This window comes from Actinoplanes sp. URMC 104 (assembly GCF_051386375.1).
In the GTDB taxonomy this organism is placed as follows: Bacteria; Actinomycetota; Actinomycetes; order Mycobacteriales; family Micromonosporaceae; genus Actinoplanes.
Window position 1 is genome coordinate 1,139,052 of the sequence record NZ_JBPQTO010000004.1, and the last position, 110,703, is coordinate 1,249,754.

111 protein-coding genes, 1 tRNA gene and 2 pseudogenes (1 of these 114 cut by a window edge) are annotated in these 110,703 nt (G+C 72.9%); 65 read left to right on the plus strand and 49 right to left on the minus strand.

Annotated features, from left to right (window positions below; genetic code table 11):
- From ACSNN8_RS19165 to ACSNN8_RS19190, 6 genes are all read left to right on the plus strand, one after another.
- A protein-coding gene (locus ACSNN8_RS19165) for a nitrate- and nitrite sensing domain-containing protein (RefSeq protein ID WP_436650570.1) crosses the window boundary here: on the plus strand, window positions 1–3,048 show its 3' portion. It extends 81 nt beyond the left edge of the window; 3,048 of the gene's 3,129 nt are visible here — the last part of the coding sequence; the start codon falls outside the window, past its left edge; its stop codon occupies window positions 3,046–3,048.
- Window positions 3,049–3,468 (plus strand): roadblock/LC7 domain-containing protein, encoded by a 420-nt coding sequence (locus ACSNN8_RS19170; protein ID WP_436650571.1) that lies wholly within the window; start codon window positions 3,049–3,051, stop codon window positions 3,466–3,468.
- Window positions 3,458–3,844 (plus strand): DUF742 domain-containing protein, encoded by a 387-nt coding sequence (locus ACSNN8_RS19175; protein WP_436650572.1) that lies wholly within the window; start codon window positions 3,458–3,460, stop codon window positions 3,842–3,844. Before ACSNN8_RS19170 ends, ACSNN8_RS19175 begins: the two co-directional genes overlap by 11 nt.
- Entirely contained in the window at window positions 3,825–4,424 is a 600-nt protein-coding gene (locus ACSNN8_RS19180; protein WP_436650573.1) for a GTP-binding protein, read from the plus strand. The genes ACSNN8_RS19175 and ACSNN8_RS19180 overlap by 20 nt, the downstream gene beginning before the upstream one ends.
- A gap of 27 nt (window positions 4,425–4,451) precedes the next feature.
- Window positions 4,452–5,513, plus strand: a complete 1,062-nt coding sequence (locus ACSNN8_RS19185) for a lactonase family protein (RefSeq protein WP_436650574.1) — start codon at window positions 4,452–4,454, stop codon at window positions 5,511–5,513.
- A 239-nt stretch (window positions 5,514–5,752) separates the two neighbouring features.
- The gene (locus ACSNN8_RS19190; protein ID WP_436650575.1) at window positions 5,753–7,468 is read left to right on the plus strand and encodes a VWA domain-containing protein; all 1,716 of its coding nucleotides are present in this window, start codon (window positions 5,753–5,755) and stop codon (window positions 7,466–7,468) included.
- A gap of 29 nt (window positions 7,469–7,497) precedes the next feature.
- On the opposite strand, the gene ACSNN8_RS19195 is transcribed toward ACSNN8_RS19190, so the two are convergent.
- Window positions 7,498–8,634 (minus strand): PP2C family protein-serine/threonine phosphatase, encoded by a 1,137-nt coding sequence (locus tag ACSNN8_RS19195; protein ID WP_436650576.1) that lies wholly within the window; start codon window positions 8,632–8,634, stop codon window positions 7,498–7,500.
- Window positions 8,635–8,684: 50 nt separating this feature from the next.
- On the opposite strand from ACSNN8_RS19195, the gene ACSNN8_RS19200 reads away from it, so the two are divergent.
- On the plus strand, window positions 8,685–9,164 hold the full coding sequence (locus ACSNN8_RS19200) for a MarR family winged helix-turn-helix transcriptional regulator (RefSeq protein ID WP_436650577.1): 480 nt from the start codon (window positions 8,685–8,687) through the stop codon (window positions 9,162–9,164).
- Here ACSNN8_RS19200 and ACSNN8_RS19205 read toward each other — a convergent pair.
- The gene (locus ACSNN8_RS19205) at window positions 9,152–10,282 is read right to left on the minus strand and encodes an ROK family transcriptional regulator (RefSeq protein WP_436650578.1); all 1,131 of its coding nucleotides are present in this window, start codon (window positions 10,280–10,282) and stop codon (window positions 9,152–9,154) included. The two genes, ACSNN8_RS19200 and ACSNN8_RS19205, sit on opposite strands and share 13 nt — an antisense overlap.
- A gap of 74 nt (window positions 10,283–10,356) precedes the next feature.
- On the opposite strand from ACSNN8_RS19205, the gene xylA reads away from it, so the two are divergent.
- Genes xylA through ACSNN8_RS19220 form a run of 3 tightly spaced genes read left to right on the plus strand, consistent with a single transcriptional unit; the run spans window position 10,357 to window position 14,422 of the window.
- Window positions 10,357–11,544, plus strand: a complete 1,188-nt coding sequence (gene xylA / locus ACSNN8_RS19210; RefSeq protein ID WP_436650579.1) for a xylose isomerase — start codon at window positions 10,357–10,359, stop codon at window positions 11,542–11,544.
- A gap of 1 nt (window position 11,545) precedes the next feature.
- On the plus strand, window positions 11,546–12,946 hold the full coding sequence (gene xylB / locus ACSNN8_RS19215) for a xylulokinase (RefSeq protein WP_436650580.1): 1,401 nt from the start codon (window positions 11,546–11,548) through the stop codon (window positions 12,944–12,946).
- Between the two features lie 9 nt (window positions 12,947–12,955).
- A complete protein-coding gene (locus ACSNN8_RS19220) occupies window positions 12,956–14,422 on the plus strand; it encodes an MFS transporter (protein ID WP_436650581.1) in 1,467 nt (488 codons plus the stop codon).
- Here the strand turns inward: ACSNN8_RS19220 and ACSNN8_RS19225 are convergent.
- From ACSNN8_RS19225 to ACSNN8_RS19255, 7 genes are all read right to left on the minus strand, one after another.
- Window positions 14,330–15,925 (minus strand): glycoside hydrolase family 13 protein, encoded by a 1,596-nt coding sequence (locus tag ACSNN8_RS19225; protein WP_436650582.1) that lies wholly within the window; start codon window positions 15,923–15,925, stop codon window positions 14,330–14,332. The genes ACSNN8_RS19220 and ACSNN8_RS19225 overlap by 93 nt on opposite strands.
- Before the next feature lie 10 nt (window positions 15,926–15,935).
- The gene (locus ACSNN8_RS19230; RefSeq protein WP_436650583.1) at window positions 15,936–16,652 is read right to left on the minus strand and encodes an HD domain-containing protein; all 717 of its coding nucleotides are present in this window, start codon (window positions 16,650–16,652) and stop codon (window positions 15,936–15,938) included.
- Between the two features lie 20 nt (window positions 16,653–16,672).
- Entirely contained in the window at window positions 16,673–17,551 is an 879-nt protein-coding gene (locus tag ACSNN8_RS19235) for an MHYT domain-containing protein (protein WP_436650584.1), read from the minus strand.
- 174 nt (window positions 17,552–17,725) lie between these two features.
- Entirely contained in the window at window positions 17,726–17,869 is a 144-nt protein-coding gene (locus ACSNN8_RS19240; protein WP_436650585.1) for a GPGG-motif small membrane protein, read from the minus strand.
- Window positions 17,870–17,908: 39 nt separating this feature from the next.
- Complete coding sequence (locus tag ACSNN8_RS19245; RefSeq protein ID WP_436650586.1) at window positions 17,909–18,655, minus strand: metallophosphoesterase family protein; 747 nt, start codon at window positions 18,653–18,655, stop codon at window positions 17,909–17,911.
- Window positions 18,652–18,900 (minus strand): BON domain-containing protein, encoded by a 249-nt coding sequence (locus ACSNN8_RS19250; protein ID WP_436650587.1) that lies wholly within the window; start codon window positions 18,898–18,900, stop codon window positions 18,652–18,654. Before ACSNN8_RS19250 ends, ACSNN8_RS19245 begins: the two co-directional genes overlap by 4 nt.
- Window positions 18,901–18,917: 17 nt before the next feature.
- Window positions 18,918–19,502 carry a nucleotidyltransferase gene (locus tag ACSNN8_RS19255; RefSeq protein ID WP_436650588.1) on the minus strand — a complete coding sequence of 195 codons (585 nt, stop codon included), beginning with the start codon at window positions 19,500–19,502 and terminating at the stop codon, window positions 18,918–18,920.
- 212 nt (window positions 19,503–19,714) lie between these two features.
- Between ACSNN8_RS19255 and ACSNN8_RS19260 the strand changes: the two genes are divergently transcribed.
- Entirely contained in the window at window positions 19,715–20,422 is a 708-nt protein-coding gene (locus ACSNN8_RS19260; RefSeq protein ID WP_436650589.1) for a dTMP kinase, read from the plus strand.
- A gap of 49 nt (window positions 20,423–20,471) precedes the next feature.
- Here ACSNN8_RS19260 and ACSNN8_RS19265 read toward each other — a convergent pair whose 3' ends face one another.
- Window positions 20,472–21,167, minus strand: a complete 696-nt coding sequence (locus ACSNN8_RS19265) for an SDR family NAD(P)-dependent oxidoreductase (protein ID WP_436650590.1) — start codon at window positions 21,165–21,167, stop codon at window positions 20,472–20,474.
- 569 nt (window positions 21,168–21,736) lie between these two features.
- On the opposite strand from ACSNN8_RS19265, the gene ACSNN8_RS19270 reads away from it, so the two are divergent.
- A complete protein-coding gene (locus tag ACSNN8_RS19270) occupies window positions 21,737–22,738 on the plus strand; it encodes a sigma-70 family RNA polymerase sigma factor (protein ID WP_436650592.1) in 1,002 nt (333 codons plus the stop codon).
- Between the two features lie 100 nt (window positions 22,739–22,838).
- On the opposite strand, the gene ACSNN8_RS19275 is transcribed toward ACSNN8_RS19270, so the two are convergent.
- The 3 genes from ACSNN8_RS19275 to ACSNN8_RS19285 form a co-directional block, all read right to left on the minus strand.
- The gene (locus ACSNN8_RS19275) at window positions 22,839–23,759 is read right to left on the minus strand and encodes an NlpC/P60 family protein (RefSeq protein ID WP_436650593.1); all 921 of its coding nucleotides are present in this window, start codon (window positions 23,757–23,759) and stop codon (window positions 22,839–22,841) included.
- Window positions 23,760–24,086: 327 nt separating this feature from the next.
- Window positions 24,087–24,407, minus strand: coding sequence for a DUF3817 domain-containing protein (locus ACSNN8_RS19280; protein WP_436650594.1), 321 nt, complete (start codon window positions 24,405–24,407; stop codon window positions 24,087–24,089).
- A gap of 4 nt (window positions 24,408–24,411) precedes the next feature.
- Window positions 24,412–24,816, minus strand: a complete 405-nt coding sequence (locus tag ACSNN8_RS19285; RefSeq protein WP_436650595.1) for a hypothetical protein — start codon at window positions 24,814–24,816, stop codon at window positions 24,412–24,414.
- A 112-nt stretch (window positions 24,817–24,928) separates the two neighbouring features.
- Here ACSNN8_RS19285 and ACSNN8_RS19290 point away from each other — a divergent pair, with 112 nt between their 5' ends.
- Both ACSNN8_RS19290 and ACSNN8_RS19295 read left to right on the plus strand, forming a co-directional pair.
- Window positions 24,929–25,171 carry a DUF6158 family protein gene (locus tag ACSNN8_RS19290; RefSeq protein ID WP_436650596.1) on the plus strand — a complete coding sequence of 81 codons (243 nt, stop codon included), beginning with the start codon at window positions 24,929–24,931 and terminating at the stop codon, window positions 25,169–25,171.
- Between the two features lie 11 nt (window positions 25,172–25,182).
- Complete coding sequence (locus ACSNN8_RS19295) at window positions 25,183–25,701, plus strand: DUF1360 domain-containing protein (RefSeq protein ID WP_436650597.1); 519 nt, start codon at window positions 25,183–25,185, stop codon at window positions 25,699–25,701.
- Window positions 25,702–25,763: 62 nt separating this feature from the next.
- Here ACSNN8_RS19295 and ACSNN8_RS19300 read toward each other — a convergent pair whose 3' ends face one another.
- Both ACSNN8_RS19300 and ACSNN8_RS19305 read right to left on the minus strand, forming a co-directional pair.
- Complete coding sequence (locus ACSNN8_RS19300; protein WP_436650598.1) at window positions 25,764–25,919, minus strand: hypothetical protein; 156 nt, start codon at window positions 25,917–25,919, stop codon at window positions 25,764–25,766.
- 57 nt (window positions 25,920–25,976) lie between these two features.
- Window positions 25,977–26,177, minus strand: a complete 201-nt coding sequence (locus tag ACSNN8_RS19305; RefSeq protein ID WP_436650599.1) for a hypothetical protein — start codon at window positions 26,175–26,177, stop codon at window positions 25,977–25,979.
- 308 nt (window positions 26,178–26,485) lie between these two features.
- On the opposite strand from ACSNN8_RS19305, the gene ACSNN8_RS19310 reads away from it, so the two are divergent.
- The gene (locus ACSNN8_RS19310) at window positions 26,486–26,689 is read left to right on the plus strand and encodes a hypothetical protein (RefSeq protein ID WP_436650600.1); all 204 of its coding nucleotides are present in this window, start codon (window positions 26,486–26,488) and stop codon (window positions 26,687–26,689) included.
- Window positions 26,690–26,791: 102 nt separating this feature from the next.
- Window positions 26,792–27,541, plus strand: a complete 750-nt coding sequence (locus ACSNN8_RS19315) for an ANTAR domain-containing protein (protein WP_436650601.1) — start codon at window positions 26,792–26,794, stop codon at window positions 27,539–27,541.
- 123 nt (window positions 27,542–27,664) lie between these two features.
- Here the strand turns inward: ACSNN8_RS19315 and ACSNN8_RS19320 are convergent, their stop codons facing one another.
- From ACSNN8_RS19320 to ACSNN8_RS19335, 4 genes are all read right to left on the minus strand, one after another.
- Window positions 27,665–29,401: an MDR family MFS transporter gene (locus tag ACSNN8_RS19320; protein WP_436650602.1), complete on the minus strand. Its 1,737-nt coding sequence runs from the start codon at window positions 29,399–29,401 to the stop codon at window positions 27,665–27,667.
- Window positions 29,398–29,868 carry a MarR family winged helix-turn-helix transcriptional regulator gene (locus ACSNN8_RS19325; RefSeq protein WP_436650603.1) on the minus strand — a complete coding sequence of 157 codons (471 nt, stop codon included), beginning with the start codon at window positions 29,866–29,868 and terminating at the stop codon, window positions 29,398–29,400. Before ACSNN8_RS19325 ends, ACSNN8_RS19320 begins: the two co-directional genes overlap by 4 nt.
- A 64-nt stretch (window positions 29,869–29,932) precedes the next feature.
- Window positions 29,933–30,529: a class I SAM-dependent methyltransferase gene (locus ACSNN8_RS19330; protein WP_436650604.1), complete on the minus strand. Its 597-nt coding sequence runs from the start codon at window positions 30,527–30,529 to the stop codon at window positions 29,933–29,935.
- Window positions 30,530–30,589: 60 nt separating this feature from the next.
- Entirely contained in the window at window positions 30,590–30,712 is a 123-nt protein-coding gene (locus ACSNN8_RS19335) for a hypothetical protein (RefSeq protein ID WP_436650605.1), read from the minus strand.
- A gap of 241 nt (window positions 30,713–30,953) precedes the next feature.
- Between ACSNN8_RS19335 and ACSNN8_RS19340 the strand changes: the two genes are divergently transcribed.
- Together ACSNN8_RS19340 and ACSNN8_RS19345 are read left to right on the plus strand one after the other, a co-directional pair.
- Complete coding sequence (locus ACSNN8_RS19340) at window positions 30,954–31,610, plus strand: response regulator (protein WP_436650606.1); 657 nt, start codon at window positions 30,954–30,956, stop codon at window positions 31,608–31,610.
- Window positions 31,611–31,774: 164 nt separating this feature from the next.
- Window positions 31,775–33,085 (plus strand): hypothetical protein, encoded by a 1,311-nt coding sequence (locus tag ACSNN8_RS19345; RefSeq protein ID WP_436650607.1) that lies wholly within the window; start codon window positions 31,775–31,777, stop codon window positions 33,083–33,085.
- A 53-nt stretch (window positions 33,086–33,138) separates the two neighbouring features.
- On the opposite strand, the gene serA is transcribed toward ACSNN8_RS19345, so the two are convergent.
- Window positions 33,139–34,353, minus strand: a complete 1,215-nt coding sequence (serA, locus tag ACSNN8_RS19350; RefSeq protein WP_436650608.1) for a phosphoglycerate dehydrogenase — start codon at window positions 34,351–34,353, stop codon at window positions 33,139–33,141.
- A 168-nt stretch (window positions 34,354–34,521) separates the two neighbouring features.
- On the minus strand, window positions 34,522–35,460 hold the full coding sequence (locus tag ACSNN8_RS19355; RefSeq protein WP_436650609.1) for an aminoglycoside phosphotransferase family protein: 939 nt from the start codon (window positions 35,458–35,460) through the stop codon (window positions 34,522–34,524).
- 74 nt (window positions 35,461–35,534) lie between these two features.
- On the opposite strand from ACSNN8_RS19355, the gene ACSNN8_RS19360 reads away from it, so the two are divergent.
- Window positions 35,535–35,741 carry a hypothetical protein gene (locus ACSNN8_RS19360; RefSeq protein WP_436650610.1) on the plus strand — a complete coding sequence of 69 codons (207 nt, stop codon included), beginning with the start codon at window positions 35,535–35,537 and terminating at the stop codon, window positions 35,739–35,741.
- Window positions 35,742–35,782: 41 nt separating this feature from the next.
- Window positions 35,783–36,664 carry a DMT family transporter gene (locus tag ACSNN8_RS19365; RefSeq protein WP_436650611.1) on the plus strand — a complete coding sequence of 294 codons (882 nt, stop codon included), beginning with the start codon at window positions 35,783–35,785 and terminating at the stop codon, window positions 36,662–36,664.
- Window positions 36,665–36,854: 190 nt separating this feature from the next.
- On the opposite strand, the gene ACSNN8_RS19370 is transcribed toward ACSNN8_RS19365, so the two are convergent.
- Complete coding sequence (locus ACSNN8_RS19370; RefSeq protein WP_436650612.1) at window positions 36,855–37,322, minus strand: MarR family winged helix-turn-helix transcriptional regulator; 468 nt, start codon at window positions 37,320–37,322, stop codon at window positions 36,855–36,857.
- A gap of 77 nt (window positions 37,323–37,399) precedes the next feature.
- Here ACSNN8_RS19370 and ACSNN8_RS19375 point away from each other — a divergent pair, with 77 nt between their 5' ends.
- A complete protein-coding gene (locus ACSNN8_RS19375) occupies window positions 37,400–38,602 on the plus strand; it encodes an FAD-dependent monooxygenase (protein ID WP_436650613.1) in 1,203 nt (400 codons plus the stop codon).
- Here ACSNN8_RS19375 and ACSNN8_RS19380 read toward each other — a convergent pair.
- Together ACSNN8_RS19380 and ACSNN8_RS19385 are read right to left on the minus strand one after the other, a co-directional pair.
- Window positions 38,580–39,695 carry a sensor histidine kinase gene (locus tag ACSNN8_RS19380; RefSeq protein ID WP_436650614.1) on the minus strand — a complete coding sequence of 372 codons (1,116 nt, stop codon included), beginning with the start codon at window positions 39,693–39,695 and terminating at the stop codon, window positions 38,580–38,582. The two genes, ACSNN8_RS19375 and ACSNN8_RS19380, sit on opposite strands and share 23 nt — an antisense overlap.
- Window positions 39,692–40,348 carry a response regulator transcription factor gene (locus ACSNN8_RS19385; RefSeq protein WP_436650615.1) on the minus strand — a complete coding sequence of 219 codons (657 nt, stop codon included), beginning with the start codon at window positions 40,346–40,348 and terminating at the stop codon, window positions 39,692–39,694. Before ACSNN8_RS19385 ends, ACSNN8_RS19380 begins: the two co-directional genes overlap by 4 nt.
- A gap of 123 nt (window positions 40,349–40,471) precedes the next feature.
- Here ACSNN8_RS19385 and ACSNN8_RS19390 point away from each other — a divergent pair, with 123 nt between their 5' ends.
- The 6 genes from ACSNN8_RS19390 to ACSNN8_RS19415 are packed head-to-tail and all read left to right on the plus strand — an operon-like array spanning window position 40,472 to window position 44,798.
- Window positions 40,472–41,056, plus strand: a complete 585-nt coding sequence (locus ACSNN8_RS19390) for a hypothetical protein (protein ID WP_436650617.1) — start codon at window positions 40,472–40,474, stop codon at window positions 41,054–41,056.
- On the plus strand, window positions 41,053–42,105 hold the full coding sequence (locus tag ACSNN8_RS19395) for a peptidoglycan-binding protein (protein WP_436650618.1): 1,053 nt from the start codon (window positions 41,053–41,055) through the stop codon (window positions 42,103–42,105). Before ACSNN8_RS19390 ends, ACSNN8_RS19395 begins: the two co-directional genes overlap by 4 nt.
- Window positions 42,102–42,764, plus strand: a complete 663-nt coding sequence (locus tag ACSNN8_RS19400; protein WP_436650619.1) for an ABC transporter ATP-binding protein — start codon at window positions 42,102–42,104, stop codon at window positions 42,762–42,764. Before ACSNN8_RS19395 ends, ACSNN8_RS19400 begins: the two co-directional genes overlap by 4 nt.
- Window positions 42,761–43,912, plus strand: coding sequence for an ABC transporter permease (locus ACSNN8_RS19405; RefSeq protein WP_436650620.1), 1,152 nt, complete (start codon window positions 42,761–42,763; stop codon window positions 43,910–43,912). Before ACSNN8_RS19400 ends, ACSNN8_RS19405 begins: the two co-directional genes overlap by 4 nt.
- A gap of 20 nt (window positions 43,913–43,932) precedes the next feature.
- Window positions 43,933–44,592: a DUF998 domain-containing protein gene (locus tag ACSNN8_RS19410; protein WP_436650621.1), complete on the plus strand. Its 660-nt coding sequence runs from the start codon at window positions 43,933–43,935 to the stop codon at window positions 44,590–44,592.
- Window positions 44,589–44,798: a DUF2795 domain-containing protein gene (locus tag ACSNN8_RS19415; RefSeq protein ID WP_436650622.1), complete on the plus strand. Its 210-nt coding sequence runs from the start codon at window positions 44,589–44,591 to the stop codon at window positions 44,796–44,798. Before ACSNN8_RS19410 ends, ACSNN8_RS19415 begins: the two co-directional genes overlap by 4 nt.
- Here the strand turns inward: ACSNN8_RS19415 and ACSNN8_RS19420 are convergent.
- The gene (locus ACSNN8_RS19420; protein ID WP_436650624.1) at window positions 44,795–45,472 is read right to left on the minus strand and encodes a DUF4386 family protein; all 678 of its coding nucleotides are present in this window, start codon (window positions 45,470–45,472) and stop codon (window positions 44,795–44,797) included. The genes ACSNN8_RS19415 and ACSNN8_RS19420 overlap by 4 nt on opposite strands.
- Before the next feature lie 193 nt (window positions 45,473–45,665).
- Between ACSNN8_RS19420 and ACSNN8_RS19425 the strand changes: the two genes are divergently transcribed.
- Both ACSNN8_RS19425 and ACSNN8_RS19430 read left to right on the plus strand, forming a co-directional pair.
- Window positions 45,666–47,636: a sensor histidine kinase gene (locus ACSNN8_RS19425; RefSeq protein ID WP_436650625.1), complete on the plus strand. Its 1,971-nt coding sequence runs from the start codon at window positions 45,666–45,668 to the stop codon at window positions 47,634–47,636.
- The gene (locus tag ACSNN8_RS19430) at window positions 47,633–48,310 is read left to right on the plus strand and encodes a response regulator (protein WP_436650626.1); all 678 of its coding nucleotides are present in this window, start codon (window positions 47,633–47,635) and stop codon (window positions 48,308–48,310) included. Before ACSNN8_RS19425 ends, ACSNN8_RS19430 begins: the two co-directional genes overlap by 4 nt.
- Here ACSNN8_RS19430 and ptsP read toward each other — a convergent pair.
- From ptsP to dhaK, 3 genes are read right to left on the minus strand one after another with little or no spacing between them, the layout of a single operon-like run.
- Window positions 48,269–50,632: a phosphoenolpyruvate--protein phosphotransferase gene (gene ptsP, locus ACSNN8_RS19435; protein WP_436650627.1), complete on the minus strand. Its 2,364-nt coding sequence runs from the start codon at window positions 50,630–50,632 to the stop codon at window positions 48,269–48,271. The two genes, ACSNN8_RS19430 and ptsP, sit on opposite strands and share 42 nt — an antisense overlap.
- Window positions 50,632–51,258: a dihydroxyacetone kinase subunit DhaL gene (gene dhaL, locus ACSNN8_RS19440; RefSeq protein ID WP_436650628.1), complete on the minus strand. Its 627-nt coding sequence runs from the start codon at window positions 51,256–51,258 to the stop codon at window positions 50,632–50,634. The genes ptsP and dhaL overlap by 1 nt, the downstream gene beginning before the upstream one ends.
- Window positions 51,259–51,262: 4 nt before the next feature.
- Entirely contained in the window at window positions 51,263–52,264 is a 1,002-nt protein-coding gene (gene dhaK, locus ACSNN8_RS19445; RefSeq protein WP_436650629.1) for a dihydroxyacetone kinase subunit DhaK, read from the minus strand.
- A 121-nt stretch (window positions 52,265–52,385) separates the two neighbouring features.
- On the opposite strand from dhaK, the gene ACSNN8_RS19450 reads away from it, so the two are divergent.
- Together ACSNN8_RS19450 and ACSNN8_RS19455 are read left to right on the plus strand one after the other, a co-directional pair.
- Complete coding sequence (locus ACSNN8_RS19450) at window positions 52,386–53,156, plus strand: MEDS domain-containing protein (RefSeq protein ID WP_436650630.1); 771 nt, start codon at window positions 52,386–52,388, stop codon at window positions 53,154–53,156.
- Window positions 53,153–54,106 (plus strand): anti-sigma factor RsbA family regulatory protein, encoded by a 954-nt coding sequence (locus ACSNN8_RS19455; RefSeq protein ID WP_436650631.1) that lies wholly within the window; start codon window positions 53,153–53,155, stop codon window positions 54,104–54,106. The genes ACSNN8_RS19450 and ACSNN8_RS19455 overlap by 4 nt, the downstream gene beginning before the upstream one ends.
- A 12-nt stretch (window positions 54,107–54,118) precedes the next feature.
- Here the strand turns inward: ACSNN8_RS19455 and ACSNN8_RS19460 are convergent, their stop codons facing one another.
- The gene (locus ACSNN8_RS19460; protein WP_436650632.1) at window positions 54,119–54,547 is read right to left on the minus strand and encodes an ATP-binding protein; all 429 of its coding nucleotides are present in this window, start codon (window positions 54,545–54,547) and stop codon (window positions 54,119–54,121) included.
- A gap of 119 nt (window positions 54,548–54,666) precedes the next feature.
- On the opposite strand from ACSNN8_RS19460, the gene ACSNN8_RS19465 reads away from it, so the two are divergent.
- Entirely contained in the window at window positions 54,667–54,990 is a 324-nt protein-coding gene (locus tag ACSNN8_RS19465) for an STAS domain-containing protein (RefSeq protein ID WP_436650633.1), read from the plus strand.
- Between the two features lie 174 nt (window positions 54,991–55,164).
- Here ACSNN8_RS19465 and ACSNN8_RS19470 read toward each other — a convergent pair whose 3' ends face one another.
- Together ACSNN8_RS19470 and ACSNN8_RS19475 are read right to left on the minus strand one after the other, a co-directional pair.
- Window positions 55,165–57,474, minus strand: coding sequence for an RICIN domain-containing protein (locus tag ACSNN8_RS19470; RefSeq protein ID WP_436650761.1), 2,310 nt, complete (start codon window positions 57,472–57,474; stop codon window positions 55,165–55,167).
- 360 nt (window positions 57,475–57,834) lie between these two features.
- Window positions 57,835–58,191: pseudogene (locus ACSNN8_RS19475) on the minus strand (flavoprotein); the annotation flags it as partial.
- 167 nt (window positions 58,192–58,358) lie between these two features.
- On the opposite strand from ACSNN8_RS19475, the gene ACSNN8_RS19480 reads away from it, so the two are divergent.
- Window positions 58,359–58,892 (plus strand): hypothetical protein, encoded by a 534-nt coding sequence (locus ACSNN8_RS19480; protein ID WP_436650634.1) that lies wholly within the window; start codon window positions 58,359–58,361, stop codon window positions 58,890–58,892.
- Here ACSNN8_RS19480 and ACSNN8_RS19485 read toward each other — a convergent pair.
- From ACSNN8_RS19485 to ACSNN8_RS19505, 5 genes are all read right to left on the minus strand, one after another.
- Entirely contained in the window at window positions 58,889–59,224 is a 336-nt protein-coding gene (locus ACSNN8_RS19485) for a PCC domain-containing protein (RefSeq protein ID WP_436650635.1), read from the minus strand. The genes ACSNN8_RS19480 and ACSNN8_RS19485 overlap by 4 nt on opposite strands.
- Window positions 59,225–59,791: 567 nt before the next feature.
- Window positions 59,792–60,982 (minus strand): helix-turn-helix domain-containing protein, encoded by a 1,191-nt coding sequence (locus ACSNN8_RS19490; protein WP_436650636.1) that lies wholly within the window; start codon window positions 60,980–60,982, stop codon window positions 59,792–59,794.
- A gap of 166 nt (window positions 60,983–61,148) precedes the next feature.
- Window positions 61,149–61,221: transfer RNA gene (locus tag ACSNN8_RS19495), tRNA-Arg, on the minus strand.
- 76 nt (window positions 61,222–61,297) lie between these two features.
- Window positions 61,298–63,592, minus strand: a complete 2,295-nt coding sequence (locus ACSNN8_RS19500) for a tetratricopeptide repeat protein (RefSeq protein WP_436650637.1) — start codon at window positions 63,590–63,592, stop codon at window positions 61,298–61,300.
- 27 nt (window positions 63,593–63,619) lie between these two features.
- Complete coding sequence (locus ACSNN8_RS19505) at window positions 63,620–64,618, minus strand: alpha/beta hydrolase (RefSeq protein ID WP_436650638.1); 999 nt, start codon at window positions 64,616–64,618, stop codon at window positions 63,620–63,622.
- 156 nt (window positions 64,619–64,774) lie between these two features.
- Here ACSNN8_RS19505 and ACSNN8_RS19510 point away from each other — a divergent pair, with 156 nt between their 5' ends.
- The 10 genes from ACSNN8_RS19510 (at window position 64,775) to ACSNN8_RS19555 (ending at window position 75,520) form a co-directional block, all read left to right on the plus strand.
- Window positions 64,775–65,380 (plus strand): single-stranded DNA-binding protein, encoded by a 606-nt coding sequence (locus ACSNN8_RS19510; RefSeq protein WP_436650639.1) that lies wholly within the window; start codon window positions 64,775–64,777, stop codon window positions 65,378–65,380.
- Window positions 65,381–65,559: 179 nt separating this feature from the next.
- On the plus strand, window positions 65,560–66,021 hold the full coding sequence (locus ACSNN8_RS19515; RefSeq protein ID WP_436650640.1) for a hypothetical protein: 462 nt from the start codon (window positions 65,560–65,562) through the stop codon (window positions 66,019–66,021).
- Window positions 66,022–66,245: 224 nt separating this feature from the next.
- The gene (locus tag ACSNN8_RS19520; RefSeq protein WP_436650641.1) at window positions 66,246–67,199 is read left to right on the plus strand and encodes a cobalamin biosynthesis protein; all 954 of its coding nucleotides are present in this window, start codon (window positions 66,246–66,248) and stop codon (window positions 67,197–67,199) included.
- A gap of 139 nt (window positions 67,200–67,338) precedes the next feature.
- Entirely contained in the window at window positions 67,339–68,874 is a 1,536-nt protein-coding gene (locus tag ACSNN8_RS19525) for a cobyric acid synthase (protein WP_436650762.1), read from the plus strand.
- Window positions 68,867–69,448, plus strand: a complete 582-nt coding sequence (locus ACSNN8_RS19530; protein ID WP_436650642.1) for a uridine kinase family protein — start codon at window positions 68,867–68,869, stop codon at window positions 69,446–69,448. Before ACSNN8_RS19525 ends, ACSNN8_RS19530 begins: the two co-directional genes overlap by 8 nt.
- A 2-nt stretch (window positions 69,449–69,450) precedes the next feature.
- On the plus strand, window positions 69,451–70,515 hold the full coding sequence (locus ACSNN8_RS19535) for a M48 family metallopeptidase (RefSeq protein ID WP_436650643.1): 1,065 nt from the start codon (window positions 69,451–69,453) through the stop codon (window positions 70,513–70,515).
- Window positions 70,516–70,536: 21 nt separating this feature from the next.
- Window positions 70,537–71,892: a dipeptidase gene (locus ACSNN8_RS19540; protein WP_436650644.1), complete on the plus strand. Its 1,356-nt coding sequence runs from the start codon at window positions 70,537–70,539 to the stop codon at window positions 71,890–71,892.
- Between the two features lie 10 nt (window positions 71,893–71,902).
- A complete protein-coding gene (locus ACSNN8_RS19545) occupies window positions 71,903–73,381 on the plus strand; it encodes an FAD-dependent monooxygenase (RefSeq protein WP_436650645.1) in 1,479 nt (492 codons plus the stop codon).
- A 69-nt stretch (window positions 73,382–73,450) separates the two neighbouring features.
- Window positions 73,451–73,714 (plus strand): hypothetical protein, encoded by a 264-nt coding sequence (locus ACSNN8_RS19550; RefSeq protein WP_436650646.1) that lies wholly within the window; start codon window positions 73,451–73,453, stop codon window positions 73,712–73,714.
- 249 nt (window positions 73,715–73,963) lie between these two features.
- Window positions 73,964–75,520 (plus strand): ATP-dependent DNA ligase, encoded by a 1,557-nt coding sequence (locus ACSNN8_RS19555; protein WP_436650647.1) that lies wholly within the window; start codon window positions 73,964–73,966, stop codon window positions 75,518–75,520.
- Between the two features lie 110 nt (window positions 75,521–75,630).
- On the opposite strand, the gene ACSNN8_RS19560 is transcribed toward ACSNN8_RS19555, so the two are convergent.
- Complete coding sequence (locus ACSNN8_RS19560) at window positions 75,631–76,635, minus strand: SURF1 family cytochrome oxidase biogenesis protein (protein WP_436650648.1); 1,005 nt, start codon at window positions 76,633–76,635, stop codon at window positions 75,631–75,633.
- A gap of 103 nt (window positions 76,636–76,738) precedes the next feature.
- Between ACSNN8_RS19560 and ACSNN8_RS19565 the strand changes: the two genes are divergently transcribed.
- Window positions 76,739–78,205 (plus strand): cobyrinate a,c-diamide synthase, encoded by a 1,467-nt coding sequence (locus ACSNN8_RS19565; RefSeq protein WP_436650649.1) that lies wholly within the window; start codon window positions 76,739–76,741, stop codon window positions 78,203–78,205.
- A 217-nt stretch (window positions 78,206–78,422) separates the two neighbouring features.
- Window positions 78,423–79,040, plus strand: coding sequence for a TIGR03086 family metal-binding protein (locus ACSNN8_RS19570; RefSeq protein ID WP_436650650.1), 618 nt, complete (start codon window positions 78,423–78,425; stop codon window positions 79,038–79,040).
- A gap of 167 nt (window positions 79,041–79,207) precedes the next feature.
- On the opposite strand, the pseudogene ACSNN8_RS19575 reads toward ACSNN8_RS19570, so the two are convergent.
- A pseudogene (locus ACSNN8_RS19575) lies at window positions 79,208–81,340 on the minus strand (transglycosylase domain-containing protein); the annotation flags it as partial.
- Window positions 81,341–81,446: 106 nt separating this feature from the next.
- On the opposite strand from ACSNN8_RS19575, the gene cobC reads away from it, so the two are divergent.
- The 4 genes from cobC to ACSNN8_RS19595 all read left to right on the plus strand — a co-directional run bounded on the left by cobC (window position 81,447) and on the right by ACSNN8_RS19595 (window position 85,326).
- Complete coding sequence (gene cobC / locus ACSNN8_RS19580; protein WP_436650651.1) at window positions 81,447–82,499, plus strand: Rv2231c family pyridoxal phosphate-dependent protein CobC; 1,053 nt, start codon at window positions 81,447–81,449, stop codon at window positions 82,497–82,499.
- A gap of 188 nt (window positions 82,500–82,687) precedes the next feature.
- Entirely contained in the window at window positions 82,688–83,734 is a 1,047-nt protein-coding gene (gene cobT / locus ACSNN8_RS19585) for a nicotinate-nucleotide--dimethylbenzimidazole phosphoribosyltransferase (RefSeq protein WP_436650763.1), read from the plus strand.
- Window positions 83,731–84,918 carry a uroporphyrinogen-III C-methyltransferase gene (gene cobA, locus ACSNN8_RS19590; RefSeq protein WP_436650652.1) on the plus strand — a complete coding sequence of 396 codons (1,188 nt, stop codon included), beginning with the start codon at window positions 83,731–83,733 and terminating at the stop codon, window positions 84,916–84,918. Before cobT ends, cobA begins: the two co-directional genes overlap by 4 nt.
- 30 nt (window positions 84,919–84,948) lie before the next feature.
- Window positions 84,949–85,326 (plus strand): VOC family protein, encoded by a 378-nt coding sequence (locus ACSNN8_RS19595; RefSeq protein WP_436650653.1) that lies wholly within the window; start codon window positions 84,949–84,951, stop codon window positions 85,324–85,326.
- On the opposite strand, the gene ACSNN8_RS19600 is transcribed toward ACSNN8_RS19595, so the two are convergent.
- The gene (locus ACSNN8_RS19600) at window positions 85,314–86,729 is read right to left on the minus strand and encodes an alpha,alpha-trehalose-phosphate synthase (UDP-forming) (protein ID WP_436650654.1); all 1,416 of its coding nucleotides are present in this window, start codon (window positions 86,727–86,729) and stop codon (window positions 85,314–85,316) included. The two genes, ACSNN8_RS19595 and ACSNN8_RS19600, sit on opposite strands and share 13 nt — an antisense overlap.
- Window positions 86,730–86,909: 180 nt before the next feature.
- Between ACSNN8_RS19600 and ACSNN8_RS19605 the strand changes: the two genes are divergently transcribed.
- The 5 genes from ACSNN8_RS19605 to ACSNN8_RS19625 all read left to right on the plus strand — a co-directional run bounded on the left by ACSNN8_RS19605 (window position 86,910) and on the right by ACSNN8_RS19625 (window position 91,005).
- Window positions 86,910–87,446, plus strand: a complete 537-nt coding sequence (locus ACSNN8_RS19605) for a hypothetical protein (RefSeq protein WP_436650655.1) — start codon at window positions 86,910–86,912, stop codon at window positions 87,444–87,446.
- An 87-nt stretch (window positions 87,447–87,533) separates the two neighbouring features.
- Window positions 87,534–89,210, plus strand: a complete 1,677-nt coding sequence (ettA, locus tag ACSNN8_RS19610; protein WP_436650656.1) for an energy-dependent translational throttle protein EttA — start codon at window positions 87,534–87,536, stop codon at window positions 89,208–89,210.
- Complete coding sequence (locus ACSNN8_RS19615) at window positions 89,203–89,616, plus strand: acyl-CoA thioesterase (protein ID WP_436650657.1); 414 nt, start codon at window positions 89,203–89,205, stop codon at window positions 89,614–89,616. The genes ettA and ACSNN8_RS19615 overlap by 8 nt, the downstream gene beginning before the upstream one ends.
- A 16-nt stretch (window positions 89,617–89,632) precedes the next feature.
- Window positions 89,633–90,292 (plus strand): hypothetical protein, encoded by a 660-nt coding sequence (locus ACSNN8_RS19620; RefSeq protein WP_436650658.1) that lies wholly within the window; start codon window positions 89,633–89,635, stop codon window positions 90,290–90,292.
- Window positions 90,293–90,423: 131 nt separating this feature from the next.
- A complete protein-coding gene (locus ACSNN8_RS19625) occupies window positions 90,424–91,005 on the plus strand; it encodes a YbjN domain-containing protein (RefSeq protein ID WP_436650659.1) in 582 nt (193 codons plus the stop codon).
- Between the two features lie 695 nt (window positions 91,006–91,700).
- Here the strand turns inward: ACSNN8_RS19625 and ACSNN8_RS19630 are convergent.
- The 4 genes from ACSNN8_RS19630 to ACSNN8_RS19645 form a co-directional block, all read right to left on the minus strand.
- Window positions 91,701–92,957: a PKD domain containing protein gene (locus ACSNN8_RS19630; RefSeq protein WP_436650660.1), complete on the minus strand. Its 1,257-nt coding sequence runs from the start codon at window positions 92,955–92,957 to the stop codon at window positions 91,701–91,703.
- Window positions 92,958–93,036: 79 nt separating this feature from the next.
- Window positions 93,037–93,417 (minus strand): globin, encoded by a 381-nt coding sequence (locus ACSNN8_RS19635; protein WP_436650662.1) that lies wholly within the window; start codon window positions 93,415–93,417, stop codon window positions 93,037–93,039.
- Between the two features lie 41 nt (window positions 93,418–93,458).
- Window positions 93,459–94,817, minus strand: a complete 1,359-nt coding sequence (locus ACSNN8_RS19640) for an MFS transporter (protein ID WP_436650663.1) — start codon at window positions 94,815–94,817, stop codon at window positions 93,459–93,461.
- A 210-nt stretch (window positions 94,818–95,027) separates the two neighbouring features.
- Entirely contained in the window at window positions 95,028–96,092 is a 1,065-nt protein-coding gene (locus tag ACSNN8_RS19645; RefSeq protein ID WP_436650664.1) for a mechanosensitive ion channel family protein, read from the minus strand.
- A gap of 214 nt (window positions 96,093–96,306) precedes the next feature.
- Here ACSNN8_RS19645 and ACSNN8_RS19650 point away from each other — a divergent pair, with 214 nt between their 5' ends.
- Window positions 96,307–96,855: an HNH endonuclease gene (locus tag ACSNN8_RS19650; protein ID WP_436650665.1), complete on the plus strand. Its 549-nt coding sequence runs from the start codon at window positions 96,307–96,309 to the stop codon at window positions 96,853–96,855.
- A gap of 19 nt (window positions 96,856–96,874) precedes the next feature.
- Here the strand turns inward: ACSNN8_RS19650 and ACSNN8_RS19655 are convergent, their stop codons facing one another.
- Both ACSNN8_RS19655 and ACSNN8_RS19660 read right to left on the minus strand, forming a co-directional pair.
- The gene (locus ACSNN8_RS19655) at window positions 96,875–97,660 is read right to left on the minus strand and encodes a class F sortase (RefSeq protein ID WP_436650666.1); all 786 of its coding nucleotides are present in this window, start codon (window positions 97,658–97,660) and stop codon (window positions 96,875–96,877) included.
- A 46-nt stretch (window positions 97,661–97,706) separates the two neighbouring features.
- On the minus strand, window positions 97,707–98,207 hold the full coding sequence (locus ACSNN8_RS19660; protein WP_436650667.1) for a hypothetical protein: 501 nt from the start codon (window positions 98,205–98,207) through the stop codon (window positions 97,707–97,709).
- Between the two features lie 222 nt (window positions 98,208–98,429).
- Here ACSNN8_RS19660 and ctaJ point away from each other — a divergent pair, with 222 nt between their 5' ends.
- From ctaJ to ACSNN8_RS19675, 3 genes are all read left to right on the plus strand, one after another.
- Complete coding sequence (gene ctaJ / locus ACSNN8_RS19665) at window positions 98,430–98,720, plus strand: aa3-type cytochrome oxidase subunit CtaJ (protein ID WP_436650668.1); 291 nt, start codon at window positions 98,430–98,432, stop codon at window positions 98,718–98,720.
- 64 nt (window positions 98,721–98,784) lie between these two features.
- Window positions 98,785–99,174, plus strand: a complete 390-nt coding sequence (locus ACSNN8_RS19670) for a DUF5130 family protein (RefSeq protein WP_436650764.1) — start codon at window positions 98,785–98,787, stop codon at window positions 99,172–99,174.
- 126 nt (window positions 99,175–99,300) lie between these two features.
- Window positions 99,301–99,867, plus strand: coding sequence for a Uma2 family endonuclease (locus ACSNN8_RS19675; protein ID WP_436650669.1), 567 nt, complete (start codon window positions 99,301–99,303; stop codon window positions 99,865–99,867).
- Here ACSNN8_RS19675 and pepN read toward each other — a convergent pair.
- Window positions 99,864–102,425: an aminopeptidase N gene (gene pepN / locus ACSNN8_RS19680; protein WP_436650670.1), complete on the minus strand. Its 2,562-nt coding sequence runs from the start codon at window positions 102,423–102,425 to the stop codon at window positions 99,864–99,866. The genes ACSNN8_RS19675 and pepN overlap by 4 nt on opposite strands.
- A 128-nt stretch (window positions 102,426–102,553) precedes the next feature.
- Here pepN and ACSNN8_RS19685 point away from each other — a divergent pair, with 128 nt between their 5' ends.
- The 5 genes from ACSNN8_RS19685 to ACSNN8_RS19705 are packed head-to-tail and all read left to right on the plus strand — an operon-like array spanning window position 102,554 to window position 106,102.
- On the plus strand, window positions 102,554–103,180 hold the full coding sequence (locus tag ACSNN8_RS19685) for a mycothiol-dependent nitroreductase Rv2466c family protein (protein WP_436650671.1): 627 nt from the start codon (window positions 102,554–102,556) through the stop codon (window positions 103,178–103,180).
- A gap of 60 nt (window positions 103,181–103,240) precedes the next feature.
- The gene (locus tag ACSNN8_RS19690; protein ID WP_436650672.1) at window positions 103,241–103,483 is read left to right on the plus strand and encodes a hypothetical protein; all 243 of its coding nucleotides are present in this window, start codon (window positions 103,241–103,243) and stop codon (window positions 103,481–103,483) included.
- A 9-nt stretch (window positions 103,484–103,492) separates the two neighbouring features.
- Window positions 103,493–104,689 (plus strand): DUF1015 family protein, encoded by a 1,197-nt coding sequence (locus ACSNN8_RS19695; RefSeq protein ID WP_436650673.1) that lies wholly within the window; start codon window positions 103,493–103,495, stop codon window positions 104,687–104,689.
- The gene (locus ACSNN8_RS19700) at window positions 104,689–105,597 is read left to right on the plus strand and encodes an alpha/beta hydrolase (protein ID WP_436650674.1); all 909 of its coding nucleotides are present in this window, start codon (window positions 104,689–104,691) and stop codon (window positions 105,595–105,597) included. Before ACSNN8_RS19695 ends, ACSNN8_RS19700 begins: the two co-directional genes overlap by 1 nt.
- 28 nt (window positions 105,598–105,625) lie before the next feature.
- The gene (locus ACSNN8_RS19705) at window positions 105,626–106,102 is read left to right on the plus strand and encodes a ribose-5-phosphate isomerase (RefSeq protein WP_436650675.1); all 477 of its coding nucleotides are present in this window, start codon (window positions 105,626–105,628) and stop codon (window positions 106,100–106,102) included.
- Window positions 106,103–106,282: 180 nt separating this feature from the next.
- Here the strand turns inward: ACSNN8_RS19705 and ACSNN8_RS19710 are convergent, their stop codons facing one another.
- Together ACSNN8_RS19710 and ACSNN8_RS19715 are read right to left on the minus strand one after the other, a co-directional pair.
- Entirely contained in the window at window positions 106,283–106,813 is a 531-nt protein-coding gene (locus tag ACSNN8_RS19710; RefSeq protein WP_436650676.1) for a hypothetical protein, read from the minus strand.
- A gap of 25 nt (window positions 106,814–106,838) precedes the next feature.
- The gene (locus tag ACSNN8_RS19715; RefSeq protein WP_436650677.1) at window positions 106,839–108,059 is read right to left on the minus strand and encodes a GNAT family N-acetyltransferase; all 1,221 of its coding nucleotides are present in this window, start codon (window positions 108,057–108,059) and stop codon (window positions 106,839–106,841) included.
- Window positions 108,060–108,163: 104 nt separating this feature from the next.
- Here ACSNN8_RS19715 and ACSNN8_RS19720 point away from each other — a divergent pair, with 104 nt between their 5' ends.
- Window positions 108,164–108,769 carry a DNA-directed RNA polymerase II gene (locus tag ACSNN8_RS19720; protein ID WP_436650678.1) on the plus strand — a complete coding sequence of 202 codons (606 nt, stop codon included), beginning with the start codon at window positions 108,164–108,166 and terminating at the stop codon, window positions 108,767–108,769.
- On the opposite strand, the gene ACSNN8_RS19725 is transcribed toward ACSNN8_RS19720, so the two are convergent.
- Complete coding sequence (locus ACSNN8_RS19725; protein ID WP_436650679.1) at window positions 108,762–109,634, minus strand: SDR family oxidoreductase; 873 nt, start codon at window positions 109,632–109,634, stop codon at window positions 108,762–108,764. The two genes, ACSNN8_RS19720 and ACSNN8_RS19725, sit on opposite strands and share 8 nt — an antisense overlap.
- A gap of 70 nt (window positions 109,635–109,704) precedes the next feature.
- Between ACSNN8_RS19725 and ACSNN8_RS19730 the strand changes: the two genes are divergently transcribed.
- Complete coding sequence (locus tag ACSNN8_RS19730; protein WP_436650680.1) at window positions 109,705–110,601, plus strand: glycosyltransferase family 2 protein; 897 nt, start codon at window positions 109,705–109,707, stop codon at window positions 110,599–110,601.
- Window positions 110,602–110,703: the final 102 nt, after the last annotated feature.

Below are 110,703 nucleotides of genomic sequence, written 5' to 3' on the forward strand. Positions count from 1 at the left end.
CTGTTCGCCACCGCGCTCACCGCCGGCCCGGCGTTCAACCTGTTGTCCGCGCGCACGGTGCTGGACAACGTCGGCAACCCCGGCATCGAGCTCGTCGGCCAGCTGCAGCGCGAGCGTCTGTTCAGCGTGGAGTACCTCTCGGTCACCGGCCCGATCTCGCAGACGCTGATCGACCAGCGCAGCGCCACCGACAAGGCGATCGCGAACTTCCGCCGGCTCGCCGAGAGCGACAAGGCCCGCGACGCGACGAACGCCGCGCTGCGCGGGCGCATCGACCAGTTCCTCACCCAGATCGACAGCCTGACCGGCAACCGCGGCTACATCGACCGCCGCGCGATGGACCCGATCGGCGCGCAGAACCTGTTCAGCAACGTGATCGGGTCCGGCTTCCAGACCTTCGCGGCCACCGCCACCTTCAACGACGAGCAGATCGACAGCGAGCTGCGCGCGCTCACCACGGTCGGCCACGGCCAGGAGTACCTGAGCCGGGTCGACGCGCTGGTCGGCGGCGCCACCGCCGCGGGCAAGTTCGACCCCGAGCTGCGCGGCCAGCTCATCCAGGACGTCGGCACCGCCCGCTTCCTGCTCGACCGCGGCGTCGTCGACATGGCCGAGTCGGACCGCACCGCGTACAACGAGCTGACCAGCGGGGTCGCGTACGAGCGGCTCGACAGCCTGCTGGCGCAGCTCGTGCAGCAGAGCCGCGACGGCGTCGCCACGCCGGTGAGCAGCTCCGAGTTCCGCCCCGCCTACGTCTCCGTGGCGCAGGAGCTGCGCTCGTTCGAGCTCGCCGCGACCGACTCGCTGACCGAGCGCGCGCGTCCGGTCGCCGAGAAGGTGCTCGTCCGCCTGGGCCTGGCCGGCATCCTCGGCCTGGCCGCGCTGGCCTTCTCGCTCTACCTGTCGGTGCGGGTCGGCCGCTCGATCGTCGGCCGGCTGCGCCGCCTGCACGGCGAGGCCCGCGAGATGGCCGCCGAGCGGCTGCCCACAGTGGTCCGCCGGCTGCAGCGCGGCGAGGAGGTCGACGTCGACGTCGAGACACCCCCGCTGGAGTACGGCCGCGACGAGATCGGCCAGCTCGGGCACGCGTTCAACGACGTGCAGCGGACGGCCCTGCAGTCCGCGGTCGAGGAGGCTAACGTCCGGCGCGGCCTCAACGAGGTGTTCCTCAACATCGCCCGGCGCAGCCAGACGCTGCTGCACCGCCAGCTCGCCCTGCTCGACCGCATGGAGCGGCGCGAGACCGAGCCGCAGGAGCTCGAGGACCTCTACCGCGTCGACCACCTCGCCACCCGCATGCGGCGCCACGCGGAAGACCTGGTGATCCTCGCCGGCGCCGCCCCCGGCCGCGGCTGGCGCAACCCGGTCCCGGTCATCGACGTCGTGCGCGGCGCGATCAGCGAGGTCGAGGACTACAAGCGCATCGACATCCGCTCGGTCGAGTCGGCCTCGGTGCTGGGCCGCGCGGTCGGCGACGTCATCCACCTGCTCGCCGAGCTGCTCGAGAACGCGGCCTCGTTCTCCCCGCCGCACACCCGGGTGCAGGTCACCGGCCAGGTGCTGCCCAACGGCTACGGCCTCGAGATCGAGGACCGCGGGCTCGGCATGGCCCCCGAGGCCATCGACGAGGCGAACCGCCGCCTGGCCGAGCCGCCCGACTTCGACCCGGCCGACAGCGCGCGGCTCGGCCTGTTCGTGGTGGCCCAGCTCGCCCACCGGCACGGCATCCGGGTGTCGCTTCGCGCCTCCGCGTACGCCGGGGTCACCGCGATCGTGCTGGTGCCCGGCGAGCTGGTCGTCGCCGCGACGCCGGCCGCCGCGCTGCCCTCCGGACTGTCCACCGGCGAGCGCCCGCTGGTCGGCTCGGGCAGCGACGACCCGTCGCGGCCCTCGCTGGCCGCGCTGCAGTGGCAGGGCGCCGAGCAGCTGCAGCAGCTCACCGCCGCCGGGCACCCCATCATCAACGGCACCGCGGTGCCCACCGCCGAGCCGCACCGCCCGGTCCGCGGCGCGGCCACCGGCGCCGGCCCCGTGGTGCGGGGCCCGGCCGCAGACACCGACCCGGCCTTACCAGGCCCAGCCGCCGGCGCCGGCCAGCACCGCGCCGACCCGAGCGGCCCCTCGCCGAGCTCGATCGCCGACGGCCTGAGCGCCGACGGCCTCGTGCAACGCAAGCGCGTACGCCGCCCGGCCGGCCAGGCACCCGCCGACGCGGCCGCCGCTCAGGCGGAGGCGCAGCTGGCAGCCCCCGAGGTGCGGCGCGCACTGTCCGGAGCGGAGCCGCCGCCACCCGCCATCCCGCGCCAGCGAGCGGTGCCCCGCAACTCCGCCCCCATCCCGCTCGCTCCGCCGCCGCCGACACGCATCGCTCCGCCCGGAACTCCGGCCGCCGCTCCGACCGGCATCCCCAGCGCCGGCCCGTCCGACGCCCCGAGCGCCCCGAGCGCAGCACCGACCGGCGCCCGGAGTGCCCCGAGCGCAGCACCGACCGGCGCCCGAAGCGCCCCGAACGCCGCTCCGCCCGGCGCCCCGAGTGCCCCGAGCGCAGCGAGTGCGCCGAGCGTTCCGGCCGTGCCCGATCTCACCGCGCCCAGCGCCGAGACCACCGAGGACGGGCTGCCGCGCCGCAAGCGCCAGGCCAACCTGGCGCCGCAGCTGCGCCGCCCGGCCGGTGAGCCGCCCGAGGAGCAGGCGCCGCAGCTGCGCTCGCCCGAGCAGGTCCGCAGCATCATGAGCGCGCTGCAGTCCGGCACCACCCGCGGCCGCATCGACGCGTCTCGCTACCTGGCGGAGGGCCGGCTCACGCCGGGTGACCCACCCGGCGGGAGCAGGCCATCTGAAGATCGGTCCAATGCGGATGACACGGACATGGATGGTCCCCGAAGCGCTGCATCCTTTGCGGATGCGGCTACCGTCAGTTTCCCGGCGATCGTGAACGTTGCGCTCGCCCGGGAGGAGGCAGCACCCGGGGGCGGACGGGATGCGGGGGGACACCGTGCCGGTGGCTCCGGGGGCGAAGACGTGATCAGGCCGGAAGAGGACGCATAAGTGACACAGACGACGAACCAGCGCGCGCACCTCACCTGGCTCCTCGACGATCTGGTGGAGCGGGTGCCCACGGCACAGCAGGCGGTCGTGCTCTCGGCCGACGGGCTGCTGATGGGGGCGTCGGCCGCGCTGAGCCGCGAGGACGCCGAGCACCTGTCGGCCATGGCGGCGGGCTTCCAGAGCCTGGCCAAGGGCGCGAGCCGGCACTTCCGGGCGGGCCCGGTGCGCCAGACGGTGGTCGAGATGGAGTCGGCCTTCCTGTTCGTCACGGCCGCCGGGCACGGCGCGTGCCTGGCGGTGGTGGCCTCCAGCGACGCCGACCTCGGGCTCATCGCGTACGAGATGGCCATGCTCGTCACCCGCGTGGGCCAGAACATGAGCGCCCCCGAGCGCTCCGCCGTGATCCCCGATGCCGGCTGACGGGCCACGCGTGACGCACGACTGGCTCGACCACGACGCGGGGCCGGTGGTGCGTCCCTACGCGATGACGCAGGGCCGCGTGGCCCCCGAGGACGGCGAGTTCGACCTCGTGGCCTTCGTGGTCGCCACCGCGGCGGGCGAGGGCGCCGGCGCCGGGCTGCAGCCCGAGCACCATGCGATCGTCGCCGCGTCGTGGGAGCCGATCTCGGTGGTGGAGCTGGCGTCCGCGCTCGACCTGTCGATCGGCGTCGTCCGGGTTTTGCTCGGTGATCTACGCTCGGCGGGTCTCATCTCGCTGTACGAACCCCCGGCGGCGTCCCAGCCGCACGATGTCGACGTACTCAAGGCGGTTGTCAATGGACTCCGTGCGCTCTGACCGTAACGGCGCGTCGTCGCGCATCCCGGTCGCGCTCAAGATCCTGATTGCCGGCGGATTCGGCGCGGGCAAGACCACCATGGTGGGCTCGGTCAGCGAGATCCGTCCCCTGCAGACCGAGGAGATCCTCACCGGCGTCGAGGGCGCCGACGACACCGGCGGCGTGGAGGGCAAGTCCACGACGACCGTCACGATGGACTTCGGCCGCATCACGATCACCGAGGACCTGCAGCTCTACCTGTTCGGCACGCCGGGGCAGGACAGGTTCTGGTTCCTGTGGGACGAGCTGTCGCAGGGCGCGCTCGGCGCGGTGGTGCTGGCCGACACCCGCCGGCTCGCGGACTGCTTTCCCTCGATCGACTACTTCGAGCAGCGCGGCACCCCGTTCGTCGTCGCGGTCAACTGCTTCGACTCCGAGCAGCGCTTCGGCGCCGACGCCGTGAGCCGCGCGCTCGACCTCGACGAGGACGTGCCCGTGGTGCTGTTCGACGCCCGCGAGCAGGCCGCCGCGCGCAACGTGCTGATCGAGCTGGTCGAGTACGTGGCCCGCCGCCAGCTGGCCGCCGCCGCGTCCCGCTGACCGCGGCCGGTGTGATTCGATCACACCATGAGCACCTCGAGCGCGAGCGCGGAACACGTCTACGTCGGTGGCTACACGGCGGACAAGGGCGGTGACGGCGAGGGCGTCACGCTGCTCAGGCGCGACCCGGTCACCGGGGTGCTGACCCGGCTGGGCGTCGTCGCCCGCACGCCCTCGCCGTCGTTCCTGGTGCAGCATCCCGCGCTGCCGGTCCTGTACGCGGTGAACGAGCTCGAGACCGACGGCACGGTCAGCGCCTTCACGGTGGCCGCCGACGGCGCGCTCACCCCGCTGGCGGTCCGGCCCACCGGCGGCGGCGACCCGGCCCACCTCGCGGTCACGCCCGACGGCCGGCACCTGCTCGTCGCGAACTACGCCACCGGCTCCGTCGCCGTCTTCCCGCTCGACGCCGAGGGCGCTCCCGGCGAGCGCACCGACCTGCTGACGCTGGAGGGCAGCGGCCCCGTCGCCGACCGCCAGGCCGGCCCGCACGCCCACATGGTCTTCCCCGTACGCGACGAGGTGCTCATCGCCGACCTCGGCTCCGACAAGGTGTGGCGCGCCCGGCTCGACCCGGTCCCGGGCCGGCTCACCATGCTGCCCGCCGCGGTGGCGGCCGAGCCCGGCACCGGCCCCCGCCACGTGCGCTTCTCGCCCGACGGCGCGCTGTTCGTGGTCGGCGAGCTGGGCGGCGACCTCACCTGGTGGCGGCCCGCCGGTGCCGGCTCGCTCCGGCAGGCCGGCCGCGCCGCGACCACCACGGCCGAGGGCGAGAACTACCCGTCCGAGATCGTGGTGCGCCCCGACGGCCGTTTCGTCTACGTCGCCAACCGGGGCCCGAACACGGTCGCGACCTTCGCGTGGGACGGCGAGAACGCCACGCTGGTCGCCGAGACGCCTGTCGGGGGTGACTGGCCAAGGCACATGATCCTGGCCGGGGATCACCTGTACGTCACCAACCAGCGTTCACAGAACGTGACGACGTTCCGGGTCGACCGGGAGACCGGCGTGCCCGCCACGCAGGGGGAGCCGACCGCCGAGCCGACGCCCACGTGCCTTCTGCGCTGGAATGCTTTCCAACGCGACTGAGGTCCGGAACGGGACGATCGATGATCATGGCGGCAAGACGCGCAAATCCGGCGCAGGTCGCCACTGATCGAGACGGCCTCATCACCGCCTGTTAGGTATGGTGCCAAGAATTTCGATCTGAGTAACTTTCATCCGAACGTATATGGCATTCAGGTACGCACTTGCGCACTATGGAGCGCGTGTCTGGCCGCCATCGTAGAAATTTCAATCTCAGGGGAGCGGGCGTCGTCGGGGCCGCGATGGCGGTGGTCGTCGTACTGGCCGGGTCCTACGTCGGATATCAGCAGCTCAGCGACAAGGGCTGCACCGGCGCGATTCGCCTGACCGTCGCCGCGACCCCCGAGATCGCCCCCGCCGTCGATCAGGTCGCCCAGCGCTGGGTGAAGGACGGCGCGAACGTCAACGGAACGTGTGTCGGCGTCACCGTCGAGAGCGCCGCCGCCGCCGCGACCGCCGCCGCGGTCGCGGGCGAGCACAAGGTCGTCCTCGCCGGGGTGGGCACGGCGCCCAAGGCGGTCAAGCTGCCCGACGTGTGGCTGCCCGACTCCTCGACGTGGCTGCTGCGCCTGAAGTCCGAGGCGCCCGGCTTCGTGCCGCTCGACAGCAAGCCCGTCGCGCAGAGCCCGGTCGTGCTCGCCATGCCCGAGCCGGTCGCCAAGACCGTGGGCTGGCCCAAGCAGAAGCTCGGCTGGACGCAGCTGCTCCAGAAGATCCAGACCAGCACGAGCCTGAACACCGGCATCACCAACCCGACCCGCGACGCCGCCGGGCTGTCCGGCCTGCTCGCGCTCGCCCAGGCGGCCGGCGCGGGCGAACAGGGGCAGGAGAACCGGGTCAAGGCGATGCAGACGCTGGCGGAGCGCGCGTCCGCGCTGCGCGACGAGCTGATCGAGCAGTTCCCGCGCTCGCTCGACCCGACCGACCTCGGCGGCAGCCTGAGCGCGGCCCCGCTGTCCGAGGAGGACGTGGTCGCGTTCAACGCGGCGCGGCCGCCGGTACCGCTGGCCGCGCTCTACCTCAGTCCCAGCCCGATGCCGCTCGACTACCCGTACGCGGTGATGCCCGAGACCGACCTGCCCAAGCAGCAGGCGGCCGCCGGGCTGCGGGCCCAGTTCGACACCGCCACGTTCAAGAACGCGCTCGGCGCGGCCGGCCTGCGCGCGCCGGACGGCTCGTTCGGCGCCGGCTTCAGCCGTCCGCTGGGTGCGCCCGACGCCTCGCCGGCGGTCAGCAACACGGTCGGCACGAGCGGCGGCGGCAACGACGGCGGCACCGCCGCGGCCGGTCTGGACGCCAGCACGCTGAGCCAGGCGCTGGGCAGCTGGACTGCCATCACGCAGCCGGGCCGGGTGCTCGCGGTCTTCGACGTCTCCGGCTCGATGAAGGAGAAGGTGCCCACGGCGGGCAACCAGAGCCGCGCCGTCGTGACGCAGAAGGCGGCGGCCGCCGGTCTGTCGATGTTCAGCAACAAGTGGTCCGTCGGCGTGTGGCTGTTCTCCACCGAGATGAACGGCTCCAAGCCGTGGCGGCAGATCGAGCCGATCAGCCCGCTGGCCTCGGCCCGCACGGACCTGCAGGCGTCGATCAGCCAGATCGTGCCCAAGGACGGCGGCGACACCGGCCTCTACGACACCGTGCTCGACGCCTACAAGCAGGTGAAGAACACGTACGAGTCGGGCAAGGTCAACTCCGTCATCATCTTCACCGACGGCAACAACGACAACGACGCCGGCATCAAGCTGCCTTACCTGCTCGAGCAGCTCAAGAAGCTGCAGGACCCGACCAAGCCGGTCCGCCTGGTGATCATCGGCATCGGTGACGAGGTCGAGGAGGGCGAGCTGCAGACGATCGTGAAGGCGACCCCCGCGGGCGGCGTCTTCGTGGCCCGCGACCCGGCGAAGATGAGCCAGATCTTCGTCGAGGCCATCGGCCGCCGCACGGGGGCCAGCGGCTGACCGATCCCCCCGCGTACGCGATGGGGCCGTCACCTCGACCGGGGTGGCGGCCCCTTCCAGTCCAGGCACACGACCACCGCGTCGTCCTCGAGGTCCGCGTCCCCCACGTACGCCCGCAGGTCGCTGAGCAGCGACCGCACCGCCTGCAGCGGCGCCAGCGCCCCGGTGCGCCGCAGCGAGCGCAGCAGCGCCGCCTCCCCGTACCGGCCGCCCGGCCCGGTCGCGTCGCACACCCCGTCGCTGGCGAGCAGCAGGCGGTCGCCCGGCCGCAGCCCGAAACGCTGCACCCGGTAGTCCGTGTCCTCGAACATGCCGAGCGGGAACTGCTCGGTCAGCCCTGGGTCGTGGACCGCGCCGTCGCGCAGCCGCAGCAGCCGCGGCGAGCCGGCGTCGACCGCGAGCATCTCGCCGGTCGTCAGGTCGAGCTCGAGCAGCAGCGCCGACACGTGCGCGGCGCCCCGGTGCTCGGCGAACAGCGCCTGATCGGCGAGCGCCGCCTGGTCGGCCAGCGCGATGCCGGCCCGGCGGGCGTTGCGCAGGGCGCTGGTCGCGAGCGAGGTGAGCAGCGCCGCCGACACGCCGTCGCCCATGCCGTTCAGCACGCTCAGCGCGAGCCTGTCCTCCCGCTCGGCCCAGTCGAAGCTGTCGCCGCGCACCGCATAGGACGGCTCGAGCTGACCGGCCAGACCGAACGAGGATCGTGTCCGGCTGCGCGCGGGCAGCAGCTCCCACTGCATCTCGGCGGCCAGCGTGAGCCGCCGCGTGCGGGCCGCCGCCTGGTAGCGGTCGGTGCCGGCGCCCGCGGCCTGCACCTCGTGGGCCAGCGCGACGGCGATCTCGGCCAGCTCCCGCCGGGCCCCGGCGGGCGCGGGCGCGCAGCTGAGCACGCCGATCCGCTCGCCGCGCACCGAGACCGGCAGGAAGACGACACCGTCCTGCTCCACCGGGGACTGGTGGTCGAAGCAGCGCCAGGCGGGGTCGCCCGGGTGGGTGCGGGTGCCGCCGCCGAGCACGGGCAGCAGGGCGGCCAGCCGGTAATCGACCAGGTAGAGCGCGGTCTCGGTGACCCCGTACTCGGTGGCCAGCCCCTCGGCCAGGCGTTCCGGGACGACATCCGCCGCCGCGTCCGTCAGGATGCGGCGGACCGCCAGTAGCCTGCCGATCAATGACGACCTCCTCGAACAGACCCGGCCGTACGAGTAGTCTCTGCTGCACCATGGCTGTTCACCAGGGTCCGGACGTGCCGGACCCGACGCAGACCGCGGCGATCGACGACGCCGCGGAGGTCCTGCTGCTCGCGTGGGACGTGGCCCGTGAGCAGGTCACCCCGCGCATGTCGTCGGTGCAGCTCAACGCGCTGCTCGCCGTCGAGCGCGCCGAGGGCGTCAACCTCGGGGGCCTGGCGTCCGAGCTGGGCATGCTGCTCTCGTCGGCGAGCCGGCTCTGCGACCGGCTGGTGGCCTCGGGCATGGTCGAGCGGGTGCCCGGCCGGGCCGACCGGCGCGAGATCGCGCTTTATCTGACCTCGTCGTCGCGCGCGCTGCTGAGCGAGCTGCGCCGCGTCCGGCGCCGGGCGCTGACCGGCGTGCTCGAGCAGATGTCCGCCGCGGGCCGCGCCGCGCTGTTGCGCGGGCTGACCGAGTTCGCCGCCGTCGCGGGCGCGAGCAGCGAGGCCGCGCCGGCTCAGACGGCCTGAACCCGGGCGAGCCAGCCCGCCGGATCCTCGCGCACGCCCCGGATCACCACGTCGGCCGCGCCCCGCATGGCCGCGTCGGAGCCCAGCGTGGCCGCGCGCAGCGTGACCGGCGCAAGCCCGGCGGTGAGGACCCGGCGGCGCAGCTCGGCCTCGATGCCCTCGCGCAGCCGGTCGAACTCGGGCGCGTAGCCGCCGCCGAGCACGATCACGCCCAGGTCGAGCAGGTTGACCACGGCCGAGAGCGCGATGCCGAGCGAGCCCGCGGCCAGATCGGGGTCGGCGGCCACGGCCTCCTGACCCGCGTACTGCTCGAGGCAGCCGTTGGCGCCGCACCGGCAGGGCCGGCCGCCGGGGTGCACGGTGACGTGCCCGATCTCGCCGCTCCACCCGCGGCCCCCGCGGTAGAGCTCGCCGTCGAGCACGATGCCGGCGCCGATGCCGATCTCGCCGGACACGTAGAGGAAGCTCGGCTCGGCGCCGTCGGCCCGCAGCTCGCCCAGCGCGGCCAGGTTGGCCTCGTTGTCGACGGCGATCGGCAGGTCGGCGAGGCCGGGCAGCAGCGGCGGGACGTCCACGTCCTGCCAGCCCAGGTTGGGCGCGACCCGCACCAGCCCGCCGGGCGTCACCAGACCGGGCACGGCGAGCGCGGCCCCGGCGAGCACCAGCCCGTCGGCCTCCGCGGCGAAGCGGGCCCGGGCGGCCAGCGCGTCCAGCGCGGCCAGGGCCTCGGCGGGCGGCAGGACCCGCTGGTCGGTCCGCGTGACGAACCGGTGGCGCACCACGCCGGTCAGGTCGACCACGCAGGCGGCCAGGTAGTCGACGTTGATCTCGAGGCCGAGCCCGGCGGGTCCGTCGGGGGAGAGCCCGAGCCCGGCGGCGGGGCGGCCGGCCCCCGTCCGCGGCGCCGGCTCCGACTCGACGAGCAGGCCACCGGCGATGAGGTCGTCGACCAGCGCGGACACGGTGGCGCGGGTGAGCCCGGTGCGGGCCGCGATCGCCGCCCGGGATGGCCGGTCTGCGCTGTTTCCCACTGTCTGCAACACAAGCGCGAGATTGTGGGCACGCACGCTCGATTGCCGGACGGGAACCCGGGAAGCACTGATCAAGCGGCCGTTCACGGCCTTGACAATGCCACACGGCAGCCAAATAATTCAACCAATAAACAAATCATCGTTGTTACGTGGAGGTAACCGTGTCGGTCCAACCCACCCGTGAAGACAAGTTCTCCTTCGGCCTGTGGACCATCGGGTGGCAGGCCCAGGACGCGTTCGGCTCGGCGACCCGTGGCGCCCTCGACCCGGTCGAGGCGGTGCACAAGCTGGCCGAGCTCGGCGCGTACGGCATCACGTTCCACGACGACGACCTCGTGCCGTTCGGCTCGGACACCCAGACGCGCGACGGCATCCTCGCCGGCTTCAAGAAGGCGCTCGAGGAGACCGGCCTCGTGGTCCCGATGGTGACCACCAACACCTTCAGCCACCCGGTGTTCAAGGACGGCGCGTTCACCAGCAACGACCGCTCGGTCCGCCGCTACGCGCTGCGCAAGGTGCTGCGCCAGGTCGACCTCGCCGCCGAGCTGGGCGCCAAGACGTTCGTGCTGTGGGGCGGCCGCGAGGGCGCCGAGTACGACGTCGCCAAGGACATCAACGCCGCGCTCGACCGCTACCGCGAGGGCCTCAACCTGGTCGCGCAGTACAGCGAGGACAAGGGCTACGGCCTGCGCTTCGCCATCGAGCCCAAGCCGAACGAGCCCCGCGGCGACATCCTGCTCCCGACGCTCGGCCACGCCATCGCGTTCACCTACGAGCTCGAGCGTCCCGAGCTGTTCGGCATCAACCCCGAGGTCGGCCACGAGCAGATGTCGAACCTCAACTTCACCCAGGGCATCGCCCAGGCGCTGTGGCAGAAGAAGCTGTTCCACATCGACCTCAACGGCCAGCACAGCGTCAAGTTCGACCAGGACCTGGTCTTCGGCCACGGCGACCTGCTCAACGCGTTCTCCCTGGTCGACCTGCTGGAGAACGGCCCAATCGGCGGCGGCCCCAAGTACGACGGCCCGCGCCACTTCGACTACAAGCCCTCGCGCACCGAGGACTACGAGGGCGTGTGGGAGTCGGCCAAGGCCAACATGCGGATGTACCTGCTGCTCAAGGAGCGCGCGCAGGAGTTCCGCGCCGACCCGGCGGTGCAGGAGGCGCTGCGGGCCAGCAAGGTGCTCGACCTGGAGACCCCGACCCTCAACGCGGGCGAGACCTACCAGGACCTGCTCAACGACAAGAGCGCCTGGGAGGACTTCGACGTCGACGCGGCCGGCGCGCAGGGCTACGGCTTCGTGAAGCTGCACCAGCTCGCCATCGACCACCTGGTGCGGGCCAACTGACATGACGCTCGTAGCCGGGATCGACAGCTCCACCCAAAGCTGCAAGGTGGTCATCCGCGACGCGGAGACCGGCAGGCTCGTCCGCCAGGGCCGTGCCGCGCATCCCGAGGGCACCGAGGTGCACCCGGACGCGTGGTGGGCAGCGCTGCAGCAGGCGATCGAGGAGGCGGGCGGTCTGGACGACGTCGCCGCCGCCTCGGTCGCCGGGCAGCAGCACGGCATGGTGGTGCTGGACGAGAACGGCGAGGTGGTCCGTCCGGCGCTGCTGTGGAACGACACGCGCAGCGCCGGCGCGGCCGCCGACCTCATCGCCGAGCTGGGCGGCGGCGACAAGTGGGCCGACGCGGTGGGCATCGTGCCGGTCGCCAGCTTCACGCTCACCAAGCTGCGCTGGCTGGCCCGCCACGAGCCGCAGAACGCGGCCCGCGTCGCTGCGGTGTGCCTGCCGCACGACTGGCTGACCTGGAAGCTGTCCGGGTCGACCGACATCGGCACGCTCCGGACCGACCGCAGCGATGCCAGCGGCACGCTGTACTGGTCGGCCCGCACCAACGAGTACCGGCCCGACCTGCTCGAGCTGGGCTTCGGCCGGCTGATCGCCACGCCCGAGGTGCTCGGCCCGACCGGCGTCGCGGGGCACCTGCCCAACGGCGCCCCGCTCGGCCCAGGCGCGGGCGACAACGCGGCGGCCGCCCTCGGCGCGGGCGCCGGACCGGGCGACGTGGTCGTCTCGATCGGCACCTCCGGCACGGTGTTCGTCTCCTCCGACGTCTCGCCGAACGATCCGAGCGGCACGGTGGCCGGTTTCGCCGACACCACCGGCCGGTTCCTGCCGATCGTGGTGACGCTCAACGCCGCGCGGGTGCTCGACGCCGCGGGCAGGCTGCTCGGCGTCGACCACGCGGAGCTGTCCCGGCTCGCGCTGAGCGCGCCGGCCGGCGCCGACGGGCTCGTCCTCATCCCGTACCTCGAGGGCGAGCGCACGCCGAACAAGCCGGACGCCACCGGCGCCATCCACGGCCTCACGCTCAAGACCTCCGACCCGGCGCACCTGGCCCGGGCCGCGGTCGAGGGCATGCTGGGCGCGCTGGCCGACGGCCTCGACGCGCTGGTCGAGCACGGCGCCGACGCCAACCGGATCGTGCTGGTCGGCGGCGGCGCCCGCAGCGAGGCGGTCCGCCGCATCGCGCCCGAGCTGTTCGGGCTGCCGGTGCTGGTGCCGCCGCCGGGGGAGTACGTCGCGGACGGCGCCGCCCGTCAGGCCGCGTGGGTCGCGCTGGGCGGCGACGAGCCGCCGGCGTGGTCCGCCGAGCCGCCGGAGACGTACGAGGCCACGCCCGTTCCGCTGATCCGGGAGCAGTACAAGGCCGCACGCGAGGCGGTCGTCGACCGGCCCCGCTAACCTTTGCGGGTGACCAGGGGAGGGGCGGCCCACCGCGCGTACAGCGTCGTGGTGTTCGTGGTCCTCGCCTCGCTCGACAACGTTGCGATCGGTCTGGTGCCGCCGCTGTACGGCAGCATCGGCGACGCGTTCGGCGTGGGCGAGGGCCACATCGCGCTGGCGACCACGGTCATGTTCCTGATCAGCGCGGTGGCCGCGATCGGGTTCGCGTACGCCGGTGACCGCACCGACCGCAAGCCGGTGCTCGTCCTCGGCACGCTCATCTGGATCGGCGGCACCGTCTGGTCGGGCCTGTCCGGCAGCTACCCCAGCTTCCTCGCCAGCCAGGTGCTCGCCGCGTTCGGTCTGGGCGCCGTGGCGTCGGTCAGCTTCGCCGTGGTCAGCGACCTCATCTCGCCGCGGCGCCGCGGGCTCGTGATGAGCTTCTGGGGCCTCTCGCAGGGCCTCGGCACCCTCGGCGGCACCCTGGTCGGCGGTCTGCTGGGCCACGACGACTGGCGCCGGCCGTTCCTGGTGACCGCCGTCGCGGGCGCCGTCGCCACGGTGGCCTACCTGCTGACGTACAACGTGCCGCGCGGCGACAGCCAGCCCGAGCTCGCGGGCGTCGCCTACGACGAGCGCATCCACCACGATCACCTGCCCGTGATCCTGCGCCGGCGCACCAACATCTGGCTGATCCTGCAGGGGTGCACGGCCCAGATCGCCCTGGGCTCGCTGGTGTGGCTGCCGATGCTGTTCCGCGCCCGGGCCGAGGACCAGGGCTACTCCAGCGGCACGGCGATCGTGGTCGGCAGCGTGTTCGCCACGCTGTTCCAGCTCGGCGGCGCGCTGTCGATCCTGGGCGGCCTCGCCGGCGACCGGCTCCAGAGGCGTACGCCCCGGGGCCGCGCGCTCGTCGCCGCGGTCGGCATCCTGGCCGCCGTGCCGTTCTACATCGTGCTGTTCTTCGCGCCGATCACGATCGACGTGCCCGACGGGGCGGGCGCCGGCACGATCATCACGTCGGTGCTCACCGACGTCTTCACCGAGCCCACCGTCGGCATCTGCCTGGCCACCGCGGTGTTCGCGCTGATGCTGACGTCGGCCAACTCGCCCAACTGGTTCGCGCTGATCGCCGACGTGAACCCGCCCGAGCACCGCGGCACGGTCTACAGCCTCGGCAACCTGGTCAACGGCTTCGGCCGGGCCGGCGGCAACGTGCTGGTGGCCCTGGCCTTCCGGGGGCTGGCCGGCGCCTTCCCGCCCCCGCTCAACTACGCCGCCGGGCTCGCCGCCTTCCAGCTGCTCTGGGTGCCGACCGGCGTCATGTTCTGGCTGGCCAGCAGGACGGTCGCGCGCGACATGGCCGACACGCACGCCGCCCTGCTGGCACGCGCCGCCGGCCTAGAGGGCCGCCCAGACGGTGACGTCCGCGGGGACCCGCCCGTCGCCGTCGAGGGGCTCGCTGCTCAGCAGGACCCGGGCGCCGGGCGGTAGCTCGACCGGCTCCTCCTCGAAGTTGGTGAGCACCAGCAGGTCGCGGTTGCGGAAGGAGAACGGGCCGTCCTGCCAGGTGAGCGAGCCACCGCCGAGGCCGTGCTGCCGGCGCAGCTCGAGCGCGGACCGGTAGAGCTCCCACGTCGACCCGGGAATGCCCTGCTGGCGGTCCAGCGCGTACTCCGCCCAGGTCGCCGGCTGCGGCAGCCAGGACGCGTCGGCCGGCCCGAACCCGTACGACGGCGCGTCCGCCTCCCACGGCAGCGGCACCCGGCAGCCGTCCCGGCCGCGCTCCGCGTGCCCCGAACGCTCCCACGCCGGGTCCTCGCGGAACTCGTCCGGCATCGTGGTGTGCTCCGGCAGCCCCAGCTCCTCGCCCTGGTAGAGGTATACCGAGCCGGGCAGGGCGAGCATCAGCAGCGTCGCCGCGCGCGCCCGGCGCAGCCCCAGCGCCGTGTCGGGCTGCGGGTCCTCGGCGCCCACGCCGTGCATCCGCGGGGTGCCGACCGGATAGCCCAGCCGGGTGGCGTGCCGCACGACGTCGTGGTTGGACAGCACCCACGTGGTCGGCGCGCCCACCGTGCCGCTGGCCTCCAGCGATTCGTCGATCACCGCGCGCAGGTCCGCCGGGCGCCACTGCGCCTCGAGGTACGGGAAGTTGAACGCCTGGTGCATCTCGTCGGGGCGCACGTAGCGGGCCAGCCGGCTCGCCGGCGCCACCCATGCCTCGGCGACCAGGATCCGCCCGCCCTGATACTCGTCGAGCAGCGCGCGCCACGAGCGGTAGATCTCGTGCACGCCCTCCTGGTCCCACATCGGTGGCGGCGGGCCGGCCGGGTCGAGGCCGCCGAGGATCTGGCTGCTCTGCGTCCAGTCCGCGAGGTTGGACTCCTTGACCAGTCCGTGCGCGACGTCGACCCGGAAGCCGTCCACCCCGCGGTCGAGCCAGAACCGCAGGATGTCGAGGAACTCCGCTCGCACCTCGGGGTTGCCCCAGTTGAGGTCGGGCTGGCTGACGTCGAACAGGTGCAGGTACCACTGCCCGTCCGGCACCTGCTCCCAGGCGCTCCCGCCGAACACGCTCTGCCACGAGTTCGGCGGCTCGTCCCGGAAGATGTACCGCTCCCGTTCCGGGCTGCCCGGACCGGCCGCGAGCGCGGCGCGGAACCACTCGTGCTGGTCGGACGTGTGGTTCGGCACGAGGTCCACGATGATCTTCAGGTCGAGGTTGTGCGCCTCGGCGATCAGCTTGTCGGCGTCGCCCAGGTCGCCGAAGCGCCGGTCGACGCCGCGGTAGTCGGCCACGTCGTAGCCGGCGTCGTGCTGCGGCGAGGGATAGAACGGGGAGAGCCAGACGGCGTCAACGCCGAGCTCCTTGAGCTGCGGCAGGCGGCTGGTGATGCCGGGCAGGTCGCCCATCCCGTCGCCGTCGCTGTCGGCGAACGAGCGGGGATAGACCTGGTAGATGACGGCGTCGCGCCACCAATCGTCAGTGCGGAGCATGCTGAAGAGGCTAGCCATCCAGCAGAGCCGCAAACCTCTCCTCCGCCAGGTCGAGCTGATCGAGGATGTGGTCCTTGGCGGCGAGCGAGAGCGGCGTGTCCGGGCGTCCGACCAGCTCGCGCAGCTTGGGCACGAGCGGGCGGTACTTGGTCGCCGCGGACAGCGCCTTCTCCGGTGTGGTGTGCACCACGCCCACCCCGTTGTCGGTGAAGTCCGACACCTTGATGACGCGGGCCCACGGGTCCCGCTCGAGGCTGGCCGCCACGTGCGCGCGGTACTGCTCGTGGCGGTCGCGCTCGGGGTCGTACTCCGGGTTGGTGACCGAGCGGACCAGCTCGGCCACCCGCGACCCGAAGCGGGCCGCCAGCACCGCGATCGCCGCGTCGGTCAGCTCGGCGTGCGTGCCGCCGCCGAGCCCGGACAGCTCGGCCGGGTGGTCCTCGACGGCGTCGTGCAGCAGCGCGGCGGTGAGCACGTCGACGTCCCGTACGCCGTAGTACTTGATGATGCGGATGGCGACCCGCAGCAGGTGGTTCAGGTACGGCTCACGCACCCGCCGGTCGTGCGCGTGCAGCTCGGCGGCCAGGTCGAGCGCCTCGACCAGCTGCTCGCGGTCGGCCTCGGGGAACGACTCCAGCTCGAGCACGAACCGCTCGCGCAGGCCCGCCTCGCCGTACACCTCGGTGATCGCGTGCAACGGCATCGACAGCAACATCCGTGGCGCCATGCCGAGAACGTACCGGAGCGTCAGCCGTTGGTGGGCGTGCGCGCCGGAACCGGGGTGGGGGAGGGCCGCCGTACGGCCGTGGCGATCGTCGCCTGCTTGAGCGACCACGGGTTGCCGGCCGGCTCCGCGTGCACGCCCCGCTTCGGCGTGCCCACGCCGTCGGTGAACTCCTCCTCGGTCATCGCCTGCAGACCGCTGAGCGCCACGCCGACGATCGTGGCCGCGGTGATCAACGTGATCGGCACGATCATGGCCAGCGGCCGGAACCCGTTCGTCGCGGTGGACGCCGCGGGGTCGATGTGCACCGACAGGGCCGCCATCCCGGTGTAGTGCATGCCGTTCACGGCGATCGCCATGATGACCGCCGCGCCGCCGATGGGCACGTAGCCGCGCACCGAGACGGTGAACCAGAGCGCCACCGTCGCAGCCACCACCGCGATGACCGCCGACGCGGCCACCAGCGCGAGGTTGTAGCGGATCTCGCCGCCGACGTGCATGGCGAGCATGCCCGTGTAGTGCATGGCGAGCACGCCGCCGCCGGTGAGCACGCCGGCCATCAGCACCTTGGGCAGGCTGCGCCGGCCGTGCCCGACCATGAGCAGCCCGGTACCCACCGCGACGACCGAGCAGCCGAGGCTCAGGACGGTCCGCGGGATGTCGAAGCGCACCGGGCTGGTCGGCACCTCGAAGCCGAGCATCGCGGTGAAATGCATGAGCCAGATGGCGCCGCCGCCGATCGCGAACGCGGCGATCAGCAGCCAGCGGTTGCGCCGGCTGCGGGTCCTGGCGTCCCGGGCGCGCGACGTGCTGAGCAGCCCGAAGAACGAGCCCAGGAACGCCAGAAGAAAGGCGGCGACCGGATTGAACGCGCCGTATGTGAAGTGATGGACCTCGGCCACCTGCACCCCTCGCGGAGGAAGATCGAAGACTTTCCGCGAGTGATTCACGCAGGATTTCCCAACCGGGCATCGCACCGCGAGTGCGGCAAGCCGGACACAGCGAAGCCGGGCCACCCGTCAGAGTGGCCCGGCTTCAGGTCGTGGGGGGAAGTGGACGGAAGTGCGGGGAGCCAACTAGGAGAAGATGCTGACGCCGCCGGGGCCGACGAGGAGGCCGACGATGATCAGCACGATGCCCCAGAGGAGCTGCCGCCGGAAGAGCGCGAGGATACCGGCGACCACCAGGATGACTGCGAGAATCCAAAGGATTAGGTCCATGCGCATCGGGTACCCGGGGCGCCAAAATCGGAAACCTGATCAGTTGGCGCCCACAAGTGTGGCGTCCACCTCATCCGACAGCAGCTGGTACACGTTGTACGCCTGCTTGATGACCGGGTGTGCCACGTTGCGCACGGGCACCCCGCCGGGCGTGCGTCCCCGCTCCGAGCCGTGGTGCGCGTGCCCGTGCAGGGCCAGCGCGGTCGGCGCCGCGTCGATCGCCCGGCCGAGCTGGTAACAGCCCAGGAACGCGAAGATCTCCAGCGGTTCCCCGACCAGCGTCTCGGGCACGGGGGCGTAGTGGGTGAGCGCCACCAGGGCGTCGCACTCCACCGACTTGAGCGCGCTCTCGAGGGCCTGCGCGTACCGCTCGGTGGTGCCGACGAAGTCCTTCATCTCACGCTCGCCGAAGTTGCTGGCGCACGCCCCGGCGAACCCGCCGCCGAAGCCCTTGGTGCCGGCCACGCCGAGCCGGTGCCCGCGGATCTCCAGCACGGTCGCGTCGCCCTCCAGCACGGTGATCCCCGAATCGGTGAGCACCTGCGTGACCTGGTCCTGCTGGTCGCTCTGATGATCGTGGTTGCCCAGCACCACCACGACCGGCACCCGCAGCCCGCCGAACTCCTTGGCGAAGCACTTGGCCTCGTCGACGGTGCCGTGCCGGGTGAGGTCGCCGGCGATCAGCAACGCGTCGGCCCGGTCGGGCAGTTCCTCGAGGGCGGGCCGGTAACGGCCCACCACGTCCTTGTCCACGTGGACGTCGCCCACGGCGGCGATCCGGATCATGAAATCTCCTCCACCTCGCTGGGCGCCTGCGCGCGCGTGATCCCGATGTCGCACGTGATCTGCACGTCCGGGAAGTGCGCGTGGATCTGCTTGCAGATCTCGTCGCGGCGCTGAGCGCTCTCCACCTCGCCGCCCAGCACCACGGCCTGGTCGCGGCGCTGCACGGTGATGCCCTGCTCGGCGATCCGGTCGTGCTCGGCGAGCAGGCGCTGGATCTCGGCCTCGAGATCGGTGTCGCTGGTCATCCCGACTCCCTCGTTCCTCACTTGTTGGCCAGCGCTTCCTCACCGTCCGGGTGAGGCACGACGTCCAGCCGGTCCAGCAGCACGAGGAAGGCCTCGGCGTACGGGGACTTGGCCGTCTCGCGGCGGACGCGCGGCCAGTCGATCTGCTCGCGCAGCGAACGGGCCACCGGCAGTCCGGTCGCGAAGTCGCAGTAGTGCTGGCTGTAGCTGAGCAGCTTGTGGATCATCAGCTGGGTGGCCGAGAGCACCGGCATGAAGATCGCCTCGACCGAGATCTGCTCGGTGTCGTGCAGCGTCTCGTCGGTCACCGGCGTCTCCACCGGGCGGTAGATCAGGTCCACCATCCGGTCCTCGTCGTAGACCTTGACCAGCCAGTCCTCCGGCGGCTGCTCGGTGCGGAAGCCGACCTTGGCCAGCTCGGCCAGCGCCTGCTCCTTGTCCTGCTCGCGCAGGAGGAAGTCGACGTCGTGGTCGCTGGAGTGCCCGCCGTGCGCGTACACCGCGAAGCTGCCGCCCAGCGCGAACGGTATGCCGGCGCCCTTGAGGGTCGAAGCGACCTTCTTGAGTGTGCCGGCCAGACCCTCGTCCACCCGGTGCGGCATGGTGATCCCCCTGTCGACTTGTGCGGTTCGGTGTCCGTTACGACTACCCGGGCCGCCTCCGCTTGAATCGCCACGCGCGCGAGTCACCGGGCAAAACCCCCTGCAAACCCATTTTCGTACGCCGGAAGTTCCGTCGCCGGAAAACGCGGTGTCGCGCCTCGGCGACGTGCGGGAGAAACCCGGCGTGCATTCCGCGGTTACCGTTGGGAGGCATGACCCCTCGCACGATCGCGCTGGTCGGGATCGACGGTTCCGGCAAGACCACGCAGGCGCACCGGCTGGCCGACGAGCTCAGCGCGTCGGGCTTGCGTGCCGTCTACCGGCGTAACGCGGGTGGCCGCCACTGGTTCGGCCGGCTCGCCGCCCGGCTGGGCCGGCGCGACGCGGAGGACCTGCTCGGCCGGCGCGGCATGCTGTTCGCCGAGTCGGTGCTGCGCTGGCTCGCGATCCTGCGCACCCTGCTGCGGCGAGCCCTGACCGGCGGCACCGTGGTGATGGACCGGTACGCCTTCTGCCAGTACGCCAGCCTGCGGGCCCGCGGCGCGAAGCCGGCCGCCGAGCGCCGCGCCCGCCTGGCGTACCGGCTCTTCCCCCGCCCCGAGGTGACGTTCCTGCTCGACGTCACGCCCGGGGTGGCCCAGAGGCGCATCGACGCCCGCGGCTACGACAGCGAGACGCTCGCCTACCTCACGGCCGCCCGCGCCGCCTACTACTCCCTGCCCGAGTCGGCCGGCTTCGTGGTGATCGACGCCGACGGCACCCCCGACGAGGTCTCCGCCGCCATCCACGCCGAGCTGCGCCGCCGTGCCGAGCTCCCGGCCCGGGGCCGCCACCCCGGCGTCCGCGGCATGATCCTCGCCGGCGGCCCCTTGCTGGCCGCCCTGGCCGCCGTCAGCTACCAGCTGGTCGAGGCCCTCTGACCCCCGCGGCCCCGGCTCCCGACCCCGTGCAGCCCCGGCTCCCCGCCCCTCAGGCGCGGCCGTAGACCGGGATCTGGGCGCCGCTGGTCGGCGCGGAGGCGTCCGACGCCAGGAAGAGGATCGTGGGCGCGATCTCCTCGGGCCGCACCCACTTCGACGGGTCGGCTCCGGGCATGGCGGCCCGGTTGGCGGGCGTGTCGATGACGCTGGGGATCACCGTGTTGGAGCGCACGTTGTGCTTGCGGTACTCGACGGCGACCGCCTGCGAGAACGCCAGCACGGCCGCCTTGGCGACGGAGTACGCCGCCCCGCCCGGGAACGGCGCCAGCGCCGCCCGCGACGACACGCACACGACGCTGCCCCCGCCGGCCTCGACGAGATGCGGGAGCGCCGCCCGGGTGACCAGGTAGGTGGGACGCAGGTTGACCGCCAGCTGCGCCTCGAGCTCCGCGTACGGCGTGTCGGCGATCAGCGGCCCGCTGGCGAACCCGCCCACCAGGTTGACCACCGCACGCAGCGGCGTGCCCGGCCCGCCCGACGCGACGGCCTCCTGCACCATCCGCGTGACCTCTGTCTCGTCCGTCAGGTCGGCGACCAGCGGCACCGCGCCCTTGGGCAGCCGGTCGGCCGAGCCGGCGCGCACCGGGGTCACGACCCGCCACCCGTCCGCCACGAACGCTGCCACCGTGGCCGTCCCGAGCCCACCCGTGCCGCCCGTGACCAGAACCGTCCGCCCGTTTTTCATCCGCTCATCCTGCCCCCGCCCGCGGCCGCGACAGTGTGGCATTCGTCACCTCGCCAAGCGGATGGCGCCTCGGCTCCGAACCGTTGTCAAAGGGGTGGTCACCGACCCGGGTGTCACCCGGCCGAGCTAGTGAACTGCGGCCACGTGTGCCGCATTGTGGCAGGTGATCCCGATCGGCGAAGCGTCCGGATCTTATTTGATGATGCTTTTGTTTCAAGCTCGTCCCGAAGCCGTCGATGCAGCATGTGAACCCGGCGCACCCGAGCACCGTACTGGGTGGTGACGAACGTCCCAACGTGGTTGGTGATGGCCGTCGCTGTGAGGGACGAGGGGCCGGTGGTGTCATTGAGCGAGCGACGGGTATGCCTCTGTCTGGGCGACCGGCGGTCGCACAACCGAATGCCGGAGCGCGGGAGCGCTGCTCAGGAACTACGCATGCGGCTCTCAGCTGTCACCCAGGCATTCGTGACACTTTCGACCCACCAGCCGGAATCAGTACAGGCAGCCATTTGTTGTGTAGATGCCAGTAACCGCAATGTGCGAACTGCGGACGTTACGGGAGGGCACTGATGGATACAGGTTTCACCCGTAACGGGGTTAGTGAAGGCAATGAGGGGACCGTGGGCAACGTGGAGAAGAACACCGTGATGCGTACCGACCAGGTTGCCGAGGAGCGCGACCTCGTCGGCGTTTACCTGCACGAGATCTCCCGGACGCCGCTGCTGGACGCCGCACGCGAGGTGGAGCTCTCCAAGGCGATCGAGGCCGGCCTCTACGCCGAGTTCCTGCTCGACAGCGGCGAGGTCCGGCGCGGCGTGAGCCGTGAGGAGCTCGAGCGGCTCGTCACCGAGGGCCAGAAGGCCAAGGACCTGTTCATCCGGGCAAACCTGCGGCTGGTCGTGTCGATCGCCCGGCGCTACGTGCGCTCCGGCATGCCGATGCTCGACCTCATCCAGGAGGGCAACACCGGCCTCGTCCGCGCGGTCGAGAAGTTCGACTACGAGCGCGGCTACAAGTTCTCGACGTACGCGACGTGGTGGGTCCGCCAGGCGATCAGCCGGGCCATCGCCCAGCAGGAGCGCACCGTGCGCCTGCCGGTGCACCTGGTCGAGGACGTCAACCGCATGCGCAACGTCACCCGTCAGCTCGTCCGCGAGCTGGGCGGCGACCCCGAGCCCGAGCAGATCGCGGCCGCCCTCGGCGTGACCGTCGAGCGCGTCAACGAGCTCACCCGCTGGGCCCAGGACACGGTCTCGCTCGACACCCCGGTCGGCGACGACGGCGACACCAACCTCGGCGACCTGGTGGCCGACAGCGACGCCCCCTCGCCCGAGGAGATCGTGCTCACCGCACTGGAGCGGCAGCGCATCGAGGGCCTGCTCAACCACCTCGACGACCGGTCGGCCGGCATCATGCGGGCCCGCTACGGCCTCGAGGACGGCCGCGAGCACTCGCTCACCGAGGTGGCCTCGCGCTTCTCGCTGAGCCGCGAGCGGATCCGTCAGCTCGAGATCCAGGCGCTCGGCCGGCTGCGTGAGCTGGCCCGCGCCGAGGGCCTGCAGGCCGCCTGACGGCCCGCTCGTCCTGCTTCTCCACCACCCCCCCGTCACTCACAGACGCGAAAGGCCGGTACCCGCGAGGGGTACCGGCCTTCTTCGTGTGCGGGTGCGGTCAGGTGACCCGGCCGAACCCGTACGGCGTCATGATGTTGATCGTTCGCTTCTTGACCACGGTGCCGGAGTGCGGCGCGTCGATGATCTGCCCGTCGCCGACGTAGATGGCCACGTGCCCGAGACTTCGGTAGAACACCAGGTCGCCCGGCTGCAGCTCGTCGCGGTCGATGTGGGTGACCTCGTTCCACTGTGACTTGGTCTGGTGGGTCAGCGACTTGCCGGCCGCCGCCCACGCCGCCGAGGTCAGGCCCGAGCAGTCGAAGCTGTCCGGCCCGTCCGCGCCGAACAGGTAGGGCTTGCCGAGCTGGTTGTACGCGAACGAGACCGCGACGCCCGCCTTGCCGGAGATCTGCGGGATGGGGCCGTCGTACTTGCTGCCGGACTCCTGCGCCTGTCCGAAGGCGGCCTCGCGCATCTTGTAGAGCTTCTTGAGGTCCTTCTGGATCGCGGCCTTGCGCGCCGCGATGGCGTTGAGCTGGGCGGTCTGCTTGGTCTGCGTCGCCTTGAGGGCGGCCTGCCGCTCGCCGAAGTTCTGCGTGGCCTCGGTGTAGGTGTCGATGTCCCGCTGGTTGGACCGGGTGATCATGTCCAGATAGCTCATCCGGTCCATGAGGCTGTCCTGCCCGCCGGTCAGCAGCGCGCTCACCGGCCCGACCCGGCCCGCCTTGTAGGACGTCGCGGCCAGCGTGCCCACCTGGGCGCTCGCGGCCTTCAGCGCGGCCTCGGCGGGCTTCAGCGACGCCTGCAGCTTCACCGCGTCCGTCTGGGTCTTCTTCAGGTTGACGCGCATCTGGTTGTACTGCTCGGTGACGTCCTCGAGCTTGTTCGACGCCGCCTCGATCTGCTTCTTGAGCTCACCGGCCGACGGAGCCGCTTGCGCGGGCGTCGTCAGCAGCGAACCCGTGATCGCGGCGGCCATCGCCGCGACGACGAGGACACGGAGCCTCGTACGGGGGTGTGGCACCGGTCAGTGGCCTTTCTTCCGCTCGGCCGCCGACCGGGTTCGGCTGTCGCGCTGCTGCGCGTTCGCCCCCCGGGGAACGTGGGCCCCGGTCCATCGAGTCGGCGGCGTTGGCCGGCGCCACCGGAGGGGGAGTGGCTGCGGACCGAACCAACCGGACCAACCTATCGGCGGGAACATCAAATGCAAGGGGTCACAGAGTGATTTAAGACAATGGACCGCTATGCGTGAATGATCCCGATAACCGTTAGTGATTCGACCGGAGCGATGCGTCGAACCGGGCCCTCAAACGGGACTTTTCGCCAACTCCGCGGCCGGCACCCATTCGCGGGTCACCTTGCGCTCGGCCCAGAACGACAGGAAGGGAATGGTGCCCGAGAGCATCACCAGGATCATCCGGCCGAACGGCCAGCGCGCGCGGCGGGACAGATCGAAGGTGGCCACCAGGTAGACCATGAACAGGAAGCCGTGCGCCGGGCCGACCGCCGCCACCACGGTGGGGTTGTCGGCGAGGTACTTCAGCGGCATGCCCACCACGACGAGCGCGAGCAGGCAGACGCCCACGATCCACGCGATGATCCGGTATCGGGTCAGGGCACCCTGCACGTTGCTACTCCCTTGTCCGCCGATAGTCGCTCGGGCGCGCGCCGGGATGGGCGTTGAGCCAGGCGAGGTAGTCGTTGTAGGCCTGGAGCTCGGGGTCGTCCGCGTCCTCGGTGGGGCGGACGGCCACGCGGACCGGCCGGCCGACCGTAACAGCCGAACCTGGGAGCCTCTCCTCCCGCGGCTCCTCGGGCTCGTTCGAGGCCTTCTTGCGGGCGAGCTGCACCTCGCGCCACCACAGGAAGACGACGAAGCCCGCGAAGACGGGCCACTCGAACATGTAGCCCCAGCTGATCGAGTTGCCGCCCTGGGCGCGGCTGAACTGCCACCAGCCCAGCCCCAGACAGCCGCAGGCCAGGACCAGTGCCAGGACGTGCCGGGCGATCCACGCCGGCGTCCACAGGCCCTTCATGCACAGAAGCGTACCGGCGTGGGTTTGGCCGTGGCCGCCTCGGGCATCCGTGCTGGCGATCGACCCACCCCTCGGTGGCCGCCCGTGAACCGATTTCGACCGGAGGTACACGATGACTGACGCCCGAGGTGACGCTCCGCTGATGGAGAACGGCATCGACCCCGCTTCGCTGAGCGACGAGGACCTGTACCGGGAACTCGGCAGCCTCTACCGCACCCGGCTGCACACGCTGCGGCACGGGCCCGACGCCGCGCTGAACAACCACTTCAAGCGCACCGCCGAGCTCGAGACGGAGTACATCACCCGCTATCCCGGCCGGGAGGTCGACCCGGACCGGCTCACCCAGGACTTCTAGGGGTTCCCTTGATGCAGCAGTTGCGCGACCGGATGTCGCGCGTGGGGCAGTCCTACGCCCCCCACGAACATCGCCCGCTCGGCGGCTACGTCGCGGCGATGGGCGCCTTCAGCGCGCTCGCCGCCTCGCTCGCCACCGCCGCCAAGGTGACCGGGAAGCCCGTGCCGGAGAGACCTGCCCTCGGCGACGTGGTGCTGCTGTCGCTCGCGACGCACAAGCTGAGCCGGCTGCTGGCGAAGGACGCCGTGACCAGCCCGCTGCGCGCGCCGTTCACCCGCTACACCGAGCCCGCCGGGGCCGCGGAACTGAATGAGGAGGTGCGCCACGACAGCACACTCAAGCACGGCATCGGCGAGCTGATCACCTGCCCGTTCTGCCTGGCGGTCTGGGTGGCCACCGGCCTGACCGGCGGCCTGGTGCTCGCTCCCCGCCTCACCCGCCTGGCGGCCGTCACCCTCACGGCGACGGCGGTCTCGGACTTCCTCCAGATGGGCTACGACGTGGCCAAGCACGCCGCCGAGGGCGACTGACCCCGCAACCGGCACGAAAACGCCCGCCTCGGCTTCGCCGGGCGGGCGTTTTGCTGGTGTCGTTACGGCGGTCCGTCGCGGTCGAGGCCGGACCAGCCGTCCGGGCTCTCGGGCTCGGCGTCACCGTCGCGGTCGGCGGTCACCTCGTCGTCCACCGCCGTGTCGCTGTGCTCGCCGGCGAAGTCCTCCTGCTCGTCCGGGTCGCCGATCGGCTCCATCCGGCCTCTCCCTTCCTCGGTGCTCCGGTGCTCCGGTGCTCTCTGCGGCCCTACCGGTCAGACCTCCAGCGCGCGCAGCGCCTCCGCGGCCTCGTCCTGGGCGTACTCGCCCTCCGGCAGCGCGTCGATGCGGGTCATGGCCAGGGCCGGCAGTTCGCTCGCGATGGCCCGCCGCTGCAGGTCGGCGCTGCTCAGCCGCTCCTGCCCGTCGTAGGCGTCGTCGAGGAAGGCGTCCAGCTCACGAATGTCGTCGGTCACGGCTCCGGGCTACCCGGCCCCGGCGGCGCCAAACTCTGTGGCGGGCGTCACATTGGCTAACGGAATCGCGGCTCGGGCCCGACCGTTGAGAACAGATGTCGGTGTGTCCAGTGTCCCCGGGCCTCACCCATTGCCTTCACGGAATACCGTCCGGCTGGAGCCGTGTTGAGCCACTCGCCGCGAGGCGACCTGCACACCGACATCGCGCCGCTCCCGGCCCAGCCGGGGGCGGCGCACCTGTTTCTCCTGGCCCCCGGTTCCCCCGGGTCCGGGGTTTCCCGGCAGCTACCGTGGGTAGTTGATCTCTCATGACTGAGAACCGGATCGGGCAGCGTGCCGCCGATCTGCTCCCCGAGGAGAGGGCGACCGGCAGCGCGGACCCGCAGGCGCAGGCCGAGGCGATCCTCGCGGAGTCGGACGAGCGCGAGGCGGACCTCGAGGCCGCGCCGGACTCGTTCCTGGAGCACCGGCGTTCCGACCAGACGGCCGAGCCCGGGGAAACCACCCGGTAGGGGCACTGAACTTACGTGATCGTCAATGGTCGTGGCAGGATGCCCCGCGTGCCTGTCCCATATCGCCGGGTTTCGTCCCCGGATCGCGGTCCCGCCCGGCTGGTGACCCGTCCGCGGCGTGCCCGCTCAGCGGCTCCCGCACCCGAGCTCACCGGCCGGCAGCCGGCCGAGCTCGCCGGCCCGCACGCGGTCGAGCTGGCCGGGCTGTTGACCGAGCTCACGACCCGCCTGTTGTCGGCCGACAACTTCGTCCAGGCGCTGGAACGGCTGGCAGCCTTCGCCGCCGGCGCGATCCCCGGGGCGGTCCGCGGCTCGATCGTGCTGATCGGCGAGGGCGGCCCGCTCACCCACGCGGGCCACGGCGCGGCCGGCGCCGCGGTGGACGAGATCCAGTACGCCGCCGGAACCACCGGCCCCGGCCTGGAGGCCGCCCGCACCCGAGCCATGGTCACCGTGCCCGACCTGGCCGCGGACGCCCGCTGGCCGGACCTGGCCGAGGCCGCGCGGGCCGAGGGCGTACGGGCCGTGGTCGCCGTGCCGCTCGACGTGCCGCGGGCCGACGTGGGGGCGCTCAGCCTCTACTTCGACGCGCCCGAGGGCCCCGGCGCCGACCACCTGCTCACCGCGATGGCGCTGGCCAACCAGGCCGAGATCCTGCTGGGCGAGCTGCGCCGCCGGGACGCCCTGAGCTCGGGCGCCACCGTCGACCGGGCGATCGGCGTCATCATCGCCCAGCGCGGCTGCGGCGTGCAGGAGGCCTACGACGTCCTCCGCGACACCGCGCAACGCCTCGGGCTCGACCGCCACGCCGTGGCCGACCGCCTCATAGCCGTGGCGGCCCGCAACGCGTGACTCCCGGGCGGGCCCTGTTCGGTTCGCTTCGTGCCGCCTCTCCAGCTCGGGCCGCCACCCTCGGGTGCAAGACAGAGGTGGCCGGTCGCGTGGGCGACCGGCCACCTGGACGAGCGCGTGCCGTCAGCTCGACTTGGGGGTGTCCGCCTTCGTCGCGGGGACGGCTTCGGCGTCGGCGACGGGGCCCGCGCCGACCTCGCCGGGCACGCCCATGCTGTTCTCGGCGGCGAGCGCGTCGTCGGCGCGCTGCTGCTGGGCGGAGCGCTGGCTGAGCGGGATCTCCGGCAGGAACAGCACCACGATCAGGCCGACGACCATGACGGCCAGCGCCAGCAGGAAGACGACCTGGATGCCGTCCGAGAAGCCGACCTTGAACGGGTGGGCGACCACGTCGGAGAGCCGGTTGAGGAACGACGTGTCGTTGAGCGCGTCGCCGCCGGTGGCCTGCTGCAGGGTCTGCGCCTGGGCCGGGTCGGCGGCGAGCGCCTGCTGGAACTCGGGCGTGCGCTGGGCGGACTGGAAGGCGTCGCTGATCTTGCCGGGCAGGACGTTGAAGAGCACCGAGAGGAAGACCGCGGTGCCGAGCGTGCCGCCCATTGACCGGAAGAACGTGACCGAGCTGGTGGCCACGCCGATCTCGCGCGGGGAGACCGCGTTCTGCACCGCGGTGATCATCGGCTGCATGTTGCCGCCGAGGCCGAGGCCCATGACGACCATGATCAGCATCGTGCGCCACAGCGGGGTGTCGGCGCCGATCGTGGCGAACAGGCCGAGCGAGACGACCATGAGCGTGCTGCCGATGATCGGGAAGATGCGGTAGCGGCCGGTGCGGGCGATCAACTGGCCCGAGATGATCGAGCCGGACATGATGCCGAACACGAACGGGATCATCTGCAGGCCGGCCGCCGTGGCGGAGGAGCCCTTCACGATCTGCAGGTACAGCGGGACGGTCATGAGGCCGCCGAACATGGCCATGCCGAGGATGGTGCTCGAGGCGGAGCCGACGCTGACCGTACGGTTGCGGAACAGGCGCAGCGGCAGCAGGGCCTCGTCGCCGTACGCCCGCTCGGCGAGCACGAAGGCGATCAGGCCGATCGCGCCGATCACGTAGCAGGCGATGGCACGGCCGGAGTCCCAGCCCCACGTGCGGCCCTGCTCGGCGACGGTCAGCAGGGGCACCAGGCCCACGATCAGGGCGACGGCGCCCGGCCAGTCGATGCGGTGGTCCACGCGCTGGTGCGGCAGGTGCAGCACGCGGGCGACGACGACCATGGCGGCGATGCCGATCGGGACGTTGAGGTAGAACACCCAGCGCCAGCCGTCGACCCACAGCAGCCGGTCGGCGCCGGCGAAGAAGCCGCCCAGGATCGGGCCGAGGACGCTCGCGGTGCCGAACACGGCCAGGAAGTAGCCCTGGTACTTGGCGCGCTCGCGGGGCGGCACGATGTCGCCGATGATGGCGAGCGCCAGCGACATCAGGCCGCCGGCGCCGATGCCCTGGATGGCGCGGAACGCGGCGAGCTCGTACATGTTCTGCGAGAGGCCGCAGAGGAACGAGCCGACCACGAAGATGCCGATGGCGAACAGGAAGAACGGACGCCGGCCGTAGAGGTCGGACAGCTTGCCGTACAGCGGCGTGGAGATCGTCGACGTGATCAGGAAGGCCGTGGTGGCCCAGGCCTGGATGTCGAAGCCGTGCAGGTCGTCGGCGATGGTCCGGGTGGCCGTGGCCATGATCGTCTGGTCGAGGGCGGCCAGGAACATGCCCATCATGAGGCCGGCCAGGATCGTGAGGATCTGGCGGTGGCTGAATTCCCCGGTCGCCTTGGCCGGCGGCGCGGTGGGACTGGAGTTGCTCACACGTTCTCCCGAGGTGTGGCGAGGTGAGCCTCGACCGAGCTGTTGAATTGTGCGAAGAGGCCGGCGAAGGCGGCGGCCCGGCCCTCGGGCCAGTCGCTCAGCACCTCGCCCAGCCAGTCCTGCCGTGCCTTTCCGAGCTTGCCCACCGCGACCAGACCGGCCTCGGTGATCGCGAGCCGGGAGGCGCGGCCGTCCTCCGGGTCGGCCTCGCGGCGGGCGAGCCCGGCCTTGACCAGCTGGGCCACCTGCCGGCTGACCGTCGACGGGTCCGCCTGCTTGATCTCGGCGAGATCGGTGGTGCGCAGCGGGCCCCGGTGATGCAACGGGAACAGCAGCATCAGCGCGGAGAACTCGGCACCGAGATCCCCGATGTTGAGCATGCCCTTGGCCCGCGCCATCAGCCGTGCGAACCGCACAAGTTCGTCGGCCAGCTGCGGGATGGCGTCCTGGGTGTCCGTTTCGTGCATCGCATCGCTTCGCTAGGCTGCAGGAGGTTGCATGTACCGTACAACTGATTGCGTGGTGAAAGCGTCACCGCATGCGCCAGACGCCTGTGACGAGCGTCTCGGCCTCCTCGAGGGCGGCGGGCACGGGCACGGCGTACTCGGCGACGCGGTCGAAGAGTCGTTCCGGGAAGTACCCGCGTCCGGGGTCGCCAACCAGCACGATTGTGTCTTTCCGGGCGGCCCGCAGCCGGGCGGTCATCTCGGTGGCGACCGTGGGGCTGTAGAAGACGTCGCCGGCCAGCAGGACGTCCGGTTTGCTCCCGGAAGCGTGAAGGACGACGTCGTTGGCGGCGGCGTTGCGAAGGGCGGCGGACACGGCGGCCGGGTCCAGGTCGCTGACGGTCACCTCGGTGGCGCCGGCGCGGGCCGCGGCGATGGCGGCGAGGCCGCTGCCGGTGGCGAGGTCGTGGACGCGCCGGCCGGCGACCTCGGCGGGATGGTCCAGCAGATAGCGGGCGAGCGCCTGGCCGCCCGCCCAGGCGAAGGCCCAGAACGGCGGCGGCTGGTCGCTGCGGAACTCGCCGCCGGCGGAGTCGAAGAGGCCGGTGGCGGGGTCGGCCAGGTACAGGGAGATCTCCGGCGTGAGCGGCGCCGGGCGCAGCGAGGTCGAAGGCTGGGGCACGCGGCGATTCTGCGCTGCCGGGGACGCCGCGGCGCGCTGATTCGCCCGGGCGCGACCGAGTCACATGGCCGACATGTCGTTTTCGGTGCTGTTCTCCTCTTCTCCCAGCAGTGCGGCAGGCTCCGAGATGGACAATTCGCCCCACAGCGCGAGCGAACCCCGGTCCTCGAGGCTCGGCGGCATCGAAAAACCGGATGTCGAACATGTTTCGGAACATCGCGGGTGAGAGAGTGGGAGCGGCAAGCCCCAATGCGAGGGGTGGGCTCCCCCGAAAGACCGGTTATCGCGGCCGCTCGGCCTCATCCGGTCATCGGGCGTACCGGCGGATCGGATCCGGGCCGGTGCACCACCCGCCTGTTGGTAGGGCAAAAATGAGAGCTGGTACTCCTTAGACTTCCACGGTCGGATCGGGGAAAGGTGGCGCATGACTAACGGCGATGCGATCAGCGTGCTCGTTGTCGACGGCCACCAGACATTCGCCGAGCTGCTCGGACATGCTCTGGCCGGCCAGCCCGACCTGCGGTACGTGGGACACGCGCTCACCGGCGCCGAGGCCCTGCGCCTCGCGGCCGAGCTGCGCCCCAACGTGATACTGCTCGACCCCGATTTGTCCGATGCGGACGGTATCGCCATCGCGGAACTGCTCCGCGTGCGCCAGCCCGACACCCGTGTCGTCATCCTCACCGCGAGTGACGAGTCGGCGCTCGTCGGGCGGGCCACCGCGGCGGGGGCGGCGGGCTTCCTGTCCAAGAACGGCGCGCTCGGCGACGTGCTGAACGCGTTGCGCACGGCCCACGGCGGCGGCATGACCGTCTCGACCGACATCCTCGCCCGGCTGCTGCGCAGCACCAGCCCGGTGGTCGGCCCCCGTGGCGGCGGCCTCACGGCGCGTGAGGACGAGGTGCTCCAGTTGATGGCCGCGGGGCTGGACGCGCGGGCCATCGCGCGGCGGCTCGGCATCAGCCTGCACACCTGCCGCGGATACGTGAAAGCCGTGCTGGCCAAGCTGGGCGCGCACAGCCAGCTGGAGGCGGTCGCGATCGCCACGCGGCGTGGCCTGGTGCGCCCCGGGCGCCCGTAGGGACGTAACTCCAAGTAGTTGGGCTCGGTACTCATCCGGGAAGACGTGAAATCCGTACCTGTTCGCGGGGATGGCGTGCAACGGCGCCGACAGGGGAAGGGTTTCGCGTGGACCGAACAGCAGCTGACCGAGCAGCGGCTGGTGGGGCACCGTCCGATGTGGCGGTGGCCGAGCCGTCGACAGCGGGAACGCCGAGCGGCGCCCGCGACACCGTGTACAGGCGTCCACCGGCCAAGCCGCAGGCCGATCCGCCGTGGTTCGGCGCCACCGCCGAGCCGGGAGCAGGGGAGGAGCCCAGCCGGGTCTCCTTCGGGTTCACGTCGGGGCCGATCTCTCCCGTACGGCATCCGGCGTCACCGACGTCGCCCGCCGCGCCGGCCGGGACCGATCTTCCCGTACGCCGTGCCGACACCGGGGAGCAGCCTCGCCCCGCTCCCGCCGGCGAGCAGCCCTTCGCCGGACCCGCGGCGCAGTCCTTCGCCGAGTCGACCGGAGGCCCGCGAGGCTTTCCCGACTCCACCGGGGAACAGCGGCGACCTGCTGACTCCACCGGAGGCCAGCGGCCGTTCGCGGACATGGTGGGGGAGCCGCGGGGCTTTCCGGACATGACCGGGGAGCAGCGACGCGTCTCGGACACCGGTGAGTTCCGCCGGTTCCTCGAGGCGGATGAGCAGCGGGACGTGCCCCGCGCGGCGGAGCGCCGCGTCGTCGTTCCGGAGCCGCCGCGCCAGTCGCGTGCCGTGACCGTCGGCATCGTGCTGCTCGGGCTCGTGGTGCTGGTGGCCGGCGGCGTCGTCGGGGTCACGTACTTCACCGGCTCGCAGGACAAGCTGGACTCGGTGCTCCAGCTCGGCGCCGGGGAGCCCGCCGACCGGGCGGTCACCGCGCCGCTCGACAACCGCAGCCAGGCCAGCCTCGAGCTGCTCGCCGCCACGAACCGGGTCACCATCACGATCGGCGAGCTGGGCGACGACCTCTACCGCATCTCCACGCCCGAGGACGCGGGCATCCGTCCGGATCCCGTGATCAGCCAGGACGCGGTGAAGGTGCAGGTCACCAAGGACGGCGACGGCACCGGAGGCCAGATCGACATCGTGCTGGCGGCCAAGGTGCGCTGGGCGCTGCGCCTGTCGGGCTATGCCGAGGAGCAGGTCGTCGACCTGCGCGGCGGGCAGGTCACCGGCATCGAGATGGTCGGCGGCATGCGGACCGCCCAGCTGACCCTGGCGCGCCCGGCGGGAACCGTGCCGATCAAGGTGAACGGCGCGGTGGAGAAGCTCGTCGTGACCTCGCCGACCGGCAACCCCGTACGCGTCAAGGTCGGCGGCGGCGCCAGGACCGTCGTGGCGGGAAGCCGTACGCTCAAGGAAGTCCCGCCCGGATCCACGCTCACGCCCAAGAACTGGGCGGTGCAGGATCGCTACGACATCGGCGCGGGCGCTCCGATCACGTCGCTGACGGTCGAGAACTCCTGAAGGACGAAGAGAGGGGGCGGTGTCCAGCCGGACACCGCCCCCTCTCCCGTACGTCAGGACAGCACGCGCAGGCGTACGGTCTGCTCCATCGCCCGCAGCCGATCGAGCACCTCGTCGCTGTAGCCGCCGCTGATGTCGGTGATCAGGTAGCCGTACTCGCCGCGGGTGCTCAGCAGCTGACCCTCCACGTTGACGTGGTGCTCGGCGAGGATGCTGTTGACCTTGGCCAGGACGCCCGGGGTGTTGATGTGCACGTGCCCGATGCGGCTCTGACCGGCCTGCTCGGGCAGCGCGACGCCGGGCAGGTTGACGCTCAGCGTGGTGTTGCCCTCCTCGACGAACGAGGCCAGCTTGTTGGCGACGAAGCCGCCGATGTCGGACTGCGCCTCCTCGGTCGAGCCGCCGATGTGCGGCGTGAGGATGACGTTGGGCAGGCCGCGCAGCTCGGACACGAACTCGTCGCCGCGGCCCTTGGGCTCCGACGGGAAGACGTCGACCGCCGCGCCGGCCAGGTGGCCGCTGTCGAGCGCCTCGCGCAGCGCGACGTGGTCGACCACGATGCCGCGGGAGAGGTTGAGGAACAGGGCGCCCTCGCGCATCCGCTTGAACTGCTCGGCGCCGAAGAAGCCCGCGTTGCCGGGGCGGCCGTCGACGTGCAGGGTGACGACGTCGCTGGTCTCGAGCAGCTCCTCGAGGCTGGCGCAGCGGTGGGCGTTGCTCAGCGCGAGCTTGTCGGCGGTGTCGTAGAAGGACACGTACATGCCGAGGTTCTCGGCGAGCACCGAGAGCTGGGTGCCGATGTTGCCGTAGCCGACGATGCCGAGCCGGCGGCCGCGGATCTCGTGGGCGCCCTCGGCGGACTTGTCCCACACGCCGGCGTGCATCAGCGCGTTCTTCTCGGTCAGCCGCCGGGTCATCGAGATGATCTCGGCGATCGCCAGCTCGACGACCGACCGGGTGTTGGAGAACGGCGCGTTGAACACCGCGATGCCGTTCGCCGAGGCGGCGGTCAGGTCGATCTGGTCGGTGCCGATGCAGAAGGCGCCGATCGCGACGAGGCTGTCGGCCGCCTCGAGCACCTTGGCGGTGACCTGCGTCTTGGAGCGGATGCCCAGCAGGTGCACGCCGGGCAGGCGGGCGATCAGCTCAGACTCGTCGAGGGCGTTGCGGACGGACTCGACCTCGTATCCGGCGGCCTCGAGCCGGGACACCGCGTCGGGGTGGATGCTCTCCAACAGAAGGACTCGCGCCTTGGCCTGGTCGATCATCGTGTTCCGTTCCGTGTGTTGTGATGGCCGGTCCGGGCCGCCACGCCGAAGCCCGACCACCCAGCCTAGTGCCCCGAACTGCCCGCGCCGGGTGGGTGTGCCGGACCTCCCATCAGGTGCCCGCCACGGCGCCGGCGGGCTCTGGTACGCAGGTGACGTTCATTCGGTTCAGCCGATGGGTCCGGGCCCCGACGTGCGCAGTTCCCGGCGCAGCCAGTGCAGCAGGGCGTCGGCCTGCCACCGCTGGAACGCGCGCACGCTCGGCAGCGAGGGCGGCGGTGGCAGCCGCGAGGCGTCGCGCAGGAACCCGGCCCACCCGGCGAGCACGTCGGCGACCGTCCACCGGTCGAGGCCGTCGATCACCCGTTCGGGGTTGCCGCCGTGCACGACGACGTTCATGGCCAGCAGCACCCGGTCGAACCAGCGCGGCGCCGTGGCGCCCCACGGCCAGTCGACGATCACCAGCCGGCCGTCGGGGCGCATCAGCATGTTGTCGGCGCGGATGTCGCAGTGCGCGAGGGTGTCGCCGGTGCTGATGGCCGCGACCCCGCGCTCGGCGGCCGCGATCAGCTCGGGCAGGTGGCCGGCGGCCCACGGGTCCAGGTCGGCGGGCGGGTCGGCGGCCAGGCGCCGCCAGCCGGCGAAGCCCTCGGCGAGGTGGTCGCTCACCGCGGGGACGTCCAGCGGCGGCGGCGTGAGGGCGTCGGCGAGCTGGGCGAGGGCGGTCACGGCGGCGTCGATCTCGGTCTCGACCCACGGCGTACGCGGGTGGGCGCCCTCGACGTCCTCGAGGACGAGCACGACCCAGTCGCCGGTGTCGAACGAGCCGAGCACGCGCGGCGCCGGGACGTGGCCGGGCAGCGCCGCGGTGATCCGCGACTCCTGCCGGGCCAGCTCGGCGGAGCGCTCGTTGAGGACCGGGGTGACGGCCTTGACGAAGGCCCGGCGGCCGTCGCCGGTGACCACCCGGTCGGCCGTGCCGGGGGAGAACCCGCCGGTCTGCGAGACGGCCTCGACGACCCGGCCGCCGATGATCCGCTCGACCCGCGCCCGGACCGGGGCGGGCAGGTCCTGCCACCCGATGCGTGTTCCGCCTGCCGGCACCATGAGGTGATCGTGGCAGGCGGACCGCGGCGACGGCGAGGGAGTTTTCTGTCGTACCCCCGCGGAAGAATGCCGCCATGTCGTCGAGAAACGTCGGGTACCAGCCGGAGTCGTGGGAGGCGCGCGTGCGCGCCGGGGTCGAGGCGGCCGTCCGCCGGCGCGAGGCACGCGCCGCCGAGCGGCGGGCGCACGCGCGTCGCCGGGCCCACGGCATGATCGAGCGGCACGCCGTGCGCCTGGCCGAGGCGCGCAGCCGTGTCCCGCGCGAGTGTGACACGGGCTGAGCGGTGTCCGGGTCTGGCAGACTCGAAGTCCGGGGGTGCACATGGGATCGCTGGGGTGGGCGGTCGCGTTCTCGGTGCTCTCCGCGGCCAGCTACGCGGCCGCGGCGGTCGCCCAGGAACGCCTGGCCGAGCACGGCCAGCGCGGCCTGTCCGGGTGGGCCGTCGCGCTGCTGCTGACCGGCGGCGGCGTCGGGCTGCACGTGGCCGCGCTCAACTTCGGCACGGTCGCCGTCGTGCAGGCCCTGGGCACGCTGACGCTGCTGTTCGCGCTGCCGATCGCCGCGGTGCGGTTCCACACCAGCATCGGCCGGGCCGGCTGGATCGACGCGGTCCTCACCGTCGTGGGGCTCGCGCTGATTCTGTCGCTGTCGGTCGAGTCGTCCGAGCCGGCGGTGCTCGCCGAGCCCGACGAGCACCGCCTGGCGCTGGTCACCCTCGCGGTCGTGGGCGCGCTGTCGCTGGCCGCCTGGCGGGCCGGTCCCCGCCTGCAGGCGGTGCTGCTCGCGGCGGCGGCCGGCACGGCGTTCGGCATCGCCTCGGTGCTGTCCAAGGCGGTGCTCGAGGCGTTGACCTCCGGCGGGCCGGGCGCGGTGACCCCGTTCGCCGGCGTCGCCGTGCTGGTGTTCTCCACCGGGGGCTACCTGCTGGGGCAGCTATCCTACGGCCGCGCCGGGATGGCGGCGCCGCTGGCCACGGTGAGCGTCGTCAACCCGATCGTGGCGGCGATCGCCGGCGTGGTCGTGTTCGAGGAGGGCTTCCGGTTCGGCGTGGTGGGCCTGGTCGTGGTGGCCGGTGCCGCCGTCGTCATGACGCTGGGCGTGATCGGCCTGGCCCGGCACGCCGCCACGCCGTCCTCATCGGACACCGGGGCCGAGCCGCCGGCTTCGCGGGCCGGCAAGGCTTCGGATCGCGCCGGCTCCTGAGCGGCGGCGCCGAGTGCTGCCGGGCGGTGGTTGAGCGCGGCGCGTCGCTGCGGGCCTGGCGGTGTGCGCGGCAGGCTGGGTGCGGCGGCCGGCGGTGTGCGCGGCGGGTGGGGTGCGGCGGCCGGCGGTGCGCGGCGGGTGGTGTGCGGCGGCCGGCGGTGCGCGGCGGGTGGTGTGCGGGGGCCGGTGGTCAGCGGGGCCAGTCGGCTGCGGTGGTGGTGCGGAGGAAGTCGGCGATGACGGCCAGCTGGGCGTCGTCGTAGCGGTCGAGGACCCGGGACATGTGCTCGGCCTGGCGGGCGTACCGGGGGTGCACGCGGGCGCTGATCTGCTCCTCGACCGGGGAGACGATCACCTTGCGGCGGTCGTGCGGGTCGCGGTCGCGGCGCACCAGGCCGGCGTTCTCGAGCCGGTCGAGCACCCCGGTGACCGTGCCGGTCCGCAGGCCGGTGAGCTCGGCGAAACGCCCGGGGGTGAGCGGCCCGTGCACCTCCAGGAGCGTCATGAACTGGGCGTCGCTCGGGCCCAGCCGCAACTCCTCGGAGACCTTGTGGCTGTAGAGGATCGCGTCGGCGATCAGGCGCCGCACCGACTCCACGATCTCGCTCTTCGGGTCCCCGCTGCGGGACGACCCGTAGGGGAAATCACTCGATGACACGAGCATCTCGCAATCGCTAGTATCTCGGCTAGACGAGATAATCGACCGTACGAGAGATTTTCCCATGGAGGCACGGCATGGAACGAGCACGGACGGCGATCGTGGTGGGCGGCGGCATAGCCGGGCCGGTGGCCGCGGTCGCCCTGCGCAAGGCGGGCATCGAGACCACTGTGTACGAGTCGTACCCCGGCACGGCGGAGGGCGTGGGCGGGGCACTCATGCTGGCGCCGAACGGGCTGGCCGCGCTCGATGCGATCGGCATCGGCGAGCAGGTCGCCGCGGCCGGGCTGCCCACGCCGCGGATGGTGATGGAGACGGGCTCCGGCCGCCGGCTGGGCGTGTTCGACGACCTGCCCGAGCTGCCCACCAGCCGAACCTTCTCGCGGTCGGACCTGTACGCGGCTCTGGGCCGGGCCGCGCGCGAGGCGGGTGCGACGATCCTGCACGGCAAGCGCCTCGTCGCGTACGACGACCGCGGCGACCGGGTGGTGGCGACGTTCGCGGACGGGTCCACGGCCGAGGCGGACGTGCTGGTCGGCGCCGACGGCATCCACTCCACCGTGCGGACGCTCCTCGACCCGGCCGCCCCGGCCCCGCGCTACGTCGGGCTGCTCGGCTTCGGCGGATGGGTGTCGCCGGAGGGCCTGACGCCGACCGGCGGCGCGATGCACCTGGCGTTCGGCAAGCGGGCGTTCTTCGGCTACTTCGTCGACCGCGAGCGGGCCGGCTGGTTCGCCAACCTGAGCCGGCCCACGCCGCTCACCGCGGCCGAGGCGCGCGCCATCCCGGAACAGGAGTGGCTGCGCCGGCTGCGCGCGCTGTTCGCGGGCGAGAAGCTGCCGGCCTTCGCCATGCTCGACCGGGTGCGCCCCGGCGAGCTGGTCAACGTCGGCGGCATGCACGACATGCCGCCGGTGCCGGTGTGGCATCGCGGCCGGGTGGTGCTGACCGGCGACGCCGCGCACGCGACCACGCCGAGCTCGGGGCAGGGCGCCTCGCTGGCCGTCGAGAGCGCGATCGAGCTGGCCCGGTGCCTGCGCGACCTGCCGGTCGGGGAGGCGTTCGCGGCGTACGAGCGCCGCCGCCGGCCGCGGGTCGAGCGGATCATCGCGCGGTCCGCCCGCGTCAACAACGACAAGGCGGCCGGGCCCGTGGCGCGGATCGTGCGCGACCTGACGTTCCCGATCGCGATGCGCACCTTCTACAACCCGGAGAAGATGTTCGGGTGGGTCCACCGTTACACAGTGGACTGGCAGCTCACAGCGCGCGCGGCAGGGTGACCGTGACGACCAGGCCGCCCTGCTCGCGAGCCTCGGCGCGGGCCTCGCCGCCGTGGGCGCGGGCGACGGCGCGGACGATCGAGAGGCCCAGGCCCGCCCCGGGCGCGTGCAGCCGCTCGGCGCCGTAGCGGTGGAACGGCTCGAACAGGCCGGGCACCTCGTAGCGGGGGATGACCGGCCCGGAGTTGCTCACCTCGAGCACCACCCAGCCGTCCGGGCGCGTGCCGGTGCGCACGCGCACCCAGCCGTTGGCGGGCACGTTGTGGCGTACGCCGTTCTCCACCAGGTTCTGCACGAGACGCTCGAGCAGCACCGGGTTGCCCAGCACGGTCGCCTCGGCGGGCTCGGTGAGCACCTTGACCGTGTCCGAGACCGCGACGTGCTCCACGATGTCGGCCAGGTCGACGTAGGACCGTTCGGCCACCGGACGCTCGGACTGGGCGAGCAGCAGCAGCCCGTCGATCAGCCGCCCGTGGCGCTCGTTGACGGCCAGCAGCGTCGTGCCGAGCTGGCGTACCTCCTCGGAGGCGGCCTCCCGCGTGAGCGCGACCTCGAGCAGCGTGCGGTTGAGGGTGAGCGGGGTGCGCAGCTCGTGCGAGGCGCTGGCGATGAAGCGGCGCTGCCCGTCGAAGGAGTGGTCGAGCCGGGCCAGCATCAGGTCGAACGTGTCGGCGAGCTCCTTGATCTCGTCGTCCGGCCCGGTCAGCGCGATGCGCTCGTGCAGGCCGCGGTCGGCGTCGGGGGCGTCGGCGATGCGGCGGGCGGTCGCGGTGATCTGCTGCAGCGGCTGCAGCATCCGCCCGGCCACCAGCCAGCCCAGCGCGATCGCCGCGGCGCTGACCACCGCGAGCGCGATGGCGCCCTGCGAGAGCAGCGTGCTCAGGGCGTCCGCGCGGGTGCCCTCGATGAACTGCCGCACCTCCACCGTCCCCGCCGCGACGCCCGGCGGCGGGGAGCTCACCTCGGAGCGCGCGAGCACGTCCGGCAGGCGCTGCGAGACCAGGACGTACGTGGCGCCGAGCAGCACCAGGCCGGCGAGCACGAACAGGCCGCCGTAGACGAGCGTGAGCCGGCCGCGGACGGTGAGCCTCATGGGATCCGGTACCCCACTCCCGGTTCGGTGAGCACCACGGGAGGGTCGCCGAGCTTGCGCCGCAACTTCAGAATCGTCATCCGTACGGCGTGGGTGAACGGATCCGCGTTCTCGTCCCACGCCTTCTCGAGCAGCGTCTCGGCCGACACCGCCGTGCCGTCGGCGCGCAGCAGCTCGGCCAGCACGGCGAACTCCTTGCGCGACAACGGCACGTAGCGGCCGTCGCGGTGCACCTCGCGCCGGTGCGGGTCGAGGCTGATGCCCGCCCGGCGCAGCACCGGCGGCGCGGCCGGCCGGGAACGCCGCCCCAGCGCCAGCACCCGGGCGCTGAGCTCGCGCAGCGCGAACGGCTTCGGCAGATAGTCGTCGGCGCCCAGCGACAGCCCGGTGACCCGGTCGTCGACGCCGGCCGCGGCGGTCAGCATCAGCACCCGGGTGGCGCCGTCGCGTTCCACCAGCGCCCGGCACACCTCGTCGCCGTGCACCACCGGCAGGTCGCGGTCGAGCACCACCACGTCGTAGTCGTTGACGCCGACGCGTTCCAGCGCGGCCGCGCCGTCGTGGACCACGTCGACCGCGTGGGTCTCGTGGCGCAGACCCTGCGCCACCGCGTCGGCGAGCAGCGGCTCGTCCTCGACCACCAGGATCCGCATGTGCCCATCCTGCCGCGCGGCGGCGTCACGTGGGCGTCACGTTTTTTCGTGACGGCCGGGAAACGCGGCGGTCGCTCTACTTCGACCCGTGGCGGCCGCACCGGCCGCCGGCGAGGAGGCGACATGCGTACGGGAAGGATTGTCGTCGTCGGTCTGATGGTGGCGCTCGCGTCGACGGCGTGCGCGGCCCGGAGCGACGACGGGCAGGGGGTGGCAACCGCGGGGCAGCCGACCGCGACGGCGAGCTCGTCGGCCACGCCGGGTGGCGCGTCTGGACGGGGCGCGCCGGACGAGGACGCGCCGGTGAAGTTCGCGCAGTGCATGCGCCAGCACGGCATGACGTGGTTCCCCGATCCCGACGCCGACGGGCGCACGGTGGTCAAGGTGCCCAAGAGCGTGGACCCGGAGAAGTTCGAGGCCGCGCAGGAGGCCTGCAAGCAGTTCGCGCCCGACGGCGGGGACGCGGCCGAGCCCGACCCCGAGATGGTCGAGATGAGCCGCAGGCTGGCGAAGTGCATGCGGGAGAACGGCGTGCCGGACTTCCCCGACCCGCAGCCCAACGGATCGATCGAGCTGCACCGCGACAAGAACGGCAAGGGCGTCGGCCCGGGCGACCCGGCGTTCGACAAGGCTGAACAGAAGTGCTCGCAGTACCTGCCGGGCGACCGCGAGGAGCACCGCGAGCAGGGCGGCGGGGCCGAGGCATGAACCGCCGACGGACGACCGGCGCGGTCGCCGGGGTGCTGGCCGCCGGAGCGGTGGCCGCGGCCGTCACCGTGATCAATCTGCCCGCGGCCGGGAGCGGCGGCGCCGCTCCCGGCGGCGAGCCGGCCGAGACCGCCGAGGTCAGGAAACAGACACTGGTCGACCACGAGTCGCACGACGGCACCCTGGGTCACGGCGACACGACCACGGTCACCGCCCGTGGCGCCGGCACGGTCACCGCCCTGCCCGCCGGGGGCGCGGTCCTCACCCGCGGCAAGGCGCTCTATCGGCTCGACAACCGACCGGTTCCGCTGCTGTACGGGACCCTGCCCGCCTACCGCACGCTGCGGCCCGGCGTCGAGGGCGCCGACGTGCTGCAGTTCGAGAAGAACCTGCGGGCGCTGGGCTACACCGGGTTCACGGTCGACGACGAGTACACCTCCGCGACCGCGTCCGCCGTCGAGGACTGGCAGGACGACCTCGGCGTGGACGAGACGGGCCGGGTCCCGGCGGCCGCCATCGCGTACGCCCGCGGTCCGGTGCGGGTGGACTCGCTGACCGCGGAGCTGGGGGCGGTCGTGCAACCCGGCAGCGAGCTGTTCACGACCACGGGCACCGCGCTGGTCGCGACCGTTCAGCTCGACGTGGACGACCAGCGGCTGGCCCGCACGGGCGCCGCGGTGAAGGTCGAACTGCCCGACGGCACCGAGGTGGACGGCCGGATCACCGCCGTCGAGACGGTGGTCGAACAGGGGCAGGGCAACGAGGAGGACACCACCCTGCTCGAGGTCACCGTCGCGTTCGGCAAGACTCCGCAGGGGCTCGACGAGGCCGCGGTCACCGTGGACTTCGTCGCGTCGCGGCGGACCGGCGTGCTCACCGTGCCGGTCTCCGCGCTGCTCGCGCTCGCCGAGGGCGGATACGGCCTGGAGATCGTCGAGGCGGGCGGCACCCGCGTCGTCGCCGTGCGCACCGGGCTGTTCGCCGACGGACGGGTCGAGGTGTCGGGCGGCGGCGTCACCGCCGGGACGCGGGTGGGGATGCCGTCGTGAGCGCCGTCGTCGAACTGTCCGGCGTCACGAAGGCGTACGCCGGAGGGGTCACCGCCGTGCGAAGCGTCGACCTGACCGTCGCGTACGGCGAGCTGGTGGCGATCGTCGGCCCGTCCGGCTCCGGCAAGTCCACGATGCTGCACCTGATCGGCACGCTCGACCGGCCCACCCAGGGCACGGTGCGCATCGACGGCCACGACGTGGCGACGCTGACCGACCGGCAGCTGTCGGCGCTGCGGGCGCGGCGCATCGGGTTCGTGTTCCAGCAGTTCCACCTGGCCCCGGGCCGCAGCGCGCTCGCCAACGTGGCCGACGGGCTGCTGTACGCGGGGGTCCGCCGCCGGGAGCGGGAGTGGCGCGCCGAGGCTGCCCTCGTGCGGGTCGGCCTGGGCGACCGGCTCGGCCACCGTCCGCATCAGCTCTCCGGCGGCGAACGGCAGCGGGTCGCCATCGCGCGGGCCGTCGCGGGGGACCCGGCCGTGCTGCTGGCCGACGAGCCCACCGGCAACCTCGACTCGGTGTCCGGCGCCGGGGTGGTGGAGCTGCTGCGCGAGCTGCACGCAGCGGGGACCACGGTGCTGGTCATCACCCACGACCACGACATCGCCGGCAGCCTCCCGCGGCAGGTGCCGATGCGCGACGGGCGGGTGCTGACATGAGCCCCTCGGACCTCGTCCGCCTCGGCGTGTACGGGCTGCAGTCGCGCCCGTTGCGGGCGGTGCTCTCGGCGCTGGGCATCGCCATCGGCATCGCCGCCATGACCGCGGTCGTCGGCATCTCGTCGTCCAGCCGCGCCGACCTGGACCGGCAGCTGGCGGCGCTGGGCACCAACCTGCTGACCGTGACGCCCGGCCGGACGATGTTCGGCGAGGACGCCGTGCTGCCCGACGAGGCGGTGCCGATGATCCGGCGGATCGGGCCGGTGCAGTCGGCGACGGCGACCGGGAAGGTGCCGTCCGCGGCGGTCTATCGCACCGACCGGATCCCGGCGGGGGAGACCGGCGGGCTGGCCGTGCTGGCCGCCTCGCCGGACCTGCCGGCGACGGTCGGCGCCGCGCTGCGGCACGGGACGTGGGTGAAGGGCCAGTATCCGACGGTCGTGCTGGGCGCGACCGCGGCGCGGCGGCTCGGCGACGTGCCGTCGGTGTACCTCGGTGGCCGCTGGTGGACCGTGACGGGGGTGCTCGAGCCGGTGCCGCTGGCGCCCGAGCTCGACCAGGCGGTGCTGGTGGGGTGGGCGGCGGCGAAGTCGTACCTCGGGTTCGACGGCCACCCGACCACGGTGTACACCAGGTCGGTGGACGCCGCGGTGGAGGCCGTACGGGGTGTGCTGGCGCGCACGGCGAACCCGTCGAGCCCCGACGAGGTGCGCGTGTCCAAGCCGTCGGACGCGCTCACCGCGCGGCGGGCCGCGGACGACGCGTTCACCGCGCTGCTGCTCGGGCTGGGCGCGGTGGCGCTGCTGGTGGGCGGCATCGGCGTGGCCAACACCATGGTGATCTCGGTGCTCGAACGGCGGGCCGAGATCGGGTTGCGGCGCTCGCTCGGCGCGACCCGGGGGCAGATCCGCACCCAGTTCGTCGTCGAGTCGCTGCTGCTGTCGCTGCTCGGCGGCGCCGCCGGGGTGCTGCTCGGTGGCCTGGTGACCGGCGTCTACGCCACCACGCAGGCGTGGCCGGCCGTGGTGCCCTGGTGGGTGCCGGTGGGCGGGGTCGCCGTCACCGTGGTGATCGGCGCGGTCGCGGGCCTGTACCCAGCCGTCCGCGCGGCGCGGCTGTCTCCCACGGAGGCGCTGGTGGCCGCCTGAGGCGTGTCAGGCTTGCGGGGATGCGAAACCGTGCCGTCTCCGTGCTGGCCGGGGTGGGCGTCGCCTGCGTGGCGGCGTCCCTCACCCTGTACGCCCTGCTGCACCTGCTGCCGCCCTCGGCCGCGCTCGACTGGAGCACCCGCACGATCAGCCAGTACGCGCTGCTGCCGAACGGCTGGTGGTTCGACGCCGCGACGCTGCTGCTGGCCGGCGGTTCGCTCGCGGTGCTGGTCGCCTCGCTGCGCGCCGGGGTGGTGCGCGGCGGCGCGGCGGCCGCGTTGCTGCTGTGGGTGCTGGGGCTTCTCGGCGTGGTCTGGTTCGAGAAGCACAACTGGGCGGCGGGCCCGTCGACCAGCGGCGACATCCACCGCGTGGCGAGCGTCGTCGCGTTCCTCAGCCTGCCGGTGGGCGCGCTGCTCGCCGGGGCCCGCTCGCTGCGCGACACCGCCGCCCGGCTGGTGGTGCTGGGCGGCGCGCTGTCGCTGCTGTGCTTCACCCCGATCGTGTGGGCGGTGCTCGCCGAGCCGTGGACCGGCGTGCGCTGGTGGCGGGCCATCCCGCTGGGCGGCGTCGAACGCCTGCTGGGCCTGGCCGAGGTCGGCACCGTGCTGCTGCTGGCGTGGTGGGCGGTGCGGACCGAGGGAATGACCCGCCGCGGTGCGGGTACGCACGCCCCATGAGCACCTTCTCCGAAGTGCAGACCCTGCTGCAGGACCTCGACTTCCCGGCGGACAAGGACGCGATCGTCCGGCACGCCGAACAGCGCGGTGGTGACCACGACTCGCCCGCCGTGCGGGCGCTGCGCGCGATGCCGCTGGCCACCTACCGCAACATCTCCGAGATCCGCAGCTCGGTCGACCTCCCGCCGGACCAGACACCCGACTAGGACACGGCCACGGGCGTGCGCATCCGGCTCGCGCGGACGATCAGGGTCGCCCCGGCCAGGCCGGTCCACAGCAGGTAGCCGAAGAGGCCGATCATGGCCGCGACGCCGAACGACGTGATCCACCAGGCGGGCCCGGCGACGCAGATCAGCGAGGCGGCGGCGATCAGCAGGCCGAACCAGGCCAGCCAGCGGGGCAGCACCCGGGTGCGCAGGCCGGCCAGCGAGACGGCCAGCAGGAACAGCCCGCGCGGCACGGCGCCGAGGTCGCCGACGGTCTCGCCGAGACGGGAGAACTGGTCGATCGTCAGGACGGCGGTGTCGGACACCCCGTCGAGCCGGCGGTCGTCGGCCATGCCGATCGGGATCATGGCGACCGCTGCGGTCATCCAGATCCAGACGGCGGTCAGCAGCCCCGCCCCCGCCGCCAGCACCGCGTACAGCCGCTGCTCACGCAGCAGAACGACGAGCGCGGTGACGAGCACCAGCAGCGCGGCCAGCGACACCGCGCCGGCCGTCACCGACAGGCCGATCTCGTCGAGGTGCGTCTCGTACCACCGGCGTAGGCTCGCGGGCGCCGCGCCCTCGGGCGGATCGGCGGCGGTGTCGAACAGGCTCGCGGCGAAGAACACCAGCCCGGCCGTTCCCGCGGTGAACATCGTGGTGCGCTCGTTCATGGCAACCTCCGGTCGTGACGTGTCGTGCCCCTCACGCTCCGCGCCCGCCCGTCCCGGAATCGAGTGGCCGACGGCCCGGCCGTGCCCGCGCCCGGTGGGACGGCCGTCCCGGCCCGCGACGGGACGAATGACTGGTGACCCCGGCGGCCCACCTCCCTAGGCTGATGCTGAGCGCCGCGCCGAAGAAGGTCCGATGAATGCGCTGTCCGGGTCAGCCCTGAGGTGGATCGCCGTCTCCTCCGCCGGAGCCGCGGCGGCGCTGTTCGCCGCGGCCGCGACGCTGGGCCTGCTGGTGCCGGGCGACGACGGCGTCGATGCTCGCGAGATCGCCTTCCTCGCGGCCTTCCTCACGTACGCCCTGGTGGGTGGCGCGGTGGCGTGGCACCGCCCGGCCAACCCCGTCGGCTGGCTGCTGCTCGCGACGGGCCTGGTCGTCATGCTGTCGGCCGCCCTGGACGGGTACGCCTACTACGCGATCGTGCACCGGCGGGAGGCGCTGCCCGCGGGGGTCTGGGCGCGCTGGGCGCAGAGCTGGCTGTTCGCCCTCGCCTGGAACCTCGGCACCACGCTGCCCCTGCTGCTGTTCCCCGACGGCCGGCTGCCCTCGCGCCGCTGGCGCTGGGTCGTGGGCGTGACGACCGCGGCGATCGTGCTCGACACGGTCGCGGTGGCGCTGATGCCGGGGCCGATGGGCGACACCGTGCCCCGGCCCAACCCGGTGGGCGTGGCCGCGGCCGAGGGGGTGCTCACCACGGTCGACGAAGCCGTCTTCTGGCTGTGCGGCACCGTCACGATCGTCGGCGTGGCGGCGGTGGTGATCCGGTGGCGCGCCGCGACCGGGGCCGCCCGCGAGCGGCTCGCGTGGCTGGGACTCGGCTGCCTGGTGGCGCTCGGCCTGCTCGGGCTGGACCTGTCGCTGGACGCGGTGGGGCTGGGGGAGCTGAGCGGGATCCCGCTGGTGCTCGCGCTCGCGGTGCTGCCGGTGTCGGTCGCGGTGGCGATCCTGCGGGCCGGGCTGTTCGACGTGCAGCGGCTGTTCACCCGCGGCATCGTCTACGCCGGACTGACGGTGGCCATCGTGGGCAGCTACGCGGTCAGCGTGGCGGTCACGCCCGCGCTCGTCGGCGAATCGGCGGGCACGGCGGCGGCCCTGGTGGCCACCGCGCTGGCGGCGGTGCTGCTCAGCGGCGTACGGGACCGGGCGCAGTCGGCGGTGGGCCGGGCCTTGTTCGGCGAGCGGGACCGGCCGTACCGGGTGCTGTCGACGCTCGGCGCGGTGCCCCCGGGGATGGTGGACGACATGGTGACGTTGCTGCGGCGGTCGCTGCGGCTGCCGTACGTGGCGGTGCGGCTCGCGGACCGGCCGCGGCTGGTGGAGTCGGGCGCGCCGACCGGCGACGTCGAGGAGTTCCCGCTCCCGCAGCACGGGGGCAGCCTGCTGGTGGCGCGCCGCGACCCGGCCGACGAGTTCACGGCCGCCGAACGGCTGCTGCTCGCCGACGCGGCCCGGCAGGTGGCACTCGCCGGGGAGTTGCAGGCGGCCCGGGAACGGCTGGTGCGCGCCCGCGAGCAGGAGCGGCTGCGCCTGCGCCGCGACCTGCACGACGGGCTCGGGCCGGTGCTCGGGGCGGTGACGCTGCGGCTCGACGTGCTGCGCGCGCACGTGCCGGAATCCGACGAGGAGGGCCGGTCGGAGGTGGACAAGGCGAAGCAGGAGCTGCGGGCGGCCCTGCGGGATGTGCGGCGGCTGATCGACGGGCTGCGGCCGCCGGCGCTGGACGAGACCGGGCTGCGCGCGGCACTCACCGAGCAGGCGTCCGCCCTGCTGCGCGCGCCGGTGACGTACACGGTCGACTGCCCCGCCGACGCGCGGCCGGCCGGGCCCGCGGCGCAGGCGGCGATCTACCGGATCGTGGTGGAGGCGCTGACCAACGCGGCCCGGCACTCCGGCGCGGGACACGTGGCGGTGACCGTGCGGCTGACCGGCGCCGACCTGGTCGCGACCGTGACCGACGACGGCCGCGGCCGCGACGGGCGGCCGGACGGCATCGGACTGTCCTCGATGCGCGAACGCGCGGCCGAGCTGGGCGGCTTCTGCGAGGTGACGAGCCGCCCGGGCGAAGGGGTCACGGTGCACGCCTCCGTCCCACGGGAGGACCGATGATCCGGGTGCTGCTCGTCGAGGACCACCCGATCTACCGCGACGGGCTGCGGACCGGGCTGCGGCCGATCGACGACGTCGACGTGGTCGGCGAGGCGGCGACCGCGGCCGAGGCCGTGGCGCTGACCGAACGGCTGCGACCCGACGTCGTCCTGCTCGACCTGGGGCTGCCCGACCGCAGCGGCCTGGAGGCGGCCCGGGCGATCGCCGCCGGCGACGACGCGCCGGCGATCCTCGTGCTGACCATGCGCGACGACGACGGCTCGGTGTTCGCGGCGATCCGGGCCGGGGCGGCGGGCTACCTGCTCAAGGGCGCCGACCAGGACGAGCTGGTCCGCGCGATCCGCGGGGTCGCCGCCGGCGAGGCCGTCTTCGGGCCCGGGGTGGCGGGCCGGGTGCTCGGCCGGGCCGGACGCGACCAGGGCGGCGCGCCCGATCCGCTCGGCGTCGGCCTCACCGTGCGCGAGCGGGAGATCCTCGAGCTGATGGCCGCGGGCTGGGGCAACCAGACCATCGCGCGGCGGCTGCACGTGGCGCCCAAGACGGTGCGCAACCAGGTCTCCGTGCTGATCGCCAAGCTTCAGGCCGCCGACCGGGGCGAGGCCATCGTGCGGGCGCGGGCAGCGGGTTACGGCTCAGGCGGCGCGGACCGCCTCTTTGACCAGCGGCACCAGTGAGGGCGCCACGCTGAGCTGCCGTACGCCCGAGGCGAGCAACCGGGGGACGGCGGACTCGTCGGCGGCCAGCTCGCCGCACACGGCCACCGGGCGGTCGCCGGCGGCCGAGCAGACCTCGTCGATCAGGCGGGCCACGGCCGGGTCCAGCCCGGCGGCGAGCGGCAGCAGCGCGGGGTTGCCGCGCTCGGCGGCAAGCGTGTACTGCGTCAGGTCGTTGGTGCCGATGCTGAAGAAGTCGACGTACGGCACGAAGCCCGCGGCCCCCAGCGCGGCGGCGGGCACCTCGACCATCATGCCGACCCGCAGGCCGGCCGGCACGCCGCTGCCGTCGCGGGTCACGGCCTCGTCGAGCATCCGGCGGGCCGCGGTCAGCTCGGCCACCGTGGTGACCATCGGGAACATCAGGCTGACCGGTGTCTCGCGGGCGACCCGCACGACGGCGAGCAGCTGCTCGGCGAACAGCGCCGGATGCGCCAGCGACAGCCGCAGGCCGCGGACGCCGAGGAACGGGTTGGCCTCGGGCGGCGCGGGCAGGTAGGCCAGCGGCTTGTCGCTGCCGCCGTCGAGGGTGCGCAGCGTGAGGCGGCGGCCGCCGAGCGCCTCGGCGAGCCCGCGATAGACGGCGACCTGTTCGTCCACGCCGGGCGCCGACTCGCGGCCGAGGAACAGGAACTCCGTGCGGACCAGCCCCGCCAGGTCGGCGCCGTTCTCGGAGGCGGCGCGGGCCTCCTCGAGCGAGCCGATGTTCGCACCGACCGCGATCCGCACCCCGGCCCGGGTGACGGCCGGCTCTCCCGCCGAGGCCCGCGCGTCGCCGCGGCGTGCCCGGTGCTGCTCGGCGCGTGCCCGGAACGCGGCCAGCACCGGCCCGGACGGCGCGACCGCGACCTCGCCGGTGCCGCCGTCGAGCGCCACCAGCGTGCCGTCGGGTATCTCCAGCACCCGCGGGCCGGCCCCGACGACGGCGGGGATGCCGCGGGTACGGGCGAGGATCGCCGCGTGCGAGGTCGGGCTCCCGCCGGCGAGCAGCACGCCGGCGATCCGCTCCGGGTCCAGGGTGGCCGCCTCCGCCGGTGTCAGATCCGCAGCGACCACCACGCCTTCGCCGTCGGGCGCGGCAGCAGCCACCCCCAGCAGCGCGCGCAGCACCTGCCGGCCCACCGCACGCACGTCGGAGGCGCGTTCTCGCAGATAGGGGCCGGGCAGCGCGTCGAACCCGGCGGCGACCCGGGCGGTGGCGGCCTGCCAGGCGGCGGGCGCGGTCTCGCCCTGCTCGATGCGGCCGCGGGCGTCGCTCAGCAGGTCGTCGTCCTCGAGCAGCAGCCGGTGCGCCTCGAAGATCGGGTCCCGGAGGCGGTCGATCTCCCGGCGGGTCGCGGCCAAAGCGTCCGCGAGGCGGCGCGTCTCCGCCTCCGCGCCGCGGAACGGCTCCTGAGGCGCCTCTATCGGGACCTCGCGCAAGCGCACCGCCGGCCCGATCGCCACGCCGGGCGACGCGGCCCGCTCCCGCCGCGCACCATCTGTTCCGGCCGCGGCATCCGTCTCGGCCGCGCTCCCGGCCCTCGCTGCGCCGTCCGCGCCCCCCGCGCTCAGCGTGCTCGCATCGACCTCCGCCTCGCCGAAGGACTGCTGCGCCAGGGCCACGATCCGGGCGACCGCCTCCTGCGCCTGGCGGCCGGAAGCCCGTACCGCAAGCTCGTGGCCCTTCAGCAGGCCCAGCGTGGCCACGCGGGTGAGGCTGGACGCGGGGACCCACGCGGCGTCGGTGGTGGCGTTGCGGACCTCGACGTGGGCGTCGAAGGCGCGCGCCTCGGTGACGAGCCGGGCGGCGGGGCGGGCGTGCAGGCCGTGCGGGTTGGTCACCGGCACGACGGCGGACGGGCCTTCCGCCGTACGGGAAGGGGGTCGTTCGTCCGGTGCGCCCAGGTGGGACTGTTTGCCGGCCAGCCCGGCGACCGCCTCGGCCGCGACCTCGTGCCGGCCTGCACCCGAGGCGGCCGTGACGGCGGCGGCCACCAGACCCTCGACCAGCGGCGCGGGACACAGCACGACCCGCTCGCGCAGGTCGTCGTCGAGCATCTCGAGCGCGGTCTCGGCGGAGAGCACGGCGCTGCCCAGGTCCATGAGGATCACGACCCCGTCGCCGCTGTCGGCCGCGGTGACGGCCTCGCCGATGGCGAGCGCGTCGGTGCCGAACGTGTCCTCGTCGAGCCCGGCCGCGATCTCGACGGTCACCGGCCGCCCCCGCGTCATCTCGGCCGCGAGGGCGACCGCGGCCCGGGCCAGGGGGCGGCTGTGGCACACCACCACCAGGCCCACCATCAGGAGTCGTCGCCCAGCGTGGTCGCCGCGGCGGTGAGCAGCAGGGTCACCGACGTCGCGCCCGGATCGGCGTGCCCGGCGCTGCGCTCGCCGAGATAGCTCGCCCGCCCCTTGCGCGCGACCAGCGGAACCGTCGCCTCGCGTCCCCGCTCGGCGGCGTCGGCCGCCTTCCGCAGGCTGTCGGCCAGGCTGTCGCCGGCGGCGACCGCCGCGTCGAGGGCGTCCACCGCCGGCGCCAGCGCGTCCACCATCGTCTTGTCGCCCGGCTCGGCCTTGCCCCGCGCCACCACGCCGTCGAGGCCCGCGCGCAGCACCTTGGCGAAACCGGCCGCGTCCACCGTCTCACCCGCCGACGCGGCCATGCGCAGGAACGCCGTGCCGTAGAGCGGGCCGCTGGCGCCGCCCACCTTGCTGATCAGCGTCATGCCGACCTTCTTGAACAGCGCGGACGGCGACTCGGGCGGCTCGGCGTCCAATGCGGACACCACCGCGGTCAGGCCCCGGTCGAGGTTCGTGCCGTGGTCGCCGTCGCCGATCGCCGAGTCGAGGTCGGTGAGCAGGTCGCGGTCGCGGGCGATCAGGCGCGCGAACTCGCGCACCCACGCGGTGAGCGCCGCCGTGTCCACGGCGTCAGGCCCCTTGCCGCAGGGCGGGCGTGCGGACCGGAGCATCCCACAGCCGCAGGAGCTCGTCGTCGGCCCGCAGCAGCGTGACCGAGCACCCGGCCATGTCGAGCGAGGTGATGTAGGGGCCCACGAGCGAGCGGGCCACCGGGATGCCCGCCTTGGCGAGGATCTGCGACACCTCGTGGAACATCACGTAGAGCTCGACCAGCGGGGTGGCGCCCATGCCGTTGACGAACGCGATCACGCCGTCGCCGCCGCTGAAGTCACGGTCGGACAGGATCGGGCCGAGGAGCATCTCGGCGATCTCGTTGGCCGGGGCGACCGGCACGCGGCGGCGGCCCGGCTCGCCGTGGATGCCGATGCCCACCTCCATCTCGTCCTCGGGCAGGTCGAACGTCGGTCGGCCCGCCGCGGGCACGGTGCACGAGGTCAGAGCCAGCCCCATGCTGCGGGCCGACGCGTTGACCTTGCGCGCGACCTGGGCCACCTCGGCCAGCGGCCGGCCCTCCTCGGCGGCCGCCCCGGCGATCTTCTCGACCAGCACGGTGGCGCCGACGCCGCGGCGCCCGGCCGTGTAGAGGCTGTCCTGCACCGCGACGTCGTCGTCGATGACCACGGCCGTGACCTCGGCGCCGCCGTCGGCCGCCACCATCTCGGCCGCGAGCTCGAAGTTCATGACGTCGCCGGTGTAGTTCTTCACGATGTGCAGCACCCCGGCGCCGCCGTCCACGGCCCGGGTGGCCGCCACCATCTGGTCGGGCACCGGCGACGTGAAGATCTCGCCGGCGCACGCGGCGTCGAGCATGCCCGGGCCCACGAACCCCGCGTGCAGCGGCTCGTGCCCCGACCCGCCGCCCGACACCAGGCCGACCTTGCCGCGCACGGGTGCGTCACCGCGCACGACGACGCGGTTGTCGTAGTCGACGCGCAGCTCCGGATGGGCGGCGGCGAGGCCGTGGAGGGCGTCGGTGATGATCGTCGCGGGATCGTTGATGAGCTTTTTCATGGTGGCTCCTCACCGCTGGGAACGACCTTTCGCCCTCAAGCTACGCCGACCCTCCGACGGTTTCGAGAGCGTGGATCCGGCGACCCCGGGCCGCCCGCGGCGCCCGGCCTATGCTGGGGAGGTGAGCAGCGACCCGAGCCCGGCCACCGGGCACGTCTGCCTGGCCTTCGACAGCCGGGCCGACCTGGAGTCGCGTGCCCGCGCCTTCCTCGCCGCGGGCGAGGCCGCCGGCGAGCAGGTCAGCTTCGTCGCCCCCGGTGTCCCGCAGCTGCTGTTGCCGTTCGTGCCGCTGGGCGACACCTATCCCGACGGCGCCGTGATCGACCCGGCCGAGCAGGTCGCCTTCTACGCGGCCGCCACCGAGCAGGCGCTCGCGGCCGGCTACACGGGCCTGCGGGTGGTGGCCGACGTCACACCGCTGGTGCGCACGCCCGCTCAGCTCGACGCGTTCGCGCGCTACGAGTTCCGTGCCGACCGCTACAGCCAGGAGCACCCGTTCACAGCCATGTGCGCCTATGACCGTGGCGAGCTCGGCGACGATATCGTCGCCCAGGTCGCCTGCATGCACACCTCGACCGTTCCTCCCGTGCCGTTCCGGTTGCACGCCTGCGCGTCCGCCGAGGGCTGCGGCGCGCTCGCCGGCGAGCTCGACCGGACCTCCGACGACCTGTTCACCACGGCCCTGCGCCGTGCCGACCTGGTCGCCGCGGGCGGCGAGGTGGTGCTGCGGGCCGACGGGCTGCGGTTCGCCGACCACGGCTCGCTGCTGCGCCTGGACGACTACGCGGCCCGCCGCGGCGTCACCGTGGTGCTGCGCGGCGCGAGCCGGGCCGTTCAGCGGCTGGCCGAGTTGCTCGAGCTGACCTGCCTGCGCGTCGAGGCCGCCCGATGAGGACAGGCGCGGCCGCCGGCCATGACGGCTACTACCACGAGGCTGTCCCGTACTCCTCCGACGAGGAGCTGCTGGCGGTGCTGGTGCCGTTCCTCGCCGGGGGCAGCGAAGCCGGCGAGCCGACGCTGGTGGCGCTGGGCGAGCGCAACACGGCCCTGGTCCGCTCGGCCCTGCCCGCGCGCGCCCGGGTCGAGTTCCTCCGCGGCGGCGCCGTCTACTCCCGCCCCACCTCGGCGATCCGGACCTACCGGCGGCTGCTGGCCGGGCACCTGGCGGCCGGGGCGCCGCAGATCCGCATCGTCGGCGAGCTGCCCGCCACGGCGTTCGGCGCCACGTGGGACTGGTGGGCGCGCTACGAGTCAGCCATCAACCACGCGTACGACGAGTTCCCACTGTGGAGCCTGTGCCCGTACGACGTGCGCAGCACCCCGCCCGACAAGATGCTCGACGTCGCCCGCACCCACCCGCGCACCGCGCGCCCCGACGGCACCCACGTGCCCAGCGCGGCGTACGCCGACCCGACCACCTATCTCAGCGAGCCCCGCCCGGTGCCGCCCGACCCGGTGCAGGCGGCCCCGCCGCACGCCGAGCTCGTCGCGCCCTCCCCGTCCGCCGCCCGCGCCGCGGTGCGCGCAGCCGCCGACGGCGTGCTCGGCGACGACGACCTCGAGGACCTGATCGTGGCGGTCAGCGAGGCGGTCACCAACGCGGCGATGCACGGCCGTGCGCCGTTCGGCATGCGGGTCTGGCGGGGCGCCGACCGCGTCGTCGTCACGGTCAGCGACGGCGGCGCCGGCCCGAAGGACCCGTTCGCCGGGCTCATCCCCGCCACCGACCGCGCCACCGGCGGGCGCGGGTTGTGGATCGTGCACCAGTCCTGCAACTACGTCGCCGGGCAGGCCTCGCCGTCCGGCTTCACGCTGCGGCTGACCGCCGGCAACCCGGACTGAGCCGGCCGCGCCTCACGGCGTGATGGAGAAGAGCGCCCAGACGTGCTTGCCGTCGTTGTCGGGATACCAGCCGACCTCGTGCGCCAGCCGCTCGGTGAGCTGCAGGCCCAGACCGCCCGCGCCGGCCGCCCGGTGCTCGACGACGGGCGCGCTGAGCGGATCGGAGTCGGCGACGTCGAGGATCAGATGCCCGTCCGAGCGCAGCAGCGCCACCACGGTCGGGGGACTGCTGTGCCGCAACGCGTTGCCGGCCAGCTCGGTGGCGACCAGCACCAGCCGCTCCGCCAGGTCGTCGGCGTCGATCCCGGTCAGGTCCTCGCGGCCCAGCAAGGAGCGCTGCAACGCCTCGCGCAACGGCTGCAGACCCGGCGGCTCGTCGATCGTCCACGTGGCGATCCGTTCCTCCACCGGCGGCGGGCGCCACACCTTCCACCCCGTCATGCCCGTCATGATGCCCGGCGCGTGCCAGTTCATTCATCTAAGCTCTCCCGGTCGGGTCGTTTGATCCGGCCACGAGCGGGTATCGCGGGCCGACCGTGACGAGCAGACCGGGGTGGACCATGTCGTTGGAGTACCGGATCGAGCGTGACGGCGACACCATCACGGTGGCGCCCGAGGGGGACATCAGCCTCGAGACGGTCGACGCGCTCCGCGATGTGCTGCGCGGTGTCGTCGACGGCACCGACATCGCGCACATCGAGGTCGACATGCGGGCCGTGACGTTCCTCGACTCCAGCGGCATCGGCGTGCTGGTCGCCGCCCGCAAGGCCGCCGTCGCCCGCGGCGCCACGCTGGTGCTGCGCGAGCCCACCGCGATGGTCCGCATGGTGCTGGAGATCGCCCACCTCGACGGCATCCTGATGGGCGACACCGCCGTCAACTGAGGGGCTCCGGCGGTGCCTCAGTACGGCGATGGGACGTCCACGGACGCCCGCTCGGACCGCCCTTGACAGGCCACAGTGGACCGTCTCGGCCCGCGCCACGCGCTCCTGAAACGGCGAACGCCGGCCCGCACCCCTGCTCGGGGCGCGGGCCGGCGTCGCGGCGGAGGGGAGGCGTCAGCCGCCGATGCCGACCTCGTACCGGGAGCCGACGGCGCTGCCCGCCGCCGTGCCCGGGTAGACGAACGCCTTGCCGCTGGCGTTCTGGGTGGTGAAGATGTCGTCGTACTGGTCGGCGTTGAAGCGGCCCACGGTCAGCTCGCTCATGCCGTTCCAGCCGCCGGTGCCGATCTCGACGCGGGTGCCCAGCGTGCCGTTGCCGGTGCCCGGGTAGAACCACAGCTTGCCGGTGGAGTTCTCGACCGCGACGAGGTCGTCGATGTCGTCGCGGTTGAAGCGGCCCACGGTGTGCTCGCTGTTGCCGTTCCAGCCGCCCGAGTTCAGCACGACCCGGCTGCCGACGGCGCCCGTCGCGGTGCCCGGGTACAGGTACAGCTTGCCGTCGCGCGAGTCCACCGCGATCAGGTCCTCGTACGCGTCGGCGTTGAACCGGCCGCCGGCCAGCTTCTCCATGAAGTTCCAGCCGCTGTTGCCGATCACGATCCGGTCGCCCAGGGTGCCCGACGCGGTGCCCGGGTACAGGTACAGCTTGTTGTCGCGCTTGTCGGCCGCGATGAGGTCGTCGTACGCGTCGCTGTTGAACCGGCCGGTGGTCAGCTTGTCCATGTTGTTCCAGCCGCCGGTGCCGATCAGGACCCGGGCGCCGAACGCGGTGCCGGTGCGGGTGCCGGGGTAGAGCCACAGCCTGCCGGAGGAGACCTCCGTCGCGATCACGTCTTGGTAGGCGTCACCGTTGAACGAGACCGCCTCGAAGTTGGCCAGGCCGCGCGGCCGGACCTGCCAGCCCGTCGACGGCACGGTGGCGGAACAGGCCAGCTGTACGATCTTGCCACCGTTCGCGGTCGACGCGTCGAGCACGGACAGGCACATCTTGCTGTTGCTGTTGACCAGGCGGGTCAGGCCGCTGCTGTCGGCCTGCGGCGTCCACAGCTGCTCCGTGCCGTTGTTGCACGTCCACTGGATGACGCGGGCCTCGGACGCCTTGGACGCCGACCCCACGGCCAGGCACAGGCCGCTGTTGACGTTGCGCAGCTCGTACGCGCCGCCGGCCTTCGGGAAGAACGTCCAGCCCTGGTCCTTCGCGCCGCTGCACGGCCACTGGATGAGCTGGGTGTTCGTCTCGAGCGCGCCGCCCGGCACGCCCAGGCACTGTCCGGTGTGGCCGGCCTGCAGCCGCTCGGGCAGGTCGGGCCGGACCTCGTACTGGCCGACCCGGATGAAGTCGTTGACCGCCTGCGCGTTGCCGGCCAGCGCGTAGCGCGCCGCCAGGGCGAGGTTGCGGTTCGCGGCCTTCTCGGCGCGCGCCAGCACGGCGTTGGCCTGCCGCCGGTCCTCGGCCTCCGCGGCCTCCAGCGCCTTCTGGATGTCGCGGTCGCGGGCCGCGTGGATGCCGGTGTCGATGAACGCCTTCCAGTCCGCGGCCTCGAGGCTGCGGGCGGCGGAAACGGCCGCGGCCTGCACCTCGGTGCCGTCGGCGGCGAAGTTCCACACCGCGATGACGAAGTCGCGGTCCGGCAGGCTCAGCAGCTCCTCGGTGACCGTCATGCCGATCCGGTTCGCGGCCGCCTGCTTGGCGGCGCGGGCGAGCGCGGCCGCCTTCTCCGCCTCGGTGCGGTCCCCGTCCTCACGGATCCGCCGGTCGACGGCCTCCTTCGCGGCGGCCGCCATGCCCGAGGCGATGAACTGCGCCTGCTCGGCGGCCGTGCCGTTGCGGGCCGCGGCCGCGGCGTCCTTGACCTCGAGCCACTTCGGGTCGTCGGAGACGCGTTCCCAGATGAGCCGGATGAAGTCGGCGTCGGAGGCGTTGAGCAGCTCGGCGTCGGCCACCACGTCGATGCTGGCCGCGGCCGCCGCGCGGGCCTGGTCCGAGAGGCGCTTGGCCTCGGCCTCCCGCCGTTCCCGCTCGATGTCGCGGTCGTAGGCGGCGAACACACCGGTGACGATGAACTCGTAGCACGCCAGGTCGGTGGCGTCCGGGTTGGTCGGGTCGGACACGGTGCCGAAGGCCTGCTCGGCCGCCGCCCGTACCTCCAGGAAGCCGGTGTCGTCCTTGACGTGCTTCCAGATCTCGATCACGAAGTCGCGGTCGGACCGTTCGAGCAGCGCGTTGTCGGCGCCCCGGCCGAACTTCACGGCGACGGCGAGCTTCTGGTCGTACGAGGCCTGGCTCGCGCCCGCGGCGAGCGCGGACTGTTCGAACTGCGGAGCGGCGTACGCGGCCGCGGGAGCGGTGGCGGTCAGAGCGGCCACCGCGACGGCGGCAGCCAGGACCGGCCGGGCCCAGCGGGTCCGGTTCATGGAAGTCATGCAGTTATCCCCGTTGGTGAGTCGACCCCCTCTCCAGCTGCGACTTCGCCGGCCACGACGAACCCGCCTCGCGGCAGAGGGATTGATGTCGGTGCGTACCGTAGCGGCCCGCCGCCACCCCGCACAAGGCCGGATCCGCCGCGACCGGCATCGGCGCCCGTCATTCGGTGCCCACCCGCAGCGCCGCGACCGTCGACGCCAGCTCGTCCCACGGGAACAGGGCTGAGCGGGCGCCCCCATGTTCGGCGTCGGCAGCGGAAAGCGGTCCGGATCGAAGATGACGGTCACACCCCAGGACCGCAGCGAGGCCACGCTGGCGCGGAAGGCCGGATGGCGGGCGAGCGCCACGTTCGGCGTGGGGACCGCGACGATCGACAGCGGCAGGCCGATCGCCTCGTTCACCATGCCCAGGGCGAGCGTGTCGCTGGCACCCGAAGCCATCTTGTTGATCGTGTTGAACGTGGCCGGCGCCACCACGAACGCATCGGCCGCCGGCAGGGCGTCCGGCTCGTCGGGTTGCTTGTAGTCGTAGCGGACCTTGTGCCCGGTGATCGACGCGAGCGTGTCGAGATCCATGAACTTGAGAGCCGACGGCGTCGCGACGACGCAGACGTGCCATCGTTGCGCTTGCATCCGCTCGACGAAGCGGGGGAGGTCAGCCGTCGGCCGCCCACCGCAGGCCACGACATACAGCACCGCCTGACCATTGATTGGCATGGCGCTCCATCATTCGACCGGGGACGGAGTCGGATAAGTTCCAGCTCCACCAGCGTTGCAGAACGCGTCCCGGATGGCGCCCCGGTGCTTTGTACCTTCCGAGCGTGACCCGCCCAGCGGGCTAGACTGCCCAGCGATTCTGAACAGGAGAAGCGATCGGAGCAACGATGCAGCTCGGCCAGGTCCTCGACGTCGTCCAGCGGCTGGTCGAAGCCGGCGAACATCCCGACATCGTCAAGGTCGAGCGCTACGGCACGGCAACGGAGCCGTGGGGGCCGACGGTGGCACGGTCGAAGACGACCACGATCGCCGGCCTGAAGGTGACCTTCTCGTCAACCTCGACAGCTTTGCTCAACGGGCGCATCGAGCCGAGCGTGACCGAAGTGGCCATGCCCGACGTGATGCCGCTTCCCACGTTCCGCGCTCCCCGCTTCGTGACCTTCATCGCGCAGCTTCTCGACGTCGCCCGCCCAGCACAGTTCTCGTCCTGGCGTCTGGTGGGTCAGCCGTCGGCCGACCGGGGCAGCCGGATCGCTGAGCTGCCGTACGGCATTTCCTTCGCGTGCGCCGACGGGACGACGATCCTCCTCCTGTGCCAGGCGACCGGCGCCATGGTGGGCGCCGAGCCGTCCGAGGAGCCGTTCCCTGATTACGTCATCCCCGAAGGCGTCAGGACGTGCCTTCAGGAAGTCAGCGCTTAGCCGGTGACAGTTAAGTAGGCTCGCACGAAGAAGCCTCCGACCACGGCGCGGTGGAGATGTCCGGCCGCCGTGATGTCCTCGCCTGCCAGCGTGACGTGCAGGTGGGCCTTTCCTTGAATGACCTCGCCCGTTCCGGATAGTTCCATCGGTTGCGCGTAGCGGCGGAGGTGGTCGGTGCCCTCGTCGTTCTTGGCCATGACTGAGATCTCTGCCTCGTTGACCGCTCCGATCAGCGTGATGACGGCATCACCGAGGCCGAGCTTGTCGACCTCTTCTTGGACCGCCCGGAGGACCTCTTGGTCCTTGTCGACCTGGACGACGTAGGTGGGCAATGAGGCTCCTCGATCTGGTGCTGACCGATGTCGAATCGGGCGGTCGTGCAAGCGTTGCGCCCTGAGCGCTATGCGGATCGGGTCCAGGCGATGAACCGCTCGAATGCGCCAGTGAGCGGGCCGAATCCGGAGTCCATCGCGTAGTCCTCCAAGTACGTCCACATCAGGATGGCGAGCCCGGTTCGGTCGTGTCCCGCCGCCAGCTCCTCGCGCGCCGGGTCGCACGGCCAGTCCTTGCCGCATGCCTCACACTCCCACGTCGGCCGCTTGGCGCGGTGCTCGCCAGTCACCACCGGCCGCCATTCGTACGGTGCTCCTCGGGCGCCGTGAGCGAACCGGCCCCACCTGCGGCCTGGATACGGACGTCCGACGCGGCCTCCCGGTAGGACCTGGTAGCGCGCAGCCGCAACTCCAGGCACGGCCACGGAAGGCCGCAAGTGCATCGGGCGCGGCGAAAGAGTGTCCACGGGCGCTTCTGATGCATGGCGACCCCAGTCAGCCGACTCATGACTGGGGACGCTAAGCCTGTTCCGATGGAGAACGATTACCGGCGGTAATGCGCCGTCATCAGGCGACTCCGATGCGTGAGGCCAGCTCTCGGAGGTGGCGGCCGCCGGCGTTGGCTCGCGCTCGCCGCAGCATCGTCCCCACCGACTCCCGCGCGGCGGGCGAGCGGCGGGTGCGCTGCGGAGCGGTGCGCTCGGCCCGGATGAAACTGGCGATCGCCTCGCTGTCGTTGCGGCGGGTCTGCGCCAAGCCTCGCCCGTAGTCGATGTAATACGCGGCCTTGCGGGTGTCGGAGTCGATCCGGTCCGGCTCGACGCCACGCGCGATCTCACGGACCCGGCCACCCTCCCCGGTGGCCACTGCGATCGACGTTTCCCAGAAGGCGACGTTGGTCGGTCCGAATTGCATCGTGGCGAAGGTGCCCTCACCGGTCCGCTCTGCCAGCTGCCGCGCGACGTCGAGGTGAGCTGCAGTGTCTGCAGCATCCTCGGCGGTCGCAGCCGAGAAGGCAGCCGACAGGTGGAGCATCCCCGAAACTTGCAGCGCTTCGCTCGAGCCGGACCCGCCGTCCAGCCGGTCCGCAGCTTCCACGGCCAACCGGCGGGTGATGGCCTTGCTCTCGGCGGGCAGCGTCACCAGCCGCACGTAGTCAGCCACCCCGCGCCACAGCGGCTCATCCAGCCGGAGGGCCGCCGCGTGCCCGAGGTCGGCGGCGATCATGGCGAGGTCCCCGCAGTTGAGGTGCCGCAGCGTCGAGGTGGCGCAGTGCATCGTCTCGACCAGCAGCCGGAGCGCGGCACGCTGCGTTTGCTCATCGCCGGTCCCCGCGAGGGCGTGCAGGTCGGTCAGCAGGTCCGGCATGAGCAAGCTGAGCTGGTCGTACCGTGCCGCCTTCCAGGTCGGCGCGAGCCCGGCGACCACGGCACGCACTTCCGCCAGCGAACGGCGAGCCTCGACCTGTTCGCCCAGCCGCGCCACGTTGAGGGCGGCGCGGATCGCGGGCACGGTGGACTCCGCAACGCTCAGCTCCGGAGATTCCGGACCGGGCAGGTTGGTCAGATCCGCAACCGAGACTTGGAGCGCTCCGGCCAGGCGGATCAGCGTCGAGCGCTTGTCCACTTCTTTGGTGCCGGCTTCGATCTGCGAGACGTAGCCCTGCGTCATGCCCGCCAGTTCAGCGAGCGTCCTCTGGCTCAGGCCACGCTTGAGCCGCCAGAACCGGACGCGAGCGCCCATGTAGTCCTCGGCCATGCGGATCACCTCCGTTGGTCTGGCTTCCGACGGTACGGGAAGCACTGATGACCGCCTACCGGCTGCGGCCCGGATGGGTGGACATCGGCTGACACAAGCCGACCCGACTCGGGTCCGTCAGCGAAGCCGGCGCCAACGTGGCGAGCCGTTTTCACTGGTGATTGGGCGCGCCCGGCAGGATTCGAACCTGCGACCGACGGATTAGAAGTCCGTTGCTCTATCCGCTGAGCTACGAGCGCCTGAAGCCGCCACAGCTTATCTTGCCGAGGGCGACCCGGGGGTAACCAGCCGTCCCGTCCGTCGCGGCCCGAACGGCTATGTTGGCGGGTCGCCAACTCCGGAGGCGCGCAGCGTCGCGAGGCCGGTGCGGGCGCGGGCCTGCTCGGCGGGGTCGTCGATGGAGCGGGCCAGATCCAGGGCGGTCTCGTACGTCGCCAGGGCCTCCGACCTGCGGCCAGCGCCCAGCAGAGCGGCGCCGCGGCCGTTGAGGGCGCACGTCTGGCCGTACCGTTCGCCCAGCTCGCCGAAGATCGCGATGGCCTTGTCGTACGAGTCGAGCGCGGCGCGGTGGTCGCCCAGCCGGGTGCCGGCGTCGCCCAGGTTGGTCAGGGCCGTGGCCTCGCCGCCGCGATGATTGAGCGACCGGAACAACGCCAGCGCGCGCCGGTGCTGGTCGGCGGCCTCCGAGGGGCGGCCCATCCGCAGGTAGACGTCGCCGAGGTTGGTCAGCGTGTTGGCCTCCCCCACCCGGTCGCCGATCTCGACGAACTTCTGCAGCGCCTGCGCGTGATGGGCGGCGGAGGCCTCCTGGTCGCCGAAGGCGTTGTGCACGACGCCGAGGTTGCCCAGCGCGCGGGCCTGACCGCGACCGTCGCCGAGCTGCCGGAACAGCTCCAGCGAAGCGGTCAGGTGGGTGAGCGCCTCGGGGTGCCGGCCCAGCTGCCAGTACACGACGCCGAGGCTGATCAGCGCGCCCGCCTCGCCGGCGAGGTCGCCCGACTGGACGGCGGCCTGGCGGGCGGCGCTGTGCACGGTGATCGCGTCGGCGGGGTAGCCGCCGTTGTCGAGGTAGGTGTAGAGCGTCGCCGCCAGCCGTACGGCGTGGGCGGGCCAGCCGTTGCGGGCGGCGTGCAGGCAGACGGCGACCAGCGTGGCGCGTTCGGTGTCCAGCCAGTGCAGGGCCGCCTTGGGGTCGGACAGGTCGGGACCGGCGACGTCGCGGGGCTCCAGAACGGGACGGCGGTGGCGCTCGGCGGGGTGCAGGGCGTCCATGGCCGCCGAGGCGGCGTACAGGTAATGGTCGAAGAGGCGGGTCAGCGCGGCGCGGCGGTCGGCGGGCCGTTCCTCGTCGGCGGCGCGCTCGGCGGCGTACGCCCGGACCAGGTCGTGCAGGGTGAAACGCCCCGGCGAAGGCTGCTGCACGAGATGGTCGGCCGTCAGCCGGCGCAGGTGCTCCTCGGTCTCGTCGAGCTCGGCGTCGAGCAGCGCGGCGGCCGCGTACGCGTCGAGGTCCTGACCCGGATGCCCGGCCAGGCGCCGCAGCAGCACCCGCCGCCGGCCGGGCAGACGCTGGTCGGACAGGTGCAGCGCGAGCTGCACACCGTCGTCGAGGCGGTGGTTGCGGTGCCGCTCGTCGAGCCGGTCCGCGTGATCGGCGACCGTCCAGCCCGGCATCGCTGCCATCCGGCCCGCGACGACCGTCAGCGCGAGCGGCAGATAGCCGCAGCGGTGCGCGACCCGCTCGATGGCCTCCGGATCGGCCCCGGCGGGCACCGCGCCCGCGAGCAGCCTCGAGGCCTCCCGCGACGAGAAGACGTCCAGCTCGATGCGCGTCGCGGGGCCGAGGCCGCCGAGCTCGCGCCGGGAGGTCACCAGCGTCAGCGCACCGGGGGCCAGCAGCGGGCGGACCTGCTCGTCGTCCGCGGCGTTGTCCAGGATCACCAGCGCCTGCCGGCCCGCGACCTGCTCGCGGAACAGCGCCGAACGGGCCGCCAGGTCGTGCGGGATCTGCCGCGCCGCCACGCCGAGCGCACGCAGCAGTCCGTCGAGGACGGCGCCGGGCTCGGCGGGTGGCTGCGCCGCGTCGGGATGGAAGCCGCGCAGATCGACGAAAAGCGTCACTTCCGCCGTACGGGCATGGGCCGCACGGAGGGCGAGCTGGGTCTTGCCGACACCGGCCATCCCCGTGATCACGCAGACGCCGGACGCGTGCCGCAGCGCGTCGAGCTCCTGCTCACGGCCGACGAACGCGCCCGCGTCGCTGGGCAGGCGGGTGAGGACCCGTACGGTGGCCGCGGCCTGCCTCTCCGCCAGCGTCGACCGGATCGCCCGCCGCCAGGTCGCCAGGTACGCCTCGTCGTCGTGCAGCGACGCGACCACCGCGACGACCAGTTCCGCGTTGATGCGGCGGCGGCCGGCGCGGAAACAGTCCACGACCGTGCCCCGGCCCGCCGCCACGTCACTCGCATTGACGCGTCTCGTGATCGTGTCGTACGACGGATCGCCCGCCCACGCCTTCAACGCCCGAAGGGTCGCCGCCAGATCGTCGAGGCTGCGGCCGCCGGACGGATCGGGCGGCGGCGCGGCGTTTCCGGCGGGATCCTCGACCATTCGACGAACAGTAGCAATCGACGCCGGTCAGCCGAACCGGTCCTCCGGCGCGGCCGGCACCACGACCTCCGGCGTGCCCACGGGCGGCACGAAAGCGTCGGTCCAGCGGGCCAGTTCGCGGAACACCTCGACGCGCACCTCCTTGCCGGAGAGCGTCAAATCGTGCATGCCGCCGTCGAAACGCGCGATCGTCACCATCGGACCGAGCCGCGGCGCCCAGCGCACGATGTGCTCGACGTCCAGCACGGAATCGGAGATTCGCAGATCGTCGTGCCACGCGCGGCCCCGGAACGTCCGCGTCGAACACGCCACCAGCACCGGCACGTCGATGCCCAGGCCGGCGCGCAACCGTCGCTGACCTCGCCGGATGGCCCCCAGCCAGCCGACCGTCACCGGAAAACCCAGCAGCGGCTTCCACGCCAGGTCGTACGTCCATTCGCCACGGTGCTCGCTGTGCAGGCTCTGCCCGTAGAGCCCCAGCGACGCCATTGGAATCTTCCGATAGGGCGTCCGCCGCCCGGCCGCGATCGTGGCGGCCATGACCGGCCGCTTCAGCAGCCACGGCACGTTGAAATCGAAGAACGGGCTGTTGAGGAATAGTCCGTCGACGATGCCCTGGCCCTGCCGCGAATGCGACCAGAGCGACGTGATCAGCCCGCCGGTGGAGTGCCCGGCCACCAGCATCTGATCGTGGCCGTCCTGCTCGCGGATGATGCGCGCCGCCTCGTCCAGCTCCGGGTAGTAGTCGGTGAGGCTGCGCGCGAAATTGGGCGTCTGATGGGGCAGCAGGCTGCGCCCGTACTTGCGCAGGTCCAGCGCGTAGAAATCCCATCCGCGCTCGACGAAGAAATCGGCCAGATGGGTCTGAAAGAAATAGTCCACGAAACCGTGCACGTAGAGGACCGCCCGGCGACTGGGCCGATCGGCCCGCCGCCGCACCAGCGTCGCCACGACCGCGCCCTCGTCGTCACTGCCCAGGTCGATGGTGTGCCGCTCGTAGGGCGGTCCCAGGACGTCGATCTCCACGCGCCCAGGCTACCCACGCCCGATACCAGACACCGGGGCGTTCGTGGGGTTTTCCACAGGCGCCCCGCTCGTCCACAGCCCCCGGCCCGAGATCCCCCGCCCCCGGCCGCCGAGCGCGAAGCTTCGGACCTCACCGCACCACACCAGGAGGTCACAGTGTTCGACACCCATCTCGCCGTCGTGGGCAACGTGCTGGTCGCCCCGGAGAGCCGCCGCTTCGAGGACACCGGCTCGGTCGTCGCCAACTTCAAGATCGCATCCCACGCGCGCCGCTTCGACCGCGCCAGCAACACCTGGGTCGACGGCAACAGCCTGCGCGTACGGGTCACCGCGTGGCGCCGGCTCGCCGAGGGCGTGCTCTCCTCGATCTCCGTCGGCGACCCCGTCATCGTCTACGGGCGGCTCTACACCAGGGACTGGAAGGACGAGGACGGCAACCCCCGGATCTCGTATGAGATGGAGGCCTTCGCGATCGGGCACGACCTCGCCCGCGGCCGGTCCCAGTTCGTCCGCCGCTCGGCCGCCGCCCAATCCGAGGACGACGTCTTCGCCGGCGGCGGAGCATCGGCGCCCGTCTCCGTCGGCGATGGCGTGCCCGAGGACGAGACGCCCCCGTTCCTCGAGGCCGCGCCCGCCGAGCCCGCGCCGGGTGACTCGCCCGACGACGAGGAGATCGCTGCCGAGGTCGAGCGCATCAACGCCGAACAACCGGCGCCGGCCCGCCGCACCCGCCGGTCCCGGCGCGAGCCCGTCGCGGCCTGACGGCTGCGCCACCGAACCGCCGGCTCCGGGAGTCACCTCTCGCAGGCTCCCGGAGCCGGCCCGGACGGACGGCCGACACCCACCCCGAATGGGGTGGTCCGATCGTGCCGCCCGATAGGGCCACCCGGCCGACCTGCCCGGCTGGGCCCCGGCAGCGCCCGCCCGGCAGACTGGGGCGCGTGCTGTTGAAGGAGATCCGCGCGATCGCGGGCGAGACGCTGGTGCTCGCGCCGCACGACCAGGACACCGAGACCGCCAACACCAGCTGGTTCGGCGCGCCGCCGCACGAGCGCATGGCCCTGTCGGCCGAGGAGGTGATCGGCGCCTTCGAAGAGACCATCGAGCAGCTCCGCGCGCAGGTGGCCGCCATGGCGCACGACGGGCCGGCCACGTTCTACGTGTGGCACGACCAGCAGGCCGGGCAGCTGCGCTGTTCCACGGCGTCGTCGGGAGGGGACGAGCTGCCGTTCACCGAGAAGTACCGGACGACGGACGACCTGCAGGCGATCGTCGTCGAGTTCCTGGAGGACCGCGCGCCGGGCGCGATCGTCTGGGGGGAGTTCGACCCGGTGCCGTTCCCGGACGGGCCTCCGCCGGAGGTGCCGGAAATCCCGGTATGGGTGTGCGACCTGCGGCGATGATCGTCGGGTCGGCGTTGCTGCAAGACCGAAAGGACCGAGGCGTGGCGGGGGCGGGGGCGGGGCCCCGGTCAGGGGACCGGATCGGGCGCGGGGCAAATGGGCTGTTCGCCGGGAAACTCCCGGCTCGGCCGTTTGCGAGGCGGGCGCTGGAAGCGGCGAAGCGCCTCGGAGCGGCGAAGCAGCCCGGAGCGGCGAAGCAGCCCGGGGCGGCGAAACTCCGCGGAGTGCCGAGGGGCCCCGGAGCGGCGGACGCGGCGGGCCTCCTGGCGGGCTACCTGCTCGACGCGCTGCTCGGAGATCCGCGCCGGTTCCATCCGGTGGCGGGGTTCGGGACGGCGGCGGGGGCGCTCGAACGGCGGCTCTACGCACCGAACCGGCGGGCGGGCACGGCGTTCACCACGATCGCGGTGGGGGTGCCGGCGCTGGCCGGGGTTGCCGCGGCACGGGCCACGCGCGAGTTGCCGCTGGTGAGGGCCGCTCTGGTCGCCGCCGCGACGTGGACGGTGCTGGGCGGGCGGACCCTGCGCAGGGAATCGCGGGTGATGGCGAAGCACCTCAAGGGCGGGGACCTCGACGCGGCGCGGGGGCGGCTCAACCACCTGTGCGGGCGCGACCCCGAAGGGCTGGGCGAGCAGGAGCTGGCGCGCGCGACGGTGGAGTCGGTCGCGGAGAACACGTCGGACGCGGTGGTCGCGCCGCTGGTGTGGGGCGGGGTGGCGGGGCTGCCGGGGCTGCTGGCCTACCGGGCGGCCAACACGCTCGACGCGATGGTGGGGCACCGGTCGCCGCGGTACGAGCGGTTCGGGACGGCCTCGGCACGGCTCGACGATCTGCTCAACCTGGCGCCGGCGCGGCTGACGGGGCTGCTCACGATCGTGGCGGCGCCGGTGGCGGGCGGGTCGCCGAGGGAGACGCTGCGGGTGTGGCGCCGCGACCGCAACGACCATCCGTCGCCCAATGCCGGGCAGTGCGAGTCGGCCATGGCGGGGGCGCTGGGCGTACGCCTGGGGGGCCGCAACGTCTACTTCGGACGCAGTGAGAACCGGCCGTTCCTGGGGGACGGGCCGCGTCCGTCCGCCGTGCACCTGCGCCGCGCCGCTCGCATCTCCGGCGTCGTGGGCCTGCTCGCCGCCGCGATCTCAGCAGGCGCAGCCTTGGCGAGAGCGGGCAGGCAATGAGCGGCGAGGGCAGGCAGGCAATGAGCGGCGAGGGCGGCAAGCGACGAGCGGCGAGAGCAGGCAGGCGGTGAGCGGCGAGGGCGGGCAGGCGACGAGCGGCGAGAGCGGGCAGGCGACGAGCGGCGGGAGCGGGCGGACCATGGGCGGCGGGCTGCTGGTCGCGGGGACGACGTCGGACGCGGGCAAGAGCATCCTGACCGCGGGCATCTGCCGCTGGCTGCATCGGCGGGGCGTCAAGGTGGCCCCGTTCAAGGCGCAGAACATGTCGAACAACTCGGTCGTCGTGGTGGGCCCGGACGGGCGCGGCGGCGAGATCGGCCGCGCGCAGGCGATGCAGGCCGCGGCCTGTGGCATCGCGCCCGACCTGCGGTTCAACCCGGTGCTGCTCAAGCCGGGCAGCGACCGCGAGAGCCAGGTGGTGCTGCTCGGCAAGGCGGTCGACACGGTCACGGCGGGCAACTACCGGTCGATCAAGCCCCGGCTGGCCGAGACGGCGTACGCCGCCCTGGCCGAGCTGCGGACCGAGTACGACGCGGTGATCTGCGAGGGCGCGGGCAGCCCGGCGGAGATCAACCTGCGGGACGGCGACTTCGTCAACATGGGCCTGGCGCGGCACGCGGGGCTGCCGGCGATCGTGGTCGGCGACATCGACCGGGGCGGGGTGTTCGCGGCGCTGTTCGGCACGGTCGCCCTGCTCGACGAGGAGGACCAGCAGCACGTCGCGGGCTTCGTCATCAACAAGTTCCGCGGCGACGACAAGCTGCTGCGGCCGGGCCTCGACATGATCACGTCGGTGACGCAGCGGCCGGTCCTGGGCGTGCTGCCGTTCCACCGCGACGTCTGGGTCGACGGCGAGGACTCGCTGGCGTACAACGGGGTTCTCGGCCGCACCCCGGGCCCGGTCGGCACCGAGTGGCTGCGGGTCGCCGTGGTGCGGCTGCCGAGGCTGTCCAACGCCACGGACGCCGAGGCGCTGGCGGCCGAGCCGGGCGTCCAGGTGCGCCTGACCGTCGAGCCCGCCGAGATCGCCGACGCCGACCTCGTGGTGATCCCGGGCTCGAAGGCCACGGTGAGCGACCTGACGTGGCTGCGCGACACCGGGCTGGCCGACGCGATCCACGCCCACGCCGCAGCCGGCAAGCCGCTGCTCGGCATCTGCGGCGGCTTCCAGATGCTCGCCGAGGCCATCCACGACGACGTGGAGAGCCGCCGGGGGACCGTACGCGGTCTGGGTCTTCTGCCCGTCGAGGTCACCTTCGCGCCGCGCAAGCAGCTGGCCCGCCCGACCGGCGAGGGCCTCGGCGCGCCCGTGTCCGGCTACGAGATCCACCACGGCGTCGTCACCCGGCGCCACCCCCGACCCCTTCTCCGGTACGCCGACGGGCAGCCCGAGGGCGCGGCCGAGCGCAACGTCTTCGGCACGCACTGGCACGGCGCGTTCGAGTCGGACGAGTTCCGCCGCCGCTTCCTCACCGAGGCCGCGCGCCAGGCGGGCCGGCACGGCTTCACCGTGGCGGCAGGAACCGACTTCGCGGGCGTACGCGAGAGGGCGCTCGACGTGCTCGGCGACCTCGTGGCGGAGCACCTCGACACCGATGCGCTGTGGCGGCTGATCGAGAACGGCCCGCCGCGGGGGCTGCCGTTCCTGCCGCCCGGGGCTCCGCCGCGTGCCTGAGCCGACCGTCGACGAGCTGGCCGCGTACGTCCTGGGTCTGCCCCCGCGTCTCGGCGCGACCCGTCTGGTCTCCGTCGACGGGCCGAGCGGCGCCGGCAAGACACGGTTCGCCGCGATGCTCGCGGCCGCGCTGGCCTGCCCGGTCGTGCACACCGACGACCTGCTCGACGGCTGGGACGACCAGTTCACGTTCTGGACCCGCCTGGAGGAGCTGGTGCTCGGGCCGCTGCGCCGCGGCAGGGCGGCGACCTACCGCCCGTACGACTGGGGGACCGGCGGCTTCACCGGCCCGCCGGTCACCGTGCCCCCCGCCCCGGCCGTCCTGCTGGAGGGCGTGAGCGCCGCCCGGCGCGAAGTTCGTCCCGAACTGACCCTGTCCGTCTTCGTCGACGCCCCTGCGCAACTTCGCTGGGAGCGCGCGATCGCCCGGGACGGGGACGACAGCGTTGCGTATCGGAAGTACCTTGAGCGCTGGCGGGCCGCCGAGGACCGGCACTTCGCCGCGGACGCGACGGCCGCGCACGCGGACCTGATCGTCGACGGCGCACACGGCCGCATCACACAGGGGTGGTAACGATGACGACCGACGACGAGAACCGCCCGGTACGCAGGCGGGTTCCCCTCACCGGCATCAGCTCGCGGGCCTGGGAGCACCCGGCCGACCGCGGCGCGCTGACGGCCCTGCGCGAGCTGCGCGGCTTCGACGACGTGGTCAAGGCGTTCTTCGGCATGTGGAACGAGCGCGGCTTCCGCCTGCAGTTCCTGGCCGGAGCGATCCGGGTCGACCACCGGCAGTACCCGCGGGTCTACCAGCTGTTCACCGAGGCCGCCAGCACGCTCGACGTGGCCGAGCTGCCCGATCTGTTCGTCGCGCAGGACCCCATCATCAACGGCTCGGCGATCGGCCTCGACAAGCCGTTCATCGTGATCTCCACGGGGGCGGTCGAGCGGCTCGACGACGACGAGCTGCGCGCGATGCTGGGCCACGAGATCGGCCACGTCCGCAGCGGTCACGCCGTCTACAAGACCATCATGATGATCCTCACCCGCTGGGCGGCGAACCTGAGCTGGCTGCCGGTGGGCGCGATCGCGCTGCGGGCCATCATCGCGGCGATGTTCGAGTGGTGGCGCAAGGCCGAGCTGTCCGCCGACCGGGCCGGGCTGCTCGCCGGTCAGGACCCGGCCGCGTCCATCCGGCTGCTGATGAAGCTGGCCGGCGGCGGCGACCTGTCGCAGATCGACACGGCCGCGTTCCTCGAGCAGGCCGCCGACTACGAGAGCGGCGGCGACCTGCGCGACAGCATCCACAAGCTGGGGATGACCGCGTGGAGCACCCATCCGGTGCCCGTGGCCCGCGCCTCCGAGCTGCGCAAGTGGGTCGACTCCGGGGCGTACGCGGAGATCCTCGGCGGCGACTACCCGCGCCGCGACTCCGACGGCGACGCCTCGTTCTCCGACGACGTGAAGGCCGCCGCGCAGTCGTACCGCGAGACGTTCAACAACTCGCAGGACCCACTGGTGGGGCTGCTGCGCAAGCTCGGCGACGGCGCCGCCGACCTGGCCGGGTCCGCCGCCCGCGGCGCCCGCACCTGGGTGGGCGACGCGTCCCGCCGCAATCGCCGCACCGACGGCGACGCCTGAACGAAGCCTAGGATCACTCACATGAGCTTGAGTGAGAACGATCTGCGCGCCGCGATCGCGCGGGAGATGCCGGGAGTCCGCGCCGACCTGGAGCGGCTGGTCCGCATTCCGGGCATCGCCTTCGAGGGCTTCGACCACTCCCACGTCGAGCGCTCCGCCGAGGCGGTGGCCGAGCTGCTGCGCGGCTGCGGCCTGGACACGCAGATCGTGCGGCGCGGCGGTCAGCCGGCCGTGATCGGGCGCAAGGCCGCCCCCGAGGGCGCGCCGACCGTGCTGCTCTACGCCCACCACGACGTCCAGCCCGCCGGCGACCCGGCGCTCTGGAGCAGCGACCCGTTCGAGCCGGTCGAGCGTGACGGCCGCCTCTACGGCCGCGGCGCCGCCGACGACAAGGCCGGCGTGATGGCCCACGTCGCCGCGCTGCGCGCGTTCGGCGACCAGCTGCCGGTCGGGGTGGTCGTCTTCGTCGAGGGCGAGGAGGAGTACGGGTCCGACTCGCTCGACGCGATCATCGAGGAGTACCGCGAGGAGCTGCGCTCCGACGTGATCGTCATCGCCGACTCCGGCAACTGGGACATCGGGCAGCCCGCCCTGACCACCTCGCTGCGTGGCCTGGTCAACCTGTTCGCCGAGGTCAGCGTCCTCAAGAGCGCGGTGCACAGCGGCATGTTCGGCGGTCCGGTGCCCGACGCGCTGACCACGCTGGCCCGCCTGCTCGCGACCCTGCACGACGAGCAGGGCGAGCCGGCCGTCGACGGGCTGGCCGGGCGCGAGGGCGCGAGCGTCGACTACCCGGCCGACCGGTTCCGGCACGAGGCGGGCATGCTCGACGGCGTCGAGCTGATCGGCAAGGGCTCGATCACCGACCGCATCTGGACCAAGCCCTCGATCTCGGTGCTCGGCATCGACGCGCCCCGCACGTTCGAGGCGGCCAACGCCCTGCAGCCGACGGCAAAGGCCAAGATCAGCGTACGGCTGGCGCCCGGTGACGACCCCAAGTCGGCGTACGCGGCGATCCGCTCGCACCTGGAGAAGCACGTGCCGTGGGGCGCGCGCGTCGAGGTGACGCTGGAGAGCGACGGCTCGCCGTGCGTGATCGACGCGACCGGGCCGGCGTACGAGGCCGCGCGCGCCGCCTTCCGCTCGGCGTGGGACGGCACCGACCCGGTCGACATGGGCGTGGGCGGCTCGATCCCGTTCATCGCCACCTTCCAGCAGATGTTCCCGCAGGCCGCGATCCTGGTCACCGGCGTCGAGGACCCGCACTCGGGCGCCCACGGACCGGACGAGAGCCTGCATCTCGGCGAGTTCGAGCGCGTGTGCGTCGCCGAGGCACTGCTCCTCAAGAACGTGGCGGAGACCTTGTCGGCGAAGTAGGGGGCGGCCCATGGCCGAGCTGTCGTGTGACGTGCTGGTGGCGGGCGCGGGCCCGACCGGGCTGATGCTCGCCAACTGGCTGGTCAGACTCGGGGCCGACGTGATGGTCGTGGACGGCAAGGAGGGCCCGACCCGCGAGTCGCGCGCCCTGGTCGTCCAGGCGCGCAGCCTCGAGATCTACGACCAGCTCGGCCTCGCCGACCAGGTGCTGGGCGCCGCCCGGCGGGCCGACGCGATCGCGCCCGGGTTCGCCGACCGGGCGTTCGGCCGCATCCCGCTCGGCCCGCTCGGGGGCGAGCTCACGCCGTACCCGTACATCGAGGTCCTCGAGCAGAGCCGCAACGAGGAGATCCTCTACGACAACCTGCAGAAACTCGGCGCCGGCGTGCGGTGGGAGACGCCGGTGACCGCGGTCTCGCAGACCGACGAGGGCGTCGAGGTCAAGGCGGGCAACGACACCGTACGGGCCCGGTTCTGCGTCGGCTGCGACGGCGCCAACTCGGTGATCCGCCGCGCGCGCCGCATCGAGTTCGAGGGCATCACGAACCCGCACCGGTTCTACGTGATCGACGCGCTCGGCGTGGGTGGCCTCGTCGAGAACGCGATCAACGTACGCCCGGGGGGCGCCGACTTCCTGCTCGCGTTCCCGATGGAGGGCCGCAACGCGTGGCGTCTGCTCGGGCTCGTCCGCGACGCCGACGGGGACGGGCAGTTCACCGAGGAGGACGTCCGGCCGCGGCTCAGGGACTTCGCGGTCACCTACAGCGAGTCGCGCTGGTTCGCCACGTACCGGGTGCACCACCGGATCGCCACCACGTTCCGCGACGGTCCGTTCTTCCTGGCCGGCGACGCCGCCCACGTGCACTCCCCGGTCGGCGGCCAAGGCATGAACACCGGGCTGCAGGACGCGCACAACCTGGCCTTCAAGCTCGCCGACGTGCTGCACGGGCGGCGCCGGGACGCCTGGCTGGACCGCTACGAGGCGGAGCGGTGCCCGGTGGCCCGGACGCTGGTGGGCACGACCGACCGGGTCTTCGGCGCGATCACCTCGCAGGGGCCGGTCGCCCGCGCGCTGCGCCGCGCCGTGGTGCCGCTCCTCGCGCCCGTCGGCGTGCGTTTCGTGCCCCGCGCTCCCGGGGGATCGACGCTGTTCCAGTACGTGTCGCAGATCCGCATCCACTACTGGATGACGCCGAACGCGCGGGCCGCGGCGGGTGGGCGGCGCGATCCGGTGGTCGGCCGCCGGCTGCCCTGGACCGGGGAGAACTTCGCCGTGCTGCGCGACCTGCGGTGGCAGATCCACGCGTACGGGGGAGTGGAGGCGTCCGCCGTTCCCGACCTCGGCGTGGCCGTGCACGTCTTCCCGCCCGCCCCCGCCACCGGCCTGCGGCCCGGCACGCTCTACCTGGTGCGCCCCGACGGCTTCGTGGCCGCCGAGGCCGCGCCCGCCGAGGCCGCCGGCGTCTTTCCGGCCCTGATGAGCGGCTGAGTCACGGCGGCGCCCGTCACGCACAGCAAACAGATGCGGGTGGCCCTTCCATCCTGTTAGGATTCGAACATGCGTTCGAATACCGTGCCCGCCGGCCCGCGCACCACGATCGATCGCCTCCGCTCCCGCGAGCGTCTCGAGTCCATCGCCCGCCTGCGCGCCGCCGTCCGCGCGATGGACGAGGTCGACGTCGCCGACTGGGACGACGGCGCCCTCACCGACCACCTCGAGGAGCTGTCCGCCACCCTGTGCGCCATCGACGCCCAGGTGACCCGCGTGGCCGACGCCGTGCGCGCCCGCGGCTTCCGCATAGCCGAGCCGAGAGCCGCCTGACCTACGGTGTCTTCCGACCCGGCGCTCACCCCTCCTCTGCGCCGCGTCCTCCCCGCCTGGCTGCGGACCGACGCTCACCCCTCCTCTGCGCCGCGTCCTCCCCGCCTGGCTGCGGACCGACGCTCACCCCTCCTCTGCGCCGCGTCCTCCCGCCTGGCTTCGGACCCGGCGCTCGCCCTCCTCTGCGCCGCATCTTGCCCGCCTGGCTTCGGGCCGGAAATTGTCGGGGGGTGCTGCCAGGATGAGGGTGTGCGATTCCTTGATCTGGCGGCGACCTCCGCGGCCGTCGCGGCGACCTCGGGGCGCAAGGCGAAGGTCGAGCTGGTGGCCGACGCGTTGCGCCGGCTCGAGCCCGACGAGATCGCCGCGGGCTCGGCGTTCCTGGCCGGTGAGCTGCGCCAGCGGCAGACCGGCGTGGGCTATGCCGGCCTGCGCGAGCGGCCCGAGCCGGCCGCCGAGCCGACGCTGACGGTGGGGGCCGTCGACGCGGCGATCGCCGACATCTCCGTCGTCGCCGGGGCCGGGTCGCAGGCCAAGCGGCGCGACCTGCTCGCGGCGCTGTTCGGCGCTGCGACCGCCGAGGAGCAGCGGCTGCTGATCGGCCTGTTCAGCGGCGAGCTGCGGCAGGGGGCCCAGGCCGGGCTGCTCGCCGACGCGATCGCCAAGGCGGCCGAGGTGCCGCTCACCGCGGTGCGCCGGGCGCTGCTGCTCAGCGGCGACCTCAAACAGGTCGCCGTCGCGGCGCTCACCGGCGGCGCCCCCGCCCTGACCGAGATCCACCTGCGGGTCGGCACCCCGCTCACCCCGATGCTGGCCCAGAGCGCGCCCGACGTCGGCGCCGCGTTGCTGGCCACCGGCGCCCCCGCGACCGTCGACGTGAAGCTCGACGGCATCCGCATCCAGGTCCACCGCTCCGGCGACGACGTGGCCGTCTTCACCCGCAGCCTCGACGACATCACCGCCCGCATGCCCGAGGTCGTCGAGGCCGTCCGCAAGCTGCCGCTGCGCGAGGCGGTGTTCGACGGCGAGGCGATGACGCTCGACGCGTCCGGCCGCCCCCGCCCCTTCCAGGAGACGTCGAGCCGTGCCGCCACCCGCGGGTCCACCGCCCGCGGGGCCGGCGCTTCCCGGGCGGCCGACCGGCTCGCGCTCGTCCCGTTCTTCTTCGACCTGCTCCACCTCGACGGCGCCGACCTGCTCGACGAGCCCGGCCGGGTGCGCTGGCAGGCGCTCGCCGACGCGCTGCCCGCCGAGCTGCTCGTCGGCCGCACGACCGTGACCAGCGAGGAGGAGGCCGCCGCCGCGTTCGCCGCCGCGCTCGCGGCCGGCCAGGAGGGCGTGGTCGTCAAGGCCGCCGAGGCGCCGTACGACGTGGGCCGCCGCGGCTCGGCCTGGGTCAAGGTGAAACCGCGGCACACGCTCGACCTCGTGGTCCTCGCCGTCGAGTGGGGTCACGGCCGCCGCCGCGGCTGGCTGTCGAACCTGCACCTGGGTGCCCGCGACCCGCGGACGGGCGAGTTCGTGATGCTGGGCAAGACGTTCAAGGGCCTCACCGACGAGCTGCTGCGCTGGCAGACCGAGCGCTTCCAGCAGCTCGCCACCGGCGACGACGGCTGGGTGGTGCGGGTGCGCCCCGAGCAGGTGGTCGAGATCGCCTTCGACGGCGTGCAGACCTCGCCGCGCTATCCGGGCGGGGTCGCGCTGCGCTTCGCCCGGGTGCTGCGCTACCGGGACGACAAGCCCGCCGCCGAGGCCGACACCATCGACACCGTCCGAGCGATCGGAGGCCACCCCACGACGGCCTGACCCGACAACCCCTCGCACCTCCGGGCCGACGTCCTCGGCCGGCCGGGACGGCGTTGCGCTCACCGGCCCGAGTCGCGCCGCGCTCATCGGCGGCCCGAACGGGGCCGCGCTCAGTCGACCGGCTGAGAACCCTGACCCGCGGCGTCCCGCGCCCGATCGGCGTCGGAAACCCGGTCCCCGCGCGCGGCGGCGGCCGCAGCTGCGGCGCGGCGGTCGGCCTCCTCGACGCGGTCGCGGGAGGCGGCGCGGCGGTCGGCCTCTTCCACGCGGTCGCGGGAGGCGGCGGCGCGGCGGCGGTCGGCCTCCTCGACGCGGTCGCCGCTGCGCGGGCGGGCGGCGGCGGGGGAGGGCTCGGCCCGGGGCGTCTCGCCGCGGGCCTCCTTGCGGGCGTAGTACACGTAGGCGGCCAGCGCCATGGCGGCGAACAGCCACCACTGCACCGCGTAGCCGCCGTTCTGCCACGCGTCCTCGTGCTCGATCGGGATGCGGACGAAGGCGGCGTCGTTCGCGGGCGTCTGCTCGGTCAGCAGCACGTACGAGCCGTACACGGGGTAGGGCATCTGGGGCGCCAGCCGGGGCAGCGAGATGCGGCGCGTGTCGAGCCGGCCGTCGCGGCGCTCGATCGGGGCCGGTCGGCTTTCCGACAGGTGGATCTGGCCGACGACCGTGACCTGGCCGGTCGGGGCGGCGGGCACGACGGGCGCCGCGAGCGCGCCGCCCTCGGGCGCCGGCACCCAGCCGCGGTCGACCAGCACGGCCGTCCCGTCCGCCAGCACCAGCGGCGTGACGATCTCGAAGCCGACGTCGCCGTCGACCGTGCGCCCCCGCGCCTGGATCTCGTGCGCCGGGTCGTAGCGCCCGCTGATGGTCACCTTTGTCCAGGCCAGGTCCTTGCCGGGGGCCGCGCCGGGCGCGCCGGGAGCCGTCGGCCTGGTCAGCACCGAGGTCAGCGGGACCGCCGCCACGGAGTCCGCCGCGTCGATCCGGTCGTTGATGGCGCTGCGTTCCTCGTAGCGCCGCAGCTGCCAGTTGCCGAGCATCACCATGACCACCGCCGCGGCCACGGCCAGGGCGGCTGCGGCCAGCCAGCGCGGGCTCAGCAGGAAGCGGTACACGCAACGAGGCTACCCGTCGCCCGGCTGCCGCCCGTAGCAGCCGGGTACTGTCCGAGACCAGCAGTCGACAGCAGGCAATATCCGCCCTCCAGGAGAGTCATTGATGAGCGCCCAGCCGCGTCTGGTCGTGAGCGCGCCCGCCTCGGGGCACGGCAAGACCGCCATCGCCGTCGGGCTGCTGGCCGCGTACGCGTCCCGCGGGGTCCCGGCCGCCGGCTTCAAGGTCGGCCCCGACCACACCGACGCCGCCTATCTGGGTCTCGCCGCCGGTCGCCCCGGGCGCAACCTCGACCCCCGCCTGGTCGGCGCGCAGCGGATCGCCCCGCTGTTCCTGCACGGCTCGTCGGGCGCGCAGATCTCGGTGGTCGAGGGCGCGATGGGCCTGTTCGACTCGCTCACCGGCCAGCCCGAGATCGACGGCACTGCCGCGGTCGCCGCCGTGCTGCGCGCCCCGGTCGTGATGGTCGTCGACGTCGCCTCGATGGGCCACTCGCTGGCCGCGCTCGTGCACGGCTTCCGGGTGTTCGACGAGATGGTGCACCTGGGCGGCGTCATCCTCAACCGGGTCGCGTCGCCGCGCCACGAGCAGATGCTGCGCACCGCGCTCGACGACATCGGCATGCCGGTGCTGGGCGCGCTGCGCCGCGGCGACCTGCCCAACGTGCTGCCCGCCCGGTCGCACGGCCCGGTGCCCGTCGCGCACCGCACCGTCGAGGCGAGCCGGGCCGTACGGCGTCTGGGTGAGGCCGTCGCGGGCGGCCTGGACCTGGATCGGATCATGGGGCTGGCGGCGTCCGCGCCCGCGCTGCCCGGCCCGGTGTGGACCCCGGCCGAGGCGGCGGGCGGCGAGGTCTTCGAGCAGCGTCCGGTGGTCGCGCTGGCCGGTGGTCCGGGCGCTCCCTACACGTACGTCGAGACGGCCGAGCTGCTCACCGCGGCCGGCGCCGACGTGGCGGTCGTCGACCCGCTGCGCGACGAGTGCCTTCCGGCCGGCACCCGGGCGCTGATCGTGGGCGGCGGGCTGTCCGAGGGGTACGCCGAGGAGCTGTCCGCGAACCGCCGGCTGTGCAATGCGGTCGCTCAGTTCGCCGCGGACGGCTGGCCGCTGATCGCCGAGGGTGTCGCGCTGCCGTGGCTGGGCCGGGACCTCGACGGGCGTCCGATGTGCGGGGTGCTCGACGCCTCGGCGGTGACCGGCGACCAGACCGTGGCCGGCTACCGCGAGGCCACCGCGCCCGCCACCTCGCCGTTGGCCCCCACCGGCGCGCGGATCACCGGCTACAAGCAGCACCGCGCCATCGTCACCCCGCGCGCCGGCGCCGTGCCCGCCTGGACCTGGTCGGGCGGCAACCCCGAGGGCTTCGTCTGGCGCCAGGTGCACGCCTCGCAGCTCGGCCTGCACTGGGCCGCCGCGCCCGAGATCGCCAAGCGTGTCGTGTCCGCCGCCGTCGCCGGCCCTGCGCCGCTGCTTCCCCCGATCCCGGTGCGGCCGATCCAGCCGTCCTCCCCGCCGCCCCAGGCCGCTCCCGCTGCGAGCCTCAGCGACACCGTCAACATCACGACCTCCTGACCCGGCCGCCCAGCACGCCGGTGAAGGCAGCCGGCCGGGGCGGGGGCGCCACCGGAGCGCCCGGGCGAAAGGCAGGTTCCGCCACAAAAGGCAAGATCGGATGGCGGAAAACCGTGCCGCCCGGAAGCATCCGTGAAAACGCCCTTCGGCGAACACGAAACTGTCGCACCCCACCCGTAACGTGGGGTTCACAGGTACGACGCGAAGGAGGATGGCCGTGGCCGATCGTGTTCCTCTGGATTTCGACCCGCCGGTCCGGGAGCTGAGGGCGCTGCTGCTGGGCGTCGACGACGACGAGCTGTCGGCTCCCACGCCCTGTCCCGAGTGGACCGTCGCGACCCTCCTCGATCATCTAATGGGCCTGTCCGTGGCCTTCACCCAGGCCGCCCACAAACGCGTCGACGCCCCCGAGACGTCCGCGCCGCCCGAGCCCTCCGCGCAGCACCTGTCCCGCCACTGGCGCAGCCGCCTGCCCGTCCTGCTCGAGGATCTCGCCACCGCCTGGAAGGATCCGGCCGCCTGGACGGGCACCTCCCAGGCCGGCGGCGTCACCATGCCCGCGGCGGCGCTCGGCCACGTCGCCATGAACGAGCTGATCATGCACAGCTGGGACCTGGCCCGGGCCACCGGTCAGGAATACTTCGCCGACCCCCGCACGCTCGAGGTGCTCATCGAGTTCCTCGCCCAGGGTCCCGCCGAGGGCACCCCGGGCATGTTCGGCCCCGTCGTCCCCACCGACGACGAGGCCACCCTGCTCGACCAGGCGCTCGCCCTCGCCGGCCGCGATCCCCACTGGCGCCGCCCACCCCGTCGCAGGCAGGCCTCCGCCGCTTAGTCGCCGGAGCTGGGGCCGGAGTCCGACTCCGAGCCGGAGTCGGAATCCGAGCCGGAGTCGGCGTCCCGGTCGGAGTCCGAGTCGGCATCGGAGTCGGACTCGGCATCCGAGTCAGAGTCACGATCGGCGTCGTCGGACCGGTCCTCGTCCCGGTCCCGGTCGCCGCGGTGGACGAGGTCGTCCGAGGGCGGGGTGAACTTCGCCTTCGGCCGTCCCTTGAGGGCGTCCTTGAGCGTCTCCGCGAACGTGTACTTCGAGACCGTCGACCGGCTCGAGCCCACGTTCTTCTCCGGGTTGTCCGGGTCCGCCACGAAGGCGGCCCCGGCCAGCTGCGGGGTGAAGCCGCAGAACCACGCGGTCTTGTTGCTGTCGGTGGTACCGCTCTTGCCGGCGACCGGCCGCTTCAACGTCGCGTAGACCATCTCGGAGGTGCCCCACCCGCCGCAGCTGCCGCGCGCCGAGCCGTACCCGGTGACGCACCGGGCCGCGTCCGTCGCCGCCCGGGCCACGTCCACGCTCACCGCGCGGTGGCAGCGCGGCGCCGCCACGAGCTTGCCCTGGAAGGTGGCGTCCTTCCCGTCCCGGGTCTTGATCGACCGCACCGGCAGCGGCTGGCAGTAGTTGCCCTCGGCGGCCAGCGTGGCGAACACGTTCGCCATCTCGACCGGCGTCGCGTCGCTGACCCCGAGCGTGAACGCGCCCCACCCGGAGGCGTGCTCCGGCGAGGCCAGCTTGCGGTCCACCTCCGTACGCCACCGCAGGCCCAGCCGCTCGGCCATCCGGACCGCCTTGTCCGCGCCGACCTTCTGCTCGAGCTGCACGAAGTACGTGTTCACCGACTTGCCGAAGCCGCTCCACATGGTCTGCCGGCCGGTCATCGAGCTGGTCGAGTTCTTCGGGCACCAGTGCACGCCGCAGGTCGCCGGGCCGGGCGCGGTGATGTACTTCGAGTAGAACCGCTGCGGGCTGTAGTAGGAGGTGCTCAGCGGCATCCCCTCGTCGAGCGCGGCCAGCATCGTGAAGATCTTGAAGGTCGACCCGGCCTGGTACCCGGCCATCGTGCCGCCGCCGAGCAGCGGGTTCACCGTGTTCGGATAGTTGCTCTTGAGCCCGCGGTAGCGGCTGTGCTTTTCGTTGCCGCTCTGGTCGAGCGAGTAACGCCGGTTCACCGCCATGCTCAGCAGCCGGCCGGTGTTGGGCTCGATCAGCACCTGGCCGTGCGCGATCCGGCTGCGCCGCTTCTCCTTGTCGAGGATGTGCTCCATGGCCGACGCCTGGATCCGCGGGTCGATCGAGGTGACGATCCGGTAGCCGCCGCGGCGCAGGGTCTCCTCGCGCTCCTGCGGGGTCGCGCCGAACGCCGGCTGCTCCTTCCACCACGACTTGAGGTAGTCGCAGAAGAAGCCCCAGTCGTTGCGCTGGTCGGCGATGCCGATGCAGTCGTTCTGCGGGGTGCTGAGCCGCAGCTTGATCCGGGTGCGCTTGGCCTCGGTGGCCTGCAGCGGCGAGATCGCCTTCATCTTCAGCATCTGATCGATCACGTAGTTGCGCCGCTCGGTCGCCGCCTGCTGGTCCTGCGTCGCCGGGTCGTACGCGGAAGGCGCCTTGACCAGGCCCGCGAGCAGGGCCGCCTCGGTGAGGCTGAGGTCGCGCGGCAGCTTCGAGAAGAAGACCTGAGAGGCGGAGAAGATCCCGTACGCCCGGTGGCCGTAGTACGCCGCGTTGAGGTAGCGCTCGAGGATCTCCTGCTTCGACATGCGCTTCTCGATCTCGATGGCGAGCCGCATCTCGCGCAGTTTGCGCTGGGTGGTCTGCTCGGTGGCCTCCAGCGCCTCCTTGGGCGTCTTCGCGCCGTCGCGCAGCGCCATCCGCACGTACTGCATGGTCAGCGTCGACGCGCCCTGCGACACCCCGCCCGCCTGGGAGTTGGCGACGAACGCGCGGGCCACGCCCTTGGCGTCCACGCCGTTGTGCTCGTAGAAGCGGGTGTCCTCGGACGCCACGATCGCCTGGGTGATGTACGGCGACATGTCGGCGATCCTGATCGGCTTGCGGTGTTCCTCGTAGAACTGTGTGAGCAGCGTCCGGCCGTCGGCGGCGTAGACGTACGTCGTCTGGGCCGTCGGCACTTCGATGAGTTGCTCGGGCATGCCCTTGAGGGCCTCACTGCCCGCCTTGACGCCTATGCCGGCGAGGGCGGTGAGGGGGTAGGCGAGACCGGCGATCACGAGACCCGCGATCAGGCCGGCACGGACGAGGGGAGCGACTTTTCCGGCTGCCACCACATGAAGGTATGACAAAAACTCTCATGTCAGCACGGATCGGCCGAAGTAAGGCACCGATAGGGGTGCGGCAAGCTTGGTGTCATGACCGAGGGCCGGGAGGGCAGACCGTGGTGAGCGCAGCATGACGATCGATCTCGCGCACCACGGCGACACGGAGGTGGGCGCCGGGCTGGTCGATCTCGCGGTCAACGTACGCCGTGAGCCCCCGCCGCCCTGGCTGGCCGGGCCACTGCAGGCGTCGCTGGGCGACCTGGCGGCGTACCCCGACGCAACCGCCGCCACCGCCGCCGTGGCCGCCCGGCACGGCCGCGACCCGGCGGAGGTCCTGCTGACCGCCGGCGCCGCCCAGGCGTTCGTGCTGCTCGCCCAGGCGCTGCGGGGTGTGCGCCGCCCGGTCGTGGTGCACCCGCAGTTCACCGAGCCCGAGGCCGCGCTGCGCAACGCCGGCCACACCGTCGAGCGGGTGCTGCTGCGCGCCGGGGACGGCTTCCGCCTGGACGCCTCGCTGGTGCCCGGCGACGCGGACCTGGTGTTCGTCGGCAACCCCACCAACCCGACCTCGGTGCTTCACCCCGCCGCCGAGATCGCCCGGCTGGCCCGCCCCGGCCGCGTGCTCGTGGTCGACGAGGCGTTCTCCGACACCACCCACCGCGAGGGCGTCGCGGGGGAGCCCGAGTCGCTGGCCGGGCGCCGCGACCTGCCCGGCCTGGTCGTGCTGCGCAGCCTCACCAAGACCTGGGGGCTGGCCGGGCTGCGCATCGGCTACCTGCTGGGGCCAGCCGGCCTGCTGCCCCGGCTGGCCGCCGCGCAGCCGCTCTGGGCGGTCTCCACCCCCGCGCTGGCCGCCGCGACCGCCTGCGCCTCGCCCGTCGCGGTCGCCGCCGAGCGCGAGATCGCCGTCCGCCTCGCCGCCGACCGATCCCACCTCGTGCGACGCCTGCGGCACGTGCCGAACCTCACGGTCGCGGGCGATCCGGCCAGCGCATTCGTGGCCGTACGCCTCGAAGGAGCCGACAAAGTGCGCCTCGACCTGCGGGAACGCGGATATGCCGTCCGTCGCGGCGACACCTTTCCCGGGCTGGGCGCCGACTGGCTGCGCATCGCCGTGCGCGACACTGCCATCACCGACGCTTTCGTCGACACCTTGACCACCGTGCTGAAGGAGCGCCCGTGACCGCCGACTCGGAGCAGCCGACCGTGCCCGCCGCCCCGGAGCAGCCGACCAGGGTCGCCGACTCGGAGCAGCCGACCGAGCCCGCCGTGCCGGAGCAGCCGACCAGGGCCGCCGACTCCGAGCAGCCGACCGGGCCCGCCGTGCCGGAGCAGCCGGCCGCAGGGGGCGGCGAGGGGGCGGACGCCGGCCTGGAGGCGACCGTCGCCGCGATCCGGCCCGCCGACGAGGCCGCCATGGCCGCCGCCCGCGAGCTGCAGGCCCGGCTGACCAAGCCGGCCGGCTCGCTGGGCGCGCTCGAGGAGCTCTCCGTCCGCCTCGCCGGCCTGGCCGGGACCTGCCCGCCGCCGATGCCCGCCCCCGCCACCGTGGCGGTCTTCGCCGGCGACCACGGCGTGCACGCCCAGGGCGTCTCCCCGTGGCCGCAGGAGGTCACCGCCCAGATGGTGGCGAACTTCGTGGCCGGCGGCGCGGTCGTCAACGCGTTCGCCCGGCAGGCCGGCGCCGACGTGATGGTGGTCGACGTCGGCGTGGCGATCCCGCTGCACGGCGGCAGCACCCTGCTCGACGCCAACGTGCGCCGCGGCACCCGCGACCTGTCCGTGGAGCCCGCCCTCACCCGCGACGAGGCCCGCCGGGCGGTCGAGGTCGGCATCGGGGTCGCCGGCGCGCTCGTGGCCTCCGGCGCCCGGTGCCTGGTCACCGGCGACATGGGCATCGCCAACACCACCCCCGCGGCCGCGCTGATCGCCGCCTTCACCGGCAGCGACCCGGCCGGCGCGACCGGCCGCGGCACCGGCGTCGACGACGCGACGCTGGAGCACAAGGTCGAGGTCGTCCGTCGCGCGCTCGCCCTGCACCGCCCCGACCCGGCCGACCCGCTCGGCGTGCTCGCCGCGGTCGGCGGCCTCGAGCACGCCGCGCTCGCCGGCTTCATCCTGGGGGCGGCCGCCCGCCGCGTGCCGGTCATCGTCGACGGCGTGATCGCCGCCTCGGCCGCGCTCGCGGCCGCCGCCTTCGCCCCGGACGCGGTCGCCGCCATGGTCGCCGGGCACCGCTCGGCCGAGCCCGGCGCCACCGTCGCACTCGCCCACCTGGGCCTCGAGCCCCTGCTCGACCTCGGCATGCGCCTCGGCGAGGGCAGCGGCGCCGCGCTCGCGCTGCCGGTCGTCTCGGCCGCCGTGCGCGTGCTGCGCGAGGTGGCCACCTTCGACAGCGCGGGAGTCTCGGAGAAGTGAGCGTCTATCCCCTCGGTCTCAAGCTCGCCGGCCGCCGCGTGCTGATGGTCGGCGGCGGCGCGGTGGCGACCCGCCGGGTGCCCGCGCTGCTGGCCTCCGGCGCCGTGGTCGAGATCGTCTCGCCCGAGCTCACCCCCGCGCTGCAGGGCGTGGTGGACGCCGGTCGAGCCACCTGGAGCGCCCGCCGCTTCGAGCCCGCGGACGTCGACGGCGCCTGGCTGGTGCACGTCGCGGTGGACGACCCGGCCGCCGCCGAGCAGGTCAGCGCCGCGGCCGAGGAGCGCCGGGTGTTCTGCGTGCGGGCCGACGACCGGGACGCGGCCACGGCCTGGACTCCCGCCGTCACGCGGCAGGGCCAGGTCACCGTCGCGGTCACCGACGGCGGGGACCGGCGGCGCGCGATGGCCGTACGGGATCTGGTCGCCCACGCCCTCGAGAGCGCGCCGCCCGTCGCCGCGGAGCACAAGGGCGTCGCGCTGGTCGGCGCCGGTCCCGGCGACCCCGAGCTGATCACGGTGAAGGGCCGCCGCCTGCTGGCCGCCGCGGACGTGGTGGTGGCCGACCGGCTGGTGCCCGGCATGCTGCTCGGCGAGCTGCGGCCCGACGTGGAGTTCGTCGACGCTGCCAAGATCCCGTACGGGCCGTCGGCCGCCCAGGAGGAGATCAACCGGATCCTCGTCGAGAAGGCGCTCGAGGGAAAGTTCGTGGTGCGGCTCAAGGGCGGCGACCCCTTCGTCTTCGGCCGCGGCGGCGAGGAGGCCATCGCCTGCGCCCGCGCGGGCGTGCCGGTGCTCGTCGTGCCCGGCGTGACCAGCTCGATCGCGGCGCCCGCGCTGGCCGGCATCCCGGTCACCCACCGCGGCGTGACGCACGAGTTCACCGTGGTCAGCGGCCACATCCCGCCCGAGCACCCGGACTCGCTGGTCGACTGGCCGGCGCTGGCCCGGATGCGCGGCACCGTGGTGCTGATGATGGGCCTGAAGAACCTCGGCGCGATCACCAGCCGCCTGATCGCCGAGGGCCGTCCCGCGGACACCCCGGCCGCCGTCGTCCAGGAGGGCTCCACCAGCCACCAGCGCTCGCTGCGCAGCACGCTGGGCGAGGTCACCGCCGCGGTCGCCGAGGCCGGCATCCGCCCGCCGGCCGTCGTGGTGATCGGCGATGTCGTGCACGCAGCGGTATAGAAGCGTCACCGTGTGGGTAGGTCGTTCGACATGGACGGACGGCCGCAGATGACGCTGACGGGAGTAGTGCTGGATTCGCCCGACGCCCGGGAGCTGGCCCGCTTCTATCAGCGGCTGCTGGGGTGGAGCGCGACCCAGGAGGAGGAGGGCTGGGTGGTGCTCGGCGCTCCCGGGGGCGGCGCCGGGTTGTCGTTCCAGACCGAGAAGAGGTACGTCCGCCCGGTGTGGCCGGCCGTGCCCGGCGAGCCGCAGATGAGCATGCACCTCGACATCGAGGTCGAGGACCTGGAGGCGGCGTGCGAGCACGCCACCCGGGCAGGTGCCACGCTCGCCGGCTTCCAGCCGCAGGAGAACGTCCGGGTCTTCCTCGACCCGGACGGTCATCCGTTCTGCCTCTACGTGGACTGAGGGTCGCGGCCCTCGGCCGCCTCCTCGAGCGCGTCCAGGAACGTGCGCGCCCACTGGGCCACGTCGTGGGTGCGCAGGTGCCGCTGCATGACCCGCATCCGCCGCTTGAGCTCGGCCGGCTCGGCGCCGACCGCACGCAGCAGCGCGTCCTTCACGCCGTCCGGGTCGTGCGGGTTGCACAGGAACGCCTGGCGCATCTCGGTCGCCGCGCCCGCGAACTCGCTGAGCACCAGCGCGCCGCCGGTGTCGCCGCGGCAGGCCACGTACTCCTTCGCGACCAGGTTCATGCCGTCGCGCAGCGGGGTCACCATCATGACGTCGGCCGCCGCGTACATCGCGGCGAGCTCCGGCTTGCTGACCGACTGGTGCAGGTAGTGCACGGCGGGCGTGCCGACCCGGCCGAACTCGCCGTTGATGCGGCCCACCTCGCGCTCGACCTTGACCCGCAGCGTCTGGTAGTGCTCGACGCGCTCGCGGCTCGGCGTCGCCACCTGCACCATCACCGCGTCGCCCACCTTGAGCTTGCCGTCGGCCAGCAGCTCGCGGAACGCCTTGAGCCGCAGCTCGATGCCCTTGGTGTAGTCGAGCCGGTCGACGCCCAGCACGATCGTCTTGGGGTCGCCCAGCTCGGCCCGGATCTCCTTGGCCCGCGCCTGCACCTTGGGGTCGGCGGCGAGCCGCTCCATCTCCTTGGTGTCGATGCTGATCGGGAACGCGCCCGCCTTGACCTTGCGGCCGTCCACCTGGATCGACTGGCCCTCGTAGCGGAGCCCGAGCAGGTGCCGGGCCAGCCGGACGAAGTTCTGCGCGGCCAGCCGCTGCTGGAAGCCCACCAGGTCGGAGCCCAGCAGGCCGCGCAGCACCTCGGCGCGGAACGGCATCTGCATGAACAGCTCGATCGGCGGGAACGGGATGTGCAGGAAGAACCCGATCTTGAGGTCGGGCCGCAGCTCGCGCAGCATCGCCGGCACGAGCTGCAGCTGGTAGTCCTGCACCCAGACGGTCGCGCCGTCGTCGGCGACCTCGGCGGCGGCCTCGGCGAAGCGCTGGTTGACCAGCCGGTACGTCTCGCGCCACCGGCGCTTGTAGACCGGCGTCTCGACGGCGTCGTGATAGAGCGGCCAGATGGTCGCGTTGGACTGGCCCTCGTAGTAGCGCTCGAGCTCGTCGGCGCTCAGCGGCACCGGGTGGATGCGGATGCCCTCGAGCTCGAACGGCTCGGGCGCCTCACCCGTGCCGCCCGCCCAGCCGATCCAGGTGCCGCCGTGCTCGGTCAGCACCGGATGCAGGGCGGTGACGAGACCGCCGGGACTCGTGCGCCACTGGCGCTCCCCGTCCGAGGTGGTCACCTCGTCGACGGGCAGGCGGTTGGCGACTACGACGAAGGAACTTCGTTCGGCCACGCTGAGTGCACCTCCGGGTCGTTTCTGTTCCCCACCGTGAGCCTACTGTGCGTAGCAGCACGGGGCGTGCCCAGTGTCCGCAGCCGCCGATGGACCTCGGTGGCCGCCGGGTGCCATTCTGGGCGCGTGACACCGTCCGCTGATCTTTCCCCGCCCCGGCGGCCGATCTTCTTTCCTGTGGTGATTGCCACCGTTTTCCTCACGATCATCGCCATGACCGGCGGGTTCGTGCTGGGCGAACGGCAACGCGACCAGGAGAGGGCGAGTGGCGGCGGGGCGCTGCCCAGCGGGGAGCCGTCGGTGTCCGCCCCGCCCGCCTTCCGGCCGCCCGGCCCGTTCTGTCCCGGGTTCACCCGGCGTACCGCGGAGGACGCCGGCTTCACCTCCGAGCTCTGGCTGGTTCTCAAGGTCTACGCCGAGAAGACCGACAGCACGTACTGGATCTGCACCGACCGCGACGGCGAGCTGTTCTACCAGAGCTGGACCTCCGGCGGCGACGACCCCGACGCGACAGCGCCCCCGGCCGACAACGGGCTCTTCCTCAAGGGCGTCGTCCGTACCGGCAAGAACACCTACAAGGTGGTCGCCGACGACAAGAACGAGTTCGTGGTCAGCCCCGACTCCGTCGCGGTGACCCTCGCCAAGAACAAGAGAACCCAGCGGTACGACGTGCGCCGGTGCGAGCGGGAATCCCGCGCGGCGGAGAGGGGTTGTTGAGAGCGGCCGGTGGGCGACCTGGAAAGATTGGTCTGCATTCTGCAATCCACCTGGCACGAAATCACGATCACGGAGGTAGGGCGCACCGTGGCCCAGTTCATCTACGTCCTGGAAAAGGCGCGCAAGGCGCACGGCGACAAGGTCGTGCTCGACAACGTGACGCTGAACTTCCTGCCGGGCGCCAAGATCGGTGTGGTCGGCCCGAACGGCGCCGGTAAGTCCACGCTGCTCAAGGTCATGGCGGGCGTCGAGACGCTCAGCAACGGTGAGGCCCGGCTGATGCCCGGCTACACCGTCGGCATGCTCGCGCAGGAACCCCCGCTCAACGACGCCAAGACCGTCCTCGGCAACATCGAGGAGGCCGTCGCCGAGACCAAGGCGAAGCTCGACCGGTTCAACAAGATCGCCGAAGAGATGGCGACCGACTACACCGACGAGCTCATGGAGGAGATGGGCAAGCTCCAGGAGGAGCTCGACAACGTCAACGCGTGGGACCTCGACTCCCAGCTCGAGCTGGCGATGGACGCGCTGCGCTGCCCGCCGCCGGACGCCGACGTCACCCAGCTCTCCGGTGGTGAGCGCCGCCGGGTCGCACTGTGCAAGCTGCTGCTCGAGGCGCCCGACCTGCTGCTGCTCGACGAGCCCACCAACCACCTGGACGCCGAGAGCGTGCACTGGCTGGAGCAGCACCTGGCCAAGTACGCCGGCACCGTCATCGCCATCACCCACGACCGGTACTTCCTGGACAACGTGGCCAACTGGATCCTCGAGCTGGACCGCGGCCGGACGTACCCGTACGAGGGCAACTACTCCACCTATCTCGACAAGAAGGCCCAGCGGCTGGCGGTCGAGGGGCGCAAGGACGCCAAGCTCAAGCGGCGCCTCACCGAGGAGCTCGAGTGGGTGCGGTCCAACGCCAAGGCCCGCCAGACCAAGAGCAAGGCCCGCCTCGACCGCTACGAGGAGATGGCCACCGAGGCCGAGAAGACCCGCAAGCTGGACTTCGAGGAGATCCAGATCCCGCCGGGCCCGCGCCTGGGCAACACGGTCATCGAGACCAAGGACCTGACCAAGGGCTTCGACGGGCGCACGCTGATCGACCACCTGTCGTTCTCGCTGCCGCGCAACGGCATCGTCGGCATCATCGGCCCCAACGGCGTCGGCAAGACCACGCTGTTCAAGACGATCGTCGGGCTGGAGAAGCCGGACGAGGGCACCGTCCGCGTCGGTGAGACGGTCAGCCTGTCGTACGTGGACCAGAACCGCTCCGGTCTCGACGGTGACAAGACCGTGTGGGAGGTCGTCTCCGACGGGCTCGACCACCTGATGGTCGGCAAGGTCGAGATGCCGTCCCGGGCGTACGTGGCGGCGTTCGGCTTCAAGGGCCCCGACCAGCAGAAGCCGGTCAAGGTCCTCTCCGGCGGCGAGCGCAACCGGCTCAACCTCGCGATGACGCTGAAGATCGGCGGCAACGTGATCCTGCTCGACGAGCCGACCAACGACCTCGACGTCGAGACGCTGTCCAGCCTGGAGAACGCGCTGCTCGAGTTCCCCGGCTGCGCCGTGGTCATCAGCCACGACCGGATGTTCCTCGACCGGGTCGCCACTCACATGCTCGCGTGGGAGGGCACCGACGAGGACCCCGACAAGTGGTTCTGGTTCGAGGGCAACTTCGAGGCGTACGAGAAGAACAAGATCGACCGTCTCGGCGCCGAGGCGGCTCGCCCGCACCGCGTGACCTACCGCAAGCTGACGCGTGACTGAGCGGTTCATCCACGACGTGCCCGTGCGCTGGTCCGACATGGACGCGTACGGGCACGTCAACAACGCGCGCTTCCTCACGCTGTACGAGGAGGCGCGCGTCGCCATGTTCTTCGTCGGCGCGCGCAAGCACGGGCTGGGGTCCTTCGAGGAGGGCATCGTCATCGCCCGCCACGAGATCGACTACCTGCGCCCGGTCGACTACGGCGATCCCGTACGCGTCGAGATGTGGATCTCCGAGCTGCGCGCGGCCGCGTTCACCGTCTCGTACGAGATGTTCGACGACGGCGTGCTGGCCAGCCGCGCGAAGTCCGTGTGCGTGCCGTACAACCTGGCCAACGGCCACCCGCGCCGGCTCAGCGACGCCGAGCGCGAGTTCCTCAGGCCGTACCTCGAGGTCCCCGCATGACCCCGCGCGGTCGGTCATGAGTGCGCACGGCCTGGTCGGCGTCCCCGACGCGGGCGCCTTTCTGGCCCGGCTCACGAAGCTGGACCCGGCCGCGCCCGTACGGCTGCGTACCGCCGGCGGCCGCGTCGCGTTGTGGGGCCGGCTGCCGTGGGAGGTGCTGGTGACGCGTGAGGTCGCCGGGCACGGTCCCGAGGACGCCACAGTGTCGGCCGCCGAGCTGCTCGGCGTGCTGGCCCGCGGCGGCGACGAGCTGCCCGCCCGCCGGGACGCGCAGTGGCGCTGGCCGCTGCCCCCGCCCGGCGGCGAGACCGTCGAGTCGGTGTCGGGCGCCGAGCTGAGCCGGCTGGCCGAGGCCGCCGCCGGCACCTTGCGCGAGGTCTCGTCCGCGGGGCTGGCGGGCCGGTCGGTGGGCCAGCGGGCCGTCCGCGACGCGTTGCTCGACCACGTCGCGCTGGTCGTGACGCTGCCCGGCGGACGCCCGGTGGAGGTGTCGCAGCGACTCGTTCAGGCGATCTCGCGCATGGGTTTCCTCGGACCGGGGGACAATGAGGGTCCGGACACCCGCATTCGTCTGGCGGGGACCTGGGTGGGTCTTTCTGCACCATATGGAGTCGCCTGGCTACAGGCCGTCAAGAAATTGACCGTTACGCCTATAGCCGTTCACCCGAAAGGGTGATGGACGATAGTACGACCGGTCCCGCCCTCCCGTTGGGGGGATGACCTCCGCGATCGGTACGGGTACCGTCGGCCCTCGGATCCACTCGCTACGTCCGGCGGTGGGTTCGCTGGGGAGTGAGGTGCACAACGATGCCGTGGTGGTCATGGCGTCCGGGTTCGGCCGCGGGCAACGCCCCGGAGACCGACGACGATTCGACGGTGCGCGGCGCGGTGCGGGTCGGCGTTCCGGCGCAGCGCGAGCCGGCGCGGCTACCGGCTCCGGTCGAGACCGCAGCCACCGAGGAGCCCGAGACCGTCGCCCCGGTGACGCTCGCGCGCATCGGCAAGGCGCTCGACCTGCTCGACATCCGCTTCCTCGCCGACGGCGGCGGGAGCCTGCTGGCCATGTGGGAGCGGCACGCGGTGCTGTTCACCCTCGAGGGCCCCGACGACGAGATCCTGGTCATGCGCGCCCGCCCGCACGCCACGGTCCCGCCCGACTGGGCCGACCGGGCCTACCGCGTGGTCAACGAGTGGAACCACACGCGGCGCTTCTGCAAGGCCTACGTGGGCGACCCTACCGAGCGCGGGCAGCTGCCCATCTACGCCGAGCTCCAGGTGCCCCTGGCCGCCGGCACCCACGACGCGCTGCTGGTGGAGCTGCTCGACTGCGGCGCCGCGGTCGCCACCTCGTTCGTCGACTGGCTCCACGACGAGGGCGCACTGCTCTAGCCCCGTCCACAGCTGGCGTTTTCGCCCGCTCGGCGGTGCGGACGCGCCCGTCCACAGCATTCAGCACGCCCGCTCGGGTACGGACGCCCCCGTCCACAGCAAGCGGAGCGGAACAGACCGCCCGGCCACAGCATGCAGCTCGCCCGCGCCGCGAACGGACGCGCTCGCCCGAAGCATGCAGCTCGCCCGCGGAGCGAACGGCTTGCCCGCGCGCAGCATGCGGCACGCCCGTGGACCGAACGGACTTGCCCGGAGCATGCGGCACGCCCGCGGAGCAACCGGAAGCGCCTGTCGAGTGCATGCGGCACCCCCGGCGAGCGAACGGAAGCGCCCGTCGAGAGCATGCAGCACGCCCGCGGAGCATCCGAAAGCGTCCGCCCAGAGCACGCGGCACTCCCGCGAAGCAACCGGAAACGCTCGTCGAGAGCATGCGGCACCCCCACGGGGCAGAGGCGAAGCGCCCGCCCAAAGCACGCGGGAGCGGAACAGACGCGCCGTCCACAGCAACGAGTACGCCCGCGCAACGAACCGACGCGCCCATCCACAGCAGTCAGCTCACCCGCGGAAGCGGATCGCACGCGCCTGTGGACAAGCGCACTCCGATCCCCTCCGCAGGCGTAGTCTCGGCCCCGGTCCCTGGGTGGGCGGGGGAGGCGGTGGCACACACCAAGATCAAGGCCCGACGGCCGCCGGGATCACCGCAGCGGGAAGAGCCCGACCCGCCCGTGGTACTCGCGCCCCAGCTCGTCGGTGTCCGACCCCACGAGCAGCCCCTGAGGCACCGCGACGAACACCCGCACCCCCACCCCGCGCTTGCGGGTCGGGTTCCACGAGAGCGCCCGCCCGGTCGAGGGGCTGACCGCTCCGATGCCCACTCGTGACACCGCGCCGGGGCCGGGCCCCTTCGCGTCGGTGCCGTACGGGTTGTCGAAGTAGCGCTGGTGCCCGCCCAGATAGACGGCCGAGCCGGTCACCGCCACCGCGTAGAGCGAGTCGCCGCCGGTGCGCTGCACCCAGGTGGGGTTGTGCCGCCCGGTGCCGCCGGCCTCGAACCGCGCGGCCGAGTCGCAGAGCCGGTCCGGGGAGGACGCGCGCCCGGTCGCCGCGACCACGAAGTAGGAGCCGTCGGGCGAGAACTTCACCTGGCGCAGGTACGTGTCGAAGCCCTTCATGCACTGCGGCTTGTACGCGTCGGTGTACCAGCTGGTGAGCTGCGCGGACGGGCCGGAGACGTCGAACATGGCGATCTGGGTGCGGTCGTACCCGCTCGCCCGCAGCAGCGCGCCGACGGCGACCAGCCGGCGCCCGTCGGGCGAGATGTCGAAGTGCTCGACGCGGGTGCGGGCCAGCCCCGGCGAGGTCAGTTTGGCGTCGAAGCCGGTGTCCACCGCGCCGGTGGTGGCGCTCAGCCGGGCGAGCCCGGCCCGCCGCACGCCGTTGATCTCCTGGAACGTGCCGGCGGCGTACAGCCGGGAACCGCGGGCCTGCAGCGCCCGGACGTCCCCCCACCCGATCTTGGCGCCGAAGGCGCTGACCCGCTGGCCGCCCATCGTGAGCCGGGTGATGCCGCGCTGCGCGGTCCCGTTCACGCTCTTGAAGGCGCCGCCGGCGTACACCGTGCCCTCGGGTCCCGCGGCCAGCGTGTAGACCGCGCCGTCGACCTCGGGGGAGAAGCCGCGGACGGCGCCGTCGTACAGGCCGAACGCGAAGATGTTCTTGCGCGCGAACGTGGTCCGCCGGTTGCTGTCGGCGACCCGGGTGAACACGCCGCCGACGACGACGGTGTCGCCGACCACGGCCATCGACCACACCGTGCCGTCCAGCACGTGCGGCGTGAAGTCGACGGGATTGGGGGACACCACGGTGGAGTGGGCCATGTCGGCCGCGGCGGGTTGCGCGCACGCCACGGCGGCGGCAACGGCGGTGGCGGCGGCGAGCAGGCGGCGGCGCATGGCGGAGCTCCTGGTCGTATAGCGACTTTGTCTACCGCTCAACGACACAGTCACCCGGCAGGGCACGCCGGGGCCCGTCTCACTCCATGCTGTTGACCATGAAGTAGGCCGCGCGCTCCAGGTAGTTCCACAGCTCGTCGTGCTGCTCCGGGGGCAGCTCGAGCGAGTCGACGGCGTCGCGCATGTGCTTGAGCCACGCGTCGCGCGAGGCCGGGTCGACCTTGAAGGGCGCGTGCCGCATCCGCAGCCGCGGGTGGCCCCGCGTCGACGAGTACGTGTTGGGGCCGCCCCAGTACTGCATGAGGAACAGCGTCAGCCGGTCGGCGGCCGGGCCCAGGTCCTGCTCGGGATACATCGGCCGCAGCAGCGGGTCCTCGGCGACGCCCTCGTAGAACCGGGCGACCAGGCGCCGGAAGGTCGGCTCGCCACCGATGGCGTCGAAGAAGCTGGGAGCGGTCACCCGTCCATCCTGCCAGCCGGATCCGCGGGCGACCGGGGTGGTCAGGAGCGTTCCGGTGTGACGCTCGTCGTGACCACGGAGGGCCGGGCGGGCGGGGGCGCGCCGGCCTCGGCGGCCTCGGTGGCGGCCGCGAACGTGGCGGCGCTGGGCCACCGGTAGGCCAGGCCTGCCAGCACGGCCGTGCCCCCGACGCTCCACAGGCCCACCACGAGCGGGAGCCGGAAGTGGTCGGCCAGCAGCCCCGTGACGATCACCGCGCCGAACTGGCTCAGCTGCAGGCCGGTCTGCATCACGCCGTACGCGCGGGCGCGGTAGCCGTGCGGCAGGATCAGCACGAACTTCCCGTTGAGCGTGGGCATGACGCCGCCCTGGGCAAAGCCGGACACCGCGACCGTGAGCGCGACGACCGGCGCGGGCGGGGCGAGCAGCGCGGGCACCAGCGCGAGCGCCGACAGCACGGCGAGCGGCCGCACGAGCCGGTCGCGCAGGGCCGGGCCGGCGAGCCGGTTGATCAGCAGGCCGCCGGCGACGAACCCGATCGGGCCGGCCGCCATGATCAGGCCCTGGTTCAGGCCGCGGGTGGCCGGGTCGCTGGTGCCCTCCGCGGCCCAGGCGGCGGCCAGCCCCTCGGGCACGACCGCGAACATGGTCAGGACGAAAACCATGATCGCGATGGCGCGCAGCGTGGACACGCCGAACACCAGCCGGAAGCCCTCGCCCGACTCGCGCAGCAGGTGACGGCGCTGCGCGCGGCTGTGGGCGGGCGGCCGGGGGCGTACGCCGGTGGCGACCAGCAGCGCCGAGACCGCGAACGTGGCGACGTCGATGGCGAGCGCCACCTGCGGGTTGATGCCCGCGGCCAGCGCGGCGCCGGCCAGGTAGCCGAAGACCTGGGCGGCCTGCCCGCTGGTCACGTTGGTGGCGACCGCCATCGGCAGCAGGTCGCGGCCCACCACGAGCGGTTGCAGCGCCGACCGGGCGGCATGGGTCGGGGGTGCGCCCAGGCTGGCCAGGAACACGATCAGCAGCATGACCGGCATCGGCGTGTGCGGGACCAGCAGCAGCGCGACGAGCACCATGCGGTAGAGGTCGGCGGCGATCAGCACCCGGCGGTACGCGTACCGCTCGGCCAGCGCCGCGAGCAGCGTGCCGCCGATGACCCAGGGCAGGAAGGTGACGGCGAACGCGGCCGCCGACAGCAGCACCGACTTGCTCTGCTCGTAGACCAGAACCGTGATGGCCGCCCGGGCCAGGTAGTCGCCGATCCAGCTGATGACCAGCGACAGGTAGAGCGCGCGGTACTCGCGGATCGCGAAGAGGTCCCGGAAGGTTACCGTCCTATTACCCTCCGTAGTCGCGTCGGCACTGGACGCCGTACGCGCTTCAGGGTCTCCGGACACCGGGTCCTCCATCGATCTCGGCTCTCCGCCGGGTCGCGGCGGTCACCGGGCCCGCCCTCCCGCGTGCTGTGAGCCGACGGGAACGTGATGCCGCATGTGCAGATGCTCAAGCGGATTGTGCCCGATCGTCCGAGTCGATGCTAGGGCGTACGGGCGAATTGTCGGCCGTTCGGTCGAGCCCGAGCCTCCCCCGTACGAACTAATCCCAGCTCATGTCGCCCCACCGGCCGGCTGATCAGTTCCGGAATTCCCGAGGTACGCGGGCGGGACCGCACCGCGCGGCAGCAATCGAGACGCGGCGATGCGTTCGGACAGCCCGGAGGACTCCAGCGCCTCGGTGAGCGCCCGCCGAAGCTCCCGCTGCACGATCACCTGACCGTCCGCGGTGGTCTTCGCGATCGTGCGGATCGTGGCGCCGTCGACGGTCAGCTGCTCGACGCCGACCACGTCCGGCGGCTCGAGGAACTCCGTCTGGTGCTCGGGTTCGGCGGCCACCGCCTCGGCGGCCTCGCGCAGCACCGCGATCGCCTGCTCGGAGTTGACGAAGCCGATCGGGATGTCGATGACGACCATGGCCCAGCCCTGGCTCTTGTTGCCCACCCGCACGATCTCGCCGTTGCGGATGTACCAGAGCACGCCGCGCGCGTCGCGGACCGTGGTGATCCGCAGCCCGACGGTCTCGACCACGCCGACCGCCTCGCCGACGTCCACCGTGTCGCCCACGCCGTACTGGTCCTCGAGCAGCATGAACAGGCCGGCTATCAGATCCTTGACCAGGCTCTGCGCGCCGAAGCCCAGCGCGACGCCGACGATGCCGGCGCTGGCCAGCAGCGGGCCGAGGTTGAAGCCAAGCTCGCCGAAGACCAGCAGCGCCGCCATCGTGAAGACGACCGCGCTGACGAAGCTGCGCAGCACCGAGCCGATCGCCTCGGCCCGCTGACGCCGGCGCTCCGGGATGAACTGGCCCTCCTCGGCGGCGACCCGTTCCTTGAGCGGCTTGAGCAGCGCGGGCATCGACGCGCGGCTGGTGCTGGTGGTCAGGCGGTCGATGGCCCGGTGCAGCAGCCAGCGGATGAGCATCGCGACCAGGATGATGCCGATGATCCGCAACGGCTTCACGATGATCACGTAGCTGCTGTTGGCCAGCCACTGGTTGCCGGTCCACTCGTAGATCCGGCTGCACACCACGTCGGTGTTGCAGACCTTCGACACGTCCGGGGTCGTGAAGATGTCGGGCGTGGGCGACGGGCTCGGCGAAGGGGCTCGGAACAACACGGGTAGCCACCGTACCGGGCGACGCTGAACCCGCTTTCAGCCACCGCACAGCGCGGGGACCTCAGACGTTTACCGCCCGGCCACGGATTGCGCTCGCAATTTGGTCATCCATCAGGGACTATTGGGCCACGAGGCATCGCCGTCGACGCCTCGGCACTCGACGATGAAATCAACCGAGAGCGGTGACAGCGCCTAACACCGAAGGGTGATCGCGATGCCTGACATACGACCCACAGTGGGCTCCTCCGCGTTGGTTCTGAACGCCACCTACGAGCCGCTGTGCGTCGTATCGGTGCGTCGAGCGACCATCCTCGTGCTGACCGCCAAGGCGGAGTGCGTCACCGACGGCGACGGCATGCTGCACAGCGTGCACACCGACCTCCCGGTCCCGTCGGTGGTCCGCCTGACCCGCTACGTGAAGGTGCCCTACCGCACCCACGTCGGCCTGTCCCGCCGCGCGATCTTCGCGCGGGACGGCGGACGGTGCGCCTACTGCCGGGGCTCGGCCGAGACCATCGACCACGTCTTCCCGCGCAGCCGCGGGGGCCTGCACGCCTGGGACAACGTCGTGGCCGCCTGCGCCAAGTGCAACCACAGCAAGGGCGACAAGACCCCCGCCGAGCTCGGCTGGCGGTTGCACGCCATACCGGCGGCGCCCCGGGGAGTCGCGTGGCGGGTGCTCGGGCACCGCACGCCCGACCCCCGTTGGGCAGACTGGCTGGACCTTCCCGCCGCCCCGGCCGCACCGGCCGAGGCGGCTTGATTTTTCTCAGGCTCTGGTCTCAGACGTTGTCGGCGTCCACCAGCGATGCGAAGACGACGATGTTGTCCTGGTAGCCGGTGCTGCCGCCGATCCAGCGGCCGCCGCAGGTGACCAGCCGCAGCGACGGGCGGCTGTAGTCGCCGTAGACCCGCTGCGCCGGCAGCTTGCCCTTGTCGAAGTGCTCGACGGTGTTCACCTCGAAGACGGCGACCGACCCGTCGGCCCGGGTGATCTCGATGCGCTGCCCCGCCTTCATCCTGGGCAGGGAGTGAAAGACCGAAGGCCCCGTACGGGTGTCCGCGTGCCCGACGATCAGCGCCGGCCCGAACTGCCCCGGCGTCGGGCCGCGGTCGAACCAGCCGGCCTCGTTGTGCCGCTTGAGCGGCGGCACGGCCACCGACCCGTCAGCGGCCAGCCCCACCCCGAGGATCGGCGCCCGCACGTTGATCGCCGGGATGCTGATCAGCTCGGGGCGGCTCGGCTCGAGCACCGGGAACTCGCGCGGTGGCGGCTCGTTGCCCGCTCCGCCGAACAGGCCGCCCAGGCTGAAGCTCGTGGCCGCGCCCAGCCCCATCGCGACCACGAACAGGCCGACGAACAGCAGGGCCAGCGCGACCAGCCCGACCGGCCACGGTCGCTTGCCGCGCATCGGGCGCGGCGGCGTCGTGGGCAGCGGCCGGGGGGCGGGGGCCCGGAACGGCGGTCGTCCCGGGGCGGACGGTGGCGCCGGCAGCGGGCCCGTGATCGTGCCGGGCGGCGGGGCGACGATCTGCGCCGGCCGCTTGCGCAGCACGGACTCGGGCATGCGCGGCCCGGTCGCCGGCGGAGGCTGTCGGTAGGCCATCGGCGTCTCAGCCGAACCGCCGCCGGCGCAACGAGTACACGCCCAGCGCGAGGGCGGCCGCGACGATCGCTAGGCCGCTGCCGATCAGCACGGGCGCGTTGCGGCCCGGCGCGGTCCCGCCCCCGCCGGTCGCCGGTCCGCGCGCCGGCTGCACCCGGGCGACCACGTGCAGGGTCGCCGACGCCCGCGCGCCGTCGGGGCAGGCCAGGTCGATCCGGTAGTCGCCGGGCCGGGTGTTGGCCGGCACCCGGGCGGTCGCGGTCAGGAACCCGTACCGCGGTGACACCGTGACCGTGCCGAACAGGCCCGACGTGACCGAGGCGGCCTTGAGATTGTCGTCACAGGAGGCGCGGAGTCCGACCTCGTCACCCGCCGGGAGCGTGCTCGGGCTCAGCTCGAGGAAGATGGCTGCCCGGGCCTGCGCCGGAGCGGCGACGACCACCGGGACGAACAGGACAGTTAGGCCCAGGACGAACGTCGCCAGGGCGCCGGGGACGGACAACCGCATCGATTCCCCCTCCTGCCGTTCGCAAGCGTCAGGGCACGAACGGCGCGTGTGGGTGATTTTCGCATCCCAGGGCCCATTCCGCCGAGATCCCGACGGCGTGACCGTCGAACTGCCCTTGCCCGCCACCGAGTTCGAGACCCGACGCTCCGGGACGACAGGCGCTCCGCTACCGTGACTCTTGTTCGTGTCAACAGGGAATACGGGCGCCTGGGGGCGTTGAGGTTGTCGATATCAATCACCGTTCTGGTCTACGTGCTCATTCCGGCGGTCGTGATCGCGCTGGTGAGCTCGCTCGTCTTCGCGGGCAGCCACAAGTCGCAGCCGGATCGCCGGTACCGGCCCGGCCGGCCCTACGACTTCCGGCCGATGTGGTTCCTGGCCTCGCCGGAGCAGATCACCGGCGCCGGTGACGGCGCGCATGCCCGGCGGGCGCTGACCGGTCCCGTGCTGGAGGACAGCAGCGGCGCCCGGGTGAAGCCCGGTTCCACAGGAGGCGCAAGTGACAGCTGGTGACCTGGCCCGTCAGGGTGGGCAGGACCAACCCCTGACCGAGCACGACGAACCCGGCGGCGACACCATCGCGGCCACCGGCCACGGCGACGCCACGGCCGACGGCCCGTTCACCACCCGGCAGCTGCTGCGCCTCGACCACGCGCTGCGCATCGCCGACCAGGAGACCGGGCTGACCTTCAGCGTCTACATCGGCGAGTTCGAGACGCCGGCCCGCGAGTTCGCCGAGGGCCTGCACCGGCAGATCGACGGCGCCGAGCGTGCCGTGCTGATCGCGATCTCGCCCAATCAGCGCAAGCTCGAGATCGTCACCGGCGTCGAGGCGCGCAAGCGCATCTCCGACCGCGACGCGAAGCTGGCCGGCCTGTCGATGGCGGCCGCGTTCGCGGGCGGCGACCTGGCCGGCGGCGTGGTTTCGGGCCTCGACCAGCTCGCGAGCCACGCCGGCCGCTCTTAGTCAGATCTAGGACAGCCCCGGTCCCGCCCCAGGTGGGACCGGGGCTGTTGCGTTTCGAAACACGGCGGCAACAACGTTGTGTAGGTAGGCTCGTTACCCCGTGCAACGGAGGTGATGGGGTTGACGATGACGGGTCCGGCCGCGAGCACTCAGCAGCGGTGGACGGCGCCGGACGGGCGGTGGAGTGAGCCCGACCTCCACCTGTTCCCGCAGGACGGCCACCGCTACGAGATCATCGACGGTTGCCTGCACGTCGCGCCGCCCGAGCCCGCGTCGCACGAGGCCCTCGTCGGCGCGGTGGTGACCACGCTGCGCTCGGCCGCGCCGCCCGGGTGGTGGGTCTGCGACCGGCTGGGCGTCGAGATCGGCGACAGCAACGTGGTGCCCGACGTCACCGTGCTGCGCCCCCGGTCGTCCGGCGCGGTCTGGTGCGACCCCGCCGACGTGGCGCTGGTCGTCGAGATCGAGACCGCGGCCACCCGCCGGTTCGACCGGCTGCTCAAGCCCTCGCTGTACGCCGACGCCGGCATCCCGTCGTTCTGGCGGGTCGAGCCCGGCCGCCTCAGCCCGGTGCTGCACGCGTACGAGCTCGGCGCCGCCCGCTACCGCCCCCTGCACAGCGTCGAGGGCGCCGAGCCGGTCAAGCTCGACGCCCCCTATCCGATCCGGATCGCCCCGGCGGCCTGGATCTAGCTCGCGGCCTCGCGGTCCTTCGTGCGGGCCTTGAGCGCCCGGACGACGCCGTCGCGGCCCTCGGCCACCAGGCGGCGCAGCGAGGCCGGGTTGCCCTCGCGGGCCAGCCAGGCGTCGGTGAGCGCGACCGTCTGCTCGCTGATCTGGTACAGCGGATATCCCAGCTGCGCGAACTCCTGCGCCGGCTCGCTGTCGGAGCGGGCCCACACGTCGGCGACGACGTCGAAGTACTTCTCGACGTACGGCGCGGTCAGCTCGACCTGCTTGGCGCTCTGGAAGCCGCTCAGCAGCGACCGGTTGAGCCAGTTCGGCACGTCCTTCTCGCCGGTCAGCTCGGCCCACACGCGGGCCTTGTTCTCGGCCGTGGGGATCAGCGCGCGGGCGACCGCCGCCTCCCGCTCACCGCTGGCCGTACGGTCGGAGGCGAGCTCGGCCTCGATCTGCTCCTCCGTGGCCGCGCCCAGCGACGCGAGCGCCTGCAGCAGCGACCAGCGCAGCTCGGTGTCGACCGTCAGACCCTCGGGGATGCCCGAGCCCTCCAGCCAGCCGCGCAGCACCGCCTGCTCCTCGGGCGTGCGCGCCGCGGTGATGAACGACCGGGCCCAGCTGAGCTGCCAGCCGCTGCCCGGCTCGGCCGCGGCCAGCTGGGTGCGGGCCAGCTCGGCGAGCTGCGCCCAGCCGGTGGGCTGCCAGGCCGGGTCGGCGTACTGCGCGACTGCCGTGGCCGCCTGCCGCGCCGTCCACGTGGTGAGGTTGATGTCGGTCTCGGCCGGCAGCCCCGAGCAGACAAGCGTCACGTAGTCGCGGGTCGCCAGCTCGGCGTCGCGCAGCATGTCCCACGCCGCGTTCCAGCACAGCGCGCGCGACAGCGAGGACTCGAGCCCCTGGATGTGCCGCACGACGGTGGCCATCGAGCGCTCGTCGAGCCGCAGCTTGGTGTACGAGAGGTCGTCGTCGTTGAGCAGCAGCACGTCGGCCGCCTTCACGCCGGCCAGCGCGGGGATCTCGGTGCGCTCGCCGGTGACGTCGATCTCGAGCAGGTCGCGGCGCACCAGCCGCTCGCCCTCGAGGTCGTAGAGGCCCACCCCGATGCGGTGGGTGCGCAGCGTCGGGTAGTCCGCCGGGGCCTCCTGGCTCACGACCACGCTGCCGTAGGTGCCGTCCGCGCCGATCTCGACCAGCGGGCGCAGCGTGTTGACCTGAGCGGTCTCGAGCCACTGGGCGGCGAACTTGCGCAGCTCGCGGCCGGACGCGGTCTCGAGCTCGGTGAGCAGGTCGTCGAACGTGGCGTTGCTCCACGCGTGCTTGGCGAAGTACGCCCGCAGGCCGGTCAGGAACGGGTCGAGACCGACGTACGCGACGAGCTGCTTGATGACGCTGGCGCCCTTGGCGTACGTGATGCCGTCGAAGTTGACCTCCACGGCCTCGAGGTCGGGCATCTCGGTGTAGACCGGGTGCGTCGAGGACAGCTGGTCCTGGCGATAGCCCCAGCTCTTGCGCACCGACAGGAACGTGGTCCAGGCGTCGGTGAAGCGGGTGGCGTGCGAGTTGCACCAGTGGCTGGCCCACTCGGCGAACGACTCGTTGAGCCACAGGTCGTTCCACCAGCGCATGGTCACGAGGTCGCCGAACCACATGTGCGCCATCTCGTGCAGGATCGTGTTCGCGCGCTGCTCGTACTCGAAGTCGGTGACCTGCGAGCGGTAGATGTAGTGCGCCTCGGCGTGCGTCACGCAGCCGAAGTTCTCCATCGCGCCGGCGTTGAAGTCCGGCACCCACAGCTGGTCGTACTTCGGCAGCGGGTAGCGCACGCCGAACTGCTCGTGGAAGAAGTCGAAGCCCTGCTTGGTGACCAGGAACAGGTCGTCGGGGTCGAGGTACTGCGCCATCGACGCGCGGCAGAAGACGCCCAGGTCGATGCCGTCGTGCGAGTCGCGCACCTCGTGGTAGGGCCCGGCGCACAGCGCGGTGATGTACGTGCTCATCCGCTCGGACTTGGTGAAGTGCACGGTCTTGGCGCCGGCGCCGGCCGCCTCCTCGCGCTCGACCGGCATGTTCGAGACGACCTTCCAGTGCGCCGGCACGGTGGCGTGCCACGTGTAGACGCTCTTGAGGTCGGGCTGGTCGAAGCACGCGTACACCCGCTGGGCGTCGGCGGTCTCGAACTGGCTGTAGAGGTAGATCTCCTTGTCGACCGGGTCGACGCTGCGCTGCAGGCCCTGCCCGCTCGCCGAGTAGGCGAAGTCGGCGTCGACCACCAGCTCGTTCTCGGCGGCCAGCCCGGTGAGCGTCAGCCCCCGCTCCGCGGTGAACCCGGCCAGGTCGACCGGCGTGCCGTTCAGCGTCGCGGACCGCACCGAGGCGGCCGCGGTCTCGATGAACGTCTCCGCGCCCGGCTCGGTGCAGGTGAAGGTCACGACCGTGGTGGAGCGGAAGGTGCCGTCGCCGGGATTGCCGTGGCCGTCGGTCAGATCGAGGGTGATGTCGTACCCCGTGACCTCCAGCAGGCGTGCCCGCTCGGCAGCCTCCACCTGGGTCAAATTACGAACTCCGGCCACAGTCACTCTCCTCTGAGCGCACAAGCTTTCCGTAGCCAGCCTAGGCGGCGCTCCGGTGTCCCACCCCACCCGCTCCGCAGGTACCCCTCGGCGGACACGGATTAGTTGCGAGGAGCACTATCTGATTCATGACTGAACGCGACACCGTCGACATGTGGTTCGACCCGCTCTGCCCCTGGGCCTGGATGACCTCGCGCTGGCTGCTCGAGGTGGAGAAAGTCCGTCCGCTCGACGTGCGGTTCAACGTGATGAGCCTGTCCGTGCTGAACGAGGGCCGTGACCTGCCCGAGGACTACCGGACCATGCTGGACAACGGCTGGGGCCCGGTACGCGTCTGCATCGCGGCCGCCGAGGCCGCCGGCCCGCAGGTGCTCCGGGACCTCTACACCGCGTTCGGCACCCGCATCCACCTCAAGAAGTACGAGCTCGGCGAGACGCTCTACCGCGAGGCGCTGACCGAGGTCGGGCTCGACCCGGCGCTGGCCGACGCCGCGGGCAGCGACGCCTGGGACGACGCGCTGCGCGCCAGCCACGACGCCGGGATGAAGCCCGTCGGCATGGACGTCGGCACCCCGGTGATCCACGCCCCGGGCCCGGACGGGGGCGAGAAGGTCGCCTTCTTCGGCCCGGTCGTCACCCCGGCGCCCAAGGGCGAGGCCGCCGGCCGGCTCTGGGACGGCGTGCTGCTGGTCGCCGGCACTCCCGGCTTCTACGAGATCAAGCGCACACGTGATGTGGGTCCCATCTTCGACTGAAGGGTTGAGAAACCAGCGAAAAGCGCTACCCACACCTTCGCCGCGTCGTTGGATGGGGTGATGCAGACCTCATCCAACGCGGAGGCGGCAATGGCGGACTCCGACGCCGTCGCCCAGTCGGCGATCGCGGTGCACCGCGGCGACTGGACGAATCTCCCGCCCGACCTGGCCGCCATGGTGGCCCCGCCCATCACGGTCTCGGCCGTGCCCTTCGAACGTCCGGTGGGCAGCTGGCGCCGGGGACAGATCGCCCGGTCCCGCGGCAACATGCCCGTCGGCAGGCACGCGCGGGCGGCCCGGTAGTTTCGTGTCATGACGGTCGTGCACCCGATCAGCCGCGCCTGGGTCACCACTGGTGGCACCGGCGCCCAGAACTACGACGAATTCGCCGACGACGCCGAAATCACGTCCATCATCGCCGACAATCCGCATAGTTCTCTCGCTGTCGAGATGCCCCACCTGGCACCCGAGTCGCTGGGCAAGTCGTTCCTCGACGCGCTGCCCGACGCGGTCGCCCGGCTCGCGCTGGAGCGCGCCGAGGGCCTCTACACGCCGGCCGACGAGGTCGTCGTGCTCTACCAGATCTCCGCGCCGGGCGAGCCGGCGGCGTACGGGCTGTGGAGCATGGTCGACACCGATCAGATCTCCACCCGCGCCGACGAGCCCGGTCTGGTCATCCGCAACGAGGACGTGTTCCTCGAGAAGGTCCGCGAGCGCGTGGCCCTGGCCGAGGCGGTCGGCACGCTGCTGTCGCCGGTGCTGCTGCTGCAGACCGGCCGGGGCGAGGAGCTGCACACGGCCCTGGCCGCGGCCGTCGAGGCGGCCGGCGCCCCGGTCGCCACCGACGTCGACCAGACCGGCCGCACCCACGCCATCTGGGTGCTCGGCCCCGGCCCGCAGCAGGACGAGCTGACCGCGCTCGCGGGCGGCGGGGAGCTCGTCGTCGCGGACGGCAACCACCGCAGCCTGGCCGCGCAGACCGCCGGCCTGAACCGCTTCCTGGCCGTCGTCACCACGCCGGCCTCGGTCGCCATCCAGCCCTACAACCGGCTGGTGAGCGAGCTTCCGCTGCCGCTCGACGAGCTGCTGGCGCGGCTGCGCTCCGCCGGGGCGACAGTCACCGAGGTGCCCCGGCCCGCGCAGATCCCCGCCAAGGGCACCATCGAGCTGTACGTCGCGGGCCGCACCTTCGCCGTGGGCCTGCCGGTCAACCCGCACCTGCCCGACGTCGACAACCTCGACCACGCGCTGGTCGAGCGGGTGCTGCTGCGCGACGTGCTGGGGCTCGACCCGGGCGACAAGCGCATCAACTACGTCGGCGGCGACTACCCGGCCGAGTGGCTGCGCGGCGAGGTCGACGCCCGCCGCTCCGAGCTGGCCGTGCTGGTCGCGCCGGTGACCGTGGACGACTTCGTCCGGGTGAACCTGGAGCGGCAGAAGCTGCCCCGCAAGAGCACGTGGTTCACGCCCAAGGCGCGGGGCGGTCTCGTCCTCGCCCAGCTCGCCTGATGCTCAACCCCCAGGTCACCGCGGCCGCCGGGCTACGGCGGCCGCCGCCGGCCGTGTTCGCGGACCGCGCGGAACAGCTCGCGTACATCCGGCAGGCGATGGAGGACGCGGTCGACGCCGAGTGCGGGCCTGCGCTGCCGCTGCCGGTGGTGGCCGACGTCGACGCCGGGGGAGTGCCGGCCCGGCTCTACGCCGCGCGGGTCGACGCGCCGGTCCTCGTCTATCTGCACGGCGGCGGCTGGTGCTACGGCAGCATCGAGACCGTCGACCGGGTCTGCCGGCGCCTCGCCGACCGCTCCGGCTGCGCGGTGCTCTCCGTGGGCTACCGGCTCGCCCCCGAGCACGTGTTCCCCGCCGCCCTCGAGGACGTCGAGACGGTGCTGGCGTACGTGCGCAAGAACGGCGCCGAGCTCGGGGTCGACCCGTCCCGGCTGGCGATCGGCGGGGACAGCGCGGGCGGGCAGCTCGCCACCGTGGCCGCACGCCGCCAGCGCGACGCCGCCACGCCGCTCGACCTGCAGGTGCTCATCTATCCCGCGATCGACCCGATGACCGCCTCCGAGTCGTACGACGAGCTCGGCTCGTACGGCCTGGACCGGGCCTCGATGCGGCTGGCGTGGGAGACGTACGCTCCCGACCCGGCCACGCGGTTCACGCCCGACGTGGCGCCGCTGGCGGCCGACCTCGCGGGCCTGCCGCCCACCCTGGTCATCACGGCCGAGTACGACGTCCTGCGCGACGAGGGCGCCGACTACGCCGACGCGCTGCTGGCCGCCGGGGTGCCCGTCGTGCACACCCGCTACATGGGGGTGAATCATGGGTTCGCCCGCAAACTCGCGGTGATCGATGACGCGCGGGTGGCCACCGACCAGGTCGCCTCCTACCTCCGCGCCGCCTTGTGCTTCTGACGATCGGCTTTTCTGAGAGAGTGAGACCATGCGCGTCTACCTGGGTTCCGACCACGCCGGTTACGAGCTGAAGATGCACCTCGTCAACCACCTGATCAAGCAGGGGCACGACGTCGTCGACGTGGGTCCGCACGTCTACGACCCGGAGGACGACTACCCGGCGTTCTGCCTGCACACCGGCGCCAAGGTGGTCGCCGACCCCGGCTCGCTGGGCATCGTGATCGGCGGCTCGGGCAACGGCGAGCAGATCGCCGCCAACAAGATCGATGGCGTCCGGGCGGCGCTCGTCTGGCGCACCGAGATCGCCCAGCTGGCCCGGCAGCACAACGACGCCAACGTGCTCAGCATCGGCGCCCGCGAGCACACCCTCGACGAGGCCACGTCGTTCGTGGAGACGTTCCTGGCCACGCCGTTCTCGGGCAACCCGCGCCACGCCCGCCGCATCGCCCAGCTCGCCGAGTACGAGGCCGGCCGCCCCGACCTGCCCGAGCTCCCCGCAAGCTGAGGCCGGGCCCGCGGCCGCACGGCAGCCGGGCCTGTTGCCCGCGCGGCCCGTCATCCGCGCGGCCCGTCATCCGCGCGGCCCGTCATCCGCGCGGCCCGTCATCCGCGCGGCCCGTCATCCTGGAGGCCGGTCATCCCGGGCGGCCCGTCATCCGCGCGGGCTCTCACCCCGCGCGGGCGGTCACCGGTTGCGGGGCAGGTCCTCGCGGGGCACCCAGTTGCGGCGCACGATCGTCAAGTTGCGGTCGGCGTCTGCCAGATCCTCGTCGGTCGGCCGGGCGGCGTCCCGGGCACGCAGCGCCGCGCCCACGCTGACCTGCGAAGACCCCGAGCCGACCAGCCCGCGCAGGCCGCGCTCCGCCTCGCGGTCGTCCGCGCCCGGCGCGGGCCGCCGGCCGCCGTTGCGCGGCGGACGCACCACCCGCTCGGTCGGCGCAGGCGAGATCGGCGCGGGCGCGGGCGAGATCGGCGCGGCCGGGACGGGCGGCGCCACCTCGCTCCCCGGGTCGGCGATCGCCCCGGTCACGGCCGAACCACCCTCGGCGGCCCCGGCCGCAGCGGCGTCCGGCACGGCACGACGATCGGCCGGCCGGGCGGTCACCGGGGGATCCGCGGGCGCCCCGGCGGCCTGGTCGGCGGGCGGCGGCGGGGCCGGCGCGGCGGAGCCGGCGGAGGGACGCAGGCGGCGGCGTCGGCGTTCGGGCTCACCCATGCCGCCGACGCTACCTCGCGCACGGTCAGAACATGTCGATCGAGCTGGGCTGCCGGTGCCACTGGAAGGCGGCCGTGGGCAGGTTGTCGGTGAGCTGCCGCACCCGGCCGGAGGCGACCAGCGCCGCCGTCGTCGTGCCGCCGAGGTAGACGGCGCCCAGCTCGGTGATCGAGCAGGCCAGGTCGGGCGCGTCGTCCGTCCGTACGCAGGAGGCCTTGTCCGGGCCGCCGGTGAGCCGCCACCGCCCGGTGTTCGCCTCGAGGATCGGGTCGCTCACCTCCAGCACCGCGTCGACCGGGGTCGCGTAGCGCCGCGCCTCGAGCGCGGCCGGCAGGTCCACGATCCGCACGAACAGCCCGTCGGTCAGGCTGCGGCCCAGCTTGCGGGGCTCGTCGACCACGTACTGCAACGGCTCGTCGACGGCGCCGAAGTGGAACGACGCCGACCTCGTGAGGTCGATGCTCAGCAGGAAGCGCCACAGCTCCGCGTACACGCCGGGGTCGCCCGCCACGACCTCGCGGACCCGCACGTCGGCGGCCGGGCCGTGCCTGTTCCAGTCGTCCTTGACCCGCCAGGTGGCGTACCCGGCCGGCCCGTCCGCGGTCTCGTAGAGCACGCCGCGCAGCTCCGTCGCGCCGTCACGCTGCGACTCGCTGTCCTTGAGCAGGAAGTCCCACCAGTGGTCGGGACGGCTCGACCAGCCCACCCGGTGGACCCGCAGCCGCTCGTACACCGCGGCCAGCTCGGCCTTCGCCTGCTGGGGCCGGACCAGGCGCAGCCTGCCCGCGGGCGCCGGCGGCCCGGCGACCTTGACCTCGCGGCTGTGGACGTCGAAGCGGACCCGCTCGGACGCCGGCCCGTACCCGTACCGCGGATAGATCGCGGTCTCGCTGGCATAGAGCGCCGCGATCGGCTCACGACCGGCCTCGGCGACGTCGGCGAGCTGGCGCCGCATCATCGCGGTCAGGATGCCGCGGCGGCGGTGGGTGGGCAGCACGCTGACGCCGGTCACGTGGGCGGTGGGCAGCACGGCGCCGGGCACGGTCATCTCCCGGGTCTGGATGGCCACCGTGCCGACGATCGTGTCGCCGTCCTCGGCCACCAGCGTCCGCCCGGGCTCCATGATCATTTCTTCGAGCTCGCGCGTCTCGTCGGTCGTGCGCTCGTGAAAGGCGTACAGCAGCAGGTCGGCGAGCGGGCGCCGGTCGTCCTCGGTGGCGGTGCGCAGGCGCACGGATTCGTCCATGGGCACCTGTGTAACCGAACGCGTCTCCGAGGGCGAACGATTTGCCGGGTCGCTACTCTCGATGGGAGCCGGTGGGACCCGCCGCCGGCCGGAGGGGGAAGCGAATGCCTGAGCAACCGCAGTGGTCGGAGCGGACGCTCGACATGCCGCCGCAGGACCCGTGGGCCGACGCGCCCACCACGCCGACGCAGGGGCCGCCGCAGCCCCCGGCGCCGCCGACGGCCGCGTTCCCGAGCGAGCCGGCCGCGCCCTTCACCCGGGGCCGGGCCCAGGTGAGCCCGCGCACCGAGCGTCAGCCGTACGCGGAGCACGAGCCGACCGGCACGGGGTGGCCCGGCGCCGGGGCGCCCGAGCCGCACCACGCCATGACCTGGCGGTGGAGCGAGCTGCGCCAGGGCGGCGAGTGGACCAGCGCCGCCGTGCTGTTCGCCTTCGTGTGCTGGGGCATCTGGGCGCTCTCGGGCGACGGCCCGTTCGGCACGCCCACCATCGTGCTCGTCGTCACGCTCGTGGTCGCGCTCGGCGTCTTCTGCCTGGCCCGCCTCGTCGGCCACCTGGTGCTGGAACGCCAGATGGGCCGTGTCCGGCGCACCGCACGCGGTTCGCACCTGGTCACGGCCCTCTTCCTGGCCGGTGTCGGCGTCGCCTGGCTCCAGCAGACCCCGTGGGTCGTCGACGCGTGGAACTGGGTCGCCGACCTGGTCAGGTGACCGGCTTGCCGCCGGTGATGCCGAGCACCTCGCCGGTGGTGTAACTCGACTCCTCGCTCGCGAAGTAGACGTACGCCGCGGCGAGCTCGGCCGGCTGTCCGGCGCGGCCCATCGGCACGTCCTCGCCGAACGTCTTGACCTTCTCCTCGTGCATGGTGGCGGGGATCAGCGGGGTCCAGATGGGGCCGGGCGCCACCGCGTTGACCCGGATGCCCTTCTCGGCGAGGTCCTGCGCGAGCGCCTTGGTGAAGGCGACGATGCCGCCCTTGGTGGTCGCGTAGTCCAGCAGGTGGCTCGACGACTGGAACGCCTGCACCGACGCGGTGTTGATGATGGTCGCCCCCGGCTTGAGGTGGGGGACGGCCGCCCGGCACAGCCAGAACATCGCGTACAGGTTGGTCTTCATCACCCGGTCGAACTGCTCGTCGGTGATGTCGGTGATCCCGCCCGGCTGCGCCATCTGGTAGGCCGCGTTGTTCACCAGGATGTCGAGGCCGCCGAGCTCGCTGACGGCCCGGTCGATGATCGCCTGGCACTGCGCCTTGTCCCGGATGTCGCCGGGGACGAGCACGGCCTTCTGCCCCGCCTTCTCGATCAGCTGGGCGGTGTCGGCGGCGTCCTCCTGCTCCTCGGGCAGGTACGAGATCAGGACGTCGGCGCCCTCCCGCGCGTACGCGATCGCCACCGCACGCCCGATGCCGGAGTCACCGCCGGTGATGACCGCCTTGCGGCCGCTGAGCCGCCCGGAGCCCTTGTAGCTCTCCTCGCCGTGGTCCGGCCGGTCCGGCATCGCCTTGGTCGAGCCGGGCGGGTCCTGGTCCCCACCCTTGAGCTCCGGGCCGGGGTACTTGCTCTGCGGATCCACGCGTGCCTCCTTCGTGCGGTGTGCGGATCAGCACGGTATGCCCGCGAACCGATTGGGTATTCCCGCCGCCGTGATTGATCAGCGGATAGGCGTCGTCGTGATCACCTGGCAGCGGCGCGACGAGGCGCTGGCCGCGGTGCAGCGGCTGCGGGAGCTGCCGGAACAGCCGCACGTCGTGCTGGTGGACAACGGGTCCACCGACGGCACCGCGGACGCCGTCCGGGAGCAGTTCCCCGAGGTGGAGGTCGTCGCGCTCACCGAGAACATGGGCGCGGTGGGCCGCAACATCGGGGTGGCGCGGCTGCGTACGCCGTACGTGGCGTTCTGCGACGACGACACGTGGTGGGAGCCGGGCTCGCTGTCCGCCGCCGCCGACGCGCTGGACGCCTATCCGCGGCTGGGCCTGGTCAACGCGCGCATCGTGGTCGAGCCCGCCGGCGTCGACGACCCGATCGTGGAGGAGCTGCGCGACTCGCCCGTGCCCGGCCCCGACTGGCTGCCCGGCCCCGCGCTGGGCAGCTTCCTGGCCGGCGCCACCGTCGTGCGGCGCGAGGCGTTCGAGCAGGCCGGCGGGTTCAGCCCGCGGCTCTGGCTGGGCGGCGAGGAGGAGCTGCTGGCCACCGACCTGCTCAGCGCAGGCTGGGAGCTGTGCTACCTCGAGGACCTGGTCGTCCACCACCGCGCGTCGGCCCTGCGCGACGCCACCCACCGTCGCCGGGTCGGGTTGCGCAACACGCTGTGGTTCGTCTGGATGCGCCGCCCGATCCGCCCCGCGCTGCGCCGCACCGCGTTCCTGGCCCGTACGGTGCCCCGCGACCGCGTCTCGGCGCTGGCCGTCCTGGACGCCGCGCGCGGCCTGCCCTGGCTGATCCGGCAGCGCCGCCCCCGCCCCGCCGACGTGGAGGCCCGCCTGGCCCCCCTCGACGAGGCCCAGCGCCGTTCCCGCGCCCGCCGCTACGTCGGTTAGCCCGCGCACCCGCTTCTGCCCGGAACGCCGTCTGCCCAGCTCGGCGTGTCTCCCGAGCGATCTTGGTTGCCGAGCGTGACCGAAACTTGATCTCACGGTGGG

Coding starts and splice junctions, on each gene's coding strand:
- ACSNN8_RS19410 (WP_436650621.1), top strand. CDS start 43,933: ATGCGAAACCGTGCCGTCTCCGTGCTGGCCGGGGTGGGCGTCGCCTGC.
- ACSNN8_RS19660 (WP_436650667.1), bottom strand. CDS start 98,207: ATGCGGTTGTCCGTCCCCGGCGCCCTGGCGACGTTCGTCCTGGGCCTA.
- ACSNN8_RS19695 (WP_436650673.1), top strand. CDS start 103,493: ATGACGGTCGTGCACCCGATCAGCCGCGCCTGGGTCACCACTGGTGGC.
- ACSNN8_RS19255 (WP_436650588.1), bottom strand. CDS start 19,502: ATGCCGCACCGGGTGGACGAGGGTCTGGCCGGCACACTCAAGAAGGTC.
- ACSNN8_RS19390 (WP_436650617.1), top strand. CDS start 40,472: ATGCGTACGGGAAGGATTGTCGTCGTCGGTCTGATGGTGGCGCTCGCG.
- ACSNN8_RS19685 (WP_436650671.1), top strand. CDS start 102,554: ATGACTGAACGCGACACCGTCGACATGTGGTTCGACCCGCTCTGCCCC.
- ACSNN8_RS19380 (WP_436650614.1), bottom strand. CDS start 39,695: ATGAGGCTCACCGTCCGCGGCCGGCTCACGCTCGTCTACGGCGGCCTG.
- ACSNN8_RS19535 (WP_436650643.1), top strand. CDS start 69,451: ATGACGACCGACGACGAGAACCGCCCGGTACGCAGGCGGGTTCCCCTC.
- ACSNN8_RS19565 (WP_436650649.1), top strand. CDS start 76,739: ATGAGCGCCCAGCCGCGTCTGGTCGTGAGCGCGCCCGCCTCGGGGCAC.
- ACSNN8_RS19245 (WP_436650586.1), bottom strand. CDS start 18,655: ATGATCCGGATCGCCGCCGTGGGCGACGTCCACGTGGACAAGGACGTG.
- ACSNN8_RS19335 (WP_436650605.1), bottom strand. CDS start 30,712: ATGCCGCCGAGCCTCGAGGACCGGGGTTCGCTCGCGCTGTGGGGCGAA.
- cobC (WP_436650651.1), top strand. CDS start 81,447: ATGACGATCGATCTCGCGCACCACGGCGACACGGAGGTGGGCGCCGGG.
- ACSNN8_RS19525 (WP_436650762.1), top strand. CDS start 67,339: ATGGGCGGCGGGCTGCTGGTCGCGGGGACGACGTCGGACGCGGGCAAG.
- ACSNN8_RS19290 (WP_436650596.1), top strand. CDS start 24,929: ATGACTGACGCCCGAGGTGACGCTCCGCTGATGGAGAACGGCATCGAC.
- ACSNN8_RS19455 (WP_436650631.1), top strand. CDS start 53,153: ATGAGGACAGGCGCGGCCGCCGGCCATGACGGCTACTACCACGAGGCT.
- serA (WP_436650608.1), bottom strand. CDS start 34,353: ATGATCGACCAGGCCAAGGCGCGAGTCCTTCTGTTGGAGAGCATCCAC.
- ACSNN8_RS19300 (WP_436650598.1), bottom strand. CDS start 25,919: ATGGAGCCGATCGGCGACCCGGACGAGCAGGAGGACTTCGCCGGCGAG.
- ACSNN8_RS19710 (WP_436650676.1), bottom strand. CDS start 106,813: ATGGGTGAGCCCGAACGCCGACGCCGCCGCCTGCGTCCCTCCGCCGGC.
- ACSNN8_RS19545 (WP_436650645.1), top strand. CDS start 71,903: ATGGCCGAGCTGTCGTGTGACGTGCTGGTGGCGGGCGCGGGCCCGACC.
- ACSNN8_RS19265 (WP_436650590.1), bottom strand. CDS start 21,167: ATGAAAAACGGGCGGACGGTTCTGGTCACGGGCGGCACGGGTGGGCTC.
- ACSNN8_RS19430 (WP_436650626.1), top strand. CDS start 47,633: ATGATCCGGGTGCTGCTCGTCGAGGACCACCCGATCTACCGCGACGGG.
- ACSNN8_RS19705 (WP_436650675.1), top strand. CDS start 105,626: ATGCGCGTCTACCTGGGTTCCGACCACGCCGGTTACGAGCTGAAGATG.
- dhaK (WP_436650629.1), bottom strand. CDS start 52,264: ATGAAAAAGCTCATCAACGATCCCGCGACGATCATCACCGACGCCCTC.
- ACSNN8_RS19190 (WP_436650575.1), top strand. CDS start 5,753: ATGGCGGTGGTCGTCGTACTGGCCGGGTCCTACGTCGGATATCAGCAG.
- ACSNN8_RS19295 (WP_436650597.1), top strand. CDS start 25,183: ATGCAGCAGTTGCGCGACCGGATGTCGCGCGTGGGGCAGTCCTACGCC.
- ACSNN8_RS19490 (WP_436650636.1), bottom strand. CDS start 60,982: ATGGCCGAGGACTACATGGGCGCTCGCGTCCGGTTCTGGCGGCTCAAG.
- ACSNN8_RS19625 (WP_436650659.1), top strand. CDS start 90,424: ATGCCGTGGTGGTCATGGCGTCCGGGTTCGGCCGCGGGCAACGCCCCG.
- ACSNN8_RS19200 (WP_436650577.1), top strand. CDS start 8,685: ATGGCTGTTCACCAGGGTCCGGACGTGCCGGACCCGACGCAGACCGCG.
- ACSNN8_RS19595 (WP_436650653.1), top strand. CDS start 84,949: ATGGACGGACGGCCGCAGATGACGCTGACGGGAGTAGTGCTGGATTCG.
- ACSNN8_RS19405 (WP_436650620.1), top strand. CDS start 42,761: ATGAGCCCCTCGGACCTCGTCCGCCTCGGCGTGTACGGGCTGCAGTCG.
- ACSNN8_RS19285 (WP_436650595.1), bottom strand. CDS start 24,816: ATGAAGGGCCTGTGGACGCCGGCGTGGATCGCCCGGCACGTCCTGGCA.
- ACSNN8_RS19250 (WP_436650587.1), bottom strand. CDS start 18,900: ATGACCAGCGACACCGATCTCGAGGCCGAGATCCAGCGCCTGCTCGCC.
- ACSNN8_RS19395 (WP_436650618.1), top strand. CDS start 41,053: ATGAACCGCCGACGGACGACCGGCGCGGTCGCCGGGGTGCTGGCCGCC.
- xylB (WP_436650580.1), top strand. CDS start 11,546: ATGACGCTCGTAGCCGGGATCGACAGCTCCACCCAAAGCTGCAAGGTG.
- ACSNN8_RS19655 (WP_436650666.1), bottom strand. CDS start 97,660: ATGCCCGAGTCCGTGCTGCGCAAGCGGCCGGCGCAGATCGTCGCCCCG.
- ACSNN8_RS19420 (WP_436650624.1), bottom strand. CDS start 45,472: ATGAACGAGCGCACCACGATGTTCACCGCGGGAACGGCCGGGCTGGTG.
- ACSNN8_RS19355 (WP_436650609.1), bottom strand. CDS start 35,460: ATGGTGCCGGCAGGCGGAACACGCATCGGGTGGCAGGACCTGCCCGCC.
- ACSNN8_RS19340 (WP_436650606.1), top strand. CDS start 30,954: ATGACTAACGGCGATGCGATCAGCGTGCTCGTTGTCGACGGCCACCAG.
- ACSNN8_RS19500 (WP_436650637.1), bottom strand. CDS start 63,592: ATGGTCGAGGATCCCGCCGGAAACGCCGCGCCGCCGCCCGATCCGTCC.
- ACSNN8_RS19465 (WP_436650633.1), top strand. CDS start 54,667: ATGTCGTTGGAGTACCGGATCGAGCGTGACGGCGACACCATCACGGTG.
- ACSNN8_RS19470 (WP_436650761.1), bottom strand. CDS start 57,474: ATGACTTCCATGAACCGGACCCGCTGGGCCCGGCCGGTCCTGGCTGCC.
- ACSNN8_RS19275 (WP_436650593.1), bottom strand. CDS start 23,759: ATGGCCGCCGCGATCACGGGTTCGCTGCTGACGACGCCCGCGCAAGCG.
- ACSNN8_RS19180 (WP_436650573.1), top strand. CDS start 3,825: ATGGACTCCGTGCGCTCTGACCGTAACGGCGCGTCGTCGCGCATCCCG.
- ACSNN8_RS19425 (WP_436650625.1), top strand. CDS start 45,666: ATGAATGCGCTGTCCGGGTCAGCCCTGAGGTGGATCGCCGTCTCCTCC.
- ACSNN8_RS19460 (WP_436650632.1), bottom strand. CDS start 54,547: ATGACGGGGTGGAAGGTGTGGCGCCCGCCGCCGGTGGAGGAACGGATC.
- ACSNN8_RS19540 (WP_436650644.1), top strand. CDS start 70,537: ATGAGCTTGAGTGAGAACGATCTGCGCGCCGCGATCGCGCGGGAGATG.
- ACSNN8_RS19230 (WP_436650583.1), bottom strand. CDS start 16,652: ATGGCGCCACGGATGTTGCTGTCGATGCCGTTGCACGCGATCACCGAG.
- ACSNN8_RS19690 (WP_436650672.1), top strand. CDS start 103,241: ATGCAGACCTCATCCAACGCGGAGGCGGCAATGGCGGACTCCGACGCC.
- ACSNN8_RS19260 (WP_436650589.1), top strand. CDS start 19,715: ATGACCCCTCGCACGATCGCGCTGGTCGGGATCGACGGTTCCGGCAAG.
- ACSNN8_RS19630 (WP_436650660.1), bottom strand. CDS start 92,957: ATGCGCCGCCGCCTGCTCGCCGCCGCCACCGCCGTTGCCGCCGCCGTG.
- ACSNN8_RS19385 (WP_436650615.1), bottom strand. CDS start 40,348: ATGCGGATCCTGGTGGTCGAGGACGAGCCGCTGCTCGCCGACGCGGTG.
- ACSNN8_RS19360 (WP_436650610.1), top strand. CDS start 35,535: ATGTCGTCGAGAAACGTCGGGTACCAGCCGGAGTCGTGGGAGGCGCGC.
- ACSNN8_RS19375 (WP_436650613.1), top strand. CDS start 37,400: ATGGAACGAGCACGGACGGCGATCGTGGTGGGCGGCGGCATAGCCGGG.
- ACSNN8_RS19700 (WP_436650674.1), top strand. CDS start 104,689: ATGCTCAACCCCCAGGTCACCGCGGCCGCCGGGCTACGGCGGCCGCCG.
- ptsP (WP_436650627.1), bottom strand. CDS start 50,632: ATGGTGGGCCTGGTGGTGGTGTGCCACAGCCGCCCCCTGGCCCGGGCC.
- ACSNN8_RS19270 (WP_436650592.1), top strand. CDS start 21,737: ATGGATACAGGTTTCACCCGTAACGGGGTTAGTGAAGGCAATGAGGGG.
- ACSNN8_RS19175 (WP_436650572.1), top strand. CDS start 3,458: ATGCCGGCTGACGGGCCACGCGTGACGCACGACTGGCTCGACCACGAC.
- ACSNN8_RS19225 (WP_436650582.1), bottom strand. CDS start 15,925: ATGCTCCGCACTGACGATTGGTGGCGCGACGCCGTCATCTACCAGGTC.
- ACSNN8_RS19550 (WP_436650646.1), top strand. CDS start 73,451: ATGCGTTCGAATACCGTGCCCGCCGGCCCGCGCACCACGATCGATCGC.
- ACSNN8_RS19365 (WP_436650611.1), top strand. CDS start 35,783: ATGGGATCGCTGGGGTGGGCGGTCGCGTTCTCGGTGCTCTCCGCGGCC.
- ACSNN8_RS19310 (WP_436650600.1), top strand. CDS start 26,486: ATGACTGAGAACCGGATCGGGCAGCGTGCCGCCGATCTGCTCCCCGAG.
- ACSNN8_RS19650 (WP_436650665.1), top strand. CDS start 96,307: ATGCCTGACATACGACCCACAGTGGGCTCCTCCGCGTTGGTTCTGAAC.
- ACSNN8_RS19715 (WP_436650677.1), bottom strand. CDS start 108,059: ATGGACGAATCCGTGCGCCTGCGCACCGCCACCGAGGACGACCGGCGC.
- ACSNN8_RS19720 (WP_436650678.1), top strand. CDS start 108,164: ATGCCTGAGCAACCGCAGTGGTCGGAGCGGACGCTCGACATGCCGCCG.
- ACSNN8_RS19415 (WP_436650622.1), top strand. CDS start 44,589: ATGAGCACCTTCTCCGAAGTGCAGACCCTGCTGCAGGACCTCGACTTC.
- ACSNN8_RS19675 (WP_436650669.1), top strand. CDS start 99,301: ATGACGGGTCCGGCCGCGAGCACTCAGCAGCGGTGGACGGCGCCGGAC.
- ACSNN8_RS19185 (WP_436650574.1), top strand. CDS start 4,452: ATGAGCACCTCGAGCGCGAGCGCGGAACACGTCTACGTCGGTGGCTAC.
- ACSNN8_RS19480 (WP_436650634.1), top strand. CDS start 58,359: ATGCAGCTCGGCCAGGTCCTCGACGTCGTCCAGCGGCTGGTCGAAGCC.
- ACSNN8_RS19240 (WP_436650585.1), bottom strand. CDS start 17,869: ATGGACCTAATCCTTTGGATTCTCGCAGTCATCCTGGTGGTCGCCGGT.
- ACSNN8_RS19325 (WP_436650603.1), bottom strand. CDS start 29,868: ATGCACGAAACGGACACCCAGGACGCCATCCCGCAGCTGGCCGACGAA.
- ACSNN8_RS19620 (WP_436650658.1), top strand. CDS start 89,633: ATGAGTGCGCACGGCCTGGTCGGCGTCCCCGACGCGGGCGCCTTTCTG.